The organism is Halomonas sp. AOP7-E1-9, from assembly GCF_052376035.1.
In the GTDB taxonomy this organism is placed as follows: Bacteria; Pseudomonadota; Gammaproteobacteria; order Pseudomonadales; family Halomonadaceae; genus Vreelandella; species Vreelandella citrativorans.
In genome coordinates this window covers 56695-171084 of record NZ_JBQSVC010000004.1, presented here as the reverse complement: position 1 = coordinate 171084, position 114390 = coordinate 56695, and the positions used below count along the sequence as shown (strand labels likewise).

103 protein-coding genes and 1 pseudogene (1 of these 104 only partly in view) are annotated in these 114390 nt (G+C 55.7%); 50 read left to right on the top strand and 54 right to left on the bottom strand.

Annotated elements, in window-relative coordinates; genetic code table 11:
- Positions 1 to 157: 157 nt before the first annotated feature.
- The gene (locus tag ACT3R4_RS04295) at positions 158 to 385 is read right to left on the bottom strand and encodes a helix-turn-helix domain-containing protein (protein WP_441677606.1); all 228 of its coding nucleotides are present in this window, start codon (positions 383 to 385) and stop codon (positions 158 to 160) included.
- A 98-nt stretch (positions 386 to 483) separates the two neighbouring features.
- Between ACT3R4_RS04295 and ACT3R4_RS04290 the strand changes: the two genes are divergently transcribed.
- The 3 genes from ACT3R4_RS04290 to nhaD all read left to right on the top strand — a co-directional run bounded on the left by ACT3R4_RS04290 (position 484) and on the right by nhaD (position 5009).
- Positions 484 to 1071 carry a VspR family transcription factor gene (locus ACT3R4_RS04290; RefSeq protein ID WP_441677608.1) on the top strand — a complete coding sequence of 196 codons (588 nt, stop codon included), beginning with the start codon at positions 484 to 486 and terminating at the stop codon, positions 1069 to 1071.
- Positions 1068 to 2459 (top strand): DEAD/DEAH box helicase, encoded by a 1392-nt coding sequence (locus ACT3R4_RS04285; protein ID WP_441677610.1) that lies wholly within the window; start codon positions 1068 to 1070, stop codon positions 2457 to 2459. The genes ACT3R4_RS04290 and ACT3R4_RS04285 overlap by 4 nt, the downstream gene beginning before the upstream one ends.
- 1083 nt (positions 2460 to 3542) lie before the next feature.
- Positions 3543 to 5009: a sodium:proton antiporter NhaD gene (nhaD, locus tag ACT3R4_RS04280; protein ID WP_172118710.1), complete on the top strand. Its 1467-nt coding sequence runs from the start codon at positions 3543 to 3545 to the stop codon at positions 5007 to 5009.
- A gap of 130 nt (positions 5010 to 5139) precedes the next feature.
- Here nhaD and ACT3R4_RS04275 read toward each other — a convergent pair whose 3' ends face one another.
- The 4 genes and pseudogenes from ACT3R4_RS04275 to ACT3R4_RS04260 form a co-directional block, all read right to left on the bottom strand.
- Positions 5140 to 5742, bottom strand: coding sequence for a CBS domain-containing protein (locus ACT3R4_RS04275; protein WP_087110219.1), 603 nt, complete (start codon positions 5740 to 5742; stop codon positions 5140 to 5142).
- A gap of 99 nt (positions 5743 to 5841) precedes the next feature.
- Positions 5842 to 6357, bottom strand: a complete 516-nt coding sequence (locus ACT3R4_RS04270) for a sensor histidine kinase (protein ID WP_441676455.1) — start codon at positions 6355 to 6357, stop codon at positions 5842 to 5844.
- A 24-nt stretch (positions 6358 to 6381) separates the two neighbouring features.
- Positions 6382 to 7137, bottom strand: a pseudogene (locus ACT3R4_RS04265) (sensor histidine kinase N-terminal domain-containing protein); the annotation flags it as partial.
- A gap of 56 nt (positions 7138 to 7193) precedes the next feature.
- A complete protein-coding gene (locus tag ACT3R4_RS04260; RefSeq protein ID WP_193056922.1) occupies positions 7194 to 7874 on the bottom strand; it encodes a response regulator in 681 nt (226 codons plus the stop codon).
- 117 nt (positions 7875 to 7991) lie between these two features.
- On the opposite strand from ACT3R4_RS04260, the gene ACT3R4_RS04255 reads away from it, so the two are divergent.
- Positions 7992 to 8891, top strand: coding sequence for a GNAT family N-acetyltransferase (locus ACT3R4_RS04255; RefSeq protein ID WP_193056923.1), 900 nt, complete (start codon positions 7992 to 7994; stop codon positions 8889 to 8891).
- A gap of 411 nt (positions 8892 to 9302) precedes the next feature.
- Entirely contained in the window at positions 9303 to 9764 is a 462-nt protein-coding gene (locus tag ACT3R4_RS04250) for a c-type cytochrome (RefSeq protein WP_441677612.1), read from the top strand.
- A 52-nt stretch (positions 9765 to 9816) separates the two neighbouring features.
- Here the strand turns inward: ACT3R4_RS04250 and rep are convergent, their stop codons facing one another.
- Positions 9817 to 11886, bottom strand: a complete 2070-nt coding sequence (gene rep / locus ACT3R4_RS04245; protein ID WP_441677614.1) for a DNA helicase Rep — start codon at positions 11884 to 11886, stop codon at positions 9817 to 9819.
- Positions 11887 to 11962: 76 nt separating this feature from the next.
- Between rep and ACT3R4_RS04240 the strand changes: the two genes are divergently transcribed.
- Positions 11963 to 12433: a tRNA (cytidine(34)-2'-O)-methyltransferase gene (locus tag ACT3R4_RS04240; protein WP_193056952.1), complete on the top strand. Its 471-nt coding sequence runs from the start codon at positions 11963 to 11965 to the stop codon at positions 12431 to 12433.
- Here the strand turns inward: ACT3R4_RS04240 and pyrE are convergent, their stop codons facing one another.
- Complete coding sequence (gene pyrE / locus ACT3R4_RS04235) at positions 12434 to 13099, bottom strand: orotate phosphoribosyltransferase (protein WP_193056925.1); 666 nt, start codon at positions 13097 to 13099, stop codon at positions 12434 to 12436.
- Positions 13100 to 13240: 141 nt separating this feature from the next.
- Here pyrE and ACT3R4_RS04230 point away from each other — a divergent pair, with 141 nt between their 5' ends.
- Positions 13241 to 14008: an exodeoxyribonuclease III gene (locus ACT3R4_RS04230; protein WP_172118705.1), complete on the top strand. Its 768-nt coding sequence runs from the start codon at positions 13241 to 13243 to the stop codon at positions 14006 to 14008.
- Between the two features lie 71 nt (positions 14009 to 14079).
- Here ACT3R4_RS04230 and rph read toward each other — a convergent pair whose 3' ends face one another.
- Positions 14080 to 14817 (bottom strand): ribonuclease PH, encoded by a 738-nt coding sequence (rph, locus tag ACT3R4_RS04225; RefSeq protein ID WP_441677616.1) that lies wholly within the window; start codon positions 14815 to 14817, stop codon positions 14080 to 14082.
- A 129-nt stretch (positions 14818 to 14946) separates the two neighbouring features.
- Here rph and ACT3R4_RS04220 point away from each other — a divergent pair, with 129 nt between their 5' ends.
- Both ACT3R4_RS04220 and ACT3R4_RS04215 read left to right on the top strand, forming a co-directional pair.
- Positions 14947 to 15825 carry a YicC/YloC family endoribonuclease gene (locus ACT3R4_RS04220; protein WP_441677618.1) on the top strand — a complete coding sequence of 293 codons (879 nt, stop codon included), beginning with the start codon at positions 14947 to 14949 and terminating at the stop codon, positions 15823 to 15825.
- A 130-nt stretch (positions 15826 to 15955) separates the two neighbouring features.
- Complete coding sequence (locus ACT3R4_RS04215; RefSeq protein ID WP_441316934.1) at positions 15956 to 16120, top strand: JAB domain-containing protein; 165 nt, start codon at positions 15956 to 15958, stop codon at positions 16118 to 16120.
- A gap of 129 nt (positions 16121 to 16249) precedes the next feature.
- Here ACT3R4_RS04215 and ACT3R4_RS04210 read toward each other — a convergent pair whose 3' ends face one another.
- Positions 16250 to 16738, bottom strand: coding sequence for a PIN domain-containing protein (locus tag ACT3R4_RS04210; RefSeq protein WP_192526792.1), 489 nt, complete (start codon positions 16736 to 16738; stop codon positions 16250 to 16252).
- Positions 16713 to 17804 carry a helix-turn-helix domain-containing protein gene (locus ACT3R4_RS04205; protein ID WP_192526793.1) on the bottom strand — a complete coding sequence of 364 codons (1092 nt, stop codon included), beginning with the start codon at positions 17802 to 17804 and terminating at the stop codon, positions 16713 to 16715. The genes ACT3R4_RS04210 and ACT3R4_RS04205 overlap by 26 nt, the downstream gene beginning before the upstream one ends.
- Before the next feature lie 520 nt (positions 17805 to 18324).
- Between ACT3R4_RS04205 and ACT3R4_RS04200 the strand changes: the two genes are divergently transcribed.
- Both ACT3R4_RS04200 and ACT3R4_RS04195 read left to right on the top strand, forming a co-directional pair.
- The gene (locus ACT3R4_RS04200) at positions 18325 to 19080 is read left to right on the top strand and encodes a hypothetical protein (RefSeq protein ID WP_192526794.1); all 756 of its coding nucleotides are present in this window, start codon (positions 18325 to 18327) and stop codon (positions 19078 to 19080) included.
- A gap of 1 nt (position 19081) precedes the next feature.
- Positions 19082 to 20293 carry a helix-turn-helix domain-containing protein gene (locus ACT3R4_RS04195; RefSeq protein ID WP_192526795.1) on the top strand — a complete coding sequence of 404 codons (1212 nt, stop codon included), beginning with the start codon at positions 19082 to 19084 and terminating at the stop codon, positions 20291 to 20293.
- Positions 20294 to 20403: 110 nt separating this feature from the next.
- Here ACT3R4_RS04195 and ACT3R4_RS04190 read toward each other — a convergent pair whose 3' ends face one another.
- The 6 genes from ACT3R4_RS04190 to ACT3R4_RS04165 all read right to left on the bottom strand — a co-directional run bounded on the left by ACT3R4_RS04190 (position 20404) and on the right by ACT3R4_RS04165 (position 29106).
- Positions 20404 to 22221 carry an ATP-dependent helicase gene (locus ACT3R4_RS04190; protein ID WP_287078144.1) on the bottom strand — a complete coding sequence of 606 codons (1818 nt, stop codon included), beginning with the start codon at positions 22219 to 22221 and terminating at the stop codon, positions 20404 to 20406.
- On the bottom strand, positions 22190 to 23989 hold the full coding sequence (locus tag ACT3R4_RS04185; RefSeq protein WP_441677621.1) for an ATP-dependent nuclease: 1800 nt from the start codon (positions 23987 to 23989) through the stop codon (positions 22190 to 22192). Before ACT3R4_RS04185 ends, ACT3R4_RS04190 begins: the two co-directional genes overlap by 32 nt.
- A 750-nt stretch (positions 23990 to 24739) precedes the next feature.
- Positions 24740 to 25198 carry a very short patch repair endonuclease gene (locus ACT3R4_RS04180; protein ID WP_192526797.1) on the bottom strand — a complete coding sequence of 153 codons (459 nt, stop codon included), beginning with the start codon at positions 25196 to 25198 and terminating at the stop codon, positions 24740 to 24742.
- A complete protein-coding gene (locus ACT3R4_RS04175; protein WP_441676402.1) occupies positions 25182 to 26405 on the bottom strand; it encodes a type II restriction endonuclease in 1224 nt (407 codons plus the stop codon). The genes ACT3R4_RS04180 and ACT3R4_RS04175 overlap by 17 nt, the downstream gene beginning before the upstream one ends.
- A gap of 48 nt (positions 26406 to 26453) precedes the next feature.
- Positions 26454 to 27914 carry a DNA (cytosine-5-)-methyltransferase gene (gene dcm / locus ACT3R4_RS04170; protein WP_441677623.1) on the bottom strand — a complete coding sequence of 487 codons (1461 nt, stop codon included), beginning with the start codon at positions 27912 to 27914 and terminating at the stop codon, positions 26454 to 26456.
- Positions 27915 to 27984: 70 nt separating this feature from the next.
- Positions 27985 to 29106, bottom strand: a complete 1122-nt coding sequence (locus tag ACT3R4_RS04165) for a hypothetical protein (RefSeq protein ID WP_441677625.1) — start codon at positions 29104 to 29106, stop codon at positions 27985 to 27987.
- Between the two features lie 406 nt (positions 29107 to 29512).
- On the opposite strand from ACT3R4_RS04165, the gene ACT3R4_RS04160 reads away from it, so the two are divergent.
- The 3 genes from ACT3R4_RS04160 (at position 29513) to ACT3R4_RS04150 (ending at position 32537) form a co-directional block, all read left to right on the top strand.
- Entirely contained in the window at positions 29513 to 30652 is a 1140-nt protein-coding gene (locus tag ACT3R4_RS04160) for an ornithine cyclodeaminase family protein (RefSeq protein WP_441677627.1), read from the top strand.
- Positions 30653 to 30729: 77 nt separating this feature from the next.
- Positions 30730 to 31155, top strand: a complete 426-nt coding sequence (locus tag ACT3R4_RS04155; protein WP_441677629.1) for a Rid family hydrolase — start codon at positions 30730 to 30732, stop codon at positions 31153 to 31155.
- Between the two features lie 92 nt (positions 31156 to 31247).
- Positions 31248 to 32537, top strand: a complete 1290-nt coding sequence (locus tag ACT3R4_RS04150) for an NAD(P)/FAD-dependent oxidoreductase (protein WP_441677631.1) — start codon at positions 31248 to 31250, stop codon at positions 32535 to 32537.
- A gap of 7 nt (positions 32538 to 32544) precedes the next feature.
- Here the strand turns inward: ACT3R4_RS04150 and ACT3R4_RS04145 are convergent, their stop codons facing one another.
- On the bottom strand, positions 32545 to 33474 hold the full coding sequence (locus tag ACT3R4_RS04145) for a helix-turn-helix domain-containing protein (RefSeq protein WP_441677633.1): 930 nt from the start codon (positions 33472 to 33474) through the stop codon (positions 32545 to 32547).
- 185 nt (positions 33475 to 33659) lie between these two features.
- Between ACT3R4_RS04145 and feaR the strand changes: the two genes are divergently transcribed.
- Positions 33660 to 34604 carry a transcriptional regulator FeaR gene (feaR, locus tag ACT3R4_RS04140; protein ID WP_441677635.1) on the top strand — a complete coding sequence of 315 codons (945 nt, stop codon included), beginning with the start codon at positions 33660 to 33662 and terminating at the stop codon, positions 34602 to 34604.
- A gap of 128 nt (positions 34605 to 34732) precedes the next feature.
- On the opposite strand, the gene ACT3R4_RS04135 is transcribed toward feaR, so the two are convergent.
- The 4 genes from ACT3R4_RS04135 to ACT3R4_RS04120 form a co-directional block, all read right to left on the bottom strand.
- A complete protein-coding gene (locus tag ACT3R4_RS04135) occupies positions 34733 to 36217 on the bottom strand; it encodes an aldehyde dehydrogenase family protein (RefSeq protein WP_441677637.1) in 1485 nt (494 codons plus the stop codon).
- 147 nt (positions 36218 to 36364) lie between these two features.
- Entirely contained in the window at positions 36365 to 37708 is a 1344-nt protein-coding gene (locus ACT3R4_RS04130; protein WP_441677638.1) for an alginate export family protein, read from the bottom strand.
- 193 nt (positions 37709 to 37901) lie between these two features.
- Complete coding sequence (locus ACT3R4_RS04125) at positions 37902 to 39317, bottom strand: aldehyde dehydrogenase family protein (protein ID WP_441677640.1); 1416 nt, start codon at positions 39315 to 39317, stop codon at positions 37902 to 37904.
- Positions 39318 to 39554: 237 nt separating this feature from the next.
- Positions 39555 to 41171 (bottom strand): GMC family oxidoreductase, encoded by a 1617-nt coding sequence (locus ACT3R4_RS04120; protein ID WP_441677642.1) that lies wholly within the window; start codon positions 41169 to 41171, stop codon positions 39555 to 39557.
- A 265-nt stretch (positions 41172 to 41436) separates the two neighbouring features.
- On the opposite strand from ACT3R4_RS04120, the gene ACT3R4_RS04115 reads away from it, so the two are divergent.
- The gene (locus ACT3R4_RS04115; protein WP_441677644.1) at positions 41437 to 42429 is read left to right on the top strand and encodes a helix-turn-helix domain-containing protein; all 993 of its coding nucleotides are present in this window, start codon (positions 41437 to 41439) and stop codon (positions 42427 to 42429) included.
- Between the two features lie 129 nt (positions 42430 to 42558).
- Here the strand turns inward: ACT3R4_RS04115 and ACT3R4_RS04110 are convergent, their stop codons facing one another.
- From ACT3R4_RS04110 to ACT3R4_RS04095, 4 genes are all read right to left on the bottom strand, one after another.
- Positions 42559 to 43875 carry a TRAP transporter large permease gene (locus tag ACT3R4_RS04110; RefSeq protein WP_441677645.1) on the bottom strand — a complete coding sequence of 439 codons (1317 nt, stop codon included), beginning with the start codon at positions 43873 to 43875 and terminating at the stop codon, positions 42559 to 42561.
- 2 nt (positions 43876 to 43877) lie between these two features.
- A complete protein-coding gene (locus ACT3R4_RS04105) occupies positions 43878 to 44378 on the bottom strand; it encodes a TRAP transporter small permease (RefSeq protein ID WP_441677647.1) in 501 nt (166 codons plus the stop codon).
- A gap of 34 nt (positions 44379 to 44412) precedes the next feature.
- Positions 44413 to 45495, bottom strand: coding sequence for a TRAP transporter substrate-binding protein (locus tag ACT3R4_RS04100; protein ID WP_441677649.1), 1083 nt, complete (start codon positions 45493 to 45495; stop codon positions 44413 to 44415).
- A gap of 229 nt (positions 45496 to 45724) precedes the next feature.
- Positions 45725 to 47626 carry an FAD-binding monooxygenase gene (locus tag ACT3R4_RS04095; protein WP_441677651.1) on the bottom strand — a complete coding sequence of 634 codons (1902 nt, stop codon included), beginning with the start codon at positions 47624 to 47626 and terminating at the stop codon, positions 45725 to 45727.
- 403 nt (positions 47627 to 48029) lie between these two features.
- Between ACT3R4_RS04095 and ACT3R4_RS04090 the strand changes: the two genes are divergently transcribed.
- The 5 genes from ACT3R4_RS04090 (at position 48030) to hpaH (ending at position 52752) form a co-directional block, all read left to right on the top strand.
- Entirely contained in the window at positions 48030 to 48416 is a 387-nt protein-coding gene (locus tag ACT3R4_RS04090) for a 5-carboxymethyl-2-hydroxymuconate Delta-isomerase (protein WP_441677653.1), read from the top strand.
- A gap of 28 nt (positions 48417 to 48444) precedes the next feature.
- A complete protein-coding gene (gene hpaE, locus ACT3R4_RS04085) occupies positions 48445 to 49953 on the top strand; it encodes a 5-carboxymethyl-2-hydroxymuconate semialdehyde dehydrogenase (protein WP_441677655.1) in 1509 nt (502 codons plus the stop codon).
- Between the two features lie 72 nt (positions 49954 to 50025).
- Positions 50026 to 51006: a 3,4-dihydroxyphenylacetate 2,3-dioxygenase gene (gene hpaD, locus ACT3R4_RS04080; protein WP_441677657.1), complete on the top strand. Its 981-nt coding sequence runs from the start codon at positions 50026 to 50028 to the stop codon at positions 51004 to 51006.
- Between the two features lie 68 nt (positions 51007 to 51074).
- On the top strand, positions 51075 to 51965 hold the full coding sequence (locus ACT3R4_RS04075) for a fumarylacetoacetate hydrolase family protein (protein WP_441677659.1): 891 nt from the start codon (positions 51075 to 51077) through the stop codon (positions 51963 to 51965).
- Positions 51952 to 52752, top strand: a complete 801-nt coding sequence (hpaH, locus tag ACT3R4_RS04070; protein ID WP_441677661.1) for a 2-oxo-hept-4-ene-1,7-dioate hydratase — start codon at positions 51952 to 51954, stop codon at positions 52750 to 52752. Before ACT3R4_RS04075 ends, hpaH begins: the two co-directional genes overlap by 14 nt.
- A gap of 12 nt (positions 52753 to 52764) precedes the next feature.
- Here the strand turns inward: hpaH and hpaA are convergent, their stop codons facing one another.
- Complete coding sequence (gene hpaA, locus ACT3R4_RS04065; protein ID WP_441677663.1) at positions 52765 to 53664, bottom strand: 4-hydroxyphenylacetate catabolism regulatory protein HpaA; 900 nt, start codon at positions 53662 to 53664, stop codon at positions 52765 to 52767.
- Between the two features lie 139 nt (positions 53665 to 53803).
- Between hpaA and hpaD (ACT3R4_RS04060) the strand changes: the two genes are divergently transcribed.
- From hpaD (ACT3R4_RS04060) to ACT3R4_RS04040, 5 genes are all read left to right on the top strand, one after another.
- On the top strand, positions 53804 to 54658 hold the full coding sequence (gene hpaD / locus ACT3R4_RS04060) for a 3,4-dihydroxyphenylacetate 2,3-dioxygenase (RefSeq protein ID WP_441677665.1): 855 nt from the start codon (positions 53804 to 53806) through the stop codon (positions 54656 to 54658).
- 30 nt (positions 54659 to 54688) lie between these two features.
- Positions 54689 to 55492, top strand: a complete 804-nt coding sequence (hpaI, locus tag ACT3R4_RS04055) for a 4-hydroxy-2-oxoheptanedioate aldolase (protein ID WP_193056948.1) — start codon at positions 54689 to 54691, stop codon at positions 55490 to 55492.
- Positions 55493 to 55564: 72 nt separating this feature from the next.
- The gene (gene gabD / locus ACT3R4_RS04050) at positions 55565 to 57016 is read left to right on the top strand and encodes an NADP-dependent succinate-semialdehyde dehydrogenase (RefSeq protein ID WP_441677667.1); all 1452 of its coding nucleotides are present in this window, start codon (positions 55565 to 55567) and stop codon (positions 57014 to 57016) included.
- Positions 57017 to 57280: 264 nt separating this feature from the next.
- Complete coding sequence (gene hpaR, locus ACT3R4_RS04045; RefSeq protein ID WP_441677669.1) at positions 57281 to 57715, top strand: homoprotocatechuate degradation operon regulator HpaR; 435 nt, start codon at positions 57281 to 57283, stop codon at positions 57713 to 57715.
- 98 nt (positions 57716 to 57813) lie between these two features.
- A complete protein-coding gene (locus ACT3R4_RS04040) occupies positions 57814 to 58104 on the top strand; it encodes a GMC oxidoreductase (protein ID WP_441677737.1) in 291 nt (96 codons plus the stop codon).
- An 81-nt stretch (positions 58105 to 58185) separates the two neighbouring features.
- Here ACT3R4_RS04040 and ACT3R4_RS04035 read toward each other — a convergent pair whose 3' ends face one another.
- Both ACT3R4_RS04035 and ACT3R4_RS04030 read right to left on the bottom strand, forming a co-directional pair.
- Positions 58186 to 59532, bottom strand: coding sequence for a pyridoxal phosphate-dependent decarboxylase family protein (locus ACT3R4_RS04035; RefSeq protein WP_441677671.1), 1347 nt, complete (start codon positions 59530 to 59532; stop codon positions 58186 to 58188).
- A 46-nt stretch (positions 59533 to 59578) separates the two neighbouring features.
- On the bottom strand, positions 59579 to 60964 hold the full coding sequence (locus tag ACT3R4_RS04030) for a sodium-dependent transporter (protein WP_441677673.1): 1386 nt from the start codon (positions 60962 to 60964) through the stop codon (positions 59579 to 59581).
- Positions 60965 to 61569: 605 nt separating this feature from the next.
- On the opposite strand from ACT3R4_RS04030, the gene ACT3R4_RS04025 reads away from it, so the two are divergent.
- Both ACT3R4_RS04025 and ACT3R4_RS04020 read left to right on the top strand, forming a co-directional pair.
- A complete protein-coding gene (locus ACT3R4_RS04025; protein ID WP_441677675.1) occupies positions 61570 to 62493 on the top strand; it encodes a LysR family transcriptional regulator in 924 nt (307 codons plus the stop codon).
- 406 nt (positions 62494 to 62899) lie between these two features.
- Entirely contained in the window at positions 62900 to 64525 is a 1626-nt protein-coding gene (locus tag ACT3R4_RS04020; RefSeq protein WP_441677677.1) for a GMC family oxidoreductase, read from the top strand.
- 155 nt (positions 64526 to 64680) lie between these two features.
- On the opposite strand, the gene ACT3R4_RS04015 is transcribed toward ACT3R4_RS04020, so the two are convergent.
- Together ACT3R4_RS04015 and ACT3R4_RS04010 are read right to left on the bottom strand one after the other, a co-directional pair.
- Positions 64681 to 65790, bottom strand: a complete 1110-nt coding sequence (locus ACT3R4_RS04015) for a class II histone deacetylase (RefSeq protein ID WP_441677679.1) — start codon at positions 65788 to 65790, stop codon at positions 64681 to 64683.
- Positions 65791 to 65868: 78 nt separating this feature from the next.
- The gene (locus ACT3R4_RS04010) at positions 65869 to 67263 is read right to left on the bottom strand and encodes an APC family permease (RefSeq protein ID WP_496201197.1); all 1395 of its coding nucleotides are present in this window, start codon (positions 67261 to 67263) and stop codon (positions 65869 to 65871) included.
- 250 nt (positions 67264 to 67513) lie between these two features.
- On the opposite strand from ACT3R4_RS04010, the gene ACT3R4_RS04005 reads away from it, so the two are divergent.
- The 4 genes from ACT3R4_RS04005 (at position 67514) to ACT3R4_RS03990 (ending at position 70715) form a co-directional block, all read left to right on the top strand.
- On the top strand, positions 67514 to 68332 hold the full coding sequence (locus ACT3R4_RS04005) for a MoaF C-terminal domain-containing protein (protein ID WP_441677683.1): 819 nt from the start codon (positions 67514 to 67516) through the stop codon (positions 68330 to 68332).
- On the top strand, positions 68322 to 69110 hold the full coding sequence (locus ACT3R4_RS04000) for an SDR family NAD(P)-dependent oxidoreductase (RefSeq protein ID WP_441677685.1): 789 nt from the start codon (positions 68322 to 68324) through the stop codon (positions 69108 to 69110). The genes ACT3R4_RS04005 and ACT3R4_RS04000 overlap by 11 nt, the downstream gene beginning before the upstream one ends.
- 66 nt (positions 69111 to 69176) lie before the next feature.
- Positions 69177 to 69947: an SDR family oxidoreductase gene (locus ACT3R4_RS03995; protein ID WP_441677687.1), complete on the top strand. Its 771-nt coding sequence runs from the start codon at positions 69177 to 69179 to the stop codon at positions 69945 to 69947.
- Between the two features lie 93 nt (positions 69948 to 70040).
- Positions 70041 to 70715, top strand: coding sequence for a helix-turn-helix transcriptional regulator (locus tag ACT3R4_RS03990; protein WP_441677689.1), 675 nt, complete (start codon positions 70041 to 70043; stop codon positions 70713 to 70715).
- An 81-nt stretch (positions 70716 to 70796) separates the two neighbouring features.
- On the opposite strand, the gene ACT3R4_RS03985 is transcribed toward ACT3R4_RS03990, so the two are convergent.
- On the bottom strand, positions 70797 to 71822 hold the full coding sequence (locus ACT3R4_RS03985; RefSeq protein ID WP_193057302.1) for a PDDEXK nuclease domain-containing protein: 1026 nt from the start codon (positions 71820 to 71822) through the stop codon (positions 70797 to 70799).
- Between the two features lie 197 nt (positions 71823 to 72019).
- On the opposite strand from ACT3R4_RS03985, the gene ACT3R4_RS03980 reads away from it, so the two are divergent.
- Positions 72020 to 72895, top strand: coding sequence for a pirin family protein (locus ACT3R4_RS03980; protein ID WP_441677690.1), 876 nt, complete (start codon positions 72020 to 72022; stop codon positions 72893 to 72895).
- An 11-nt stretch (positions 72896 to 72906) separates the two neighbouring features.
- Here ACT3R4_RS03980 and ACT3R4_RS03975 read toward each other — a convergent pair whose 3' ends face one another.
- Positions 72907 to 73518, bottom strand: coding sequence for a DNA-3-methyladenine glycosylase family protein (locus ACT3R4_RS03975; RefSeq protein WP_441677692.1), 612 nt, complete (start codon positions 73516 to 73518; stop codon positions 72907 to 72909).
- Between the two features lie 208 nt (positions 73519 to 73726).
- Between ACT3R4_RS03975 and ACT3R4_RS03970 the strand changes: the two genes are divergently transcribed.
- Together ACT3R4_RS03970 and ACT3R4_RS03965 are read left to right on the top strand one after the other, a co-directional pair.
- Positions 73727 to 74923, top strand: a complete 1197-nt coding sequence (locus ACT3R4_RS03970) for an MFS transporter (RefSeq protein WP_441677694.1) — start codon at positions 73727 to 73729, stop codon at positions 74921 to 74923.
- Between the two features lie 61 nt (positions 74924 to 74984).
- Positions 74985 to 75242 carry a YMGG-like glycine zipper-containing protein gene (locus ACT3R4_RS03965; protein ID WP_441677696.1) on the top strand — a complete coding sequence of 86 codons (258 nt, stop codon included), beginning with the start codon at positions 74985 to 74987 and terminating at the stop codon, positions 75240 to 75242.
- An 88-nt stretch (positions 75243 to 75330) separates the two neighbouring features.
- Here ACT3R4_RS03965 and ACT3R4_RS03960 read toward each other — a convergent pair whose 3' ends face one another.
- The gene (locus ACT3R4_RS03960) at positions 75331 to 76026 is read right to left on the bottom strand and encodes an extensin-like domain-containing protein (RefSeq protein WP_441677698.1); all 696 of its coding nucleotides are present in this window, start codon (positions 76024 to 76026) and stop codon (positions 75331 to 75333) included.
- A gap of 182 nt (positions 76027 to 76208) precedes the next feature.
- Here ACT3R4_RS03960 and gmk point away from each other — a divergent pair, with 182 nt between their 5' ends.
- From gmk to ACT3R4_RS03940, 4 genes are all read left to right on the top strand, one after another.
- Positions 76209 to 76841 (top strand): guanylate kinase, encoded by a 633-nt coding sequence (gene gmk / locus ACT3R4_RS03955; protein ID WP_172116786.1) that lies wholly within the window; start codon positions 76209 to 76211, stop codon positions 76839 to 76841.
- An 89-nt stretch (positions 76842 to 76930) separates the two neighbouring features.
- Positions 76931 to 77191, top strand: coding sequence for a DNA-directed RNA polymerase subunit omega (gene rpoZ, locus ACT3R4_RS03950; protein WP_087110274.1), 261 nt, complete (start codon positions 76931 to 76933; stop codon positions 77189 to 77191).
- Between the two features lie 26 nt (positions 77192 to 77217).
- On the top strand, positions 77218 to 79353 hold the full coding sequence (locus tag ACT3R4_RS03945; RefSeq protein ID WP_172116787.1) for a RelA/SpoT family protein: 2136 nt from the start codon (positions 77218 to 77220) through the stop codon (positions 79351 to 79353).
- A gap of 193 nt (positions 79354 to 79546) precedes the next feature.
- A complete protein-coding gene (locus ACT3R4_RS03940; protein ID WP_087110278.1) occupies positions 79547 to 79936 on the top strand; it encodes a RidA family protein in 390 nt (129 codons plus the stop codon).
- A gap of 137 nt (positions 79937 to 80073) precedes the next feature.
- Here the strand turns inward: ACT3R4_RS03940 and ACT3R4_RS03935 are convergent, their stop codons facing one another.
- Complete coding sequence (locus tag ACT3R4_RS03935) at positions 80074 to 80955, bottom strand: SDR family oxidoreductase (protein WP_441677700.1); 882 nt, start codon at positions 80953 to 80955, stop codon at positions 80074 to 80076.
- A 152-nt stretch (positions 80956 to 81107) separates the two neighbouring features.
- On the opposite strand from ACT3R4_RS03935, the gene ACT3R4_RS03930 reads away from it, so the two are divergent.
- Both ACT3R4_RS03930 and recG read left to right on the top strand, forming a co-directional pair.
- Positions 81108 to 82037: a hydrogen peroxide-inducible genes activator gene (locus ACT3R4_RS03930; protein ID WP_172116789.1), complete on the top strand. Its 930-nt coding sequence runs from the start codon at positions 81108 to 81110 to the stop codon at positions 82035 to 82037.
- Entirely contained in the window at positions 82034 to 84112 is a 2079-nt protein-coding gene (recG, locus tag ACT3R4_RS03925) for an ATP-dependent DNA helicase RecG (RefSeq protein ID WP_441677702.1), read from the top strand. Before ACT3R4_RS03930 ends, recG begins: the two co-directional genes overlap by 4 nt.
- An 18-nt stretch (positions 84113 to 84130) precedes the next feature.
- On the opposite strand, the gene yccS is transcribed toward recG, so the two are convergent.
- From yccS to ACT3R4_RS03900, 5 genes are all read right to left on the bottom strand, one after another.
- On the bottom strand, positions 84131 to 86347 hold the full coding sequence (gene yccS / locus ACT3R4_RS03920) for a YccS family putative transporter (RefSeq protein ID WP_441677704.1): 2217 nt from the start codon (positions 86345 to 86347) through the stop codon (positions 84131 to 84133).
- A gap of 137 nt (positions 86348 to 86484) precedes the next feature.
- Positions 86485 to 86667 (bottom strand): hypothetical protein, encoded by a 183-nt coding sequence (locus tag ACT3R4_RS03915; protein ID WP_441677706.1) that lies wholly within the window; start codon positions 86665 to 86667, stop codon positions 86485 to 86487.
- 103 nt (positions 86668 to 86770) lie between these two features.
- Positions 86771 to 87127, bottom strand: a complete 357-nt coding sequence (locus ACT3R4_RS03910; RefSeq protein ID WP_193057292.1) for a hypothetical protein — start codon at positions 87125 to 87127, stop codon at positions 86771 to 86773.
- A complete protein-coding gene (locus ACT3R4_RS03905) occupies positions 87127 to 87399 on the bottom strand; it encodes an HU family DNA-binding protein (protein ID WP_009098191.1) in 273 nt (90 codons plus the stop codon). The genes ACT3R4_RS03910 and ACT3R4_RS03905 overlap by 1 nt, the downstream gene beginning before the upstream one ends.
- Before the next feature lie 105 nt (positions 87400 to 87504).
- Positions 87505 to 88698, bottom strand: coding sequence for an NAD(P)/FAD-dependent oxidoreductase (locus ACT3R4_RS03900; protein ID WP_441677708.1), 1194 nt, complete (start codon positions 88696 to 88698; stop codon positions 87505 to 87507).
- 85 nt (positions 88699 to 88783) lie between these two features.
- Here ACT3R4_RS03900 and ACT3R4_RS03895 point away from each other — a divergent pair, with 85 nt between their 5' ends.
- The 6 genes from ACT3R4_RS03895 to ACT3R4_RS03870 all read left to right on the top strand — a co-directional run bounded on the left by ACT3R4_RS03895 (position 88784) and on the right by ACT3R4_RS03870 (position 94081).
- Positions 88784 to 89347, top strand: coding sequence for a chorismate--pyruvate lyase family protein (locus tag ACT3R4_RS03895; protein ID WP_441677710.1), 564 nt, complete (start codon positions 88784 to 88786; stop codon positions 89345 to 89347).
- A gap of 35 nt (positions 89348 to 89382) precedes the next feature.
- Complete coding sequence (gene ubiA / locus ACT3R4_RS03890; protein WP_441677711.1) at positions 89383 to 90279, top strand: 4-hydroxybenzoate octaprenyltransferase; 897 nt, start codon at positions 89383 to 89385, stop codon at positions 90277 to 90279.
- Between the two features lie 130 nt (positions 90280 to 90409).
- Entirely contained in the window at positions 90410 to 91099 is a 690-nt protein-coding gene (gene phoB / locus ACT3R4_RS03885) for a phosphate regulon transcriptional regulator PhoB (protein WP_087110299.1), read from the top strand.
- A gap of 2 nt (positions 91100 to 91101) precedes the next feature.
- Entirely contained in the window at positions 91102 to 92397 is a 1296-nt protein-coding gene (phoR, locus tag ACT3R4_RS03880) for a phosphate regulon sensor histidine kinase PhoR (protein WP_193057287.1), read from the top strand.
- Between the two features lie 305 nt (positions 92398 to 92702).
- The gene (locus ACT3R4_RS03875; RefSeq protein WP_441676529.1) at positions 92703 to 93083 is read left to right on the top strand and encodes a hypothetical protein; all 381 of its coding nucleotides are present in this window, start codon (positions 92703 to 92705) and stop codon (positions 93081 to 93083) included.
- A gap of 665 nt (positions 93084 to 93748) precedes the next feature.
- Positions 93749 to 94081, top strand: a complete 333-nt coding sequence (locus ACT3R4_RS03870; RefSeq protein WP_172116776.1) for a hypothetical protein — start codon at positions 93749 to 93751, stop codon at positions 94079 to 94081.
- Between the two features lie 82 nt (positions 94082 to 94163).
- Here the strand turns inward: ACT3R4_RS03870 and cysZ are convergent, their stop codons facing one another.
- The 6 genes from cysZ to ACT3R4_RS03840 all read right to left on the bottom strand — a co-directional run bounded on the left by cysZ (position 94164) and on the right by ACT3R4_RS03840 (position 100133).
- Positions 94164 to 94904, bottom strand: coding sequence for a sulfate transporter CysZ (gene cysZ, locus ACT3R4_RS03865; protein ID WP_172116799.1), 741 nt, complete (start codon positions 94902 to 94904; stop codon positions 94164 to 94166).
- A 76-nt stretch (positions 94905 to 94980) separates the two neighbouring features.
- Positions 94981 to 95706, bottom strand: a complete 726-nt coding sequence (phoU, locus tag ACT3R4_RS03860; protein ID WP_172116800.1) for a phosphate signaling complex protein PhoU — start codon at positions 95704 to 95706, stop codon at positions 94981 to 94983.
- A 44-nt stretch (positions 95707 to 95750) separates the two neighbouring features.
- Positions 95751 to 96566, bottom strand: coding sequence for a phosphate ABC transporter ATP-binding protein PstB (pstB, locus tag ACT3R4_RS03855; RefSeq protein ID WP_192526819.1), 816 nt, complete (start codon positions 96564 to 96566; stop codon positions 95751 to 95753).
- Complete coding sequence (gene pstA, locus ACT3R4_RS03850) at positions 96560 to 97969, bottom strand: phosphate ABC transporter permease PstA (protein ID WP_441677714.1); 1410 nt, start codon at positions 97967 to 97969, stop codon at positions 96560 to 96562. Before pstA ends, pstB begins: the two co-directional genes overlap by 7 nt.
- Positions 97969 to 99084 (bottom strand): ABC transporter permease subunit, encoded by a 1116-nt coding sequence (locus tag ACT3R4_RS03845; protein WP_441677715.1) that lies wholly within the window; start codon positions 99082 to 99084, stop codon positions 97969 to 97971. The genes pstA and ACT3R4_RS03845 overlap by 1 nt, the downstream gene beginning before the upstream one ends.
- A gap of 98 nt (positions 99085 to 99182) precedes the next feature.
- Positions 99183 to 100133 (bottom strand): PstS family phosphate ABC transporter substrate-binding protein, encoded by a 951-nt coding sequence (locus ACT3R4_RS03840; protein WP_441677717.1) that lies wholly within the window; start codon positions 100131 to 100133, stop codon positions 99183 to 99185.
- An 83-nt stretch (positions 100134 to 100216) separates the two neighbouring features.
- Between ACT3R4_RS03840 and ACT3R4_RS03835 the strand changes: the two genes are divergently transcribed.
- A complete protein-coding gene (locus ACT3R4_RS03835; RefSeq protein WP_441677719.1) occupies positions 100217 to 100630 on the top strand; it encodes an acyl-CoA thioesterase in 414 nt (137 codons plus the stop codon).
- An 84-nt stretch (positions 100631 to 100714) separates the two neighbouring features.
- Here ACT3R4_RS03835 and ACT3R4_RS03830 read toward each other — a convergent pair whose 3' ends face one another.
- From ACT3R4_RS03830 to hexR, 3 genes are all read right to left on the bottom strand, one after another.
- Positions 100715 to 101803 carry a TRAP transporter substrate-binding protein gene (locus tag ACT3R4_RS03830; RefSeq protein WP_087110321.1) on the bottom strand — a complete coding sequence of 363 codons (1089 nt, stop codon included), beginning with the start codon at positions 101801 to 101803 and terminating at the stop codon, positions 100715 to 100717.
- 128 nt (positions 101804 to 101931) lie between these two features.
- The gene (gene uvrD, locus ACT3R4_RS03825) at positions 101932 to 104130 is read right to left on the bottom strand and encodes a DNA helicase II (RefSeq protein ID WP_441677721.1); all 2199 of its coding nucleotides are present in this window, start codon (positions 104128 to 104130) and stop codon (positions 101932 to 101934) included.
- A gap of 86 nt (positions 104131 to 104216) precedes the next feature.
- The gene (hexR, locus tag ACT3R4_RS03820; RefSeq protein WP_172116806.1) at positions 104217 to 105071 is read right to left on the bottom strand and encodes a transcriptional regulator HexR; all 855 of its coding nucleotides are present in this window, start codon (positions 105069 to 105071) and stop codon (positions 104217 to 104219) included.
- A 272-nt stretch (positions 105072 to 105343) separates the two neighbouring features.
- Between hexR and ACT3R4_RS03815 the strand changes: the two genes are divergently transcribed.
- Complete coding sequence (locus ACT3R4_RS03815; RefSeq protein WP_087110325.1) at positions 105344 to 105562, top strand: PA3496 family putative envelope integrity protein; 219 nt, start codon at positions 105344 to 105346, stop codon at positions 105560 to 105562.
- A 71-nt stretch (positions 105563 to 105633) separates the two neighbouring features.
- On the opposite strand, the gene ACT3R4_RS03810 is transcribed toward ACT3R4_RS03815, so the two are convergent.
- Both ACT3R4_RS03810 and ACT3R4_RS03805 read right to left on the bottom strand, forming a co-directional pair.
- Positions 105634 to 106977, bottom strand: coding sequence for a sodium-dependent transporter (locus ACT3R4_RS03810; protein ID WP_441677723.1), 1344 nt, complete (start codon positions 106975 to 106977; stop codon positions 105634 to 105636).
- 152 nt (positions 106978 to 107129) lie between these two features.
- The gene (locus tag ACT3R4_RS03805; protein ID WP_441677725.1) at positions 107130 to 107984 is read right to left on the bottom strand and encodes a DUF72 domain-containing protein; all 855 of its coding nucleotides are present in this window, start codon (positions 107982 to 107984) and stop codon (positions 107130 to 107132) included.
- Between the two features lie 110 nt (positions 107985 to 108094).
- Here ACT3R4_RS03805 and aroQ point away from each other — a divergent pair, with 110 nt between their 5' ends.
- A complete protein-coding gene (gene aroQ, locus ACT3R4_RS03800; protein WP_172116809.1) occupies positions 108095 to 108541 on the top strand; it encodes a type II 3-dehydroquinate dehydratase in 447 nt (148 codons plus the stop codon).
- A 198-nt stretch (positions 108542 to 108739) separates the two neighbouring features.
- Here aroQ and ACT3R4_RS03795 read toward each other — a convergent pair whose 3' ends face one another.
- The 4 genes from ACT3R4_RS03795 to ACT3R4_RS03780 all read right to left on the bottom strand — a co-directional run.
- On the bottom strand, positions 108740 to 110122 hold the full coding sequence (locus ACT3R4_RS03795; protein WP_441677727.1) for an L-serine ammonia-lyase: 1383 nt from the start codon (positions 110120 to 110122) through the stop codon (positions 108740 to 108742).
- Between the two features lie 154 nt (positions 110123 to 110276).
- Positions 110277 to 111143, bottom strand: a complete 867-nt coding sequence (gene purU / locus ACT3R4_RS03790) for a formyltetrahydrofolate deformylase (RefSeq protein WP_441677729.1) — start codon at positions 111141 to 111143, stop codon at positions 110277 to 110279.
- A 66-nt stretch (positions 111144 to 111209) separates the two neighbouring features.
- Positions 111210 to 111857: a sarcosine oxidase subunit gamma gene (locus ACT3R4_RS03785; protein WP_441677731.1), complete on the bottom strand. Its 648-nt coding sequence runs from the start codon at positions 111855 to 111857 to the stop codon at positions 111210 to 111212.
- Positions 111850 to 114390: the 3' portion of a sarcosine oxidase subunit alpha family protein gene (locus tag ACT3R4_RS03780; RefSeq protein WP_441677733.1), read on the bottom strand. 501 nt of this gene lie beyond the right edge of the window; only the last 2541 of its 3042 coding nucleotides appear in the window; its start codon lies beyond the right edge, outside the window — the gene reads right to left on this strand; it ends in the stop codon at positions 111850 to 111852. The genes ACT3R4_RS03785 and ACT3R4_RS03780 overlap by 8 nt, the downstream gene beginning before the upstream one ends.

Sequence of the window (114390 nt, the reverse complement as noted above, 5' to 3'; positions counted from 1 at the left end):
GTTTCTCAGCTCTGATTCTGCACGATGGTTCGTATTTGATGCTATGAGATTTAACTCAGTAGGTCAGAGTTGACAAAAACCAACATTTCCTTATAGGGAGATGGTAAGGAAAATATAGGCTGATTCAGAGCCAAGTGTGCCAATGCAGACTATAAGATCAATTCTGCATATCCTTGGCTTCAGGAAGAAGTGATGCGGGATCACAAGCTAGCACCTCTGCGATCCGGTAGAGCTTCTCAACGGTGATATTGACCTCTCCTCGCTCGATCCGCCCGACGTAGCTTCGGTCGATGTTGCAGACCAGCGCCATAGAATCCTGGGATAGCCCGCAGACCTTCCTCTGACACCGAATACGCTCCCCCAATGCTTTCGCCAAATGATCCATGGCCGCCTCAATTTCATTGAAGGCGGCACTATCAGATGTTTGCGGACAATCAGGCCACGGATTATAATCCTCATTACGCCTTTTTTTCGGATTTTGCCATGAAGAGCAACTCGTTCAATCTCGACAGACGCATATATGAGCTACTGCAGGATGAGAGGTTCGCTCAATTCACCACTCGGGAAATGCGGGATGCCTACGCCTCTCAGCTTGAGGGCATACCTCATAAAACTACCGATGTTCGCCGGTATGTGTATGAGCAGATTCGCCGTATGCTCCGGGTTGGTTGGCTAACCCCTGACGAGGAGCGCCGCAAGCGAGGCCAGATCTATCATCAGTGCCCCATGCCTGAGCACTTGCAGCTGACATTGGTCGATAACGGATTTGAGAAAAGCCAAAAATCCACGCGTAAAGCGGAGCCGGTTTCTCCTGAGCCAGCGCTGGCCGCTACACTTTCCGAAGCCGAGACCGGGGCTTACGAGCGCTTGGAGGCAACTCTCAAAGAAGTCCGCCTGGATTTTCTGGCATCCGTGGGGGAGGCAGAGCGTTACAAGCAGTTGCTCGATGAAATGCCACATCTTCGGAATCACGTAGAGAGCGAATACCGCGAGGCAAGGGACCGTAGCTCGCGTTTGTTGGGGCATGTCCAAGCGATAGAGAAAACGATCAATATGTTGCCTTCGGCATGACATTGCCTGCACTTCGTCAATGGCAGCACCAGTGCATCAAGGCAGCGCTGATCCATTTCGCTACTATTCCGCACTTCCTTTGCCAGGCAACACCGGGTGCCGGTAAGACACGTATGGCAGCGGCTCTCGCTCAATGTCTGTTTGAACAGAACAAGATTGACCTGGTGCTCTGCTTCGCGCCCTCGTGTCAGGTTGTGGACGGGTTTCGGACGACCTTCGCGGAAGTACTGGATAAGCGGCTCGATGGCCTTGTCGGTGCCGTTGGCGGCGCTTACACCTATCAGGCTATGGAGCACAGAGATGATACTTTCTGGCAGCTGCTCGATGAGTATCGTGTGTTCGTCGTGTTTGATGAAATCCACCACTGCGCCGGACATGATCCTCTATTGAGCAATGCGTGGGGGCAGCAAATCCTGCAGAGAATTCAGGATCGTGCTGCCTATACATTAGCGCTCTCGGGTACCCCGTGGCGCTCTGATGACTTGGCCATTGCCCTTGCGCGGTATTCCTCTCCAGAGGGGGAACTGATCTGTGACTATCGTTATGGTCTGAAAGAGGCCATCGCCGATGGGGTCTGCCGCTCCCCACGCATTGCTCTGCTGGATAACCAGAAGGTACAGCTCACCGAAGCGCTGGAGACTGAAAGCACCGTAAAGTTCTTTCCTAGTATCGCCGCGCTGCTAGGGGAGTCACCTATCACTTATGATGACCTGTTGCGTCACGATGATGTGATACATCAGATACTGGGACTGGGTTGTGAGAGGCTGGATGAGATTCGGCGCACCAAGCCGGATGCAGCGGGCCTGGTAGTTACTAGCGATATTGATCACGCTCACCAAGTCTCCCTAGTACTAGAGACGCGGGGAGAGGCGTGTCATGTGGTGACTAACAAGACTCCGGGTGCCCAACAGGTGATCGACACGTTTCGGCACAGTGATTGCCGCTGGATCGTGGCGGTAGGAATGATCAGCGAGGGGACGGATATCCCGCGCCTTCAGGTGTGCTGTTATCTCAGTCGTATCCGCACAGAACTGCACTATCGTCAGGTGTTGGGACGGGTACTGAGACGCATAGGGGAGAACGATGAACAAGCTTGGCTCTTTATGCTGGCAGAGCCCACGCTTCGCTGTTTCGCCGAGCGTATCGCACAGGACCTTCCGGAGGATCTGGCGGTACTGAGCCAGATACAGCCTCCTTCAACACACTCTGATCAGCGCCGTGGTGAAAGTGGAACCACAAATGAACCTGGTGACAAATCAACGGGTGAGCTCGGTGTCTTGGAGGGCAGCCCTTCATCAGATGGGCTTGAGTGCAAATTCGCTGTTACGCCATGCTACCAGGTAAGTTTTTCTCACCATTATCGACAGGTCCTGCTCGCCTGCTTATAGGACCACACTGAACCCTGCCAGTGGTATAGTCAATTGATTTTAAACGAAATTTTAGACTTTTTCGTATACGGCATACAAGGTGCCACTGTGCTGAACTTGTCTCTTGAATTCAGGACCTAAGAGATGAAAAAATGGAAAGTTACCAACTTTATTCGTATGAAAAATGCATTCTGAAGGAGGCGCCTTGGCTTTAGTTACCATCTTTATTTTTTCAGCATGGGTATTTTTTGCCGGGAAATGGGGCTTTCAGGAGTGATTTGTTACCAACTTTATTACCATCCCACAAACGGTTCGTTGAATGCTCTTACGGCAATACCCTAAAGGTTGGATGAAGTGTCCAACCTTTAGGGGCGAGAATGGTTTGCTGGTTAGCATGATGTTCAGTGTTACCCGCCTATTGCTCTACGTTTTCGTTCGCTTCGAGCCTCGCAAGTGGCGAGAGTACCGTGTGCCACACTTTTTCTTCCAAATGCGGCAACTGGCTTTTCTCCAGCTCAGTTAGGCCGTACTCATCCGGGTTTTTCAAAACGTCATGGAATTTGACGATACGGCAGTCGTAGCGATCACTTCATCTTCATTCCCCTCCAGATAATCCTTAAGTTTTTGCAAGATGTCATGGATATTGTCTAAATATGCATCCATCAGCGGGCTCCTTTTTTGTTTGATGGTCTTTTACAGGAGGGTATTTGCTCTTTGAGTACATGGGGGACTTATCCAGCGTACTATCGCGTTAGTGAGAGCGTGTTTATTAACGATACTAACGATTGATACAACTAGAAATAAAAATACGGTGGCGTTACACACACTGGCATCCTGTCTTAAGTAATACCAGCATTGTTATAGCGGCTGAACGACGATCTGATTTTTTAACAGCCATTATTCCTGTGATCTGCTGTCCTGAAAAAAGAAGCGTATGGCCCATTGAATGAGCAAATGTAATAAGTTGTTCGGACACTATAAAACAGCGTTACAAGGTGCGACAATTAGGCGCACCTTGTGAGTCGGCGCTGCGTTGCAGCAGTTTATTAGCGTGCTTATCATGGTGCCACGCTCTCCCCCCACATCTGTCAGGATCACGCTGTCATGAAACCACAAAACGTCCTTGCACCTCGGCTCTCAGCTCGCCGGGTCGCTTGGTTGTTGATTGCTCTCTGTGCTGTTGTCTTTCCTTCCCTCTCTTATGCCGCTGCTGGCCCACTGAATTTAACGCTCTCTCTTGCCGGTATTACGTGTGTGGGTATCTTTGTACTTGCCTATGCTCTGGTAATGTCTGAAGAGCTTCTCCACATGCGTAAATCCAAGCCAGTTCTGGTAGCGGCGGGGCTTATTTGGGCCATTGTGGCATGGGTGTATGTGCAGGCCGGTATGCCTGAAGAGGCAGAAATCGCTTTTCGGGAAACGTTGCTCGAATACACCGAACTATTGCTGTTTTTGCTGGTGGCGATGACCTATATCAACGCCATGGAAGAGCGGCGTATATTTGACGCATTGCGTGCCTGGTTGGTGCGTAAAGGGTTTAGCTACCGCAGCCTTTTTTGGATTACCGGTTTTCTCGCATTTGGTATTTCTGCGATAGCCAATAACATGACCACGGCTATGCTGATGTGCGCGGTAATCCTGAAAGTGGCTGAAGGTGATAACAAGTTTATTAGCCTATGCTGCGTCAACGTGGTGGTGGCTTCCAATGCTGGCGGCGCATTTAGCCCCTTTGGGGATATCACTACGCTGATGGTTTGGCAGGCAGGACAAGTGCCGTTTAGCGGCTTCTTTGTACTGTTATTACCCGCTATCGTTAACTTTATGGTGCCTGCGGTCATCATGAACTTCTTTATTGTTAACCGCCAACCGGCAGCGCTTACTGAAAACGTCTGGCTCAAGCGGGGCGCACGCCGGATCATTGCGCTGTTTTTGCTGACCGTTGCCATCTCCGTACTCTGCCACTCGGTTCTGCACCTGCCGCCTGCAATGGGCATGATGTTTGGTTTAGGACTACTGCAGTTCTTTGGATACTACCTGCGGCGCAGCCTGCCGCGCTCGTTAGAGCGTAAACGGGTACGTTATTCACGCCGCGGCGACTGGAAGAAGCTGGAGCAATTAGGCAGCGTGGTGCCGTTTGATATCTTTAGCCGTATCGCACGTTCTGAGTGGGATACGCTGCTGTTCTTCTACGGCGTCGTACTGTGTGTGGGCGGGCTTGGCTTTATGGGGTATTTAAGCCTGCTGTCTGAAACGCTCTATGGCAGTTGGAATCCCATCTGGGCTAACGTTGTGTTAGGGCTGATTTCAGCCGTGGTGGATAACATTCCAGTCATGTTTGCCGTGCTTTCCATGGCGCCCGATATGTCTGAAGGCAACTGGCTGCTGATTACGCTTACCGCTGGTGTTGGGGGAAGCCTGCTCGCCATGGGGTCAGCGGCTGGCGTTGCCTTGATGGGCCAGGCACGGGGTATTTATACCTTTATGGTTCACTTGCGCTGGGTGCCGGCTATTTTTCTGGGTTATGCCGCGAGTGTAGCGACACACTTATTTATCAACGCCTCCATGTTCTAGTGGTTAGGTGTTAATCTTTAGGGATTAACACGTTATTGATAGAACACTAAAAAACGCCTCTTACCGTTTTTGGTAAGGGGCGTTTTAGATGATAAATACGTTTAACAACAGCTAACGGATACTTTTAAACTTACAGGTCGTGACCGGTAATCACTTGGCAAATATCGGCAAAGCTGCTCGCGACGGGAACCACTGTACTGACTTGCTTACCCACAGTGTTTTGAATATCGGTGGCTGATATTAAGCCACGAATGGTCAGTGCGTTATGGTCGTCGTACTGAGTGATCAACAGGTGCTGTTCAGTCACGTCTTCCATGACCAGGACAAGGTCTTCAATCGTCAGCGCCGAGAGCTGTTCCAGCGTCATCGCACTGAGTTTATCCCAAGAGGTCATGATCATATCCGCGGTTATTTCGTCGCGGTCAAGATTGCGCTGCTGCATGGCCAGGTTAATACGGCGTGTGCCGATCAACTCTTTGGCGGTAAGAATACCGATGCAGTGCTCATTTTTGTCGGTTACAAACAGAAGCCGCACACCGCTATAACGCATTTTGAGATGCGCCTCGTCAACAGGCGTGTCGGCGGCGACTGAATGAGGTTTCAGCGTTTGAAAGTCGGTAAGTACATCCAGCGCTGAACTTTCAGTCGTTAACCGCTTGGCACTCGGCGACTTAAGGCGTGGAGCGGCGCTGAATTTAATTAACGTTTTGGGTGCAAAAGCCACTTGATTCATCAGGGAACCTCCATTTTATTTGGCCAACTGCTTACTGCCAATCAGCCTGGTACCCTCAGAGTCACAGTTAATTCTTATCGGAACCTTAAGGCTTGAAAACTAACTTTGGCCGCTGTGGCGATTAAGCGTGACCTGTACGCGCAAACCGCCCCCTGGCGCATCATCAAATACCAGGCTGCCCGCATGCTGCGCCACTATCCGCTCCACAATGGATAACCCCAATCCTGACCCAGCGCCGGGGCCTGCGCGGTGAAAGCGCTCTGTAACAGCCTTGCGGGCTGATAAAGGAATCCCCGGGCCTTGGTCATCCACCACTAAAATAATGGTGTTCAATTCCGCCTTAAGCTGCACGTGGATAGTTCCTTGAGGGGGAGAGTGCTGAATGGCGTTGCCCACCAGGTTTTGCACGAGTGTTCCCAAGGTGCCAGGGACTTCGTTTAACGCCCACTGGCCTTGTTCATCGGCCTCTAGCTGCAGCGTTTGCTGCTGTTGCTGGGCGAGGGGAAGTAGCTTGGCCAGCGCGTCACGTACCTCAAACAGCGCATCAACAGGGCGTAATGGCAGGCTTGTTTCATCCGGGTCAAGCCTTGCCAGCGTTAACAGCTGGCTGACCAAATGTGTCGAACGGGCAACGCCTTGGCGCAAATAATGAAGCGACTCCTCACGGTCCTGTGGGCTTTCTGCGGCCAAGGCGTTTTGGGCATGAAGGTCGAGTACGGCAAGCGGCGTACGCAGTTCATGGGCGGCATCGGCGATAAAACGTTTTTCGCGCTCGCGTAAACGCTGGATGCGCATCAACAGGCGATTGAGTGCACCGGAAATAGTCGCCAGCTCGTACGGCAGAGGCGCAAGCTTAAGGGGTTGAAGATTATGTGGGTCTCGGTTGCGGATTTGCTCTGCCATTCTCGACAGCGGTGAAAGCCCCCAACCGATGCTCCACCACAATAAAGACGTTAAGACGATTAGCCCCATAAATTCGGGCAGCAGCGTACGCAGCGCTACCCGCCTGACCAAACGTAAGCGGATATCGTCACGCTCACCCACAATGACCCTGCGCCCCTCGGCAAGCGAAAGCGTGTAGGTTTGCCACGTTTGCCCCTGGTACTGTTGCCGGGTGTAGCCACTTTGCGATACGGCAAGCGGCGCTAATGGTGCATCGGTTGAGCGCAGCAGTAGTTCATCGCCTTCCCACAGTTGAAAGACGAGCGCTTCAGGATTGCGCTGCTTGGTTTGCAGCGTATTTTCTACGCTTTGCAGAAGTGCCTGCTGATACGCGGGCGGAATAGGCGCCTGCATGAGCTCACCCAAAAGATGCGCGTGACGGGCAAGGCTTGCATCGTGCAACTGCTGAATTTCGTGCGTGGCGTAACGGTAGCTAACCACGCTAATGACCATAATACTGAGTAGAAACAGCAGCAGTGTGAGCCCTAAGGTTCGCCGGCGGATAGAGTTCACTGTTCGCCTCCCGGCGGCGCTTTATCCATCACATAGCCAATGCCACGTACGGTGCGAATCACCTCAGGGAACAGCTTGCGCCGTAAATGATGAATATGAACTTCAATGGCGTTGCTCTCGACATCCTCATCCCAGCCATAAATCAGGCTGGTCAGTGTATCGCGGGTAAAGACCCTGCCCGGGTGGCCCATAAATTCCTGCAACAGGGTAAATTCGCGCCGTGAAAGGGTAATGACGTTATCCTGATAGCTGACGCTTAGGGTAAGCGGTTCTAGGCGGATGCCGCGACACTCCAGGTAATTATCCAATTGCCCCTGGCTACGCCTTAGCAGTGCCCGTAAACGGGCCTTGAGCTCTTCCACTTCAAAGGGCTTGACCAGGTAATCATCGGCCCCAGCATCCAGCCCTGCTATGCGGTCATTGATACCGTCGCGGGCGGTGAGTACCAATATCGGAATTTGGCTGCCTTGGCGGCGTACCGTCTTGATAATGTGGAGGCCATCCAAACCCGGCAAGCCCAAATCGAGAATGACAGCATCAAACGGCTCAGCCTCTTTTAGTGCCATAAGGGCGCTATTGCCGTTATCCAGGTGATCAACCGTATAGTGTTCCGGCTTGAGCGCCAGGCGAATGCCCGAAGACAAGCTGGCGTCGTCCTCAACCAGCAGTATGCGCATGGTGTTAGTCACTCCTGTAGCAACGGCCCGGTAAGAAGTAACAAAAGGTAGCATCGTTAGGGGGAGTCAGTCAGGATTAACATCAACGAAAGCAACACAGTGGCGCCCTGATTACTAATGAAGCCGACGGTCGATAGTGCATTTGTGAGTATTTGCCCTTCAACGCAGCGTAGGGAAGCCCTGCTTCACTTGGCGGCGGTGCATGAGCCGTCCTTGCAATCGACGCTGCACACCGCCTTAACATCAGCCTCGCAGGCAGCCTGGGACGGGCTATGGGTCTATCAGCAGCACGGCCGTATTAGCGGTGCGCTGTGGGTGCAGCCGCTCGCTCACGCCACCGCACAGCTATGGCTTCCTTGCCAGGATGATCCAGCAAGCCAAGCCTTACTAAGCGCTGCTCATGATTGGGTAACCGCGCAGGAAATAACGCTTTGCCACGTGGTCTTGCCGCCCAGCCACTATGCGTGGGAGGCAACGCTGCTTGCGCATAATATGGTGCGCTTGGCTGAGCTACACTATTTGTCCATTACGCTGGCGGGCACGGAGGCGGTACCTTCAACGGATTCACCAATTCGGCTAGCGCCTTTTAGTGAGCTAAGCGCCGCCGCGCAAACCGCCCTGATCGGTTCCATTAGCCAAGGCTCGCTGGACTGCCCAGCACTGCGAGAATCACTTTCCAGCGAAGCGCTGCTAGCCGGTTTTTATGACCAGGCACCTACGGCGCCGAACCACTGGTACAGCGTTAACCTGGGCGATGAGCAGGTGGGCGTGTTGCTGTTAGCGCCGCGGTCGGCTCACTGCTGGGAGCTTTTATTAATGGGCGTCACGGCGCAATGGCGCAGTAAGGGCATCGGTCGAAACGTGTTAACTGCGGCTTTTAACCTGGCAATTAACCAAGGGGCAAACGAGATGATATTGACCGTCGATGCTCGCAATACGCCCGCTTGGCGCCTTTATCAACAGGCGGGGTTCATCGGTTATGCCGAGCAGCGCCTGCTTGCCTGGAAAAATGCCTAGCTTACCGCTTCAAGCCCATGATGAAGCACGAGAATTTCTCTGTTCGAAAGGTAACATTAAGCCTGCTTTTTTAATTTTTCTTCTATACTGTGAGCGTGGTATTGAGGAATGCTTCTTTTATTCATGGAGGAAACGTTATGAAAATTTTGCTGTGGATTATCATCTTTATTTTTGCCGTGGGGCTTCTTACTCTTACGGGCGTCTTTAAGCTGATCTTCTAACCGTAGGTAGGCCTTTAAATCACCGTTTAGACCCTTTTGTTATTACGTCACCCGATAGGTGACTCTCACCTATCGCCCTCTGGCTATCTGTGAAAAAAAAGATATTATCTCCTAGTATATTTTCCTGGAACACGGTTATCGATACAGGATTAAACGCCGCTATTATGGCGATAAATGCCAAGGGGGCAGGGTGAATTTCAAATGTATACTGGGCGGGATAGTTGCGTTAGGAGTGCTATCGAGCGCCGCGCTTGCTGATGCGGAGGCCGAGGATGCAGCGCTTGCCGAGCGCCTTGCGCCAGTTGGCAAGCTCTGCCTGCAAGGGCAAACATGCCAACGTGCGGTGGCCCAGCCTGAACCTGATGCTTCCTTGCCAGAGGAGCCTGAATCGGAAGATATCGCCGCCCAATACGATGGTGAAGCGCTGTATGCCAGGGCAGGCTGTGGCGCTTGCCACGCGGCAGGCATTGCGGGCGCTCCGGCAACGGGCGATAACGCCGCCTGGACCGCACGGCTTGCTCAAGGCACTGACACGCTTTACGCCAACGCCATTAAGGGGATTGGCGCGATGCCGCCCAAGGGCGGCCGGTTTAATTTCAGCGATGATGAGATCAGGGCAGCGGTCGATTACATGATCGAAGAGGTTGAATAACCTATCCACAAGCGGTTTCGGTGATTCACCTGTGGGTAGTTTGGTCTGGTCGTTACCCCAACAGAGAGCGCAACCCGGCAATTGCATCCTTGCCGCGCGCCTGCTTCTTGTCCGGGTCCTCTTTATCCGCCCGACCTTCCCACTCCAGGTCTTCCCCAGGCAGTTCATCCAGAAAACGGCTGGGCTGGCAATCCATCAGCTCACCGTAGGCTTTGCGCTGGCGGGCAAGCGTGAGCGTGAGCGTACGCCGCGCCCGGGTAATACCCACGTAGGCCAGGCGGCGCTCCTCTTCCACGGTGCCCATTTCAATAGCATTGCGGTGGGGCAGCAGATCCTCTTCAAGGCCCAGTAGGTAAACATGCGGGAACTCAAGCCCTTTTGATGCATGCATGGTGAGCAGCTGTACGCGGTCTGAGTCATCCTCTTCGGCCTGCTGTTCCAGGATATCGCGCAGCACCAGCCGGGAAATCGCCGCCTCCACACTGTCGGTTTCGGTCGCCTCTGAGGCGGTATCCTCTTCCGGGTCACGGTTAAGCGACTTTTCCAACTGGTCGATCAGTATCCACACGTTAGCCATACGCCGTTCAGCAATAGTCGGCGCACTGGCGTTCTGATAAAGCCACGCCTCGTAATCCATATCCCGCAGCATGTCGCGGATGGCGGCAATTGCATCGCCCTGATCCATGCGCTTGCGCACACCGTCAATAAAGTGGGTGAACCGGCTTAACCGCTCGACAGCGCGGGTGGGCAGCGTCTGCTCCAGGCCCATTTCATGACACGCTGCAAACAGGGAAATCGTCCGCTCGGTGGCATAGTTAGCTAGTTTCTCAAGCGTGCCTGGGCCAATCTCACGGCGCGGTACGTTTACTATTCGCAAAAAGGCGTTATCGTCGGCAGGATTAATCAGCAAGCGCAGGTAGGCCATGGCGTCCTTGATCTCATTACGCGAGAAAAACGACGTGCCGCCGGACAGCTTGTAGGGAATTTGGTAATGCTGAAGCTTGAGTTCTAAAAGCCGTGCCTGAAAGTTGCCGCGATAAAGGACGGCAAAGTCGCGCCATTCAGCCTTTTCCTTGATACGCCGGGTCAACATTTCGCTGGCTACGCGTTCAGACTCCGCTTCTTCATGGCGATTCACAATCACCCGAATCGGTGCACCGTCGCCCATATCCGACCACAAGGTTTTATCGTAGACGTGCGGATTATTGGCAATCAGCGTGTTGGCCGCGCGTAGAATTGTCCCGGTCGAACGGTAGTTCTGCTCCAGCTTGATCACCTTTAGGCGCGGAAAGTCCTCGCCCAGCGTGATCAGGTTCTCGGGACGTGCACCGCGCCAAGCGTAGATTGACTGATCATCGTCGCCCACCACGGTAAAGGTCGAGCGCTCGGCCATCAAAAGCTTCACCAGCAAATACTGGGACACGTTGGTGTCCTGGTACTCATCCACCAGCATGTAGTGAATCTTGCGCCGCCAACGCGCCAGTGCCTCAGCGTCGTTTTTCAAGAGCACGACGGGCAGCAGGATCAGGTCATCAAAATCTACCGCGTTGTAGGCTTTTAGATGACGGTTATAGGCTTCATAGACTCGAGCAGCAAAGTGTTCATCGTCATCGGCGGCAAATGAAAGCGCGTCGCTGGGCAACACCAGGTCGTTTTTCCAGGTGGATATTTTGCTCTGCACGGCATTTATCTGCTCGGCGTCGACCAGGGCGTCCTTGTTCATCAGGTCACGCAGCAGCGCCTTGGCATCTTCCGGGTCGAACAGCGAAAACCCCGGCTTGTACCCCAGCGTCTTCAGCTCGCCACGAATAATATTAAGCCCCAGGGTGTGAAAGGTGGAGACGGTAAGGCCATGACCCTCCTTGCCTTTCAACATTTGTCCTACGCGCTCTTTCATCTCGCGGGCGGCTTTGTTGGTGAACGTGACCGCCGCAATCCGGCGCGCACTCATTCCACATTCCTGAACCAGATACGCAATCTTGGTGGTGATAACGCTGGTTTTGCCGGAACCCGCGCCCGCTAATACCAGGCAGGGGCCATCAATGTAGCGCACGGCTTCCTGCTGGCGCGGGTTAAGGCCTTTAATGCGGCTAAGAATGGATTGCGGGGGCGAGGGCGTCATTAGGCACGTTATCCTTGGCGGTTTTTCATCTACAATCAGGCGTTTCTACGCGCATAACATGGATAGGCAGGTGGTGATGTTTGAAGTAGCGCTGTTTGAGCCGCGTATGGCACCCAATACGGGTAATATCATGCGCCTGGTAGCCAACAATGGCTGTCGTTTACATTTAATCGAGCCGCTGGGCTTTGATCTTGAAGAAAAAAAGCTGCGCCGTGCTGGGCTTGATTACCGCGATCTGGCTAATGTGACGCGTCATGCTGATTTTGCTGCGTTTCAAAACGCCATGCCGGGGCGACGTATCTGGGCGATTACCACCAAGGGTACACGGCCCCACAGCGAGGCAGACTTTGCGGCTGGCGATGTACTGCTGTTTGGTTCTGAAACGGCTGGTCTCTCTGCCGAGGTGCATCAGGCGCTGCCAGACGCCCAAAAGCTACGCATTCCCATGCAGCCCAATAATCGCAGCCTAAACCTTTCCAACGCGGTGGCTATTGTGAGCTATGAAGCGTGGCGCCAGCAAGGTTTTGCTGGCGCACTTGCTACTTAGCTAGGCGGCAATACCATAGCGGTCACGATAAGCGCGCACGGCTTCTGCATAGGCGAGCATTTCGCCACCAGCATGCTCTTCAAGGTAAGTAAGCACTTGCTCAAGCGTGACGATGCTCACCACTGGCATGCCATACTCGGCCTGGACTTCCTGGATGGCGCTCTGCTCGCCTTGGCCGCGCTCCTGACGGTCCAGGGCAATGATTACGCCGCCTGCCCGGGAGCCGCTTTGCTCAATTAGGCTCATGACTTCGCGGATGGCCGTACCGGCGGTAATCACATCATCAATGATCAGGATATCGCCCGCCAGTGGCGCACCCACAATGTTGCCGCCTTCGCCGTGGGTTTTGGCTTCCTTACGATTAAACGCGTAGGGCATGTCCTGGTCATGATGATCCGCCAGTGCCGCAGCGGTCACTGCCGCCAGTGGAATGCCTTTGTACGCTGGGCCAAACAGCACATCGGCTTTCAAACCGCTGTCGACAATGGCCTGAGCATAAAAACGGCCTAACTTGGCCAGCGCGCGGCCGGTCTGGAATAGCCCAGCGTTAAAAAAGTAAGGGCTTACTCGCCCAGATTTAAGCGTAAACTCACCAAACTTGAGAACGCCCTGCTCAATGGCAAAGGCGATGAATTCGCGCTGATAGGATTGTAGAGTGGTAGCCACGGCGTTCCTCATTAGGCGGTGGGTGCATGTCAGCCTGAAGGCAACAATAAAACGCAGGTAAATAGCAAGAAATGGTTGGTCTCTTTACCCAAACGTCTAAACGTCGGGTATCATACAGCAGCGACGCAAAAGGGACGATTTATGAAAATTGCCAGCATCAATGTTAATGGTATACGTGATGCCGTCGACCGTGGCTTCCTGGACTGGCTGGCTCAGCAGGACGCCGATGTGGTCTGCGTGCAGAACATCAAGGCAAAAAGTTTTGAATTAGGTGACCATATTCTTTATCCGGAAGGCTATGAAGGCTATTTCCTGGATGCAGAAGAAGATGGGTTCTCCGGTGTTGGGCTTTACTGCCGCAAAATCCCCAAGGCGATCATGTATGGCCTGGGTTTTCCGCAGTGCGATCATGAAGGGCGCTTTCTGCAGGCGGATTATGACCGCTTCAGCATTGCCACCTTTTTGATGCCTGATGGCAGCGACCAGAAAGCCAAACAGGCGTTTATGGAGCAGTACCAGGAGTACCTGACGAAGATGTCGCGCAAACGTCGCGAATACATCATCTGTGGTACCTGGAATGTGGCCCATAAAACGGTCGATTTGGCCAATTGGTCGGATAACCAGCTCACCTCCGGTTTCCGCCCCGAAGAGCGCGCTTGGATGGATCAGGTGCTCGGCCCAACAGGGTTTATCGACACCTTCCGCGAAATCAATCGCGATGCTGGTGAATACACCTGGTGGCCGAAGCTTGACCAGGAGGTGCCACGCAGCCGTCAGGAAGGCTGGCGGATCGATTATCAGTTAGTCGGTCCCAACTTCCGTCGTCACGTGGTCGACGCATGGATCGATAAAGAGGCAACTTTCTCCGAGTACGCCCCGCTAATTGTCGAGTACGATCTCGCCCTTTAAGCATCTTTCCCGCGTCGTCGTTAACCAATGAGCCGACCATGGTCGGCTCATTGCGTTGGCGATTAAACGGCCTAACCGCGAATACCCAGCGCCTCACGCTGATGCTCAAGTAGCTCAGAACCCGCTTTTTCGGCCAGGTCCAGCATGGCGTTTAGCTCCGTGCGGTTAAACGCGCCTGCCTCAGCTGTGCCTTGTACTTCAATCAGCTCGCCGCTTTCGGTCATCACCACGTTCAAATCGGTATCGGCCTTGCTGTCCTCGGGGTAGTCAAGATCCAGCACCGGCATGCCTTTATAGACACCCACTGAAATCGCGCTGACCAACTGTTTGAAAGGATCGCTTTTAATCTTCTTCTCACGCTGCAGATAACGAATGGCATCCACCAGCGCGACACAGCCACCCGTAATTGATGCAGTACGCGTGCCGCCGTCTGCCTGAATGACATCGCAGTCCACGGTGACCGTGAATTCGCCCATCTTTTTCAGGTCGACCGCTGCCCGCAGGCTCCGACCAATCAAGCGCTGAATTTCCAGCGTGCGGCCACCCTGTTTGCCACGTGTCGCCTCACGCCCACTGCGTGAGTGGGTCGCACGGGGCAGCATGCCGTATTCTGCGGTGATCCAGCCCTGGTTTTTGCCGCGCAGCCAGCGCGGTACGCCCATTTCTACGCTGGCATTACACAGCACTTTGGTATCGCCAAACTCAACCAGTACGGAGCCTTCCGCATGACGGGTATAGTCGCGGGTCAGGCGGATCTCACGCAGCTGGTTGGCCTCGCGACCACTGGGGCGAACAACTTCAGGACGCATAGCACCTCACAAAAAGCACTTCACAAAAAGCGCATAACTAGGAAAAGCCTTCCATTGTACACGTCTTAACGTTCAAGCCTGCCCTTATCGGGTAGACTGAGGAAAACGCGTTCTCAAAGGATAATCACCATGGCCACTTTACGTCGCGTACACAGCATGACCGCCTTTGCCCGTGTTGAGGAGGCTGCTTCCTGGGGCACGCTGCACGTCGAAATTCGCTCGGTGAACCAGCGTTACCTGGAACCGCATTTTCGGCTACATGAAAGCCTGCGCGATCTCGAGCCGATACTCCGTGAAGCCCTGCGAACCCGCTTGGCGCGAGGCAAAGTAGAGTGCAGCATACGCTTTGAAAGCTCAGAAACCGTACAGGCCCCTACGGTAAATACTGCACGCCTGGCTGCGATTTCTGATGCACTTACGACTATCCAGCAGCACGTGCCCAGCGCCGTACCGCCCACCACACTTGAGCTTTTAAACCAGCCTGGCGTGATGGAAACCCAACACCTGGATCAGCTCGCCATCAAAGCCGCTGCCAAAACGTTGTTTGAGCAAGCGCTGGAGGAACTCATCGATGCCCGAGCCCGTGAAGGCGGCAAACTTGCCGAAGTGATTAGCACGCGCCTTACCGCGGTAAGCGAACAGGTCGCAACCGTCAAAAGCCTGCTACCCCAGCTATTAGAGCGCCAACGTGCCCAACTGCTGGAGCGTCTGGATATAGCCAAAACGGAACTCGACCCCCAGCGCCTGGAAGCTGAGCTGGTACTGGTTGCCCAAAAAGCCGATGTAGACGAAGAGCTCGACCGTCTCACGGCCCATGTTGAAGAAGTCAGCCGCCAGCTCACTCAAGCCGGTCCTAAAGGCCGCCGTCTGGATTTTTTGATGCAGGAGCTAAACCGCGAAGCCAATACGCTTTCATCCAAATCCATTGTGGCCGAAAGCACCCGCTGTGCGGTAGAGCTTAAAGTGCTGATTGAGCAGATGCGTGAGCAGATTCAGAATATTGAGTGATGTCGACGCTTGTCTACCATGATCCAGCTTAAGCCACCGCTAGGTGGGTATTAAACCCGCATTGACGCCGCGAGCGTCTATCCGCGAGAAGTGCTAGCCGCGCTGGCCTACAACGCGTCTGCCGTGATACTTGATACACCACCACCCCAGTGGTGACCCAGAACCAAGTGGCTCAGATAGGCAAATCAATGAGCGTCTAAAGGAAGCTCCGGGGCTGATGGATATTAAGGTGATTGATCATGTAGTGGTGGGAAGTGATGGGTGTAAGTCATTTGCGAAGATGGGATATTTGTAACTGATTAACTCTAAATGTGGCGCCGCTCCTGGGGGGCGATCCCATCTGTTGAGCTGTTTGTTTTGGCTAATATTCATAACCGACAAGAAGCCTTTTGCCTGCTCTGAGACGTCATCTTGAGCGCCGTATTTACCGCCATCGGCCTAGTCGTTGATGGCACTCGTTTTCCGGTAGCCTGGCACCCGCTTTTAGCATTGATCCCAAAGAGTCGGCCAGTTGGCTTGGCGAAAGAAAGGCATGAGCTTCCAGCTCATCTAATATCCAAAGTACACCACGAACCTCTAGTTTGCTTTGTTGCCCTGATTTTCTGAGCGCGCCGTCATTGGTCAGCAGCGTCCAGCCTCTTTCCTTGGCTAGGAAGTAGCACGACACATCCGCTAGTGAGGAATTACCCAATGTTTGGCGTAGCGTAAAAAGCGTTGCAACTTCCTCACCATTGAATGCCTCAACTACAAGGCCTAATCCCGTTAACTCTTGGCCAGGGGGCTTTTTCAACTCCCGCCACACAAAATCGGTGGTGACGAACTGGTGAGGTAGGGCAAACACGGTTTCAAGCAGGCCACTGCGGTGAAGATCTATCCAGATATTGGTATCAGAGACAAGAATTTTCGCTGACATGTTCACTGTCACCTGCCTGTCCGTTTGCCATTATTTCCTCAATCTCGCCGAGGCTTACACTGAGTAACTCCGCTGCTCTTGAAGGAGTAACCAGTCCTTCAGCCAGCGCCCTGTAAACCAATTGCTTCAGGCGATAGGATTTTTCAGGCTCTTGTCGACCTGGTTCACTTTTTCGAAAACCCTTCATCGACCATAGGCGAAAAGTGCTCTGATAAAAGCTCGAACTAACGATATCCAGGTCATATAATCGGCGCAAAGTGGCTTGAATAGAAATACCCCACTCCTCCTTGGCCAAAAGAAACTCTTGGAACAGCACCCGTTTGCGGTGCTCACCAAAGGTGACGCGCACTTGATTTGCAGGAAAGAGAAACGCCCCAGCAAAGCGGTGGCACCAGTTTTCTTCATCCCGAGTGCCATGAAGCTCCTCAGGTAATGACATAACCAAATGTCCTAGCTCATGGGCGAGATTAAAACGCTGACGTTCACCAGGACGCTCAGTATTACTGACAATAACGGCATCCGCGCCATCGTTGACGAGGGCGCAAAGCCCATCAAATTTCTCGTGAGCCTGAAGACTGACGACTTTAATGCCATTTTCTTCCAGGGTTTCAGTCAGATTGGCAATGGGGTTTAGCCCAAGCTGCCATTCTTCGCGCAGTTTATTAGCTGCCTGTTCAACCTCATCGATATTGGATACGGAAAAACGCTGATGCCATTTGGAAAATTCATCAGGTGATTGGCCGGTTTGGAACAGGCTCTCTGCCGCTAAATAGCGCTCAAGGTGCTCACGCACTTGCTCCTTGACGGCTTCTTGCTGGCGTTTTCCGAAGGCAGAGTGCTTACGGAAGTCTACTTTTCCCAGCTTTACTGAGTCTGAACGGAAAAAATACTCAGGGTTAACCCCAAGTGCGTCCGCTAGTTGGATCAAGCGAGTCGAATTGGGCGCGTCCTTGCCCTGTTCATATTTCGACAGAGCTTGCTTGGTTATGCCCCCCAGCAGATCGGCTAATTGCTGCAAGGTCATATTCTTAAGGACACGCGCACGATGTATACGATCATGCAGCATGATTTTCTACCTTATTTTAAGGTGGTTTAAGTTGACAATATGGTGATTGGGTTGGCGCCTGTCAACCTAATATGTAGGTTTAAACATAGAGACACTACATATAGTGGCTTCCTTACTAGAAAACTACTGCGAGAGAGACAAGGAAGCTGTCGTCGTAGTGCTCGAAAGCGGAGCCGGTGTTGTATGGCGGATCGATATAGATGCACTTAACCTGCCCAGCATAGTAGGGCAGCAGTGCCTTAAGAGCGTCGAGGTTATCGCCCTAGATGAGCATGTTTCCTGAATTCTGGTCACCGTAGCCAAGCTTGGGCTCTTCCTCCATCAAGCGATAGGGCACCTTTTCAACGGCGCGCACGTCTTCGTCTCGGGTTAACATCGCAGTATGGGCATGTATGTACTTGTGTATTCCTTAGCAGCGTGTGACTTGGGCTGGGCTCTTGGCCACATAATACCCTTTGTGGGGGACAACATCTAAAGCGACTAGCGTGTCCTGTTCAGCAGGCTAGAGAATGAGTTTTACGTGGATAACAGGAAAAAACGGGCCTATAATCTGCTTTACCGAATCGGCGCCTTGGAGGCAATCGTGAGCCAAAAAGAAACGAACAGAGAAGAACTATGCCGCTTTATTTGCCAGCAACTACCTCGTCATCATCTAAATCAATTGCTTGAAGGCATTGAAGTAGCTTTTAAGAATAGCGACAGCCACCTTAAAGAGACTTTCAAGTATGTACCGCTGGCTGGTCCAGGGCCGCAGTTACATCATTACACGGTGCAAGAGGCTATTCTTGGTTTGCAGGGCGATGAAAGCTTCGAAGTGAGCAATTATTCTACTCGCCCAGCAGGCGGGCACTATGCGCTCATTCAGGCTGGTTCTCTTTTAATTACTACCAGTGTCGTGACAAAGGATAAAGCGCAGCCTACTTCGGCTAAATATCGGCGTGAGTTCAGCGCTATTAACGAAAAGCTGGAAGCGCAGCATCCTGACTTGTTTCAATCTGCCACGCCTCCTCTCGGCCCGAATGATGACTCTTTGCACGCTTTATTACTGCCTTATACAGCAAAATGGACAGAAGGTGACCACAGTTCTCCCTTAGGCATCGTTGTAGCCGTTCCATTCAGTGATCCAAGCGCAGGGTTTCACTTGCGAATTAGTGCTGATGAGCTTTTACAGTATTACGACGAAATAGATGGTCTCGGTGATGTTGCTTATCCGAAACTGCGTGCTAGCATGCGTCGCGATGAGGAACGAGACCAACACGAAGGTGGAAGCGAGTGACATGAGAACAGGGGTTGATGGATTTCAAGGCCAACGGCTGAGCCAGCTGCGTATGGCCCAAAATTTGACCCTCGCGGAGCTGGGAGAGCAAATTGAACGCTCTTCCAGCACGATTTCGGCATGGGAAAAAGGTACCCAGCTACCTGAGGCTGAGTCCTTTGATCGCCTTTGCCACGTTTTTAATGTTTCACGTATGTGGTTTCTCAAGCCAATACCGCTAGCTTTCCAGAGAGAACAGCGCCCCCATTTTTTCCGCTCTCAAGCATCTGCTCACAAGCAGGCCCGTGAGCGGTCGCAGTTGTATTTAGCATGGCTTCAAGAGATTTCAGACTTCTTTCAGGATGCAATGGAGTGGCCTGAGGTCAATGTACCTATGCTTGATGCCGATGACTGTCGCCTGATCAGTGATGAAGAAATAGAAGATATCGCGCGCGAATGCCGTGAAGCTTGGAATCTCGGTACTGCCCCTATTCCGAATGTTATCCAGGTAATGGAAAATGCTGGAATCATTTGTACTCGTGCGACCCTGGGGCATGTCAAAATGGACGGTGTCTCCCATGTTTCCGTCTTGGATGGCCGACCCTATGTGCTGATCGCTGAAGACAAAGCGAATGCTATTCGTAACCGCTTCGACGCAGCGCATGAACTGGGGCATCTAGTACTACACTCGAAAATTCCGGCTTCGCAATATGTGAAAAATGAGCTCTACGACCTTTTAGAAGGGCAGGCACACCGTTTTGCCAGTGCTTTTTTGATGCCTCCTGAGAGCTTTGCGCAGGAGGTCGTATGGCCAACGCTTGATAACCTGCTCTCGCTTAAATCTCGCTGGAAGGTCTCAGTAGCGTCAATGATCGTACGCTGTCGAGACCTATCATTGCTTTCGGATCAGCTTGAATTAAGGCTTTGGAAAGGACGCTCTGCACGTAAATGGACGAAGGGTGAGCCAGGCGACGATACCTTCGCTTTCGAGCAGCCCAAGCTCATGATGCGCGGCGCTCATTTGTTGGTAGATAACGGCATCTTCGAGCGCGCTGAATTGGTGTATCAGATTGGGTTGCCGCCAGAAACCATTGAGATGCTTTGTAGCCTACGACCTGGTTATCTAAGCCAACAGTCCAATGCTGGTGATAACGTGGTGCCTCTCAAGCTCAAGCACAATACCGTAAGGTCTGGTCGAGCTACCCGAGCGGATGTCCTGCCATTTCAGAAATAGAGGTGAGAGCGTTGCATTTCCATTGGTTCACGAGGGTAGGTGCTTGTAGTAATTTTTTTAGCCTTTCCAGGAGGCTTGAGCACTTATTATCCATATAAACATAGCCTAGTTCAGACATCGCCTGCATCAATTCGTCCTGCCAATTCTGTTACAAACGGTGATGGATTATTAGCACTGTAAATTATATGAATTTCCTCTTCCGCACGCGTGAAGCCTACATAGAACAGGCGACGTGCCTCTCTTATCTCTCCCTCTCCTGCATTATTGCGCGGTAGCTTGCCGTCATCCATACCGAAGAGAACGACAAAACGGAACTCGCGGCCCTTGGAGCTGTGAAGGGTTGTCAAGGTGATGCGATTGTTGCCCTCGCCATGACCGCAGAAAAGGCCGAGCGTGAAGCCGTCACAGGTGTTCCCGGGGGCACTTTTCTCTACAAATGTATTTAGTGTGTTGCGCTCGTCGCTCATAGTGCGGCTTCGGGCAAGGTGATCGTTCAGCAACTCTTGGCGGAAGGTCGTTAGCCAAGTATGAAGATCAAGCGTGCTGTCACGCCGTTCCCATAGGAAAGTAATTAGCTGTCGCTGGAATTCGTTTTGCTCTGTTTCGGAGGCGAGCGTTTCAGCGAACAGACGCTCGCCGTCAGCCACGAGCCTTGAGAAGCGAGGTGTTCCTGTTTGCCACCCGCTGCAGCACCACGTGGCACATTGCTCTAGCCAGCGCATCAGTCGGCTTGAGCGGGGGTAGTGTGATTTACTGTCCGCCCTGACTGTGCCATAGCCGTATGCCTGGGCAGCATCTGCAATATAGTCACCGAGCCATGCGGCTGGGTAGAGGATAGCAATGTCTCCCGATTCTAAGCCCGGTAGCCTAGCTATGGCATTGGGAATGAGCGTCTCGAAAATGTAGTACGCACGCTGTTCATAGCTGCCATGAAGGGGCTGAAAATAGATAGTCCCTTCTGCAGCGCCCGCCGGAGCCTCGTATCCCCTTTCCTCACCTAGCGCGAACTGCGAAGCGGTGACGATGCTTGATCCGCAACGGTAATTCAGGCGCAGCGGAACCGTTTCTACATCCGCGCGCTGAGCAAGCCTCCTTAGCAGTTCCGGTTTTGCGCCAATAAAGCCGTATATCGATTGATCCACATCTCCGACAGCGAAAAGTCGTATTCCGGTGCTGAAGCAAAGTCCTAAAACCATACTGTGCAATGCACTGCCGAGATCCTGATATTCATCTACAGCCAAAACGGGATATTTAGCGCGAATGGCGCAGCGGAGCCACTTGTTTTCCCTAAGCGCACGCAAGGCGAGTAATGGCATATCATCGAAATCGATCAATCCTTGCGCCCTCAGCTCTTCTTCGTAGGCAAGAACGAGTTGAGCACATGTGGCATCGTCGTCATGAAAGGCTGCTGCCGCACGGTTTAGATGAGATCGACGATAACGTTCCATGAGTCCCTTCCACATTCTGTGTGGATCCTCATCCCTTCCAATAACCCTGTCATAGGCGCGCTCCAGTGCGTCGCGTTGTTCCTGCAGATTTGCGACTGCAAAATCTTCTGGCAGGCCGAGCCTAGCCACCTTTGAGTATGGCAATATGATTTGCGTTAGCGAGAATGAGTGGACAGTGCCAATAAAAATCCGTTTGCCAGGTGCAATACCCAGGTCGTTGAGCCTTTGCTCAAGTTCACGCGCGCATTCGTTGTTATAGGTAATGCAGGCTAGGCCCCGAGGCTCTTCAATATCTTCGGCGAGCATACGCGCTAGCTTGATTGTCAGTGTCTTCGTTTTGCCGCTGCCTGGGCCTGCCAGCACGACACAATGACCATCCGATTCATAGGCAGCCCACTGTCCCGAATTGCCCCGTAGGCTTTCGGCAGCCTTGATATACGCTGAACGCTCAGACACGGTCGGCCACGTATCTGATGGCACGGTCGATATATCCTGGAGGGTCAATCTCCTCGCAGAGAGAGAGCAGTCTTTGGGCAAACCTCCCCTTGCCAATGCTATCTATCATCTTTAGAAGAAGGCGCTCATCCAAGTTGTTGGGATTTTCTTCCCAACGATTAACTTGGTCTTGGCGCTCCGCGCTGAACCTGTACTCACGCAGCACCCCTATGATCGCGTCCGCGAACCCTTCCTGAAAAAGGTCAGCCTCAAGGGTCTGCATATTGGAAAAAATGCCGAAGTCCTCACACCGCTTACGAAAATCTTCATAATCGCTGTGCCCGGCCAGTTCCGCGAGCACATCGTCCGGGCTTTCTCCGGTGCAATGTTCCGCAATAATCGCAATAAGTCCTCGGCTGCGATTGTAAGCAAGCGGTTTTTTCCCTTCTTGCGGATCTCGGTCCGTGATTACGGAAAACGGTATGCCGAGACCGCTCAGAAATTTTACATATGGTTTAAAATTAGTTCCTGAAACTGAGCAGACAGTTATACCTAACCTGTCTAGAGGTTGTCCGATTCGCTCCGCAAGGGCGGGTACAAGGAACTTCTCTGCATCACCTTCAACTAGAATAACGCCTCGCGCGAACAGCATTTCTGCGCGCGTCACATCTAGATACCGTGCAATATCGTCCGCTTCGTGGTCACTGAGATTGATCTCTTGAGCTGAATAGCCGACAGTACCTTTCTCGCCGGCGTCCTTTAGCAACACGATTGACCGTAATGGTGAAACGCTTGCGATGTGTGGAGAGTGGGTCGTCAAAATGACTGAGAGAGGCCCTGGCGTCTCTTCGCCATCGACCGACTCGAACATTTGCCGGTAAACCGAGCGCTGTAGATGTGGGTGCAGGTGCGCTTCTGGTTCTTCTATTGCGAGGAATGTATGGTCGCGACTGTTTTCACTGATCAGTTGCCTGATTTCTAGTGTTTTTAGACTGAGGAAAACCAGGTTGGCAGAGCCGAGACTGGCATCATCGATTCCTCGCGCGCCATCATCAATTAATAGGCGGATGGAACGATGCAGGCGAGTCGGGTCCGCTGGGCTGAATCCGATACCGGGTCGGATATTCTGGCGCGGCCCGCTTAACTCTAAAAACGCGTCTGCGATGCGTTGTTGTAGTAATTGGACTTCTTCGAATTGCGTTATCTTTCCGGTAACTTCCTCAATAGCCGCGCCGATGGCCACGAGATCATCTTGGTCGACGGTCCTGAATGCCTCTTCCACCAGTGGGCGTAGAGGTGAGCGCCGCCATACGGCGAGATCACTCTCGGCGTCGCGCAGCGCCGGAAGTACTTCCATTGCGATTCGGCGCCGTAATTTGTGACCATAAGTTTTTGTATCACTCTCCCCCCCATAGCAGAAGAATTCGAAATCTGCTGCAGATATAGGGGCGTCAACGTCGAGATCGGCTCTCGCCCGAAGTTCATAGGAAAGCCTCACGGTCTCGGGATCGTCATCGAGTCGAAAGTCTGTAAGGACGGCCAGAATATCCGGATCATGCTCAAAGTCTTTGATTTCGACGCTGACCACGATATTGTCATCCGCACTGAGCGTTTCGAGGCCGTCCCAGAAGTCTGACGGGGAGAGCTGACGTGCGCTATCCGGTAGATTGTGGTCAAAAATGAGCCGCAAAGCGTACAGAAGGTTGCTCTTTCCAGTACGATTCTCGCCTAGTATCACCGCGTTGCCACCGAGAGCAACGTCAAGAGTCTGGAAGTTCCTGAAATTTCTTATAAAAATTCTAGAAAGGCGCATGTCCCAAACTCTGCTCTTTTAGGCTTTGTTTGTAACCTAACATAGCTTAGCGCGTATCGACACTTTTGCGTTCTGAATGAAAAATTAGTGCATATGCATCGTTCAACGCGATCAATATGACTAGACGGTTGAAGCGATGATAAGCTTGCTTGCTGATTACGAGTAAGTGGCCTGCGATAAGTAAATTGTTGAATAATAAAGGATAATTTATTTATAGGTGTAGCAGAATATAATTCGTATTCCTTAAAGCTAGGTGGTTGTGCTCATAATTCTTTGCATATGTGATAATAAAAATCACTGAAGGCAAGCACCCTCCTGATAAGCAATGCAGATCCTTTCTTGAGGTGGCTACCTGCCCCATCGTTCGCACATACCTTTGGTTGAAATGCCTCTATTCACGATTTTATGCCCATGCAATGCGGGGAGTAGACTGGGGAGTATATCCATAATAATTTCCTATTATTTTTATAGTCTTATGTTTTTATTGATTTTTTATAAAATTATCAATATTCAGATTCAGAATATTGAGTGATGTCGACGTAACAATATGACCAAGCTCTAAGTTTTAGTCATTAGTAATAAGCGTGTTTACCATCTACGGTTGCAATAATTGTTAAGCCACCAGGAAAATAGTTTTCCACGCCATTGGTTGAAGCCCTTGGCTTCTTTGGTTTTTAAAAAGCTAACGTATTTAGAGAGAATGCCGTGAGTGGGAACTTGGCCCTTCGTGATAATAGCGTCGCTAGTGCGTTAGTCCCTGACGCGTGGCGGCTTTTCGGGCCACTCTGAAAGGGCGATTTCGCCCTCGATAGCATCTATCACTACCTCAAATTCCTGCGGGCAGTGTTTCACGCCACACTCCCATACAACGATGACGCGCCATCCTTGAGCCTCTAGTTCGGCCTGTTTGCGTGCGTCTCTACGTACGGTCTCGGCGAGCTTGTTCTGCCAGAACTCCTTTTGGCTGGCAGGCGTTGTCGCATAGAAGCAGCCCTCATGGCGGTGCCAAAAGCAGCCATTTACAAAAAGAGCGACCTGATAAACAGGAATCACAAGGTCTGGTTTACCGGGCAAGTGGTTCGCGTGGGCGTCAAAAGAAATATGTCGTTTCTCTAGCTCCGCCTGAACGAACCGCTCCGGGACAGTATTTTTGCCCTTGATAGAAGCCATCATTTTTGACCGAGTGGAACGATCAACAATGTCCGCCATGGTGGTGCCCGCGAATAAATTCGATGAAGCTGGATAGCGTCTCGACGCTGCCTTGAGCGTAAAACGGCTGCAGCGGCGATGGAATTACCAGCTGAACGCCAGCATCCCTCATTTCCGTAAGCTGATGCTCTGATACGCCGGGTTGAAGGGTCAGCAAGTGCTTTAAAGGAATACGCTGAGCTTCATTCAGAACCTGCCGCCAGCGGTCCTTGCAGGTAGTTTTGACGCCCAGCATGTGAAGTCTTGAAGAAGGGAAATTAGGGTGTTGATACGCTTCACTACCGGGAAACAGGAAGTCCGGCTTTGAGCGTTTCTCGGTTCTGGCGCCGCGCTCAAATGGTAACCCGTGCTTGCCAAATATCCACTCCAGATGATTTTCCAGGGCGTGCCCGGCTCTGGATTTTCTTCGGTTCTGAACACTGAGAGAGAAGCTGATAAAAGCATCTACATCGTTAGACCAGCCGTTGGCATGCTCTACCAGATGTTTACTGACAATGTGACGCTCCAACTGCTTAAAGAGTATTTCTTCGCGCTCGATCAATGCCATCAACGTATCGTCAGGCGCGGAGACAGGATCAATATCATGTAGCAGCGTTTCAAGCGCCAGAGCTGACAGTTTCCGGGTGGTGGGAAATTTTAGGCCGAATCTTTCAAGCAGTAGATCTAGCCAACTATCCTCATCAGTACCTGCTTTTGGAACGGCTATCCCAACTTCGTCAGCAATATAGTTGAACAGTGAAACCGGAACCTCGATGCGGGTTGGGTCGATGATTTCAAGCGTCGTACCAGGCTCCTCATGCACACCGAACAGCCACAGAAGCGCTGTTCGAAGCTCACTTTCCTGGGGAATGATAACCAGCAGCAGAGAACCATCAGGCCGGTGAGCATAAATCAGGGTGTCGCCCGCCGCCGCGGACCTCAGGGGCTCATTGCTACTTTTATAGTACAAACGAAACTCTGCACTACGCGCCGGGTCATTCTCGCGTGCATCGTACCAGGTTAACGTTCCATTCTGAGAGAGCCTGTCGGCGTCATCATCACCCATATAGAGGCATGTGCTCTCAATACAGCGCCGCTCACTTCCGAGAATTTGACGGAGCTTCTGAACCCCTTGAAGTTCATGCTGGTTGGACTTTTTGGGGTTAACCTCAACCTCACTCAGCAGCTTTACGCCAACGCCTGTAAAGTGAGTGGACAGCTTTTCCATACGTTTATAGTCCCTGATATCCTGGCGTTCAAACCGTTGGCAAACCCGTTACAGCGCGAGGGGAATCTCAAGCTGTTTTTGATCTTCTTTCGCCTTGATAGACTCAATTTTTCGGGCAGCCAAAATTCGCGGCTTCATTAGCTTTGCCACTGACTCAAACACCGGGACAACCACCGAGTTACCAAACTGCCGGTAGGCTTGGGTATCGGATACCGGGATGACAAAGTTGCTTTCACCCAGCTTATCAAAGCCCATTAATCGTGCGCACTCTTGGGGCGTCAGCCTTCTTGGCCGGTGCGTGAGGTTGTGTTCACTATAGAAATCCAAGGCGTCATCGAATCCACGGTCTACCAAAATCTCCGAGCCATCCTTGTGATAACGGGCTGACAAGGTGCGGGCCACGTCGTGGGAGCGGGTCAAGCCAAAGCCGAATCCGTTACCCTTTTCGCGGTGCTTCTGCGCGTACTTGTAAAGGTACTCCCAAAGCTTAGGCGTCAGGATGTACTTGTCATCGACGTCCTTATCCAGGAGTTCGCCAAAAGAGGGGCGCTGCTTCGGATACATGTTGACGATATCTTTCAGGGTGAAGCCATCATGAACATCAAGGTCTCGACGAAAGCCCACAAGCACAATCCGCTCGCGATGCTGAGGAAGGAAGTGTTTGGCATCGATAACCTTGGGGTCCTGGCCTTTGGGAGCGTTAACATCCGCCACTTCATAACCCAGCTCATCCAGCGTCTCACAGATCACACGGAAGGTTTTACCCTTGTCGTGGCTCTTGAGGTTTTTGACGTTTTCAAGCAGAAAAGCCGCCGGCCGCTTGGCGGCCAGAATTCGCGCAACGTCAAAAAACAGTGTTCCCTGGGCATCGCACTCAAACCCGTGTTTGCGGCCAAGAGAGTTCTTCTTTGAAACGCCTGCCAGAGAAAACGGCTGACACGGAAAGCCTGCCAGTAATACGTCATGATCAGGAATCTGCTGATCAATGTGTTTATAGGCGGTATCTTCGTCAATCTCGAGGTTCGAGCTCAGCGTCACTTCGCGGATATCTTCATTGAAGCGATGCGTCAGCGGATCGCAGAAATGATTCGCTTTATAAGTACGTACGGCGTACTTGTTCCACTCGGACGTAAACACACATTCACCGCCAATGGCTTCAAACCCCTTTCTTATTCCCCCGATACCGGCGAACAGGTCAATGAACCGAAAAGAAGGCTTGAGATCATTGGGTTTAGGCGTTGGCAGCATGGACACCATGCGCTGGTAGGCGGCACGGGTAACTTTGGGTTCAGCCTTTCCTTTGGCCCAGCGATTAATGGTTTCTCGGCACCAGCTCCCCTTATCAACCTCGGCAAGTGCTTCAGCGATGGCTCTTTGATCGTAAATTTCCAACAGCTTGTTCAACAGAGCTCTGTCATCAAGCCTCTCATAGGGCGATAGAGAAGTACCTGCTGGTTGAGGAGCCGCGTCTGAGTCAGCAGCGTTATCAATCTCGAAAAGGAGGGTCATGAGGTTCTCTGGGTCAAATGTGTGACGATCTGCCACGATTGTAGACCCGTCGTTCGGTATTAGCGAGATCTTACTGCTGAATACGGCTGTTCTTTAACATCTGATCACTGGCCGGGCGATCCACATGGCCAGTGGCAGCAAGATGAATGTTTTTGGCAATTTCTTCGACAGGATCATCAAGCGTTCCCAGAAACTGAAACTCGGAAGGGATAACGTAGCGCGCTTTTTGCTCATCCTTTCCGGTGAAGGATTGTTCCGCCCCCGTTGCCGATGAGCGTCTTTTCATTATCTCGCGCAAGGTCGTTTCATCCAATAACTTTGCCAATAGTACGATGTTCTTGCGATCCCCGATTCGGTTGAGCAGGTAGCCCGTGCCCAGGTTTTTGTTCCAGATCGGCTTCACCATAATCATGTGCAGCGTCTTGATACCTCTTTGGGCCAGTGCCAGCATGACCATTAGTTGGCCGTTATTAATCCCAAAAGAGAGATTCTCATCAGGGCCAGTAACACGCGGGAACTTGTGCTTAACTTCCAGCTGTATGAAGGTGTTATCCGGCTGCCGTGCAAGGCTGTCGATATCCCACACGCCATCGAAAAAAGGCTGTATTGCACAGTTTTTGAATAAGCGATGGAGCACGACCCGCTTGAAAAGATCATCGCTATATTGGCTGGAAATGCCCGCCCAGAAGGCTTGTTGGGAGCGGTGTTCATCAATGACCGACGCCGCAGGAATCCTGAATTGAGGCACTGTTTGTCGGCGGTTCTTCAGCATAAAGGACTGAATGGGAATATGCGTTTCGCCGTTCCACTCCTTGATAAAGAAGTCTCGGGCTGACTCGTTGTAATAGCAATCAAACAGAAAACCGTCATGACTTCCTTTGGGCGCAAGAAGCCTGCGCAGCGCTGCTGCTGACGTACACGCTTCTGAGTGGTCCCACACCCACCAGGCATTCACAAACGTTTTCCGCGTCGAATGGCGCTGGGCTTTCACCGTCAGTGTGCGAACCAGCGAGATCGGCAATACGTCAATCCCTTGCCCGGTAAGCTTGCTGAGATACTCGTTAAACACTGACTCAATGACCAGACCTTCCAGCATCCGACTTTTGTCGGAACGGACGAGAATTTCCTTTAGCTGCTCGATGTTATCAAGTGGAATATCCTGAAGGGGCCCAAACGGGGTCAGCAAGCTCATTGCCTATTATCCTACACTACGCGTGGAGGTTTGATACTGGATGGGCAAGGGATAATTAGCAAGTGTTGACGTTGGGACGAAGATGACTTGGCAGTAGGGGGCAAGCTCGCAGGATCACGGGTGGCGAGGCCCACGCCAGCGAGCCTATTCGTGAGCAGGTTGAGGCATAGGGCATGATGTCCTTGGCCTGCTGCTTGTTATGGCTGCCCATGTGAAAGGCCAACAGGCCCAAGTAAAGTAGAACCCAAGGATCAGCCGGGATCTTACAGTAATGAGGGGGTATTTAAATTTGAAGAGAACTCACCGGCAGTCGTAATTGGCTTGCCGATCTGTGCTAACGCTCGTACTCAAGGCTAGGCATCATAAATGCATTGCGTTCAGTCAAACACTCGTTGGGAGCAAAGCAATGCATAACAATACTAAAATCGATTTTATCTACCTTTCCGAGCAGGACATGATCCGCGCTGGCGTCACCGACATGGCCGCCTGCGTGGATTCCATGGAAGAGGTCTTCCATCTGCTTCACATCGGCGATTATCGCATGGCCGGGCCTAATAATGACTCGCATGGCGCGATGGTGATGTTCCCAGAAGAGTCGCCCTTTCCCACCATGCCCAAGCCCACCGCGGATCGGCGCATGATGGCGATGCCGGCCTATCTGGGCGGTAGCTTCTGTACCTCGGGGGTGAAGTGGTACGGCTCCAACATCGCCAACAAGGAGAAGGGCCTGCCCCGCTCCATTTTGATGTTCACGCTCACCGACCCGGACACCGCCGCACCGCTGGCCTACATGTCGGCTAACCTTTTGTCGGCCTACCGTACCGGCGCAGTGCCGGGTGTTGGCGCGCGCCATCTGGCGCGCAAGGACTCCCGCGTCATCGGCCTTCTGGGGCCGGGCGTGATGGGCCGCACAAGCGTTGCGGCCTTCATGGCCGTCTGTCCGCAGATCGACACGCTCAAGGTCAAGGGGCGCAGCGGCGAAAACCTCAGTACCTTTTTGAATTGGGTGAAAGAGCACTACCCACAGATCGTCAACATTGAGGTGGTGGACAGCGCAGAAGACGTGGTGCGCGATTCGGACATCGTGACCTACTGCGCCTCCGGTGAAGTCGGCGACCCCTCCCAGTACCCGCTGGTCAAGCGTGAGTGGGTTAAGCCCGGCGCCTTTCTGGCCATGCCCGCACCATGCAACTTTGATGAAGGCATGGAAGCGCCCGACGTTCGCAAAGTGCTCGACGACACCGGCCTGTATGAAGCCTGGTACGAGGAAGTGCCCAAGCCGGCCCACAACGTTATTCCGCTGGTTGGCGTCAAGTTCATGGACATGATTCACGCCGGCACGCTCAAGGCCGATGACCTTGAGGACCTGGGCGCGATCGTCTCCGGCGACAGCCCGGGACGTCAGAACGACGACGAGATCATCATGATGTCGGTCGGCGGCATGCCGGTCGAGGACGTCGCCTGGGCCACGGTCGTCTACCGCCGGGCCGTGGAAGAGGGTATCGGCGTCAAGCTCAACCTGTGGGATGAGCCCGTACTGCGATAACGAATCAGCGCCTTCTCCGGCGGGGGCTCTTCACGGCGCGCCCGCCCTTTCATCGACTTCAAAGCGAGCGTTTAACCATGAGCACGATTACCAAGGTCAAGACCGGTTCCAAATTCGAGGAACATGCCAGCTACTCCCGCGTGGTAGCCGTCGACAACTGGATCCTTGTCTCCAACACGGCCGGTCGCAACCCGGAAACCAAGGAGATTCCGAAGGACGTCAGCGAGCAGCTCAAGCAGGTGTTTGCCAACATCGAGCGCGGTCTTGCCGCCGTCGACAGCAGCCTGGCGGACGTGGTGTCCGCGAAGATCTTCATCCAGAACCCGGCCGACACCGAGACCGTCATGACGCTGTTTGGCGAGACGATGCGTGGTATCGATCCGGTCATCACCGTGACCTGCCCGCCGCTGGGCTCGGAGGTCTACAAGGTCGAGCTGGAAGTGACCGCTTACCGCGGCGCTGGCAGCGCCGCGGTCCAGAAAATCGATACATCCACTCAGTAAGGCCGCGCCCGGGTTGTTACTCGAGCGTCCAACAGGCGACCGGCATCGACCGGTCGCCTCTGGTTTACTGGCCCACCGATCAGGACACTTTCATGGCACCGACCATCGCATCCGTTGACACCTCCAGAGACTTTCCCGCCTCGACCACCGTGGTTATCATCGGGGGCGGCATCATCGGCCTGACTGCCGCACTGACCCTTGCCGAACGCGGCGTGCCGGTCGTCGTGCTGGAAAAGGGTCGCCTGGCCGGGGAGCAGTCCTCCCGCAATCTGGGCTGGATTCGCAAGACCAGCCGCCACGGCGAGGATGTGCCACTGGCGCTGGCCGCCGACCGGCTGTGGGCCAACATGGCCGAGCGGACCGGCAGCGAGGTTGGCTATCGCCCCTCCGGCATCATGTTTTTATCGCGTACGCCCGAACAGCTCGCCGTGCACGAGGGCTGGCTCAAGTCGGTATCAGACCTATCGCTGGACTCGAAACTCATGAGTACTCGCGATATTGATAACTATGCCCCCGGCGGCCGCGGCCAGTGGGCCGGCGGTATTCTCACCTCCTCGGATGGCTATGCCGAGCCGACGCTGGCCTCCAGCGCCATCGCCCGGGCTGCCATCGCCCGCGGCGCGGTAATCGTTGAGCACTGCGCGGTGCGCAACATCGTTCGCACCGGCGGCCGGGCCAGCGGCGTGGTGACCGAGCGCGGAGAGATCAGCTGTGATCAGGTGCTGCTGGCCGGCGGTTTGTGGTCACGCCGTTTTCTGGGCAACATCGGCATTTCGCTTCCGACGTTACCGTTGGTCCTGTCGGTGCTTCGCACCGGCCCCATGGAAGGCCCGACCGACAGCGCCGTGGGCGGACCGGACTTCTCCTTTCGAAAGCACAGGGATGGCGGCTTCATCGTGACCCAGCGCGGTGCGCTCGATGCCCCGCTGACGTTCGATCACCTGCTGGTCGGCTCGAAATACCTGAGTTCGCTGCGCTCGCAGTGGGGGCTTTTGAAGATGTCGCTGGGCAAGCACTTCTGGCGGGATCTTGCGCTCTCCAGGCGCTGGGCGCAGGGCCGCTCGCCCTTCGAGCGCGTGCGTACCATGGACCCGCCGGTCAACGAGCAATTCAACAGAGACGCCCTGCGCAACCTGGCCGCTGCCTGGCCAGCGTTTGAAAACGCCACTGTAGAGCAGTCCTGGGCGGGAATGTTCGATGTCACGCCGGACTCCAACCCGGTGATCGATGCCGTGCCCGGCGTGCCGGGGCTGACGCTGGCGACCGGCTTCTCGGGACACGGCTTTGGAACCTCGCCGGCAGCCGGCCAACTGGCGGCTGATCTGGTCATGAACGAGACGCCGATCATCAGGCCGACACCCTATCGATTCGGCCGGTTCTAAACCGCGCTTACACTACTGATAGGGGCGGGGTCTTCAGGGCGCGAGCGCGAGTGGCGGAGGGCAGTTCTTGGAACAGGCGGCGGTATTCGCGACAAAAGTAGCTCTGATGAAAAAAGCCCTGGCTAGCGGCGGCATCGGCTAGTTGCTGCGAAGGGTTTTGCCACAGGCTGCGGCGTACGGCGTTGAGGCGCAGGGCGCGTAAGTAGGTTACGGGTGACTGACCGATCTCGGCTTGAAAGCTGTACTGAAGCGTGCGCCGTGAAATCCTTAACTGATGGCACAGCGTCATCAGCGAGGGCGGATTCTCGGGCTGGCCACGCATCAGCTCATGGCAGCGGTCAACAATATAGCGTCGGGTTCGGTAGTTGCTTGCATCGGCGTTACAAGCCAGCTCGACATCGTCAAGCAGTAGCTCGACACTCTCTTCGATCTGGCGCAGGAGAGATCGCTGTAACGCGGCGGGCATCGGCTCCTGGTGAGAGCGTTGACGCAGGTAGTCGGTCATTCGCTGCCAGAGTTTACGCGCCTGCGCGACCCGTTCGGGGGCTACATCGAGCCGCCGCAGTCGGTGGTCGTCGCGGCCGAGCCACTCATGATGGCGCCGGTCGATGGAGATCACCAGCAGGTCGTAGTTGGAAGGCGTAATGCTCCAGAACTGTTCGCAGCGCGGAAGGGCCGTTATGGTGTCGGGCTTGTAGAGAGTCTCGCTTGGCCATCGTATCGGTGTGACCAGGTGCCATTGTGAGTCGGGAAAATGCATTCGCTGCGAAAGTCCCAGGTTGGCGCTTTCACGAAAAAGCCGTACTTCCTCGCTTGCGATATCCACGATATCGCCCGAAAAAATGCCCGATACGATCTGGCTGGATTCCTGCTGCCAGCCCTGCAGGCGCTGAGCGTGCTCGGCGGCATCCAGGCAGTGATGCGTTGTAATTGTCATGAAGAGACTCCTCGGAGCGTGTCCATGCGCTTTTGGTAGGCAACGTGTGATTAGTTATCTGTTGCCGTACGAGCGGCAGCGGCTGTCTCATCCGGCGGCATACAGGACCAAAGGATGGTGGTGCCAGGACGTGTTTTTATCTAGAGTGAGTTAAACCATTAAAATATTAATGAAATGGTGACCCAATGCTATCCACGAATGCAAGTGCAACGTTCATGCCGTTCGATGTCTGGCTTGGTGCTCTGCGACAGACCTGCGGAAATTTCGACTCCACCCCTCGGGATCGGCGTACTTTTCAAGGCTACATATCGACTCGCACCAACGGCGGTATCGACATTGCCAATATCGTTACGGATGCCGAGAAAGTGACCAGTCGTCGCGCCCAGCGATGCGATGAAGAGCGCCACTGCTTCTTGGTCGTGCAAAAACAGGGGCGCGCCACGTTGGTGCAAGATGAGGTGTCAATCACACTGCGGCCGGGCGAGATGGCGCTAATGGATTCCGTCAAAGCCTGCGACGTCATCCCGCATGGCTTGATTGAGCATGATTCGCTCCACCTGTCACGCAGTGAGGTGGCAAGTCGCTTCGGTGATGTCTCGCTGCCTTTCATGAAAATCACAGCAGACTGCGCCAGCAGTCAGATTCTGCAGCTGGTGGTCAATCGCATGGTGACCGAGCCGCTGGCATCGGTCGACGTGAGGGAGCAGGGGGTGGCTGATTCACTGGTGGCGCTGCTGCCGGCGATCTACCAGCATCAGGCACTGTCGCCGTCGTTCATGGAGCAGGCCGATGGTACGCTGTTCAACTGCGTGCAGCAGTTCATCGATCAGCATCTTCATGAAGACGATATTGGCCCAGAGCGTCTGGCGGTGGTTTTTCACATGTCGGTTCGCCAGCTCTATCGGCTGTTTGAGCAGCATAATGAAACAGTATGTCGCTACGTTCAGCGTCGTCGTCTGGCTCGCTGCGCCGAGGAGCTGGCAAGCCCCATGCTGGTTAAACGCTCAATCACCCAGATTGCCTATAAATGGGGGTTTATCGATTCGGCGCACTTCAGCCGTTCCTTCAAGCGTGAGTTTGCAAGTTCGCCTCGGGAGTACCGCCGAGCACATCTTGAGTACGCCGCTTAACGTATTGTCCTTTTAGGCTAATTGTCCCTCTAGCTAAGGCTAACCATGCAGATGATGCGTCCCTTCAATGACGGCCACCTTTACAAAAGTGGCCGTCATGAATCGCGCCTTCCTGGAAGGCATTCGCGCTAGTAGGCGATACAGACAGACTTGAGCTCGGTGTAGGCATTGACCGCTTCTGGGCCAAACTCTTTGCCGATACCGGACATCTTGAATCCGCCGAACGGCATGGCCGGGTCGAGGGTGACGTGAGTGTTGACCCAAACGGTGCCGGCCTCGATCCGTGGCGTCAGTGCCATGGCTTTGGACAGGCTGTTGGTCCAGAGGCTGGCCGCCAGTCCCAGGTCACTGTCGTTGACCATCCGCAGCGCTTCTTCCTCGTCATCAAAGGGAATCACGGTCAGCACGGGCCCGAAGACCTCTTCGCGCGCGACTTCCATGCCGTGATCGGCGCCGCTGATGATGGCGGGCGACACGTAGAAGCCTTCCGTGGGCACGTCGTTGCCCACATGGATTTTGGCACCCTGCTCGCGCGCCCGGTCGAGATAGCCGCGCACGCTGTCCTGCTGTCGCTTGGAAACCAGCGGATTGACCTGCGCCTGCGGGTCCATGCCGGGGCCAGCTTGCATGGTGTCGACGGCTTGGGCCAGCCGCTCGCAGAAGGCGTCGTGAATGCTGCGGTGCACGTAGAAGCGTGAGGCCGCCGCGCACACTTGGCCCTGGTTAAATAGCCCGCCCATCAGCGCGCCGTTGACCGCCTTGTCGACATCGGCATCTTCAAGCACCAGCATCGGGTTCTTGCCGCCCAGCTCCAGCGAAAAGTGCGCCATGTGCTCCACGGCGGCGTGGCCGACCTGCTTGCCGACCGCGGTGCTGCCGGTGAAGGTGACCTTCTTGACGTCCGGATGCTCGGCCAGGCGCGTGCCGACCACCGAGCCCGAACCCAGCACCACGTTGAACACGCCCTGCGGCACGCCGGCTTCCAGCGCCAGCTCCGCCAGACGCAGCACGGTCAAAGGCGTTTCCGAGGCGGGCTTCAATACCACTGTGCAGCCTGCGGCCAGCGCCGGCACCAGCTTCCACAGCGCAATCATCATCGGGAAGTTCCACGGCACGATGGCCGCCACCACGCCCAGCGGTTGGCGCAGGGTGTAGGCATTGAACTTCGCGCCTTCCGGCATGCCGATGGAAACCTCACGGGTGCTGCCTTCGAGTTTGGTGGTCCAGCCGGCCATGTAGCGAATGAAATCAATTGAGAAGCCGACATCAACCCCGCGGGATAGGTTAATTGATTTACCCTGATTGAGGGTTTCGAGCTGGGCCAGCTCTTCGCCGTGAGCCTCAACCAGATCGGCAAAGCGCAGCAGAATTCGTTCGCGTGCAGCCGGCGTCAAACCACTCCAGCGGCCGTCTTCGAAGCTCTCTTTGGTGAGTGCCACTGCGCGGTCTACCAAGGCGGCATCGCCTGCGGCCAGGGTGGTCAAGGGTTGACCATTCGAGGGGTCAATCACGTCGAAGGGATTGCCTTCGTTTACAAAGCTACCGTCGATAAACGAGCCCTTTGCCCGTTTGAAAAAGTCCTGTATGACCTGTTCTGTGGTGTTCTGGCTCATAAACAATCTCCTGCGCATTCAAGTGTCGAATGAAACGCCATCGGCATATCACTCGATATAAAAAGGTGACCTGCTCAGCAGGCTAATGCGCTATGCCACTAACAGCTTGCTCGTCTTTGCCATGTGCATGACGCTGCCTGCCGATGACTAGAAATTAAATCCGACCAGCAGCTGGGTGTAGTAGTTGGTCCCACTATCGCCGAGCTGCGTGCCGCCGTTCGACGCCGATTTATCTGGGGCGTAACGACCTACCAATGGCATGACCCACCAGTGATCGTTGATCGCCCAGGTGGCGTAAAGATCAATCTCGTTGCCATCAAGGTTCGGCCCCTGCTCGGTATCGAGGGTATCGAAGCGATACATCAGCATGCCGAGGTTAAGCCGCTCGGTGGGATCGAACGACAATGACACCTGATGGATGCGCGCGTTGGACGCGAAGGGGCCTGCGTAGTTGGCCGCCACTTCACCCTGGAACCAGGTACCGAGTGCTCGGCCATTGCCATAAAACAGCGGGTCATAGCCGTCGGAGAAGCGGCTGAAACGGTAGCTTGCGTAGGGAGAACCCGGAACCTGGTCAAAGGTCCAACCTGCTTCCACATACCAGGCGTTTTCATCGGCATTGTTACCCTTTTCCTGCCAAGCGTACTGACCCGACAGGAACAGCTTCTCTACGCCCGCGTTGCCGTGACCGTAGAGAGTATAGACTTGGGTATCGTCTCGGTCAGGGTAGAGAAAAGCGTAATCGCTGTCGGTACTGAGGACGTTGAGATAGGTCGCACCAAGCGTGGCCTCATCGCTCACGTGTTCAAGGGTTCCCACCGCCATTTCAGGCTTGGCCTGGGCCCGATTGTCGGATTCCAGCCACATTAGGTCGCCCCGCCAGCCCTGATCGCCGCCGACGCTCACCACCGCGGTGTTCTTGAAGGATTGCCGCGCTGCCAGATAGTAGCCACCGCCACGGTTGAGTTCACCTCCCAGCACGCCTTCGCCGAAGTTGAGCGAGTCGCCTGAAATTAGAAAACCGTCCCCCGTTTGAATGTATTGACGGCCCACAGAGATATCAATGCCGTCCTGGCCGAGGGCGGGCACTAGGTTGCCGGATTTCCAACCGACGGAAAGATTCTCTATATGCGTGCGGCGCTCGTCGCCGGTGGTGAACCCGGCAGCATCGCCCTGGCCCCAGGTGCCGCTGGACGTCCAGGCCACATTGGCGTAAAGCGAACCGGCCGAAGGCGAGGGCGTATGGGTGACATCGAGCCCGTACTTAAGAAAGCCCTCCTGCCAGTCTCGGCCGCCGGGTTCGGCCGTTTCCGACTGGGCGTAGCCCTTCTGGCTATGAAATGCCCCGGCCACGCCCGTGACGTTCAGGTTGATCGTGGTCTGATCGGTACTATGAAGCTCAAGTGCCGAGGCGCTGGCGCACATCGAGAGTGTGATGACCGAGCCAAAAGCAAGCTTGGGCAGCAGGGAGTTGTCGCGTGAGTTAGTCATAAGTCAGTGATCCCATTCGTGCGATGCTTGTTGTTATGAGAAAGCAGCGTCCATAGATGGGGCCGCTGACTGACAGGCTAACGAGCCGGGGGCTGTCATTCTTGTCTGCCGTTGACGAAAATCTGCCTCGCGCTGCCTCAACGCTTGCAAACCGGTAGAGGCTGGAGACGCCATGTGCCGACAGCTGCGTGGGTCATTTCGGCATGCTGATCACCTGGAGCTGCGTGTATTCCAGAAGCCCTTCGACGCCGAACTCGACACCGACACCAGAGAGCTTGCAGCCACCAAAGGGCGCGTGGGGGAGTACCTCGGCGTGATTGTTGATCCATACGGTGCCGCATTCGAGCCGCGTTGCGACACTTTTCGCCGCGTCGGGGTCGCCGCTCCATACCGAGCCGCCCAGGCCAAAGGAGCAGTCGTTGGCCATGGCCAACGCCTCGTCGATATCGCGATAACGAATGACCGGCAGCACCGGGCCGAACTGCTCTTCATCGACCAGACGAACGCCATTACTGACGTCTGCCACGATGGTTGGGGGGTAGAAGTAGCCTTTGTCGAAAACGCGGGCTCCCCCGCTGAGCACACGTCCGCCGCGAGCTTTGGCATCCTCGACCAGGTCGACGATCAGCTTGAACTGTTGAGCGTTCTGAACGGGTCCAAAGGTGGTGCCTTCGACCAGGCCGTCGCCCACCCGCTGCGCCTGGGCCAGCTCGGCTAGTTTGTCGCAGAGTGCCTCGTAGAGATCTTCGTGCACGTACAGCCGTTTCAGCGCCGCGCAGGTCTGGCCCATATTGACGAAAGCGGTATTGAATATTGCTTCGGCAATGGCGTCGATATCGGCATCCGGCAGCACGATCCCTGCGTCGTTGCCGCCCAGCTCCAGCGTCAAACGCTTCAGGTTACTGGCCGCGTTGGCCATGATGTTTTGCCCGGTCGGTGTCGAGCCGGTGAAGATCACCTTGTCGATGCCCTTGTGACGGCTGATGGCTTCACCGATCTCGCGCTCGCCGGTCACCATGTTGACGACACCCGCGGGCAGCACCTCGTTGATGATCTCGACCAGCCGCAGCGTGTTCAGCGGCGTCAGCCCCGAGGGCTTGCATACCACCGTGTTGCCGGTACGCAGCGCCGGCATGATGTGCCAGATCGCGATCATCAGCGGCCAGTTCCAAGGAGTGATCGAGGCCACCACGCCCAGCGGCTTGCGGTGCCCTTCGATCCGCTTTTGCTCGTTATCCTCGAAGACCTTGACGGGGATCTTGACGTCGGCGTTGTAGCGTGTCCAGGCAACGGCGCCCTGCAATTCGCCTTTAGCCACCACCAGCGGCTTGCCCTGCTCCAAAACGATGATGCGCGCAAGCTCGTCGGCGTGGGTTTCCAGACGGTCGGCGATGGTGTGCATCAGCGTACAACGCGCACTCTCCGACGTTTCACGCCAGTTTGCAAACGCCTTGCGTGCGGCATCAACCGCCTTATCCAGCTGTCCTGTTGAGGCCTGCTGCCCCTCCCCTATCACGCTTTCGTCGGCTGGGTTGATGACCTCGAAAGGCGCTCCCTCACCGGCCACTGTCTGGCCATCGATCAGTAATTGGCAAATATGCTTTTCCATGACTATCTCCAGGGCGAGGTCGGCACGTCTTGCGTGCCTACCAGTTCGTGATGAATGCTCGCGATCAATGCAAGAGGTTATATCGTGTGGTTTTTCGCTGCCCGAGCTGGGAATTATTCAGGTCGAGTTCTTCGCATATAAACAGAAACAGAAACGACAGCCCCATGCGATCAGAAAAGATGAACCCGAAGCAGATCAACAGTACCTGCAGCCTGTTTTCATAGATATGGATCTTCCTTAGCTCTCCTCGGAGCGGCCCCTGACCTTGGCACTTTTCAGAACGAACTCGGCACATCGCTCAGCGATCATAATGACCGGCGCGTTGGTGTTACCCGAGATCAGCGTAGGCATGACCGACGCGTCTGCCACGCGTACACCCTTGATACCGTTCACCTCGAGCCGCGGCGAAACGACGGCCTCAGCATCCGAGCCCATGCGGCAGGTGCCTGCGGGATGATACACCGTCTTGGCGTGGGTTCGAACGTGGGCCTCAAGCGCTTCGTCGGAAATTTCCTTCTCGGCGGAGGGCAAAAGCTCGTGGTCGATCAGCTCGGCAAGGGCAGGAGCACGCAGTATCTCTCGCGCCAGACGAACCCCGCGCACCATGGCATCGACGTCTTCCTGGGCGGAGAGCGCCCCGCTGTCGAACAGCATCTTGTCCTCGGCAATGGCGCTTCTAAGCCGCACCGACCCGCGCGAACGAGGCCGCAGGAAGCACGGGCTCAAGGTAATGCCGTGGCCCTCAAGGGGCTCGCGATCCACATCTCCCATCAGGGTGGGCACCACATGGAACTGGATATCCGGGCGGCCTTCGCCGGCGGTATCCACAAAACAGCCCGACTCCACCACGTTGGAGCTTAAAAGGCCGGTGCGGAAAAGTTTCCACTGAATGCCGTGTTTGAGCGCTTTCAGCCCCTTGTCCTGCCCAAACAGGCTGATGGGGGCTTTCGTCCGGCCATATACGCCCACCTCGAGATGATCCTGAAAGTTCTCGCCTACCTGAGTGCTTACGGCAACTGGCTCGATGCCATGCCTGCTTAGCTCGTCCTTGGGGCCGATTCCGGAAAGCATCAGAATCTTGGGCGTGGCCAGCGCTCCGGCGCACAGAATGACCTCTTCGTTTACGCTGACGCGCTCCAAGGCGCCTTTGCTATTGCGATATTCAACGCCGGTTACCCGCTTGTCTTCGTCGAATAGCAGCTTATGCACGTAGCAGCCAGTCTGGATCTCGAGATTGGGGTTATCCCTGACCGCCGCCAGATAAGTCGCGGCGGTACTGCCGCGCTGCCCGTCGAAGGTGGTGGTGTGATAGAAGCCGACGCCGGTTTGATCTTGGCCGTTGAAATCGTCGTTGTAGTCCAAACCGCGCTGCTGTGCAGCCTTGACGAAGGCGAGACTGAGCGGGTGGCGGTGGCGCGTATCGCTGACGCGTAAAGGTCCTGCGTTGCCGTGATACTTGCCGCCCAGGCGCATATGGTTTTCGGCACGACGAAAGGCCGGTAGGACATCCCGCCACCCCCATCCGGTGCAACCTTGCGCTTCCCAGTCATCGTAATCCTTGGCCTGACCGCGAATGTAGATCATCGCGTTGACCGAGCTTCCCCCTCCGAGTGTGCGTCCTTGGGGCACGTAGGAGATACGCCCGTTAACTCCGGGCTGGGGGTCGCTTTCGTAGGTCACCGTGCGCTTGGTTCCCAGTACCTTGACGAAGGTGGCGGGCATATGAACGAACAAAGAGTCATCCGGCGGCCCGTCTTCGAGCAGCAGCACCTTCTTGCCCGCTTGGGTCAGCCGGTGCGCTATTACACAGCCTGAAGAGCCGCCGCCAACAACAATGTAGTCAGGTTGAGTCATAACCAGCATATCCATTTGTTTATAATAAATAATCTTAAACAGGCAGTTCTTTGGGAGTTACGTTATCGAGCTCAACGGAGAGCTGCTTGATTCAGCGTGCCAGATACTTGACTCAACAGTTCACTTACGACTATTGACGTATACCCCTGTCAGAGTGATGACGAAAACGCGCACTACGGCTAATTATTAATATATTATCAACCAAGCGGCCGGTATCTTTCATGTTTACCATCAGCGACGATACCCCGGTGGGTGAGGAGGCCTTTTGAAGAGTGCCGTAGCCTCGGAGGGCGGCTGGCTGTCGACGAGTCAACGATCCCTTGCTGAACGCCATCAATTTTGGCGCGAGTGTGTCAACGAATGCATCATTGATGTCGACTTTCCAGACGATGCCGACCATCCCATCGAGGCATCGCTTCGTCATACGAATCTGGAGCTGGTGCGCTTGAATCAGATACGCGCCAGACGACACTCCGTCCAGCGAAGCCTGGCCAACATCGCCAAGGACGGTCGCCATTCGGTCTTTATATGCTTCATGCTGTCGGGCCACGGCTTCTCCTACCAAGGCACTCGCTGCGCCCAACACGCGCCGGGGGATATTGTCATTTACGATACTCGCATACCCTATGGCCATGGATTCGCCGGCGATATGGAAATGCTGATCGTCGACCTCCCTGGTGAGTTGGCACACCAGCATCTGAGTGCCTGGCCGCGTGATGAACTGCTTTATCTGGGCCGCGATACGCATATGGCGGCTGACTGCAAGCGACTGTTCGGCTCCCTTGAACCGCTGTTGCAAGCTACCCATGGCCAAAGTGCCCGCCTTGAATGCGCACTGAAGCTGCTTGAACAGCTAGGTACGCTGGTGGGGCGCCTGTACGCCAGCGACAACCAGCCAGCGCTCTGGCGTCAGGTCGAACGCCATGTTCTACAACATCTTCAAGACGAGCTGACCGCCGACGGCCTGGCTCGGACGCTCAATACCTCGAGACGCACGCTTTATCGCCTTTTTGCCACCCAAGGAGTGAGCGTACAAAACTACATCTGGCAGCAGCGTCTGGCCCAGTGCCGAAAAACGCTGCATAGCCGTCATCAGGTCAATCGCAGCATCAGCGAGATTGCCTTCGAGTGCGGGTTCAACGACGCAGCGCACTTCAGCCGACGCTATAAGGCGTATTACGGCGAAACCCCTCAGCAAACCCGCAGCGCGCTTCAGGGCAAGGCCGGCCACCCGACGGCTGAATCCTCCCGCCACTGAAAACTCAAAATACCCGGTGTACGCCGCTGTTACTTGGCCCAGGCGATGGCGGTGAAGTAAAAAAGCGAAAAACTAACGAAAAAAGCCGACCCGGAGGTCGGCAACGAGAGATGCTCTTTAAAAGCGGCACTAGAGCCAGACCAGCGAGAGCGCCGGAATGAAGACCACCAAAACGATACGGATCACATCGGCACCGATGAAGGGCAGAATGCCGCGGCTGACCGTCGAGAGCGTGGCGCTTTTGCTGTACTTCTGCACGATGAACAGATTCATACCCATGGGGGGCGTGATCAAACCTATCTCGACCACCATGAGTGCCACGATGCCAAACCAGATAGACTTCTCCGCCCCGCTCAGCCCGAACAGCTCGAGCCCCATGATCACCGGGTAGAAAATGGGAATGGTGAGCAGAATCATCGACAGCGAGTCCATGACGCAACCCAGCAGCAGATACATCACCAGAATCAGCGCCAGCACGGCAAGCGGTGCAAAGCCGCTGCCCAGCACCCACTCCGCCAGAGTGGTAGGGAGCTGGCCAAGGGCCAGGCCGCTGTTGAGTAGATCGGCGCCGATCACGACCAGATAGATCATGGCCGAGGCCTCGGCCGTACCAATCAGACTCTTATAGAACCCGGACAGGCGCATTCCCCCGCGCACGACCGCGTAGATTCCGCAGGCCGCCGCGCCGATGGAGGCTGCTTCGGTGAGGTTGGCCCAACCGCCGTAAAGCCCGACGATGACCACGATGAAGATCACCAGTATCGGCGCGATATCGCGCAGGCTTTTCAGCCGCTGCGTCCAGGAGTGGCGCGGCGCCCGCTCGACGTCGCGCATGGTGCGCATGGCCATGATGCGAATGACCACCATGTAGCCGAGCATCGCCAGCACGCCCGGCAGTATCGCCGCCATGAACAGCGCAGCGATCGACTCCTGGGTCAGCACTGCATAGACGATCAGCGGCACCGACGGTGGAATCAGTATACCCAGCGTTCCCGCTGCCGCCACGGTGCCGGTCGCAAGCTTCTGGCCGTAGTGGTAGCGCTCAAGCTCCGGAAGCGCGACCTGGCTCATGGTGGTGGCTGTGGCCAGCGATGATCCGCAGATGGCCCCAAACCCCGCGCAAGCGCCGGCCGCTGACATCGCAAGTCCGCCCCGCCAGTGGCCAATCCAGCTGGCACAGGCGCGAAACAGCGATGCGGAAAGGCCGCCGTGAATGGCGAACTGTCCCATCAATACGAAGATCGGAATGACCGCCAGGTCGTAGCTTGAAAATCGCGCGTAGGCGAGATTGTTGAGGGTAAATAGCAGCGATCCCAGTTCGCCGTCGTATACCAGCCAATAGCAGACTGCCCCGGCCAGCAGCATGGCCACGCCCACGTGCAGACGCAAGCCCAGCATTACCAGCAGTACACCAAGGGAAATGGCGCCTATTTCGATGCCGCCCATAATCAGATTCCCTCTTCGGTGGTATCGTCAGCACTTGCGTGGTGCAGGCTGCGAATGCCCCTATAGAGTGCGCAAACGCCTAGCATAACGAGCCCCGGCAGCATGGCAGCCTGGGGAATCCATTGAGGAACGCCCAGCTGGGTGCTCTGAGCGTTGTAGGCCAGACTATCCAGTGCCAGCAGCGACGTGCGCCAGACCAGCAGGGCGCTAACCAGCGCCAGCGCCCAGTGGGCGATTGCTAGAAGTGCCCGATTCAGCCCCTCGGGAAACAGCGTTCCCACGATATCGACACGAATATGGCGATCGTTGATTTCACATAGCGGCAGAAAACAAGCCACGGCGACGGCGATCATCATCTGCAATAGCTCAATATCTCCCGACAGTGGCGCCGACCAGAGACGCCGGCCCAGCATTGAAACCAGCGAGATGCCAATCGCACCGACCAGCAAGAGCCCGCCAATCAGCGCCAAAGCAATGGCCGATCTCCTCAGTACTATCTTCATCGTGACGCTCCCCGAAGCTTGCGTAGTGAGCCGCCTACTGCGGCGAAGCCTTGTGCTCGAGCGCCGGTGCTTCTTCCTCGACCAGCGCCGTCAGCGACGCCGCGAGCGCCTGGCGATCGATACCGCCCTGTTGATCGGCGATCCACTGCGCCGCCACGTCCAGGGTATCCTCCTCCATCGCCTGCCAGGCTTCATCGTCGAGCGTGATTACGGTGTGGGCATCGTCGGCGGCGACGTCGTCACGAGCGCGGGTAATCGCTTCGTCCCAGGCGCGGCCAAAGCGTTCGGAAAGCACTTCACCGCTGAGCTCGTCCAGCGCCTGGCGGGCGGCTTCAGGCAGACGGTCGTAGCTTCGCTGATTCATCAGCATGGCGAGCACCGTCACGGTCGGGGTGGCCTGATCGTCGGCGGTGCCGGTGTGGTAGAACGTCACTTCGTTGAGTTTGGTTGGCGGCACGACTTCCCAGGAGGCTGACGCGCCGTCGATCACGCCCTTGGCCAGGGTATCGGCGATTTGCGCCGGCGGCATGCTCACTGCCGAGGCACCCAGCTCGTCGATGATTTGCGATGCCATACGCGTCGATGCCCGCAGACGAAGCCCGCTCATGTCATCGAGGTTCGAAATTGGTGTTTCTCGGGTATGGAAAACGCTGCCACCGTCGCTGTGCACTGCCAGCACCTTGAACTCACGGAAATCGTCGGCGGCCTGCTCTTGGCTGAATCGCCAGGCGATACGGCTGGCATCGACGCCGCCAGCGGGCAGCATGAACGGAAGCTCCAACGCTTCGCTGCGCGGGAAGCGCCCGGCGGAGTAGCCCAGGGCGGTCCAGCCAATATCCACCACTCCGTTGCGAACCGAGTCCGCTAGCTGGGCCGGCGTGCCGCCCAACTGCATGGACGGGTAGATTTGGCAGTTGAGTTCACCCTTGGATCGGCTTGCCAGCTCCTCGCACCAGGGCTCAATCACCTGCTGCTGGGCATTCGACATGGCTGGCAGAAAGTGCATGATTCTGAGCGTCGTGGCAGCCTGGGCGGGCAGCGCTGCCGCCAGCAGTGTGAGCGTAGAAAGTCCCAGCGCGGCGCGCGCGGTGCGGCGAAAAGCGAACGAATGTCGCATGGCAGTCTCCGTTATTGTTGAATTCGAGGCATACGTGAAGAGAACGTTCGATCCGGCGGGATTGCCCGATCGGCCCATGCAAGGAGTGCCCATTAGCGCCTCACTGCAATTCATTAATATATAAATAATTTGGCGTTAAGAAAAAGACATACATTAGTCTTATGCCTTAACGCACGGCACTTGATACCTACTCGAACGCTTCAGCATCCATCATTTGATCATTTAGCGCTCAGCTGTTGCACTTTTCCAACTTCAATAGCGCACTAAAAAAACGCGCCAGGGTGTCGGTCGCCGTGAGCGGCAGCACCTGGGCGACATACTGATCGGGTCGCACCACCACCAGCGCACCGGTAGCGCCGATATCGCGGGCGGCGAAAATATCCGCATCCGAAGAGGTGGCGAAGACGTTTTCCAGATTCGTCAGCCCGAACGGACCCACCGCAGGCTTGAATACCGCGGGTACGGCCGTGATGTCCACCTCGTGATGCGCGCTGGGATAGATCACCTTGACATCGAACCAGTCCACCCAGGTACTGCCCGGCAACGCCGCGTTGAGCGGGGAGTCGGGGGAGTGCGCCAGCCATTCGGCAAGGCGTCGAGTTTTCGAATCGCTCTCGGGGGAGGCGGCGTCGGCAAACACGTAAAGGCGCCACCGCCCATCGGCCTTGGCCTGATGGCCCAGCTGCAGCGGGTTGCCGTCACAAACCCGCGATACCATAGCGGATTTGAAACGCTTGCCGATGGGGAAGCCGGTAGCGAGCGCCTGGTGTTCGGCATCGTGGGTGATCAGAGACGGCGTGTACTCGGTCATGAACCCTGCCGGGAACTCGATGGTACGAGCGTAGAATGCCTCCAGCTCGCCCGGGTCCTCGAACTCTTCGGGGCGCTTGGCCATCATCGCCGACCACTGCTTGTCGAAGTCGATCAGATTCTTCGCCACCGTTTGGCGCTCGGCGGAATAGGTGGAAAGCAGGCGCTCCGGTGCGACACCACAGAGCACATGCCCCAGCTTCCACGCCAGATTGAAGCCGTCCTGCATCGACACGTTCATGCCCTGGCCTGCCTTGGCGCTGTGGGTATGGCACGCATCGCCGGTGATGAACACCCGCGGCAGCCGCCCGGAGGCCGGGTCTTCGACATCATCGAAGCGGTCGGTAAGGCGGTGACCCACCTCATAGACGCTGTGCCAGGCGACGTTTTTAACGTCGAGCGTATAGGGCGAGAGAATGTCGTTGGCCTTGTCGATGATCTGCTCGATGGATGTTTTGCTCACCGCGCTGTTGCCATCGGCTGGCACTTCACCCAGATCCACGTACATGCGAAACAGATGTCCGCCCTCGCGCGGGATAAGCAGGATGCTGCCGCCGGCGTGGGACTGAATGGCGCACTTGGTGCGAATGTCTGGAAAGTCGGTCTTGGCAAGCACATCCATCACTCCCCAGGCGTGATTGGCTTGGTCGCCGGTAAGCGTACAGCCAATGGCGCTGCGCACGGCGCTTCGCGCGCCATCGCAGCCCACCACGTAGCGGGCGCGCACGGTGCGCTCACGCTCCGCGTCCGTATCTGCATTCATGCGTAACGAGACGCTGACCGGGTAGTCGCCGTCGCCGTCGCCATCGATTGTAAGGCCGTTGAACGCGACGCCGAAGTCAGGACGAATGCGCGCCGGACCATTGAGAGCGGCTTCGGCCAAATAGTCGAGCACCCGAGCCTGGTTGACGATCAAGTGGGGAAACTCGCTGATGTCTTCCGGATCATCCGGGGTTCGAGCGCTGCGGATGATGTGCTCGGGCCGTTTCGGATCGGGTTTCCAGAATGCCATCTCGGTGATGCGGTAGGCCTCGGCGGTGATGCGATCGGCAAAGCCGAAGGCCTGGAAGGTTTCGACACTGCGCGCCTGAATGCCATCGGCGTGGCCTATCTCAAGCCGGCCCGGGCGGCGTTCGATGATACGGGTGCGGATACCCGGAAACTGGGCAAGCTGCGCGGCCATGATCATGCCGGCTGGCCCGGTACCCACGATCAAAACGTCCACTTCGTCGGGCAGTTGCTCGGGCCGGTCTACACCTGTACCCGCGGCGGGCTGTCGGCGCGGATCGCCGGATACATAACCGTAATGATGAAATTGCATGATGGCTCCTCTTGATGGGTGACATCCGGGCCTTCGTCGAATCAAGGGGGCAAGCCCGATAGCGTTTGGATGTCGTGACCTTTTTCATGCTGAACACCTCAAGGACCAATGGGGATGTGTTTTACGCCCTCTCGATTGTACTTTTCATAAATATGCCCCCTACCTTGGTCGGTCTGCCAGTCTGGTGCCTCGCTTTTTCGTTAATCTATAAACGATCAGTTAGTCGCGATAATCACGACTGCCCGGTCCAGCAGTGTCCGAAAAGGGCGAAACGAGATTTTGCGTACATCTAAATGATTAGGCGGCCCTGCTTGACACGGTGCCTCTTTTTGATCATTAATATGTTAACAAGTTGAGCGTGGATCCGTTCATTACCCCTTTTTACAGGCTTTAGGAGAACGACGTGCCCCATCTGCATATCGAGTACTCACCCAGCCTTGAGCAGCGCGTTGACGTGCGCGAGGTGTGCCAAGCCGCCCATCGGGTGATGGTGGCGTCAGAGCTCTTTCCGCTGGCCGGTATCCGCGTTCGTGCTTTTGCTGCCGATCACTGCATCGTGGCCGATGACCATCCGGACAACGATTTTCTGGCCATGACCCTGAGTGTCGGTAGCGGGCGCGCCCAAAGTGATCTAAAGGCCGCCGGTGAGCAGCTGTTTGCAGCCGTACAAGACGTACTGGCCGAACCGCTTGCCACCCCACATTTCGCCCTGTCACTGGAAATCCGCGAAATCGATGCCGCGCTGAGCTGGAAAGACACCCCAATCCATGCCCGGCTGTCCCAACAGTAAGCCCTATGCCCCTTCTGGAGGATTCTTGATGAGCCAAGTGAACGACAACATTGCCCGCGCGCAGGACTACATGAAGCGTTTTCGCGACCAGGGCGTCTTGAACCATATCAACGGTGAGTCGGTGCCAGCGGATTCTGGCAAGACGTTCGAGACCCTTTCGCCGGTTGATCTCGCTCCGCTTGCCAACGTCGCCCACGGCGGCGCCAGTGACATCGATCGCGCCGTACAGGCCGCCGAAAAAGCGTTCAAGACCTGGAGCAAGACGCCAGGCAAGGAGCGCCGCGAGATTCTGATCAAGGTCGCCGAGGCTATCGAAGCCCGCGCCGAAGAGATCGCCTTCACCGAGTGCATGGATACCGGGCAGTCGCTGCGCTTCATGTCCAAGGCGGCCATTCGCGGCGCGGCCAACTTCCGTTACTATGCCGATCAGGCGCCTCAGGCCGAGGATGGTCAGGCGCTGCGCAATGACACCCAGATGAACGTGACCTCCAAGCGCCCGCTGGGCCCGATCGCCGTCATCACGCCGTGGAACACGCCGTTCATGCTCTCGACCTGGAAAATCGCCCCGGCCTTGGCCTCGGGCTGCACCGTGGTCCACAAGCCGGCGGAATTCTCGCCGATGACCGCTAAGCTGCTGGTCGAAATCGCCGAGGAAGCTGGCCTGCCCAAGGGCGTCTTGAACCTCGTTAACGGTATGGGCGAAGACGCGGGCAAGGCCCTGACCGAACACCCCGGCATCAAGGCGATCGCTTTCGTCGGTGAAAGCCGCACCGGCCAGCTGATCATGGCCCAGGCCGCGCCGACACTGAAGCGCTTCCACTTCGAGCTGGGCGGCAAGAACCCGGTTATCGTATTCGAGGACGCCGACCTCGAGCGCGCCGTTAACGCCGCCACCTTCATGATCTACTCGCTCAACGGCGAGCGCTGCACCTCCTCCTCGCGCCTTCTGGTGCACGAAAACATCTACGAGGAATTCACCCGCCGCGTGGCGGAAGTCGCCAACGGCGTGAAGGTCGGTCATCCGCTCGACCCGGACACCGTGGTCGGCCCGTTGATCCACCCGGAGCACGAACAGAAAGTGCTGTCGTACTTCGATAAGGCGCGTGAAGAGGGGGCCACTATCGCCGCCGGCGGCGAAAAGGTCGGTGAAGAAGGCTGCTTCGTACGCCCGACGCTGTTCACCAACGCCACCAACGACATGAAAATCGCTCAGGAAGAGATCTTTGGACCGGTGCTGACCGCCATTCCGTTCAAGGATGAAGAAGAGGCGCTGCGCCTGGCCAACGATACCCAGTACGGCTTGGCCGCTTACCTCTGGACCAGCGACCTTGACCGCGCCATGCGCCTGACCGACGAGCTGGAAGCGGGCATGATCTGGGTCAACTCCGAGAACGTGCGCCACTTGCCGTCGCCCTTCGGCGGCGTGAAGTCCTCCGGCATCGGCCGCGACGGCGGTGACTGGTCATTCGATTTCTATATGGAGACGGTCAATGTCTCCTTCCCGCGCAAGGTGCACCAGGTGCCGAAACTCGGGTGACGCCGTTGTCGCAGGGCGGCGCGTGCCGCCCTGTTTGCCGAACACCCGTTTGTCGAAAAAAGGAGTCTCGTCATGCCTATTCCAACGCCCAATCTCTACCCTCCGTTCAACATCATTCGGCTGAGTCATGTCGTGTTCGGCGTTCGTGACCTGAAGAAGAGTCGTCACTTTTACGTCGATACGCTCGGTCTTCAAGTCACCGATGAAGACGACAAGCGTATCTATCTGCGTGCGATGGAAGAGCGCGGCCACCACTGTATCGTGCTGGAAAAAAGCGACGCCGCGACCGTTCAATCGCTGTCGTTCAAAGTCTTTGACGAGCAGGAACTCGACAAGGCGCACGACTGGTTCAAGGATCAAGGCCACCCGGTCGAGTGGGTCGAGCGCCCCTACCAGGGCCGCACGCTGCGCACCACCGACTGCTTCGATGTTCCAATCGAACTCTACTTCCAGATGGACCGGCTCGCGCCGATCCATCAGCAGTACGCGCTCTATAAAGGCGTCAAGCCGCTGCGCATCGACCACTTCAACCTGTTTTCGCCCAGCGTCGACAAGGCGGTCGAGTTCTACAACCAGCTCGGCTTTCGCGTCACCGAGTACACCGAGGACGAAGAGAGCGGCAAGCTGTGGGCGGCTTGGACCCACCGCAAGGGCGGCGTGCACGACATGGCCTTCACCAACGGCCGCGGCCCGCGCCTGCACCACACCGCGTTCTGGGTGCCCACACCGCTGAACATCATCGATCTGTGCGATCTGATGGCCACCACCGGCTACGTTGCCAACATCGAGCGCGGCCCGGGCCGTCACGGCATTTCCAATGCCTTCTTCCTGTACATCCTCGACCCGGACGGCCACCGCATCGAGATCTACTGCTCGGACTACCAGACCGTTGATCCGGACCTTGAGGCGATCAAGTGGGATCTGAAGGATCCGCAGCGCCAGACGCTGTGGGGTGCTCCGGCACCGCGCTCCTGGTTCGAACACGGTTCCGAGTTCGAGAATCTCGAGCCGGTGGATTCCCAACTCAACGCAACGCCGATCGTCGCGCCCTGAGCCGGGGCCTTACGTCGCACCATTGACTCAAAGGGCCCGGGACCGCTCGGGCCATCAGGAGACTGTTCATGAGTAACGCCCTTCCGCCTCGCCTCGCTTCCTTCCGTGCCAATGGTGCTGACCGCTACGGTGTCGTTACCGACAGCGGCATCGTCGACCTGACACCGGAGTTCGGTGCCCGCTTCAAGGGACTCAAGGAAGTGATCGAGGCCGGCGCCATCGATGAGTTGCTCGGCGCCGCCGACGGCCGCAGCCCAAGCTACCGCGAAGAAGACGTCACCTACCTGATTCCGATCGTCAACCCAGAGAAGCTGATTTGCGTCGGCGTCAACTTCCCCTCGCGCAACGAGGAGTATAAGGACGGCCAGGCCGCGCCGAGCAAGCCGTCGCTGTTCATCCGCTTCCCACGCAGCTTTGTTGGCCACAACGAAAACCTCGTGCGCCCGCCGGAGAGCGAACAGCTCGACTACGAAGGCGAAGTCACTATCGTGATCGGCAAGGGCGGTCGCCGTATTTCCCGCGAAAAGGCCTATGAGCATATCGCCGCACTGACGCTGTGCAACGAAGGCACCATTCGCGACTGGGTGCGCCACGCCAAGTTCAACGTCACCCAGGGCAAGAACTTCGATGCTACCGGTGCCATCGGCCCTTGGCTTGTGCCGTTCAAGCGCGCGGAGCAGCTTGATGACATCGAACTGACCACCCGGGTCAACGGCGACGTCCGTCAGAACGATCGCACCTCACGCATGATGTTCGATTTCCGCTACATCGTGAATTACGTCTCGACCTTTACCACTTTGGTGCCGGGTGATGTCATCGTCTGCGGCACGCCCACCGGCGCCGGCGCCCGTTTCGAGCCGCCGATCTGGCTCAAGCCCGGCGACGTTGTCGAGGTGGAAGCCGAGGGTATCGGCAAATTGATCAACGGCGTGGAGGATGAACGTCATGGCGCTCACTGAGACGCAAATCAACGACGCGGCAGAGGCGCTGCTCGAGGCAGAGAAAAGTCGCGAGCAGATCGGGCTGCTGTCAAAGGCCTATCCGAACATGACACTGGATGATGCCTACGCGATCCAGACCGCCCAGATGGAGCGAAAGAAGGGTGAGCACGACATCATCGGCTGGAAAATCGGCCTGACGTCCAAGGTGATGCAGGATGCGCTCGGTATCGACACGCCGGACAGCGGCGTGCTCTATGACTACATGCGCTTTGACAGCGGCGCCGTGATTCCGAAGGGCCACTTCATCCAACCGCGCATCGAGGCTGAGATTGCCTTTGTCATGAAGGCACCGCTGGAAGGTGAGGTCACGCGCGAGGACGTGCTGGCCGCCACCGACTACGTGACACCGGCCATCGAGATTCTCGATACCCGTATCGTCAGAAAGGACGCAGAGACCGGTCAAGCGCGGGTGATCTTTGATACCGTCTCCGATAACGCCGCCAACGCTGGCATCGTGCTGGGCAGTGAGCGCCACGACCCGCGGGCGCTGGATTTACGCTGGGTCGGCTCGATCGTCAAGCATAACAACGACGTGGTGGCCACGGGCCTAGGCGCCGGCGTGCTGGACGATCCGGTCACCGGGCTCGTCTGGCTGGCGCGGCGCATGGCGACTTACGGTCAGCGTATCGAGGCCGGCCAGGTCATCCTGTCAGGCTCGTTCATCGGCCCGGTCGAATGCCCGTCCGGCAGCCGGATCGAAGCCGACTACGGCCCGTTCGGGTTCGTGTCATTGACATTTGACTAGACGACACACCCGCTATTCACGAACGGGCGGATCGCAACGGTAACCCGAGGGGGTGGTACCCGAATGACGCGCAAAGAATCGACAGAAGTAGGCGGGGTCCTTGAACCCGAGCTGGTAGGCGATCTCGTTGACGCTCATGCGGGTGAAGATCAGAAGGCGCCGCGCCTCCTGCATCACCCGGTCGTGAATCACCCGTTTGCTGGGCACCCCGGCGATGCGTCGACAGACGCTGTTGAGGCGCGCCTCGGTAACGTTGAGAGCGCGGGCATAGTTCGCCAGCGTCCAGTGCGCCTGATAGCGGGCCTCGATCTCCAGATTGAAGCGGTGAAACAGCGACAGCTCGTCGTGACGCACGTTCTGGGCTTTGAGCGAGTTGGCCGACAGTCGAAACAGGCCGATGAAAATCAGCCGCGTCAGGGTGATCAGCGCCGCCTCCCGGCCTGGCCGGTCGGCCTCGAACTCGAGGCGCAGCTCGTCAAAAAGCCGTTCGATGCGACTCACTTCCGGTCTCGTCACGTCGCTGACCCGGCCGGTCGCCACGCACACCGGGGTCACGGTCGAGGCGTCGCCCAGCTCGGGAATCTCTTCGAGCAGCGACCACACCAGCTGCTGGCGCACCGTCAGCACATGGCCGTCGCTGCCGTCTTCGGTGGTAAAGGAGTGGGGCACGGTCGGCGGCGTCAGAAAAAACATCGGCCCCTGCTGGTGAAATTGCCGCTCGTCCAGATAGACCCGTACCATGCCGCTTTTGACGTAGTGCACCTGAAAGAACCGGTCATGATGATGGACCGGCATGTTGCGCCCGTAGAAATCCGCCATGCGACCCAGCGCATCGTAATGCACCGTCGCATCGGCATAGCGCTGGTCGTACTCCTGACCAATCGTGATATTGGGAATGAGATCCAGCGCCATGATTGTTCTCCTGAGCTTGCGCGGTGTTACCGTCCGACAGGCCTCTATATTAACCACCGACGGGTGCTTCGCTCCATAACGTTGCCTGCCTGCCGTGCAGGCCGCCTTGACCAGCCCGTCCGTTTCAAGGAATTTTCTCATGGGTGAAATCGTACTTGCTGCCAAGATCACGCACGTCCCCTCGATGTACCTCTCCGAGCAGCCCGGACCGCATCATGGCTGTCGCGCCGAAGCGATCGCCGGTCACAAGGAGATCGCTCGTCGCGCCCGTGAACTCGGCGCCGACGTCGCCGTGGTCTTTGACACGCACTGGTTGGTCAACAGCGGCTATCACATCAACTGCGGCGATCATTTTGAAGGTATCTATACCAGCAACGAGCTGCCGCACTTCATTCAGAACATGGCCTACAAGTACGACGGCTGCCCCGACCTGGGCCGGGCGATCGCCGAGTACGCCAACGACTCCGATATTCGCACCATGGCGCACAATATCGAGAGCCTCAAGCTCGAATACGGCACCTTGGTGCCCATGCGCTACATGCACATGGATGTGCCGGAAGAGCAGCCCTTCAAGGTGATCTCCATCGCCGCCTGGGATGCCTGGCACGACCTGAACGACAGTATTCGCTTCGGCGCCGCCGTGCGTCAGGCGATCGAGGCAAGCGATCACAAGGTGATGGTGCTGGCCTCCGGGTCGCTTTCCCACCGCTTCAGCGACAACGTCAATGCGCTCGAGAACCTGCACCGCTGGACCCGCGAATTCGACCGCCAGATGGATATGCGCGTGGTCGAGCTATGGCGCGAAGGTAAGTTTGACGAGTTTCGCAAGATGCTGCCGGAGTACGCCCAGCACTGCTACGGCGAGGGCGGCATGCACGACACCGCGATGCTGATGGGCGTGCTCGGCGAGGGCTATGACCGTCCGGCCGAAATCCTGACCGCGCCGTTCGGCAGCTCCGGTACCGGTCAAATAAACGCCGTTTTCCCGATGTAAAGCGATACGCCAACTTTCAAGGAGTGCCTTATGGACATGCCCAGCAATACCTTCAAGCAGGCCATTGGCAACCAGCAAGCCCAGATCGGTCTCTGGCTGGGGCTTGCCAACGGCTACTGTGCCGAGCTTGCCGCCAACGCCGGTTTCGACTGGCTTTTGATTGACGGCGAACACGCCCCAAACGATCTGCGCACCATTCTAGAGCAGCTTCAGGCCGTGGCGCCTTATCCGGTCCAGCCGGTAGCGCGCCCGCCGGTGGGTGACGCGGCGACGATCAAGCAATACTTGGATCTTGGCGTTCAGACGCTGCTGGTGCCGATGGTCGATACCGCCGAGCAGGCCCGCGAACTGGTGCGCGCCACTCGCTATCCGCCGGTCGGCATCCGCGGGGTGGGCAGTGCTCTGGCGCGCGCCTCGCGCTGGAACTCGATTCCGGGCTATCTCGATCACGCCGATGAAGAGGTCTGCCTGCTGGTACAGATCGAAACCAAAGAGGGGCTGGAAAATCTGGATGAAATTGCCGCTGTCGAGGGCGTCGACGGCGTTTTCATCGGGCCGGCTGATCTAAGCGCTTCGCTCGGCCACCGCGGTGATCCGGGGCACGACAACGTGCAGCGTGCCATCGAAGACGGTATTGGCCGCATTCAGCAGGCTGGCAAGGCCGCGGGCATTCTCTCGGCCAACAAGACGTTGGCCAAGCGCTACCTCGAACTGGGTGCCACCTTCGTGGCCGTGGGTGTGGATACCAGCCTGTTGATGGGCTCGCTGAAAACACTGGCTGGCGAGTTCAAGGACGGTGATGTTCCGACCACGCCCGCCTCATCGGTGTACTGATTACGCGACGGCTCCCCGTTTTTGTTTTCACCTGGGCCTGTGCATGTCAGGCCCTCAATTTCGGAATGACTCATGAATCTCAACGACACTCGTCTGCTACGCCAACAGGCCTACATTAACGGCCAATGGCTCGATGCTGACAACGGCGACACTTTTGATGTGACCAATCCGGCCAACGGCGATACCGTTGCCACCGTAGCCCGTGTGGGCACGGCCGAAACCCAGCGTGCCATTGATGCTGCCCAAAAGGCGCTTCCGGCATGGCGTGACATGACCGCCAAGGCCCGCTCGCTCATTCTCAAGCGCTGGTTCGCGCTGATGCAGGAGCACAAGGAAGACCTGGCCCGCATTCTAAGCGCGGAGCAGGGCAAGCCGCTGGCCGAGAGCCGCGGTGAGGCCGACTATGGCGCCAGCTTCATCGAGTGGTTCGCCGAGGAAGGTAAGCGCGTCTACGGCGATGTGATCCCCAACGACAAGCCCGACCGTCGGCTGGTGGTGATCAAGCAGCCAGTGGGCGTGGTCGCGGCGATCACGCCGTGGAACTTCCCCATCGCCATGATTACCCGAAAGGCTGGCCCTGCACTGGCCGCTGGCTGCACGATGGTTCTGAAGCCTGCCTCCGAGACTCCGCTTTCCGCGCTGGCGCTGGCCGAGCTTGCCGAGCGCGCAGGCGTACCTGCCGGGGTGTTCAACGTGGTGGCCGGACGCGCCGGCGAGATTGGTACCGAGCTCACCCACAGCGAAACCATCCGCAAGCTCTCCTTTACCGGCTCCACCGAGATCGGCCGTCAACTGATGGAAGAGTGCGCTGGCACGATCAAGAAGGTGAGCATGGAGCTGGGTGGCAATGCGCCCTTTATCGTGTTCGATGACGCCGACTTGGACGCGGCGGTCGAAGGCGCGATTGCCTCGAAATTCCGTAACAGCGGCCAGACCTGCGTTTGCACCAACCGGTTTCTGGTTCACGATGCGGTCTACGATGCCTTCAGCGAAAAACTGGTCGCCGCCGTCAAGGCGCTCAAGGTCGCCGCTGCCGAAGAAGAGGGCGCCCAGCAGGGGCCGTTGATCAATCAAAAAGCCGTCGATAAGATACGCGCCCACATCGACAACGCCGTCGGCCACGGCGCGAAGGTGCTCTGCGGCGGCGAGTCTCACGCGCTGGGCGGCAACTTCTTCGAGCCGACGGTCCTGGGTGAGGTGACGAAGGCGATGGACGTAGCCGGTGAGGAGACTTTCGGCCCGCTCGCACCGCTGTTTCGTTTCAGCACCGAGCAGGAGGCCATCGCCATGGCCAACGACACGCCTTTCGGCTTAGCCGCCTACGTCTACACGCAGAACCTGGGACGCAGCTGGCGCATGGGCGAGGCACTGGAGTACGGCATGGTCGGCATCAACGAGGGCCTCATCTCGACAGAAGTTGCTCCGTTTGGCGGCATCAAGGCCTCGGGCGTTGGTCGTGAAGGCTCCCACTACGGCATCGAGGATTATCTCGAAATCAAGTATCTGTGCATGGGAATCAAGTAGACAGTCATTACATTATAGTTGATATGATCTGAATGGTCGGCCCCGGCTCGCGCATGAGGGCCGGTCACTTCTGGTTCGTTGCATCACTTCTGGTCGCTGAAAAAGCGCCATTTTGGATATCCAGATGCCATGCGTCAGGTCATGTAGCAAGCGAGTGAGTGTGGTATTGTCCGCTCCTTGATAAGACTCCGCTTTACACCTATCTTCGGCGATTCTATGACAAGAGCCGCTATCGTCTCGGAATTTTTTAGAAAAAGGCAGCACATGTCGCGTCCGACTCCTTCAATGACTCTGGCACTGCTTCAAGCCCGTGAATCCGCCATGGATTTTTTCCGGCCACACCTTAACCACAACAACATTACCGAGCAGCAGTGGCGCGTTATTCGCATCCTGTGGCAAGCCGAAGAGCAGACGCTGGAGAGCTACCAGTTGGCCGAGCTTGCCTGCATTCTACGCCCGAGCCTGACCGGGGTGCTGGTGCGTCTTGAGCAGAATGGGCTGGTCAGTCGCTGGAAGCCCGAAAACGACCAGAGACGGCTTTGCGTCACTCTGACCCCCCAGGGGAATGAGCTGTTCGACAGCATGAAAGGGGAAATGATGCGCCAATACCAGAAAATCCAGAAGCGGCTTGGCCCGGAGAAATACCGCACCTTGATGAGCCTGCTGGATGAAGTGCAGAAGCTGGAACCAGATGATTGATGATTCTATAAACGTAAATCCGAGCCTTATTGATGGGTACGCGCTACGGACTGAAATGATACTGCTCGACACGCCATCGTTTTCCAGTTTGATCAAGAATATCTTTTCCCTGGCCACCTGATGGAGCAGATCGCTCTGATAACCAGCAGGCGCTTAAGGCCTTTGTCCGCCTGTACTGCAGAACGACCTATTACCCGGTGGGCACCTGCCGCATGAGGCTGGACGCCGAGCGCTCGGTGGTGCGCCCCCTTAAGCTGAACGTTCACAGCGTGGAAGGACTTCGCGTTATCCATTGCCCCATCTTCCCTAATCTGCCCGGCGGCAATACCAATGTTCCGACCATTGCGGTGGCAGATACAGCCGCCGACATCATGATCAATGCTGCATGAAAAGCGCTGTCTAAATCAAAAAGGGCACTCCAATGGAGCGCCCCGGTATTGATGACAGACTATATTGGCTTGGGTCACGCGTTATTTCAGACCCTGCTGAACATCCATCAGCGTTTTCCAGAGGGTGTCGAGCCAGTCGAGATGCTCGGGCTTCATCAGTGCCGAGCGCAGGCACACCGTGTACTCGCTATCCACGACGATCTCCGGGCAGGCCTTCTGGATCAGATGCGACGGATAATTGAACGCGGCGAGATAAAGATCTTGCGCCTCGGCCTGTTCAAACATCTGCTGGGATAGGCGCGATACCTCGCTGGTTGAGCCGGCTTTGGGCGCCCAGATGACAATATCCAGATCCGGCGCCAGCGGCACGATGAACTCGTCGCTGTCCACCAGCTTCTGATACAGCCCGACGGCGGCGCCGCGGCACTGATCCAGCCCGCGGGCGAACTCACCCTCCCTGACGATGGGCAGCATCTGCATGGTGGCCCACAAGGCGACGGCAGAAGCGCCGGCACGCGAGCACTCCAAGCTGATTTCACCAAGGTGTAGCTCATCGGAGCTGAAATAGGTATAGGGCGAATCGTGTTTGTAGAAGGCGCCGACGGCAGGATCCCTGAACACAATGCAGCCGCAGCCGTAGGGCTGTAACCCGTGCTTGTGCGGATCAATGACGATGGAGTCCGCCTGATCGATGCAGGCAAACGCTTCACGCGCGTGATCCGGAAGCGAGTCGATCAGCTTGTAGTAGCCGCCATACGCCGCATCGACATGAACCCGAAAGCCATAGCGTGGCTGCAGCCGGAGGATTTCCGGCAGGGGGTCGACGGCGCCCACACCGGTCGTTCCCAGAGTCACGACAACGGTGCCGACATCTCCTTTCTTCAGCATGTCTTCCAGGGCCGCCGTATCCATTCTGGCCCTGTCGTCCACAGCCACCGAGTCGAAAGGCACCTTCAAAACGCCACAGATTCGATGATGGGTGTAGTGGGCCTGCTGGGAGGCCACCACCTTCTTGTCGGGATGAATTTGGCTGGCCACCCACAGCGCTTCAAGGTTGGCCATCGTGCCGCCACTAGTGAGATGGCCAAGATGGCTTGTCCAGCCGAACATTTTGGCAATGTCCTGAACCACCTCTTTTTCCATGGCGGAGCTTGCCTTGCCGCCATCGAGGGCATGATTGTTCGGGTTGATCCACATCGCCATCATGTAGGCCATGCGAGCGATGGGGTGAGGCGGCTTGAGCATCTGGCCGGCGTATTGAGGATGCGGATAGGGGTAATTATCCCACATCTTCTCGGCAACCTGCGCCATGACCTCACTGGCCTTTTGCCGGTCATATTGCGTCTCGAACGCCGGCAGATGCTCATATCCCCTGGCAAGGGTGGTCAGGGACTCTTTCAGTATGTCGATGCTGCGTTCTTCAAACATGTCGTTCTCCTTGATTCAGGGGCCGAAGTGGGCCATGCATACGTGGTTAAAGGGAGGCAATGATCATGATCACGATGAAGCACGGGACAATGCACCGCACCGAGATCCGGAAGGGCTTGATGATCGGGCTGTCACCGAACATGTCACGCAACTGAGTGCCTTTCAGACAGAACCCGCAAAACAGCGCCGTGGCCAGCCCGCCCAGCGGCATCATGATGTTGGCGGTCAGGCCATCGAGGGCATCAAAGAGCGTTCTGTCGGCGAAGACGGGAGCATTCCAGAGGTTGAAGGACAGGGCCGCGGCCGTACTTAATAGCCACAGCAGCGCAACGATCACGGTAGCGGCTTGGGTCCGCGACAGACGACTCTTTTGCTCCAGCCAGGCCACGGAGGGCTCCATCAACGAAATGGATGTCGTCAGGGCGGCGATGAACAGCATAAAGAAGAACGCGGCGCCGAAGATTTGTCCAAAGGGAATATGGCCAAAGACCAACGGCAATGACATGAAGATCAGACCGGGCCCGGCGTTTGGCGCAAGACCGTACTCCATGACCAGCGGAAAGATGGCAAGACCTGCCGCCAGCGCGACCAGCGTATCGATCACGGCCACCATGATGGCGGTTTTGGGAATCGAGGCGTGGGAAGGCATATACGCGCCATAGGTCACCATCGACCCCGACGCCAGGCTCAGCGTAAAGAAGGCATGACCGATGGCCACCAGAATGGCGTTCAGGCTCAACTTGCTGAAATCAGGAAAGAACAGAAATTTGGCGGCTTCGGAGAAACTCCCATGGCTGATCGAATAGCCTACCAGAATCAGTAACACCACCAGCAGCATGGGCATCAGCCAATTGATTGCTTTTTCGATCCCCCCCTGAATGCCTGCACGAACGATCATGTGAGTCGCTAATAGAAACAGGGAGCCAAAAATGATGAGAAGGGTCGGAGCGCTTAGAAGATGATCAAAGGTCTGACTGGTAAACGATTGAGTGATCCGATCCGCCGCCGAGAATTCACCCGTGACCGTCAGCCAGAAATAGTAGAGACACCAGCCGGCCACGACCGTATAAAAGGAAAGAACCAGGAAGCTGGTCAGGATAGCTACACCGCCGGTCCAGCGCCACGCCGAATGCCTTCCCGCCCTCTGGCTCAGGTCGCCATAGGCATCCAGCGCATTCTTCCGCGTTGCCCTGCCAATACCTATTTCGGCCATTAGCAGTGGTATACCAAAGCCCACCACGCAAAAGAGATAGACCAGGAAGAATGCACCGCCGCCGTTTTCACCCGTGACATAGGGAAACTTCCAGATATTTCCTAGCCCGACCGCCGACCCCGAGGCGGCCATGATAAACGTCAATCGGCCTTTCCAGATAGGCGTTGCCATACTCCCTTCGGCACCTGACATTACCCTCGATGAAACATCGTGACTCATTTTCAACCTCCGACATTATTATTCTTACGGTTACGAACGTATCGCCGTTTATCGGATGGGTGAAATGACTATTGAGCATTTACGGCTAGCGCTAAACTCATACCCTCTTGAGCCTCTAGTCCCAAAATAAATAATGGGGCCGGAAGCGTAATGCCGGTCAATTTAGTTTTTCATTCACTGGCTGACGTTATAATAGTCCGGCATCAGCGACTTACTGATACCGAATTTTTTATATATTTCAGTCAGGCTAGGGATGACATTGCCCATATAAGCTTCGATCACTTTTTTATTATTAATGGGTTATCGATACTACCTGTGGTGCCGTCCGGCCGTGTGCGTATGGTAGTGAAAGCTATGACGGAGATGGCGCTATCGTTTATACTTCGGGAGTGGCTTTACTCTCGGGCTGCTTGGGTACGACATCAAAAATATCCAGTCAGAAATAAGCCAGTCAGCACTAACTAACTGGCATTAGTGTCGGAAGTGTGGTTGTTAATGCAAACTTTTTAACATTTCCTTTATCCCTATGCTATGACGACAGGCAGTTCATCTTTAATAATAAGTTGGCCCGTGATGGCACAGGCTTTCTGGTACGGGAAGGTCGTGTGGTAAAACTGAACCTTAATCTACTGCATACCCTAAAGGTCATTCTTGAGCAGAGAAACCTGACGCGCTCTGCTCAGGAACTGCGTCTGACACAGTCAGCCATCAGCCGCCAGCTTTCCCAGCTTCGGGGTTATTTTGATGACCCCCTTCTGGTTCGGGAAGGCAATGACTATTTTCTGACGGCACTGGCGCAGCAGCTCAAGCCCAGAGTGCTTGAGATACTGGAAAGCATCAACGATCTTCGTCAAAAGGAGCAGTTCGACCCACAGCTGTGTCAGCGGCGCTTTTCCTTTGCCTGCACCGATTATGTGGCCAACTTTATCTTTCCTGAACTGCTGTCAGTGTTGGAGGGTTATCGAGCCGGCATCGATCTGAATTATCAGATATGGCAGCCGGAATGGCTGGTCAATCTTGGCGCAAGGCCGCTGGATTTTGCCGCTACGATGACCAACGATGTGCCGGCCAATATTTACGGCGTGCACTTGGGTAACGATATCCCCGTCGTTTTGATGAACAAGGAACATCCTCTCATAAATAAGGCACTATCCATCGACAGCATGCTGAAGCATGCGTTTGTGAGGATTACTGCCGGTGGGGAAAAGGACGGGTTCTTCGACATTGAAATGAACCGTCTTCACAGGAAAAGACGTATCGCCTTTGAGGTGCCCTTTTTTTCTGCAGCCTTCAATGTCGTCAGCGAAACCTCAATGCTTCTGATCGTACCCAGACATATTGCCAGAAAGGCTTCGGAAATCTATCCCATCACCTGGAAATCCCTGCCTCTGAGCCAGGTGCCCGAACACGATTATTACCTGATCTGGCACTGCATTCATCACAATGATGCGGCGCACCGCTGGATGAGAACCATTATTGCCGATCATCTGCAGAACTCGATGTTTTCGCTGCGTCATTCGACAGACTGAGCGACTCGACGTTGAGACATGTCGCCTTCGTCAGCCATACTCGGCTATTTGAGGCTATGAGGGACCTTGCCCTCCAAGGGCAACGAGCTGTTCGACAGCATGAAAGGGGAAATGATGCGGCAATACCAGTAAATCCAGAAGCGGCTTGGCCCCGAGGAATACCGCACCCTGATGAGGCTGCTGGATGAAGTGCAGCGAATGGAACCACATAATTGATGCTTCGCTGCGCCCATATGTAACGGTACTCTACTAAAGTATTTTTATTTAAATTACTGATATAAAAAGAATAAATTCGATGAGGCAGGCACAGTCAACAACCTGGCACATTTAGTCAATTGATAACCTAATCCGGCTCTTACGCTCTCCTTGATGCGCCGCGGGCGCTTTCGTTCGCCAAGGAGACAAAATGCGACACCACCACTACGACTACATCATCGTCGGCGCTGGCTCGGCTGGCTGCGTTATCGCGCATCGCTTGATTCAGGCGCTGGATGTTTCTGTGCTGCTCATTGAGGCTGGTGGGTCGGACACAAGCCTTCTTATTCGTATGCCTGCCGCAGTCGGCAAGGTGATTCCGACCCGGACTTGGCCCTACATGACCACCCCGCACGGCGCGACCAATAACCGCGCCATGTCCATCGCCCAAGGGCGACTGATCGGCGGCAGCAGCTCGGTCAATGGCATGATCTATATTCGCGGGCATCGTACCGACTATGATGGCTGGGCAAACGACCACGGCTGCACCGGCTGGGGCTATGACAATTTGTTGGCATACTTCATTCGAAGTGAGGGCAACGAGTCGCTGGCCGGGCCCCTGCACGGCAATGATGGACCGTTGAGAGTGAGCGAAAACCGCTATCGCCATCCGTTATCGCAAGCGTTCGTGCGCGCCGGACAGGAGTTCGGGCTGCCCTACGTCAATGACTTCAACGACAATACCCGCGAGGGAGTGGGCTACTACCAGACCACCACTTTCAATGGCGAACGCTACAGTACCTCGAAGGCCTATCTGAGCGAGGTGCGCCACGATTCGCGCCTGACCATTTTATCTGATACCGATGTCGAGAGAGTGATCATCGAAAAGGGCAGGGCCATCGGCGTCAAGGCCCATCATTCCAAAAAAGGCGAAATGACCCTTCATGCACGACGCGAAGTCATCCTTAGCGCTGGCGCAATCGGCAGTCCGAAGATTCTGATGGCCTCCGGCATCGGTCCTCGCGATCACCTGAGCGAGCAGGGCATTGAGTGCCTCCGTGACTTGCCGGTAGGCGATAACCTGCAGGACCATCTGCACTTATCAATCAACGCCACGCTCAAGGACCCGACCTCCCTGTACGGTGAAGATGTTGGCTTGAAGGCGTTGCGCCACGGGGTCGAATGGCTACTGCATCGTCGCGGCCTCATGACCTCCAACGTGCTGGAGGGCGGCGCCTTTCTGGATACTGCCAATGAAGGCCGCCCAGACACTCAGATTCACTTTATGCCGGTGCTCGACACTTGGGACGATCCCAACGGCATCGGTCGAGGGCGGACGCATGGTATTACGCTCAAGGTTGGCCACCTGCGGCCGGTCTCGCGCGGTACGGTACGCCTGATTGGTTCAGGCAAAGAGCAGCGCATGGCCATCAACGCCAACTTCCTTGACGCACCTGAGGATCTCGAACATCAGGTGCGTTCGCTGCGCGCCGGAATGGCGTTACTTGATACGCCGGCGCTTTCAAACGTGATCGATGAGGTTTTTTCGCCGCCCGAGGCGCGCCATCTGATGGCGCAGAGCATGGAGGACAACCAGCGGGCGCTTGAGACCTTCGTCCGCCAATACTGTAAAACGACCTATCACCCCGTGGGTACCTGTCGCATGGGCCCTGATGCCGAGCATTCGGTGGTTGATCTTGAACTAAAGGTTCATGGAGTAGAAGGACTGCGCGTCATCGACTGCTCAGTCTTCCCCACCTTGCCCGGGGGGAATACCAATGCACCTACCATCGCGGTCGCGGAAAAGGCTGTCGACCATGTGATCAACGCGACCTAACAAGACAGGGCGGTTCATCTTGAAGCGCCCTGATGTTCCTGTTGAATGGGTGACGTGGTCGGATCAGGCTGATGACCTTGAGCACCACGCCCGGCAGCTTGTAGAGCGTGACGGGTGAGGGCGCAGCCTGACCCATGGGAAGGCGGCTACTGCCATCAGCTTATCTGTTCTGCCATGCCGCTAATCGCACTCTCGAGAAAAGCGGCCGTGGCACCACGCGGCTGCTGTAGGGCAATAAAATCCTGCATCGGATCGACAACGTTAGTGGTGACGTCTGATAGCGCCTCAATAACCGCATGCCCGCAGAACGGCACATAGGCCTCCGAATACCCTCCTTCGTGTACCATCACCAATCGCCCTTCACATAGTCTCTCCGCAGCCTCGCGTACCTGTCGGGTCATATCGCGGAAGGCCTCGCTGGAAAGTAACATCCGCGCTAGGGGATCGACCGCATTGGCATCATAGCCGCAGGCCACCAGGATGAGCTGTGGTTGATAGCGCTCTAGTGCGGGAATGACTATCTCGACCATGGCCTGTCTATAGGCATCGGCCCCCGAACCGGGAGGCAGGGGAATGTTTAGGTTATAGCCTTCGCCAGCACCATGGCCGCGATCATGTAGACCGCCATACCCCGGTGGAAAGCAGCCATCCTGATGCATAGAAATGGTCAGGACATCGTCGCGTTCGTAGAAGATCTCTTGGGTGCCGTTACCGTGATGCACATCCCAGTCCAGCACCGCTACTCGCTCAACGCCAAACCGTACCTTGCTCTCTTCAACGGCGATGGCAATATTGGCCAGGAAGCAGAACCCCATCGCCTGATCCGGCAGGCAGTGATGGCCCGGCGGGCGTGACAAGGCATAGGCATTATCGACCTCCCCATTCATCACGGCTGCCACTGCTCCAATCGCAAGGCCCGCAGAAAGGCGGGCAATGTCGTAACTGCCGGGGCCGATCGGCGCGTGGTCGCCTAACTCACCGCCACCGGCGTCGCTCATTGCCCTGAAACTATCAAGATAGGACTGTGGATGGACCCGCAGTAGTTGTTCATTGGTGGCTGGGGAGGCACTGCGCACTTTGAGTGCGTCGGTCAGGCCAGATACATCCATGAGGTTTTTGAGACGCCGCTTGGTCTCGGGGGATTCGGCAAGCCCACCAGCTGCCGGCGGTTGTACCCAGCCACCGACCGGTAAGGTCAGCGCATACTGTCCGGCGCTATGCCAAAGGCAGTGTTCATCGAAGAAAAAGGCAGTCCTGCGAGACATCGTTTAACTCCTCAAGGCTAATCATCGTCGCTGAAAAAAGGCGTTCGTCGTGAAGCGCCCCACGGGCTGTTGCAGGCCTTATTCGCTAAGATCCGGCTCAAATAGGCCCTTTTTCATCTTGAACTTGACCCAGATGATCGCGATCAAGCTGACGACGCCCAGTACTACGCCCAGTAGCGTATAGATCAAGGTGGTCATCTCGGGCGATGGGGAGGCGTTGGCTGCGACGTAGGCCATGCCGATGATGCCGAGAATCTGCGGCAGCGGATAAAAGGGTGTGCGGTACGGGCGGCGATGGTCGGGGCGGCGGCGGCGTAGCACCATTACATTGATGTGCGCGACGATGTAGGCCAGCAACCAGCTGGTGGCTGCAGCGATGACTAGCGTGATGATCTGATCGGGCCCGATCAGCAAAAAGGGCACGACCACACCTATCGCCAGAAAGACAATGCCGACCCAGGGCGTGTTATAGCGCGGGTGCATTTTACCCATGATAGAAAATGCCTGGCCATTATCGGCCATGCCTGAAAGCATACGTGGTACGGCGGCCAGCACGGTATTGACCGTACTGCAGGTCGCGGTCACCCCCATCACGGTGGCAATGATCAGCCCTGCTTGACCAAACACGCTATTGACCAGATCGAGATACGGCAGGGGCGAAGTAGTGAGAGTCTCAGCGGAGAGGTAGCGGCCAGCTCCCAGGCAGAACAGTGAGAACAACACAAAGATGATGCCAAGCGATAAGAACATGGCGCGAGGAATTCGTTTTTCCGGCTGACGAATGTCATTGATCATCGGACACACGAACTCACAGCCGACAAACATCCACATCGCCAGCGCGACTAGGCCGATAAAGCTGCCATCGATAATGTTGCTGACGCCCCAGTCGATGCCTGCTGCGACCTGGGCGGTTTCCGTGGAGGGCGGCTGAATCAGCGCTGTGGCACCGACGAGAAAAATGGCGACGATCATGGAAAAGGTGAATACGTTTTGAAGCTTGGCAAAGACGTCGGTGCCCATAATGTTGAGAACGGCAATGATCACCAGCAGTAAGATTGGCACCAAGTGCGACGGCAGTATTTCGGGGAACAGCATCTGCAGCAGGGCATCCACCAGCAGAAACTCGGCAGGAATCGCGAATATAGCGACCACTACGTAGCCTGCAAAGACCGAGACGATGGCTGGAAAATGGCCGATGGCCTTTTTCGTGTAGGTGGCAAGCGTGCCCGCCTGCGGATACATCAGCGAGAGTTCCGAAAAGGACATGGCGTTGCATACAGCAAGCAAGGTGGCCACCAGCATGGCGGCCAGAAAGCTCAGGCCGCCGATGCCAAAGCCTACCAACGCGGAGACCATGGCGCCCTGGACTACCACAGTGCCTACACAGATCGCGATCATGGTCTTGAAGCCGATCTGCTGTCGCATGTAGGTGCTTGTTTGCGGGACTGATCCCGCCTTTGACGTGTCGAGCATAACGAGTCATCTCCTGCCGGTTTAATTGTTGTGTGGCTGGTGCGAGTAGCCTGACATTCAATCTGCTCCTTAACCGGTCTTCATTCTTGTTCGGTGCTGCCAGACATTTTCCTCTGCCTGCCGCTCTTGCCACGTAATGCTGGGCCTCCCCCATTTGGGGGATTTTCTGCCAATGGCTATACGCCGACGATAAAAAGCGTTCACCGCCATTGGTGGATATGACTCTCATGCAGATCAAGGAGCTAATAATATGACAACGACAACTCCCCACTCCGACTGGATCTCGGTTAGCGGCCTTGAAAAGGGCTTTGAAACAGACTCCTACGCGTTGGATAACTCGGCCGACCTTAGCGGCAAGCGCATCGAGCTGCACGACGCCGATGGTAACGTTCGTCGCCTCGACATCGACCAGGAGCAACTGCGCGTCGACGACGGCGAGGTGGTCCAGGTACGCATCACCTCGGTACGTGAACGCATTTACCTGCTCGACTGGCTGGATGAAAGCACACGTCCGAGCACCTCTTATACGGTGGTGCTGGATACGCTGACCGATAGCTATACGCAGGTGATTGGCACCATGCCCACGTTCGATGTCATCAAAACAGGGCTTTACGAGCGTGCGCTGGGCGGCCGTCCCTTGACCGATGTGAAGGTCGACATCAGCCATGGTACTGTGAACAAGCCTTACCACGACGGCGCCTGCCCACACGCTACAACCGACGAATTGGTCGGCGTGCGTAACCTCTACCGTTACAGCCCGACCGAGGTCTATGAGCACACCTATCTGAACGAGAACTTCTACACCTGGCAATGCTTGAAAGGGGTGGAGCAAGGGCTTTGCGACACCGATGCTTGCCACTACTACAAGATTACCGATGCGCTTTATCTGTTCATCTGGCGTGAGAAGATCGTGCCGACGCTCGGCATCGTCATGGTGGATGAGCAGAACCATCGCAGCGACGGCAAGATTTTTGGTGTGGGCGACAGTGAAGATGCACCGCTGGCCAATTTCCCCATGGCCTCCTACTGCCAGCGTCTGAGCGATACGGAGTATCCCGATGACCTCTGAGTCCCGCACCGTTGTTATTACCGGCGCCGGTACCGGTGTGGGGGAGGCCTGTGCGCGTCAACAGGCCGCACTCGGGCATAACGTGGTACTGATTGGATGCCGCCGGGCGCCTCTTGAGGCGCTGGCTGAGGAGGTCGGCGGGCTGGTGCTGTCAGGTGACGCCGCCAGCTCCACGGAGTGGAAGGCGTTCTGCGAGCGCATCCTTGAGACGTATGGCCGACTCGACAGCCTGATTTGCAGCGCGGGCGGCCATGACCTGGGCGCGGCCACCGATATGTCCGAAGACGACTGGCAGAAGGCGATGCGACTTAATCTGGACACGGCATTTTATAGCGCTCGCGCTTGTTTGCCGCACCTGATCAAGCAGCAGGGCAGCATTGTCATGCTCGGATCGCTGGCCTCGTTCCAGGCTGGTGGTGATATCTGCGGCTATACTACCGCTAAGCATGCGATCGTCGGGCTGACGCGCTCGCTGGCGCGCGATTACGGACCCAAGGGGGTGCGTGTCAATTGCGTCTGCCCTGGCTGGATTCGAACGCCGATGGCCGACGAGGAGATGCAGCCGTTGATGTCGCATTACAACGAGTCTCTTGATGACGCTTATGCCCGTGTGACCCAACACGTGCCACTACGACGGGCGGCCAGCGCCGAAGAAATCGCTGACGTGTGCGCTTTTTTGATCAGTCCCACCTCTGCCATCATTACCGGCAGCATGATCATGGCTGATGGTGGTTCCCACATCGTCGACATGCCCACCCTCGCTTTCGAGGGCCTTTAAAAGATAGCAAGGCGGTCGGGCTGAGTATTGCCCGGTCGCCCTGCTTTTGACGAATGGAGTCCGTTCATGAGTATCAGTATCGATTACAGCGGCCAGCACGTCCTGGTCACCGGCGGTGCCCAAGGCATCGGTGAAGCCATCGTGACCCGATTTGCCCAAGCCGGAGCCCGCGTCACGCTAGCCGATATCAACGAAGAGCAGGCCAAATGCGTGGCCGAAAAGCTGACGACAGAGGGGCTTCAGGTTCAGGCTCACGGTGTGGATCTTTCCGACGAGGCCGCCACCCGCGCCATGATCGAGGGCAGCGATCCGGTCGATGTACTAGTGCACAACGCAGGTTACTTCCCGCTGACACCCTTGGAAGAACTCACCCGGGAGAAGGTCGAGCGTACGTTTGCCGTTAACGTGCATTCGCTTTTCTGGATGACTCAGGCGCTGCTACCGCATTTCAAGCAAAAGGGCCAGGGCGTGATTCTGTGTACGTCGTCGGTTACCGGCAATCGGGTCGCCTATCCGGGCCTGACCCATTACGCCGCCTCTAAAGCGGCGGTCAACGGCTTCATCCGCAACACGGCGCTTGAAATGGGCGGCTCCAACGTTCGCATCAACGGCGTCGAGCCGGGCATGATCCGCACGCCAGCGATGGATAACCTTGGCGATGACGAGCACAGTCAGAGCCTTGAGCGCGGTATTCCGCTAGGCCACTTGGGCGCACCGGAAGATATCGCCAACGCTATGCTGTTTCTCGGCTCCGATCTGGCCAAATACATTACCGGGCAGACCATTATCGTTGATGGTGGCGCCCTGCTGCCGGAGAGCGTGACGGCCCTCAACTGAGGCGCGACGGGGTGATGAGCAGCAGGTTCTCGTTGCCCGCACGCGGCCGACTCGTTATGTTGAAGACATTGATCAACATGGAGTCGGCCTGCCATGCACGCTCCTCAGGAACTGGGTGCCTACTGTCTGAATGCCTTCACCCGGGCCGTGCCCGCTTCGCTTGCAGCGTTCTATCGCATCAATGATCGCTTAAGCGCGTTTGACTTCCAGCTTCACGGCGATCCTACCCAGATGCACGACAGCTACCTGCGTCGCTACCGTCACCTCGACCCGCTTCAGCCCGGTTACTGCCAGCGTATCGGCGGTGGGGTGGTTTCCCTGCGTGATGCTCAAGCGCTGCAATCGAAACAACACAACGAGGGCTATCAGACGTTTCTGAGTCAGCACGACGTTGTGGACGTGACCGAAGTGCTGTTTTATATCCAGAGCCGCCCAGCCATAGGCATGTCACTGCTGCGAAAGTCACACTACGGACGATTTACCCCGCAGGAGTTTGATACGCTGCAATCACTTCAGGAAATGCTCCAGCTGGCTGTTTCGACCAGCGCCTTTGAACCCGCTCCGGCGCTGCCCGAGCATGCGCGAGTGGCGTTAACCGAGCGCGAAGAGCAGCTGCTGCCGCTGTTGCGCCAAGGGCTCAGCAACAAGGCCATGGCGCGTGAGCTTGGTATCGCCCCCTCTACGGTCAAGACCCATCTCGATCACCTGTATCGTAAATTCGACGTTACCAATCGCACCGAGCTGGTTGGTCGGCTTTATCTAGACTGACTTGAAGTGGCGTGAGAAGGCAACTGCTCTCTGGCATCGGAAAAGTACTTTTACTACTAATTCACTCGTTCTCGATGTCTGTTACTGAAGCTGTTCAATGGCGCGCGCTCGTTCGCGTTCCAGCTCACGTTTGAGCTCCTCCTCGGAGGGAAGGTACGGCAGATACTTTGCCGCAAACAGCTGCTTCTGGTCAGCGAGTACTGAATACTTCACCACGGCTTCGCTTTTCTCACTGCATAGCACCAAGCCGATGGTGGGGTTGTCATCGCTGCCTTTGCGCTGTTCATCATATAGGCGCACGTAGGTATCCATCTGGCCGATATCCTGATGCTTTAGCTTGCCGAGCTTCAGGTCTACCAGTAAAAAGCACTTCAGCTTGAAGTTATAGAATACCAAGTCGATGTAGAAATCTTCGTCGTCAAAGCGGATGCGCTGCTGGCGCTCCACAAAGGCAAAGCCTTTGCCTAGTTCCAGCAGAAACTGCTGAAGGTTACTGATAATGGCCTGTTCCAACTGGCTTTCCTGGTAGGTTTTATCCTGCAGGTTAAGGAAGTCCAGAATGTAAGGGTCGCGCAGGTAGTCCTTGGCGGTTTCCGCCAGCGGCTGGGTGTTGTCTTTTGCTTCCTGTTCTACCAGCGCCTTATTCTGACTGGCTAGCAGACGCTCGTAGTAGAGGGCGCTAATCTGGCGCTCTAAAGCTCTCGCGCTCCAGCTTTGGTTGATGGTCTCTTGCAAATACCAGTCGCGGGCTTGAGCATTTTCCACCCGTAACAGGGTGCGGTAGTGGGTCCAGCTCAATTCGGTACGCACTGCGTTCCGTTTTGGATAGTTTTGATAAAACTGGCGCATATTACGTAGGTTGCGCACATCAAAGCCCTTACCCAGCCGTTCGGTTAGTTGTTTCGAAAGCTGCTGTAACTGTTGCTTACCGTATTCCGCACGGCTGTTGCCTTGCTGCTCATGCTCGATAATCAAGCGGCCTATTTCCCAGTAGCTTTGCACCATGGCTGTGTTGACGGCTTGGCGCACCTGTCCGCGTGCTTGTTCTATCTGCTGGGTAATTGCGCTAATAAGGTCGCTAAAGGCCGCTGGGTTCTGCTCAGTCATAGGCTTAACCTCAGGCGTAATAAAAGATGGCAACTAGGCCGGCCTCAACAATAGCAATTTTACCTGTGAAAATATAAGCGTAAGCCGATATGTAGATAAGCACCCATCAATTTCCTTGAACAATCCAAAGAAAACTATTCGCTCCTCATTCTTTAGCTTAGGTTTTAAGCTAAAGGTAATTTGTTAAGGAGTATTTTATGTCGGACTCATCCGTTAACTCAGTTCGCCGCGTTACCGCCCAGCACCCGGCACACCGCGATGATATTGGTGATCTGGTCACTCGGCGGCCGCTGCCTGGGCCTAGTCTTGATCAGTTGGATCCTTTTCTGTTTTTGAATCATCACGGCCCGCAGGTGTATCCGGCCAATAATCAAGGCTTGCCGTTTGGTCCACACCCGCACCGGGGCTTTGAAACGGTAACGTTTATTCTGGAAGGCTCGCTTGCTCATGCCGATAGCGCCAAGCACCAGAGCGTGATTCATAAAGGCGGCGTGCAGTGGATGACGGCGGGTAGCGGTATTGTGCATGCGGAAATCTCGCCCGCTGAGTTTTTGCGTGATGGTGGCCCGCTGGAAATCCTTCAACTTTGGATCAATCTGCCTGCGCGTTTGAAAATGAGCGAACCGCGCTATATGGGCCTTCAACAGGATTCAATCCCGGCAATTGCGCTACCAGGTGGCGGCGAAATGAACTTGATCGCCGGGGAGTGGGGCGATACGAGCGGCCCTATCGAGACGTTAACCAATGTGTTTATGTCGACGCTTAAGCTGTCTGCCGGTTCGCGCGAGCAGTTGCCCGTTGCCGCTGGGCGGCAGGTGTTTCTGTATGTGGTGAGTGGCGACGTGACGGTGAGTGGTGAATCCACCAAACCCCATCAACTGGTTGAACTGGACCGGGAGGGCGATAGCATTGTGATTGAAGCCGCAAGCGACGCTCAGCTGCTGTTTGGCCATGGCGATGTCATTGATGAGCCGGTTTACTCGCACGGGCCGTTTGTGATGAATACTCGGGAAGAGATTGTGCAGGCGGTCGAGGATTATCAGGCCGGTAAGTTTGGCGGGCTGAACGCCTAAATGTTTTATTGTTAAACCGGCTCGCCGCGATAGTAGTGCCACAGAAATAGCGACCCCACGCTGCGCCAGGGCGCCCAGTGCTGCGTAAGCATTCGTGCCTGCTTGGGCGTGGGTTTGTCGTCTAAACCTTTTAAGCGGCCTAACGCCACGCGTAGGGCGAGGTCGTCGGCGGGGAAGATGTCGGGGCGTTTAAGCGAGAACATCAGGTAGATTTCCGCACTCCAGCGCCCAAAGCCACGCAGTTGGGTAATCGTGGCAATCACTTCCTCATCGCTTAGATGCTCAAGCCCGTCGGCACTGAAGGTGCCGGCAAGCTCCGCTTCGGCAAGCCCTTTAGCGTACTCGATTTTGCGCCACGAGAGCCCGGCATCACGCAGTGCCTGACCTTGTGTGTCGAGGACGGCTTGGGCATGAAGTTCCGGCAGCAGGGTATTCACGCGGCTCATAATCGCACGGGCCGCTTCCGTGGAAAGCTGCTGGCTGACAATGGTGGAGAAGAACGTCGCAAAGCCTTTATCACGCACACGTGGCGAGGGCGCACCTACCAATGGAAGGGCACGGGCGATATCTGTGTCGGCCCTGGCGAGCGTTTTTAGGGCCTGTTCAATGGTGTCAGGGGGCATATACGCCTTACGGATGCAGAGTGTTAAAGATGCTTTGTGGATTAAGCCTTTAACCGCAGGCCTGCTTCAAAGCGTAGTCTGTTAAAGTGAAACACTCGCCTGCTAATATTTCATTGAACATATTTATACTTTCGTCTAATCCTGCGATCATCGCCCCACTATAACGGCCGTTTGTTAAGCAGGCGTTTGGCGCGCCTGAGGAGAAAAAATGCAAGAGTCGCCCCAAGGGCTGGCGCGTAACCCGCGTTTGGCCGAATTCGCCTTGGCGCTAGGTGGGTTTGGTATTGGCACCAGTGAATTCGTCATAATGGGCCTGATGAACCGTGTCGCGAGCGACCTGGCGGTTAGCGTGCCGCAAGTTGGTTACGCGATCAGCAGCTACGCGTTAGGCGTTGTGGTCGGGGCTCCGTTGATTTCCGCATTGGCCGCGCGCGTGCCCAAGCGGGGGTTATTAATTGCGTTGATGCTGGTGTTTGCCATCGGCAATATTGCCAGTGCCATGGCGCCTGGGTTCTGGTCGTTCGTGGGGCTGCGCTTTGTGGCAGGTTTGCCGCATGGCGCCTACTTCGGCGTTGCGGCATTAGTCGCCGCGGGGGCGGTGCCGGTTGATCAACGTGCCCGGGCCATTTCCCGTGTCATGCTGGGCTTAACCACGGCCATTTTAATCGGCGCGCCGCTGGGTACCTGGGCGGGTAACCAGTTTGGCTGGCAAATCGCGTTTTCCGGGGTAGGCGTTATAGCGTTAATGACCGCGCTATTAATTCGCGGGTGGGTGCCGGTGCAGCCGTTTGATGCACTCGCAAGCCCGCTGCGTGAGCTGTCGGCACTGGCCAAGTCTCGCGTTCTGGTGACCATTGCCATTGCCTGTATCGGCTGTGGCGGTATGTTCTCGATTTTTAGTTATGTGATGCCCACCCTGACGCAACAGGCGGGTATGAGCGAGGCCTTGGGGCCGCTGGTACTAGTGATTTTCGGTGTGGGGTCGATTATTGGCAATCTGGTCGGCGGTCGCATGGCGGATAAGAACCTGATGAGGGCCATTCCAAAAATTCTGGTTTGGTGTGCCTTGATTCAAGGGCTTTATTACTTTGCTGCCAATAACGTATGGACAGGGCTTCTGTGCGTTGGGCTTGTGGGTACCTGTATGGCCCTTGCCCCTTCGTTACAAACCCGCTTAATGGATGTGGCCGGGGATGCTCAAACCATGGCAGCCTCGCTTAATCATGCTGCATTTAATGGCGCTAATGCATTAGGTGCCTGGCTTGCCGGGTTGGCAATTAGTGCGGGTTTGAACTGGTCGAGTACGGGGCTGGTGGGCACGGGCCTGGCGCTATGCGGGCTAGCGATTTTTGTGTGGGGGCGCTGGCTTGAGAAACGCACCGACAGCGTGGCTGTGGGATTATAAAAGTGGCATAAATAGCCATTCATTCCTAGGGTATAAGGGTGCAACCCATAAGGAGGTGACTATGCATACTCAATTGATCAAGACATCGCGTGTTTTAACGTTGAGCGCTATTACCGCACTAACAATTGGTTTAGCTGGCTGCGGTACAACAACGGGTGAACGCTCCGCGAGTGGCGCTGGGGTAGGTGCCGCTGTGGGTGCGGGCGCTGCCGCTGCCACGGGTGGCAGTGTCACGGGCGGTGCCGCGCTAGGCGCAGGCGTTGGTGCCGCAACGGGCGCCCTGACCGATGAAGACGATATCAATCTAGACCGCGATTAAGCGTGAAAGCCCGCTGCGCGTTCATCATTGCCTGTTTTTCTTAAGGGCCTGTTTCTCTTAAAGGGTGATGTTCTTAAAGCACGGGGTTTTAACGGCATAATCGGAAACCGCGCATGCCCATGTGAAAGTGATCGGCATGCGCGGCATTGTAATCAGGCCCCAATACGTTGCCAAATGTACGGCAAGCGCCATCCCGCGCTGCTCGCAAGAACTCTCCTGTTTCCCCTTCATCATCCCAGTGGTTGATCAGCGTTATACGTTGGCCATTCTCAAACTGGAACCCGATAACATCCAGTGCTTCCGCCGTGGCGTGCTCACTGCGCCGGTCGCTCTCACGATGGTAAATATTGCGGCAGGCAAAGCTGCCCACGTGATTTACCTGAGCCACGCGGCTTCCCATGATTGCTTGCGCCGCAGGCTGCAGTTCGTGACGCTCGTACATCACCCAGGCAAGCGCTAGCGGGCAGGAAGCCACAAAGCTTTGATTAAAGCGCACACCGCTGGACTGCATGCGTACAATATTAGTCAGTGGGTAGTTTGCAGTGGGGGAGTAATCGGCAAGGGGGGTGTAACTAAGCTCGCCTTCTGGCACGGTATCCAGCGCGGCTAAACAGGCGTCTCTATTGTCGCTTAAGCGTTTGATTTTTAGCTGAGTAACGGGCGTTATCGGATCATCGACATACAGAGGTGCCCATGGCGCCCAGTGGCGAGGAATTTCGATAATGCCTTTTTGTAAGGCTACACCCAGCGCAATAAGAACTAATATGACCAGCGTGCTGCGCATCCAACCTCCTTGGGTACTTACGCAAACTCTACAGTCCGCGGAGAGGGTGTGCGATACTGCGCACCTTAAATAAGCGTGTTGCTTTGCTTGCTCCGCTAATGATCTTTTTGCTAGCTGTTTTCACTAACTGTTTCCACTAACTATTTTTACTAACCGTTTTTCGCTAACAAGGGAAGCGCTGTATGTCCCAAGGTACGCTTTTTATTGTTTCCGCCCCGTCGGGTGCAGGCAAAACCAGTCTGGTTCGCGAGTTGATTGAAAGCCTTGATGGCATTCAGGTCTCGGTATCGCATACTACCCGCGTTAAGCGTGACGGTGAGGTGGATAGCGTTAATTACCATTTCACCACGGTGGCTGACTTTGAAGCGATGATTAAGCGTGGCGACTTTTTTGAGTATGCCAAAGTCTTCGATAATTACTATGGCACGTCGCGCGAGGCGGTCCAAACGCTGTTGAAAGCGGGCCAGGATGTTATTCTGGAAATTGACTGGCAGGGCGCGCAGCAGGTACGCAAACAAATGCCTGAGGCGGTATCCATCTTTATTCTGCCGCCATCGCTTGGCGAACTGGAACACCGCTTGGCGAATCGCGGTACGGATGAACATGCAGTGATTGCACGGCGCATGCGTGATGCGGTTAGCGAGATGTCACACTTTAATGAGTACGACTACCTGGTCATTAACGATGACTTCACCACGGCGTTTCGGGAACTGCAGTCGCTGGTGATCAGTCGCCGCTTAACGCTTACCAAGGTTAGCGAGCGCCATGCGCCGCTACTGGATGCACTCTTGTCACAGGCGCCCAGCGTCGAGTAATCTATCAAGTTCTATCACTATTTTTTTTCGCTGGGCCGGTGGCGTTATCCAACAACATCGGCCCAGCGTCGTCATTACAGGAAGGCCCCATGGCTCGCGTAACCGTTGAAGATTGTCTGGAAAATGTCGAAAACCGCTTCAAGCTGGTGATGATTTCCACCCAGCGCGCCCGCCAATTGGCACGTGGCTCGCGTGATGCCCAGTTGGCTTGGGAAAACGATAAGCCTACCGTGATGGCATTGCGTGAAATTGCGGCAGGCCTCGTGGATCACACCGTACTCGATGAACCTGTTGAAGCGCCTGTTCGCGTGCGTCCCGCCATGGCGCCCAGCGCCCAAATCGACGACTAAGGCTGAAACGAGCAGGGGCGCGGTAAATGTTCACCATTGATGACCTGGCCGATCGACTCGGCGGCTATTTACCCTCAGATGAGATCCAGCAGGTCAAGCGCGCCTTTTATTACGCCGAGCAGGCCCATGATGGCCAGCGTCGGCGCTCGGGTGAACCCTACGTTACCCATCCGCTTGCTGTGGCCAATATTCTGGCCAATATGCACATGGACCATCAAAGCCTGATGGCCGCCATGCTGCATGATGTCATTGAAGATACCGGTGTTTCCAAAAAGGCGTTGGCTGCCCAGTTCGGCGATCCGGTGGCGGAGCTTGTCGATGGTGTTTCCAAGCTGACCCAGATCACCTTTGAAGATAAAGCCGTTGCTCAGGCGGAAAACTTCCAGAAGATGGTATTGGCGATGTCGCGGGATATTCGCGTCATTATCGTCAAACTTGCTGACCGCCTGCATAACATGCGTACGCTGGGTGCGCTCAGGCCGGATAAAAAACGCCGTATTGCCCGAGAAACGCTGGAAATTTACGCCCGTATTGCCGGGCGGCTAGGCATCAATACGATTCGTATTGAGCTTGAAGATCTTTCGTTTCAAGCCATCCACCCCATGCGTTCAGAGCGTATCAAGCGAGCGGTCGCCAGCGCCCGGGGGAATCGGCGTAGCGCCATGCGTGAAATCCAGTCGTCACTGCAGCAAAGCCTGGATGAAGAGGTGTTGCAGGGCACGGTTATGGGGCGGCAAAAGCACCTGCTCTCGATCTATAAAAAGATGCGCGACCAGCGTAAACCGTTTGCTGAAATCATGGACGTATTCGGGTTTCGGATCATTACCGAGGATGTCGCCAACTGCTATCGTATCTTGGGCGTGGTGCATAATCTGTATAAGCCGGTGCCGGGGCGCTTTAAAGACTATATCGCCATCCCCAAGGCCAACGGCTATCAAAGTCTCCACACTACGCTGTTTGGGCCGCGTGGCATGCCGATTGAAGTGCAGATCCGCACCCGCGAAATGGAGGCCATGGCCAATAACGGTATTGCGGCTCACTGGCTCTATAAAGCGGGGCAGACCACGCATCCGATTGCTGAAGGCAGCCATGCGCGCGCCCGGGCATGGGTGAAAGGCCTATTGGAGATGCAGCGCCACGCCGGGAACTCATTGGAGTTTATCGAACACGTCAAAAACGATCTGTTCCCCGACGATATTTACGTGTTTACCCCAAAAGGCGACATCATGGAGCTGCCCCAAGGCGCCACGGTGATCGACTTTGCGTATAGCGTGCATACCGATATCGGCAATAACTGTATTGCTTGCCGAATTGATCGCCATTTGGCGCCGCTTTCAACACGCCTGGAAAGTGGCCAGACGCTGGAAATTATCACCGCGCCCGGCGCACGCCCCAACCTTGCCTGGCTTAGCTTTGTCTCGACGGCCAAGGCGCGCTCGGCTATTCGCCACGCGCTGAAGCATCAGCAGCAAACCGAAGCGATTACGCTTGGTCGGCGGCTCCTTAACAAAGCGCTGGCGCCGTTTGAAACCAGCCTGGAAGAGCTTGACGACAGCGTGCTTCAGCAAGCGTTAAAAGAGCTGGAAATAGCCTCACAGGATAGCCTTCTGGAGTCGCTGGGCCTGGGCAACCGTATGGCGCATGTGGTCGCCAGGCGCTTGATGGACGTCGCTCATGGTGATCATCCCGATTCCCGTTCAGGTACCTTTGATGGTGGCAAAGCCGTGCTGATAAGCGGTAGCGAAGGCATGGTGATTAACTTTGCTCGCTGTTGCCATCCGCTTCCTGGCGACCCGGTGTTGGGCCATCTTTCTATGGGTAAAGGACTGGTGGTGCATCGCGCCGAGTGCAGAAACCTGATAGAGCATAAAAACGATCCTGATAAGCTGTTTACGCTTGAGTGGTCTGACGCGATTGATGAAGACTTCCCGGTCGCATTGCGGATTGAAATTGAAAGCCGTCGAGGCCTCGTCGCGGAGCTTGCAGGGCTGGTGACCGATGCTGATGCCAATATCGAGCGAATTGGCATTGAAGAGCGTGATGCGCGCCTCTCTACGGTGAATCTCACGCTGTCGGTCAAAGGCCGCGTTCACCTTGCACGTATTATCAAACGCATTCGTAATTTGCCGAACGTCGGAAAAATTACCCGTATGACCAACTAAACCTATTAAAGCGGCCTGGCCGAATTGCCATCCGGCACCGGCCACGTACCGCTATTGCAGTCATTACCTATTTTTGAAAAAAACAGACCCCCTTTTAAACTTTCTACAAACACGCTGGTTGGATAATTAACGCTTAATAATGACTGGTACTGAAGAACGACGAGTACTGAATAACTGAGGAGCGAAACACCGCATGAGCAATAAAGCCGTTATTAATACTGACAAAGCCCCCGCCGCGATTGGCCCTTACTCGCAGGCGATCAAAGCGGGTAATACGGTCTATCTCTCTGGTCAGATTCCGCTAGACCCAGCGACCATGGAGCTGGTGTCCGAGGACTTCGAAGCACAGGCGCGCCAGGTATTTACCAACCTGAAAGCCGTTTGCGAAGAAGCCGCAGGCTCGCTTGGCGATGTGGTGAAACTGAATTTGTACCTGGTCGACCTGGATAACTTCGCTATCGTTAACAAAGTAATGGAAGAGTTTTTCTCTACACCGTTTCCTGCCCGCGCCGCGGTGGGTGTTAAAGCGCTGCCTAAAGGCAGCCAGGTAGAAGCCGAAGCCGTAATGGTCATCGGCGACTAAACCGTTAACGACGTTTTCGCTATAAAAAACACCGGCTGAGCGTTTAGCGCCCAGTCGGTGTTTGCGTATTGATTATCTCGTCTGCTATCGACTGCTTCGCTATCTGAAGTAACGCTTTTTTACCCGGAAATTTTCAATCAGGCTTTCTGAGTCTCTAAAAAGCCGCCCTCTTTGAGTATCTGAGCGTAGCCTTCACGGTAGCTTGGGTAGCGAAACTGATAGCCGGTTCCAAGGATACGTTGGTTATTACAGCGCTTACTGGCCCGACGGCGCAGCGGCGACTGCATGGTATCGGTTGATTCCACCTTCAGTTGCTTGCCTATCCAGGCCATCACGTTATGCATGGTGACCGGCTCGCAGTCGCTACCCAGGTAAAGTTCCGCCAGCGGTTGACCGCTTTCCTGGCTGCGAATTAAATGCGCCAGAATACCGGTACAATCATCCCGGTGAATGCGGTTGGAGTAGATAACCGGCGTAACCGCAGCGATGCGGCCTTCTGCTACCTGGTGAATCAAGCGGTCACGGCCAGGCCCATAAATGCCTGAAAAACGTACCACAGTGCCGGGTAGCGAATGGTTAAGCAGCCGTTGCTCCGCTTCATACATCAGCATGCCAGAGAAGCTGGTAGGGCCGGTTGGGCTATCTTCGGTCACCTCCTCGCCTTCCTGCTGACCATATACGCTGGTAGAGGAGACAAAAAAGACCCGACGCGGTGGGTTTTTGTGCTGTTCCATCACGCTCAGTACGCGCTTTAGACCGTCCGGATAGGCGCTTTGGTAAGCGCTCTCTTCAAAGCGGTCAGCGCTTACGCTATAAATGACGTAGTCCGCTTGGGGGAGTGCAGATGCATTGGCCTCATCAAGATCATTAAGGTCAAGCGCCAGAGGTTCAATGCCGGTGTCTTCTAAAGCCGCTGTTTTACGACGTGCGCCAATGACGTGGTGCCCCTCATCAATCAACTGGCGTCCTAAGGTAATGCCGAGATCACCACAACCGATAATCAGTATCGTTAGCTTCACCTTGTCCACTCCTTTTGATAAATATTCCCTATTGGATACAAACTCGCTGCGAGATGTGACATCGTCATCAGGATTTCCTGTCCCTTTTCGTCCCGCTGACTGCCATGATATTCGTCATGAGCTGCTACGAGAGGATGCCCACTGGCGCCGTTATGACTTTAACAGAACTTCGCTACATCGTAACCCTTGCCCAGGAGCGCCACTTTGGTCGCGCGGCTGAACGCTGTCATGTGTCGCAGCCCACGCTTTCTGTGGCGGTGAAAAAACTGGAGGAGGAGCTTGATATACCGCTGTTTGAGCGCTCCAAATCCACGATTCAAGTAACCCCCCTTGGCGAGAAGATCATTGCTCAAGCCCAGCGCGTGCTGGAGCAAAGCCGGCTGATTTATGAAATGGCCAGCGCGGGTAAGGATCAGCTATCCAATCCACTACGCATTGGGGCTATTTACACGATTGGTCCCTACTTGTTTCCGCACCTGATTCCTGCGCTTGCCGATATCGCGCCGCAAATGCCGCTGTATATTGAAGAAGGTATGACCGGAACGTTACGTGCCAAGTTAAAAAATGGTGAGCTGGATGTCATTATTGTGGCACTACCGTTCACGGACACCGATATTGTGACCAAGCCCATTTACGAAGAGCAGTTTGAAGTCTTGATACCGGCAAATCACCGCTGGGTAGAGCGCGAGGCTATTCGTAAAGAGGAGCTGCTGGAAGAGCGCTTGCTGCTGTTGGGTGAAGGCCACTGCTTTAGAGACCAGATTCTTGAGGCGTGCCCGGCGATTAGCCAAAAGCTTAACAACCCGAATAATACCTTGATTGCCGAGGGAGGCTCGCTGGAAACCATTCGGCATATGGTGGCGTCACGGCTAGGCATTACCGTACTGCCGCAGTCAGCGTTAGGCACCGATCAGTATGAAAATGCGATGCTTGAGAGCCGACCCTTTGTCGACCCTGCCCCTTCACGAACGGTAGCGATCGCCTGGCGAGCCAGCTTTCCGCGCCCTAAAGCAATCGACGCCCTGGTGGATGCCATCAGCCAGTGCCAACAGCCCGCCCAAAAGGGTAAAGCGCGCTCATGAGCGATCTTAATGGCCCCGTCACTGCGCTTAAAGGCGTCGGTGAAGCGTTGGCGCTCAAGCTTTCGCGGTTGGGCATTGAACACGTAAGCGATTTGCTTTTTCACTTGCCGCTACGCTATCAGGATCGCACCCGATTAACGCCAATCGGCCTGCTACGCGCCGGGCAGGAAGCGGTGATAGAGGGGGAAGTGACTGCCTCTGATGTCGTTAAAGGGCGGCGGAGAAGCCTATTGGTACGCCTGCGCGATGGTAGCGGTATTCTAAGCCTGCGTTTTTTTCACTTTTCGCCTGCCCAACAGCAGCAGTTGCGCCCGGGCGTTTCGGTACGTGCGTTTGGTGAAGCGCGGGCTGGGGCCACCGGGCTTGAAATTTACCATCCCGAATATCGCTTGAATGCAGCGGGCGAAACGCCGGTCGATGAGTATTTCACCCCCATCTACCCCACCACCGAAGGCTTGAATCAAGCCCGCTTGCGCGCATTGACGCAGCAGGCGCTTGGCGTACTGGATAGCGCGCCCGAAGCGCTGCCGGATGTCATTCCTGACGTGCTGCGTCAGCGTTTTCACCTGCCGGGGCTGCACGCCTGCCTACATTTACTGCATCAACCCCCGCCTGATGTTGATATTGATAAGCTTTCCAGCGGCCAGCATGCCGCCACGCGCCGCCTAGCGTTGGAAGAGCTTTTAGCGCATCAGCTTAGCCTGCGTGAAGTGCGCCTGCGTATTCAGGCCGACGGCGCTCCTCAGCTGCCTTCCGGGCGCAACCTTCAGGCACGCTTTTTAGCCCAGCTGCCGTTTGCCTTAACGGGGGCCCAAAGGCGAGTGCTTGAGGAGATTGCGCTGGATTTAAGCCGCCCCGCCCCCATGCTGCGCCTGGTGCAAGGCGATGTGGGGTCGGGGAAAACCGTGGTGGCCGCCATGGCAGCGCTAGCGGCCCTGGCAGGCAATTGCCAAGCGGCGATAATGGCACCTACGGAAATCCTTGCTGAGCAGCACTACCGGGCGTTTAAGGCGTGGTTTGAGCCACTGGGTATTGAAGTCGCCTGGCTTGCGGGAAAATTAAAGGGCAAAACCCGCCTGGATGCCAAGGCAGCCATCGCCGATGGCCGCGCACGTATGGTGGTCGGCACCCACGCGCTGTTCCAGGACGACGTTCATTTTCAGTGTCTGGGGCTGGCCATTATCGACGAACAGCACCGCTTTGGGGTTCACCAACGCTTGGCTCTGCGTGAAAAAGGCGAAGCGGGTGGGTTAACGCCGCACCAACTGATCATGACCGCGACACCTATTCCCCGCACGCTGGCCATGAGCGCCTATGCGGACCTGGATGTCTCGGTGATTGATGAGCTACCGCCGGGGCGTACGCCGGTTAAAACGGTAGTGGTGTCTGATGAGCGCCGCCCGGAGGTTGTTGAGCGGATTCGCCGTGCCTGCAGCGATGGTCGCCAGGCCTATTGGGTGTGCACGTTGATTGATGAGTCCGAAGTGCTGCAGTGCCAGGCGGCGGAAGTCACCTGTCAGGAACTAACCGACGCGTTACCGGAGCTTGCCATTGGCTTGATCCACGGGCGAATGAAGGCCAGCGAGAAAGCCGACGTGATGGCTGCTTTTAAAGAGGGCGAGCTGGATCTGTTGGTAGCCACCACGGTAATTGAAGTGGGGGTGGATGTACCCAACGCCAGTCTGATGATTATTGAAAATCCGGAACGCCTGGGGCTTTCCCAGCTTCACCAACTGCGTGGCCGCGTGGGCCGGGGAAGCACGGAAAGCTTCTGTGTACTGCTTTATCATCCGCCGCTCTCCAAAAGCTCCCGCCAGCGCCTAAGCGTCATGCGTGAGACTACCGATGGTTTCCGTATCGCTGAAAAAGACCTGGAAATCCGCGGCCCGGGCGAGGTGTTAGGCACCCGACAAACGGGCCTGGCACAGATGAAAATTGCCGACCTGGAACGCGATGCTGACCTGTTAGAGCGCGTCACCGCGTTAGCGTGCGAGCTGCAAAGCGAACCGCAAATAACCGCCGTGCTGGTACGGCGGTGGTTGGGCGAAGCCGCAGGCCGCTACGGGCAGGTGTAGCGGTCAGTAACGGTACGTTTAAACGCTAGCGTTAGGGCGGGTAGTTTCCTCGATGGAGGCTGATGTGCGGGTCAAGCGATTCGCCGCCTCACCTAAAGGCGCTAGCTGTTCGGTGATGAGGCGTAGCTGGCTTTGAATAGGGCGATACATCACCACGGCTTGTTCGTCAGAGCTTGTCTTGCCGGACTCATCCAGCTGTGTGAGTAGCTCGCTGACGGGCTCATTGAGCGGGGCAACCAGCTGACGCTTGTCCAACTGCTCGGCAAGCTGGCCCAGAAGTTCGCTGATCCGTTTAGCGGATGGCATCAAGGCGGCGTCATCCTCGCCTTCCAGCAAGCGGTGCCGGTGGGCGCCCAGGGCCGAGAGGTGGCTAAGCAGCGTATTGGAGAGCACCAAAAAGCGTAGGCCATTATCGGCATCCTGTTTGCGGTAGTGGCCTGGCTCGTGAAGCATATTGGTGAGCAGGGTAGAAAGCGCGGCATCGGCATTGTGGGCATTGCGCCGTGCCAAGCGGTACGCAAGGTCGTCCTGCTTGCCCTCTTCGTATTGATGAATAATTTCATCCAGATAGCGGCGGTGGTTGGTAAGCGTCTTCGCCGCTTCCCGATACAGCCGGCGGCCCTGCCAATCGGGCAGAATAAAAAACACCGCGAGTCCTGCAATCAGCGAGCCAATTAAGGTGTCAAACAGGCGCGGCCAGATAAGGTCGAAGCCGTCGCCTACCTGGTTAAAGCTACACAGCACCAGCAACGTGATGGCCGCTGTCGCCACGACATAGCGTTTTTCCCGGTTGGCAAAAAAGGTGACGCCAGCGGCCACCGCAATCACGCTCTGCACGCTTGGCTGGGGAAACAGGCTGATCGACACCCAGCCTGCCGTAAGGCCAAGTACCGTGCCCAAAATGCGTTGGGAAAGAAAGCGTCGCGTTGTAGCGAAGTTAGGCCGACATACAAACAGGGTAGTCAGCAAAATCCAGAAGCCTTGTTCGGGGTCCAGCCACTGAAGCAGGCCGTAGCCCGCCATGAGCGCGGTTGTCAGGCGTACCGCGTGGCGAAAGGTGGGCGAGCCAAGGGTAAAGTTGAGCTGTACTCGCTTCCACGCTTCCAGCAGGCTGGAGGGCGAGCGATCATAGAGCGCGCTATCTTCGCGGTCGTTGGTGGTATCCGGGTTATGAGCACTGGCGATCTGTGCTTCGAGCGTCGCGAGGTTGTCCGCCAGCGCATTAAGCGGGTGCATCAGTTTGCGCCATTCGGGTTTGCCGCGTTCGCTCAAATTATCGATAGAGGCCCTAAGGTCGGCCAAGGCTTGTTCACTCTGCTTATGGTCAAAAGCGCGCTTCAGCAGTAACGATTTGGCTAGCTGACGGCAGGCGCGGCCCTGCTGATCCAAAAGCCGCTGGCAGCGAAACAGTACGTCATGGTGAAAAAATGCTTCGGTGAGGGCGCTGTAGGGGTAATGGGTCGAGCTTGCCCGTTCATGAATATCCTGAGCAATAAAGTATATCTGCAGGTAACGGTTAAGCTTTTGACTTCCACGCTGGCCTTCCAGACGACGAAAAATCATCTCTTTTGCCTGGTTGAGGGCATCCACCACTTTGCCGTTCTGGCGTGCCAGCGCCACGCGACGGGCTTCTACATCGACCCCGCGTACGGGTTCAAACAGCGCTGATTTAAGAATCAGAAACTCGCCCAGCGTCTTGTACACGCGCGCCATGCTCTGCTTGACGGGTTGACGAGAAAAAAGAACACACCAGACAACGGAAATAACCCCGTACCAGGCCGCACCCGCCAACAGCAGCAACTGGCGTGAGGCCACATCGGCATCCACACCGCCGTGCTGCTCAATATTGATCATTGAGTAGATCGATAAAATCAGCGTGCCTGAGGCAATCGTGGCGTATCGCTGGCCGATAGCGCCCAACATGATGAGGGTGAACGTGGATATTCCCAGCCCCAGCGCAAACAGCCATGGCCAAGGAAACAGCCACTGCACGATAAATGAGGCTGAGGTAAAACATACCAGGGTTACCAGCAGCGCCTGTAAGCGGCCTTGCCAGCTGTCATCGGTTTCGGAGAGCGCGCAGGCGATAATGCCCAGAAACAGCGGTATTACCAGGGCGATGTCGCCAAGATAAAGGCTAAATAGCAGGGCTGCGCTGAATGCGATAAAAACGCGCAGGCTATAGGCAAACTTATCAAGTGTCCAAAGACGCCGAAGCGGCAGTGAAATAGGCATAGACGCTCTTATTGTCAGTCGTTGTTAGACTTTAGTATAAGCCATGGGGCTGGTTCGTTGCTATGGTTTTGGGGTTATCACGTTATGCGTTTTTGGAGCAGATAAGCCCCTACCATTCGACCACACGCTTGCCTATATTATCGCCATTGAGCAACCCAATGAGCGCTGCCCCCGATATTTTCAAAATTGCGCGTAATACCAGAAGGCGCCGTGTTATTGAGTTGCCTAGCGTAATCAGGAAGGCGGTGATTTAGTACGGTCTTGAGCTCCAAACGGTGCAGCCAGTCACGCTTGTAGGTACGTCCGGCCGTTACGATCACGTTTGCCCCTGGCGCTGTGCCAACATTATGGTGGGAGGAGGGCAGGTGAAACGCGTAGGAACCCGCCACCTACGGGTGGCGGGTAGAACCGCTGGAAGAAGCGTTACAAATACTTCAGCAGTTTTTGCAGCTTGTTCATATCGGTGGAGTCACCGACAAGGCGTACCTCGCCGTTGAGCATTCCATCGAGGAAAGCTTGCTGCGTTGGCTTTCTAAGGATACGTAATGCGGCTTCCTGATCGCGAAAGCGCAATTCAAGATCCAAATCGACTGGCAGGCCTTTACCTGAAGAGACCCCTTTGGGGGTCATCCGGTAGTAGCGAGCAATGCTCAAGTCTTCCGTCGCAATGCCCCAGTCCAGGTGGCGCATCCTTTCAAGCTGTTCACGAAAGCGCGGCTTGCGGCGCAGGGCACGCTTGAGCATTAGGCTCAATAGCCACAGCGTCAGCTTGAGTTTCATTAGGAAACGGCGTCCTTAAGCGCTTTACCCGGCTTAAAGGCAACATTTTTGCTGGCCGGAATTTGTAAAGGAGCACCCGTTTGCGGGTTTTTGCCGGTACGTGCTGCACGCTCACGTACGGTAAAGGTACCAAAACCAATCAATGCCACATCTTCGCCTTTTGCAACGCTGTTGGTGATTTCATCCAGAATAACATTCAGGACTTGGCCTGCTTTGTCTTTGGATAGGTCGGCACCCTCAGCGATGGCAGCGGCGAGTTCAGGTTTGCGCATAGGAAATTCCCCTCATTAAAAGTAAGCGTAAAGCATCGTGGTGTTGTTAAAAGCACTCACTAGGCCAAGCTAGCTTATCCAGCCTAGACGTGAACGCGATAAAAATCAGCCCAGCAGTGTGGGAGCTGCTCGGGAAAGCTCCACTTTCCGTCTCACGCAGCCGCCTGTCAACGCAAAACCGACTAAATTCCCGTCTTTATCTTCGGCAAGCGCCGTCATATCACCCCCTTCGCCCTCAATTCGCCAGTGTTCGGGTATCGCCGAAGGCGGATAGGCCACTACGGGCAATAGCGGCGTTTTCACAATGATGGGCCAGGCGCCAAAGCTGACCTGCGTTGGTGAGCCGGCAAGCGTTGCCGAGAGTGCTTTGGCACTGGCTTGTAATGGCTGGACGTACATGGCATTGAGGCCTTCTATGCAAGCAACATCGCCCAAGGCATAAATATGCGGGTGCGAAGTGCGCAGATACCGGTCTACCTGAATACCTTGTGGTGAAACGGCAAGCCCGGCGGCCTTTGCCAGCGCGGTTCTTGGCGTAAGGCCGGTTGCCAGTAAAATAACATCGGCGTTGACGATGTCATCGTTGCTAAGCGTTAGCCGAACCGTGCTGTCATTATTTGGGGTTAACTCTTTAATCGTGCGGTGAAGCGCAAGCTTTATACCGGCTTCCTGAAAGGCATCACTCAGCGCAAACCCCAGTGGTTCTGGTAATAGCCTGGGTAACGGCGTGGCCTCTGGAGCAATCAGGGTGACTTGATGGCCACCTGCCTGCAGGTCATTGGCAAATTCACAGCCGACTAATCCTGCGCCGATAACGGCAATGCGCGCGGGGCGATCGTTCAGCGCGTGATGGAACAGGCGATAGTCGTTGAGATCGTTAATGGTAAAGCAGTAGCGAGCAACGCTTTCTGGAATGGCAAAAGGCACTCGGGATTCAGCACCGGTCGCCAGCACCAGCGTATCGTAGGCAAGTGTTTGCCCGTCACTAAGCTGTATAGTGTGCGTGTCTGGTGTCACGTGTTCTACTGACGTATGGGTAAGCACATGGGCATCCAGCTCATCGGCCAGTACCGCGGCTGAATGCCTGGCCAACTGGTGGGGCGAGAGGCGTTTTGCAAAGCCGGTAGATAACAGCGGCTTGCTGTAGTCCTCGCCGCTGTCTGCGCTCACCAAAATAATCGAGCGCTTATCGCCTTGGCGGCGTAGCGCACGGGCAAGCCCAATGCCTGCCATGCCGGTGCCAATGATGATCAACTCAGCGTGGCCAGTCGGGTTGCTAACCGGATGTGATGCAGGCATGCCATCCCCAAATAATCGGTGTCGTAAAAGCTTTTAAGACCACCATGTTACACTAGCTTCTCTGTTTTTTGCCCAGGAGTATCTGGTGGTGACGTCCTCTTTTCGGCAAACGCATGCCTTTCCTGTTTGGCAGCCCGTGGCTGCGTTACGCCCCGCCATGAGCGCTGCCTGGTGGGAGTGGGTTGCGTCTACGGATTCACTAACGGCTCGCTTGCAAGCGGCAGGCGCAGGGCAACCATTCCGTGTTCGCCTGCTGCGCCAAGGCGCCGGCGTGCCTCTGCATGATGAAGCGCAGGCGTTGGGGATTGAGCTTCGTCGCTATGCCTGGTTAAGGGAGGTCGCCCTGTGCGTGGGTGATAACCCTTGGGTGGTCGCACGTTCGGTTGCCCCCTTAACACAGCTAAAAGGCCAGCGATTGGAGCAACTTGGTGAGCGCGCGCTGGGCAGTTGGCTGTTTCGCCAGCCAGATTTAGTACGCGGCCCTCTTGAAGCTACGAGCGGTGCGCCACGCTTTGCCTTCCCTCAGGTTGCTGGCGTGAAAAGTCGTTGGGGGCGGCGCTCAGTGTTTCAACATGGTGGGTTATCGCTACTTGTACAAGAGTACTTTTTATCCACCATGGCAGATGACCTTCGTTTGTCTTCGCGGTAGGCTTGCTCGGCATCTCTTCTTTACGTGAGGTAGGCATGGATCGTTCTTTGTTGCGGCCAGTCGGATGGGCGCGAGTCGCTGATTTTTTACACTTAATGCGCCTGGACCGCCCCATTGGTACCTGGCTATTGATGTGGCCTACCTTATGGGCGCTTTGGGTGGCTACAAACGGGGTGCCTGGTCGCAACGTGCTGCTTATTTTTGTGGCAGGTGTTTATGTTATGCGCGCTGCTGGCTGCGTTGTGAATGATTACGCTGACCGCCATGTTGATGGCCACGTTAAGCGCACGAAACATCGTCCACTGGCGACGGGGCGAATCAGTGAAACCGAAGCCAAACTGCTGTTTATTGGGCTGGTCACTGTTGCGTTTGTGTTAGTGCTGCTGACCAACTGGTTTACGGTGCTGCTGTCGATTGGTGGCGTGGTCCTGGCGTTTATCTACCCCTTTATGAAGCGTTACACCCATCTTCCTCAGGTGGTGCTGGGGGCGGCTTTTTCGTGGGCAATCCCCATGGCGTTTGGGGCGGTGCTGGGATATGTACCTGTGGAAGCCTGGTTGCTGTTTTTTGCGAACGTACTGTGGACGGTTGCTTACGATACCCAATACGCCATGGTCGACCGTGACGATGACCTAAAAATTGGTATTAAATCAACGGCGGTGCTGTTTGGCAGTGCAGACCGCTTGATGATTGGGTTACTGCAACTGGCGACGTTGGTGCTGTTAGCCTTTGTGGGTGTTCGTATGGGGCTGGGTGGTTTTTTCTGGCTGGGCCTTGCCGGTATGGCGGCCACCTTTATTCATCAACAGCGCCTGATTCGGCATCGTGAACGCGACCCGTGTTTTCAGGCTTTTTTGAATAATTACTGGTCAGGGCTGCTGGTTTTTGCCGGCATTGCGCTAAGTTGGTGGCCAGTGGCCGGGCCGCTCTAGCAAAGCGTGATTAGCGCCTGTCATTCGTTCTTGTTATTGGCTATTGTCATATAAGTGTCATCAAGTCATGGTGTTATTGTCACTGAGATGTCATTGAATTACCTTTCATTGAGCACCGTGAGGCCCTGGAATGACCGCCAAGACCGTTTTGATTGTCGATGATGAAGCACCTATTCGCGAAATGATCGCAGTGGCGCTGGAAATGGCTGACTATCGCGTGCTTGAAGCGGATAACGCCCAGGATGCCCACGCGTTAGTCGTTGACCATCAGCCTGACTTACTGCTTCTGGATTGGATGATGCCAGGTACCAGTGGTATTGAGTTGGCGCGACGCCTTAAGCGTGAAGAAGCCACCGCCGAAATGCCGATTATTATGCTCACCGCCAAGGGTGAGGAAGACAATAAGATTCAAGGCCTTGAGGCGGGCGCGGACGACTATATCACCAAACCCTTCTCGCCCCGTGAGTTGGTCGCGCGCTTGAAAGCCGTATTGCGACGCACCACTCCGCGTGGCGTAGAAGACCCCATCGAAATTAACGGCCTTCTACTCGACCCCGTCAGCCACCGTGTTAGTGCGCATGGCAAGGCGTTGGAAATGGGGCCCACTGAATATCGCCTGCTGCAGTTCTTTATGACCCACCAGGAGCGAGCCTATACGCGCAGCCAACTGCTGGACCAGGTATGGGGCGGCAATGTGTATGTTGAAGAACGCACAGTGGATGTACATATTCGGCGCTTGCGTAAGGCGTTAGGCGATGTGCATCAAAACCTGATTCAGACGGTACGGGGTACCGGTTATCGTTTCTCAGCCCGGGTGTAACAGTGCGCCTATGGAGCCGTGAGCTTTGGCGTATTGCCTGGTTAGCGACCATAGGTGTTTGCCTGGGGTGGCTGCTAGGCTCAGCGGGCCTTGGCTTGGCAGCCGGGTTGGCCGTTTGTCTTTTTTACCATTTACGCCAACTGCGCGTCCTCTTTCAATGGTTAACCCTTAACCCTCATAACGAGCCCCCGGCTGCGGGTGGCATGTGGGGGGATTTGCTTGATCGTCTTTACCGCTACCAAAAAAGCCAGCGCATTACACAAGGTCGATTGCGGTCTACGCTTGCGCGTATCCAGGAATCCTCAGAGGCCATGCGCGACAGCGTGGTAATGCTCGACCGCCACGGTGATTTGGAGTGGTGGAACAGTGCAGCGACGGATATGCTGGGCCTACAAACCGCGCACGATCGTGGCCAGCACATTACCAATTTGTTGCGTGACCCACGCTTTATCAGCTACTTCAACGCCCGCGATTACAGCGAACCGCTTACGCTGACCTCACCCATTGATGAGCGCAGCATTCTGCAATACCAAATTACCTTGTATGGCGACGATGAGCGCCTGGTGATGGCGCGGGATATCACTCGTTTGCACCGCCTTGAGCAGATGCGCAGAGACTTCGTGGCCAACGTCTCCCATGAGCTGCGTACGCCGCTAACCGTTCTTTCTGGCTACCTCGAAACCTATGGTGACTTGGCTGAGCAGCTTCCGCCTCGCTTGGGCAGGGGGATCGAGCAAATGCAGGACCAGACGCAGCGCATGCAAAATCTGGTTAACGACCTGCTGCTTTTGTCACGCTTGGAAATTGATCAAGGCGGGCAAGATCATCAGGCGCTGTCGGTTGAGCAATTGCTTAATAGCGTCTGCCAGGATGCATTGGCGCTATCGCACCGTAAGCATGTTGTCCGTGTTGCTATTGAAAGTGACGCCCAGCTCATAGGGAGCGAGCAGGAAATACGTAGCGCCATTTCTAACCTGGCTTTCAATGCGGTGCGATATACCCCAGAGGGTAGCCAAATTATACTGCGCTGGGCGCCCATGGAAGATGGAAGCGCATGCATAGAAGTAGAAGATGATGGAGAGGGCATCGATCCTGTCCACCTCCCCAGGCTAACGGAGCGCTTTTATCGGGTTGATAAAGGCCGGAGTACCGCGACAGGCGGTACTGGGCTTGGTCTTGCCATCGTTAAGCATATCCTGCTGCGCCATGATGCTCAGCTTCAGGTTGAATCGCACCCTGGCGAAGGTTCGCTATTTCGCTGTACTTTCCCCGCCACTCGGCTGGCTGCTACCTCCTAGCCTCCTTCCTGGTCTTCTGTATAACCTTTATCCAAGCGTGCCATATGGACAAGCCATCTATGGTTCAAGTCTGCTCATGTGTCATTTTTAGTCAGTTATGGTGGTCCCTTATACACGATCAGCGAGCATGATTGGCACGCGGGATTTGTTTTAAGTTGTTTATTAATAATAAATATTTTTTTATTTTTGTTTTTTGGCATCACATCTGCATTAAGTTGGGCAAGGAAGATTACCGCAGGAAATGGTACGCCAGGAAGGCACTTCCTTAAGGTAAGCGGTATCAACAGCGATCGAGGAGAAGGAACATGATGTCCAAGGAACTACTCAAGAAAGCTGGGATTTTAGGTGTAACATTCGGTTTACTGGCAAGCCCCTTCGCTTTTGCCCAAGAACCAGTAGACCCGAGCCACGATATTACTGCTGATGAAGAACCCGTGCAGCCGCAATCATCTGGTACAGGTGCAGGTGGTGATGCATCTACCTATGATGCAGACGAGCTCTCAGATATGAACGGTGAAAGCGCAGGCGATACTACTCGCCCCGGTGCAGGTTCTTCTCAACATAAAACTCATAATGAGTCGATGGATGGCGGTCCAACGGGCGTAACAGGTGGCGGCGATACGTCATTTGAGCCGAGCGACCTGCCTGAGCAAAATAGCTCTGTGACCACTGGTCAAGATCAGTGACCAGCGGTTTAAACACTCAGCGCTAAAAATTTGTACTACAGTTTAGGAACGAGCACGGGATAAGGATGTCCCATCGCATGGATGCTCACCGATTCATGGATTGAATCAAGCGACAATCAGAGCGTTAGTCAGGGTAAATTCCAAGGTTGGAGTCCCGCAAAAGGAGTGGAAGCTAGCGCTAGATATTGTCCATAGATGCGAGGTTAGGGCCCTGCCATGGCAGGGCCTAATCTTGTTATGTAGCCCTTGATGAGCCGTCGTGTTTGGCTGGTTTTAAAACTGAACCTTTCCTATCTACGTTTTTTTAACATTACCCTCGCTCAAATAGTTTTTTCACGATTCTCTTGTCCCACGGCGTGATGACCCCTTTCATGCTTTTTAAACACAAAGGTTGATAACGAGCTTTTTAGCTTGTTCACCATGGTGCTGTGCCAACACTAAAAAAATGTTAGCTTGTTATTTACTTGGATAGCTTTATTTGTGTGGTCGTGTTTAAAAATATTTTTAATCATTCAGCATTTCATGAATTTGGGATGTTTGGGCACTTGGACCATAATCTTGCAGTCAAAGGCACTGATCGCTTCTCACCCTTCAGTGCAATGGTATTTACGTTAGTGTGATAATAGCCAAGACAGGTGAGCGGCACCCCACATCAGGAGAGCGTTATGTCATTTAAAGCAGTTTTAAAAACGGTAGGTATTTTAGGTATTTCTATCGGTTTGATTGCAAGCCCGCTAGCTTTTGCCCAAAGCTCTATTGAGCGTACTAAAGATCGTGCAGTCGGCAGCGATGTCATCGACATGCCGCAATCCACTAGCACGTCTAGTCCTCACTACTCACCCAGTGAGCTTAACCATAGTCAGCGTGATCATATGAACGGCAACTATGCACCGTCAAGCCAGCTGCAGCGGGATCAGGATGGCACCCAGCGTCGTAACACCCATTCGTTCGAATCGACCGAGTTAAATCACAAAGAAGGCGATAGCCTGGACTGGTAAACCACTACTGAAAGCATTAAAAACCCCGTTAAAGCGGGGTTTCGCGTCTAAAAGCGTAGAAAAAAGCATGGCTTTTCAGGTGTTATGAGGGCCGCTGGATCGTAAGCTCATTTGCCGTACGATAATATTGGTCCCACATGAGTACGGCTCCCGCTACGGCCCCCGGAATCAGAAAAAGATTGGCAAGCGGTATCCAGGTAACCAGAGTCACGAGCCCGCCGTAGCTGAGGCTTTGCCACCAGCGCCTGGAAAGCCGTTGACGCATATCCTTGAACGAGACTTTATTATTATCCATAGGATAGTCCAGATAGGTAATGGCCATTACCCATGCGGAGAACAGCCCCCATAGAATCGGCGCAAAGAGGTTGAGCCCTGGAATCCAGCTGATGATAAAGAGGGCAATGGCGCGTGGGGCGATATACGCGAGTTTGACCAGCTCTCGGCCTAGCGCATCAAGCGCCGTTTTGGTCAGCCCGCGATCATCCAGCGGTATACGGCCTGTTTCTTGAATTTCCACTTTAGCCGCTAAAAAGCCGTAAAAAGGCGCCGCAATAAAGCTTGTGATCAGGGTAAAGGTGAAGAATACAATGACAATAAGGCTAACCACAAACAGCGGCCAGATCAGCCAGGAGAGCCAATCCAGCCAAGCAGGTACTAATGTCATCCAGTGGTCAATCCAGCCTGAAAAGCGCGTAATCACAAAGCTGAACATGGCGGCATAAACAATAATATTGACGAGGATAGGAAGAAAAATATAACGCCGCAGGCCTTTTTGATAGACCAGCCGCGTACCTCGGCTAAGCGCTGTTATTGCATCCAACATTCAAGCAGTCCTCATCAATACAAACGTCCAGGCGGGTGTCCGCCCAGACGTATTGCAAGAGGAAATGCCTCATGGGTCAAGGCTTTTTCGTTACCTTCTGGTCGACGGTGTCCAGGTCGCTATGTCGAATATCGAGCCCCTTCACGAGATACACAACGTACTCTGCCAGGTTGTCGGCATGGTCGCCGACGCGTTCCAGCGCGCGCAGCACCCACATAATGCTGAGTATTGAACTAATTGAGCGCGAATCCTCCATCATGAAGGTCATCAATGAGCGCATGGCACTGCCGTACTCATCATCGACCGACTCATCTTCACGCACTACCTTCATCGCCAAGTCGGTATCGAAACGGGCAAAGGCTGTCAGCGCATCGCGCAGCATTTTACGTACATGCTCACTGATATGGCGAACTTCAATTAAGCCACGAACCGTGCTGGTGTTTTCGCTGAGCAGGATTGCATTACGCGCAATCTTGCTGGCTTCATCGCCGATACGCTCAAGATCTGAAGTGGCACGAATAACGGCAAGCACCAGGCGTAAGTCTGATGCTGCAGGCTGGCGGCGTGCCAATACACGGGTGCACTCTTCATCAATTTGCAGCTGAAGATCGTTCACTTGCCGGTCGTTATCGCGCACTTTTTCAGCCAAGCGGGTATCGTTTTCCAGCAGGGCGAATACGGCATCCTGCACCTGTTTTTCCACCAGGCCGCCCATGGCCATCAGGTGGGTTTTTAGCTCTTCCAGCTCCTGGTTGAACTGGCGCGAGATATGCTGGCTGTGGGTATCGCTCGTAATATCCATTGAGCACTCCTGATGTTGGGTTAGTTAGGCCTGATGATTGACGACTACGTCATGCGGCCGGTGATGTAGTTCTCGGTGCGCTGTAAACGCGGATTAGTGAAGACCTGGTCGGTAGGGCCGTACTCAACCAGCTCTCCGTTGTGTAGAAAGGCCGTATAATCGGAGACCCGTGCGGCTTGCTGCATATTGTGGGTGACAAGGATAAGGGTTAGCTGTGATTTAAGGTTACGAATCAGCTCCTCAATCTTCAGCGTTGAAATTGGATCAAGCGCTGATGCCGGCTCATCCAGTAGTAGCACATCCGGTTGAACGGCTAGCGTTCGAGCGATGACCAAGCGCTGCTGCTGACCACCTGATAGCTGCCACGCCGAACGATGCAGGCGGTCTTTTACCTCATCCCATAGGGCTGCTGAGGTCAGCGCCCACTCGATAATGTCATCGCGTTGCCGCTTGGGTAGGCGATGCTGTAAACGCAAGCCAAAAGCGACGTTTTCATAGATCGACATGGGAAACGGATTGGGCGTTTGAAACACCATGCCTACCCGGCGGCGTAGCTCGGTCACGTTCATCTGCGCGGCGTAAATATCCTGCCCTTCAAGCTGAATATGCCCACTGTGTTCCACGCTCTCGTTAAGATCATGTAACCGGTTAATGGCACGTAGCAGTGTTGACTTGCCACAGCCAGAAGGCCCAATAAAGGCCGTTACCCGGTGGCGTGGCACACTCAACGTTAAATTACGCAACGCCGATTTCCCCGCATAGGCGAGGTTAAATTGGTCGATACTCAAGGCGCAGTGCTCGGATGAAAAGTGCGTCACCGGCGCCTGTGGGGCATTGGCTATATCTAATGACGCTAGCATTCGCTTCCTCGTTGGCGCCTAAAATAATGACGCAGAAATATGGCAGTTAGGTTAAGCACCAAAATAATAACCACTAAAAGAAGCGCCGTGGCGTAAACCAGAGGCATAGCGGCCTGTACATCTTCGCCATGAAAAGCAGTATCAAATAGATGATAGCCAAGATGCATAAATTTGCGCTCCAGGTGCACATAAGGAAACTCACCGTCGACCGGCATTTGCGGAGCTAACTTGGCAACCCCCACCAGCATAAGCGGAGCGACTTCGCCTGCGGCGCGGGCGATAGCGAGAATAACGCCAGTTAGCATGGCAGGAGTAGCCATGGGCAGGACAATACGCGTTAGCATTTCCAGACGGGTGGCCCCCAGCGCTACTGCCCCCTCACGCTGGGCATCGGGAATGCGAGCAAGCCCTTCCTCGGTGGCCACAATCACGACAGGAAGCGTCAATAGCGCGAGCGTTAAAGAGGCCCATAAAAGACCGCCGGTGCCGAACGTTGGCGAAGGCAGTGTATCGCTGAAGAACCAGCTATCCAGCGTGCCGCCAATGCCGTAAACGAATACGCCAAGGCCGAATACGCCGTACACAATGGAGGGAACGCCCGCCAAATTGCGTACGCCAATGCGCACTAACCGGGTAAGTCGGTTTTGATGAGCAATTTCATTAAGATAAATAGCGGCCAGTACGCCAAAGGGGGTGACGATTACGGACATTAAAATGACCATCAGTACAGTACCGAAAATAGCCGGCCATACGCCGCCACTGGTATTGGCCGCACGCGGGCCCTCGCTTAAAAACTGCCAAACGTTAGTGCCCCAAGTGTGCGTTTTTTGCCACCAGGACATGGCATTAGGCGCCAGTGCCTGGCTGACGCTGTCCAGAGGTTGGCGTAACGTCTCGCCCTGTGCCGTGACCAGCAGCAGCTGCCCCGGCGGGCGCTGATTAGCCGGTAGGGTAAGTGCATTGTTTAAATAGTCCCACGCTTCGCGGCCATGCAGCGATTGCTGGTCAGTTTCTACTGCGGCCAAGCGACCAATAAAACTGCCCCACGGAGCACGTTCCAGGCGGATCAGGTCGTGCGGTGTTGTACGTGAGGTAATATCGTCGATATCTACCCAGTGCCAGCTGACGCCGTCTACATCACGGTTACCTTTAAAATAGAGGCGCTCAACCCCGGCTTCCTGAGGCAGCGGCGTTTCGCGAATAGCTTGCCCTGCAACAACGCTACCCGAGCGTAGTGTTATCTCTTCAAGCGTGGCGGGCCAAAAATGGCCTAACCCACGAACAAGCAATAGTGTAAGTAACGCGCTTAACATTAAAAGTGATAAGGCAACGCTAGCGGCGCATAGCCACGGCCATAGTTTATCGAGCCGATGCCTGGGAGCGGCGGCGAATAGGCGGCTCATTAGTAATGCCCTGCTTTATGGTAGCGGCGGCGCATACGTAAGCGCACTGCCTCGGCTAGGGTATTTACCAAAAACGTAAATAGAAACAGCACCAGCGCCGCTAGAATCAGGTGATGATAGGTAAACCCGCCGTGGGAGGCTTCAGGGAGCTCAATCGCAATGGCGGAGGCCATTGAGCGCATGCCTTCAAAGGGGCTGGCGCTCAGCAGAGCGGTATTGCCGCTGGCCATTAACACAATCATGGTTTCACCTACCGCACGACCCATGCCTATCATCACTGCAGAAAAGATGCCCGGTCCCGCCGCCGGTAGCGCGACTTTCCATAGCGCCTGCCAGCGGCTGGCCCCGAGCGCTTGGGCGCCTTCCATCATGGAGAGCGGGACGTCGGCAAGGGCATCTTCGGCAAGAGAGTAAATGCTGGGTATTACTGCAAAACCCATGGCGATGCCTACAATCAGCGCATTGCGAGTGGCATAGTCCATGCCCCAGCGCTGTTCTAACCAGCGGCGCAGATCGCCGCCCAGAAAGAGTTGCTCCAGCAAGGGCGTAAACCACACTGCCAGCGCCACCATGCCGACAAGCCAGGGTACAAGCCATAGCCCGGCCCAGGAAAACGGCAGCCGCCGATGCCAGCGAGACGAGGCCATGTGCCAGAGTACGCCCGCAAGCCCCGCGCTGATTGGTAGCCATACCAGCAGCACCAGCGTACTGGCCAGGTTTCGCTCCACCCATGGAGCAAGTACTAAACCGGCAATAAATCCCACTACCACGCCGGGCATTGCCTCCATCATCTCAAGAGTCGGCTTAATCCGGCTGCGCAAGCGTGCTGACATGAATAACGCCGAGTACATGGCGGCGCCTAAGGCGATAGGTAGCGCGAAGAGCATCGCCGCCAAGGCCGCTTTAAGCGTTCCCCATACCAGTGGCGAGAGCTTATCGAAGGCAAAGGTCTTATCCAATGCCAACAGCGGCAGCGTTTCCCAAAATAGAAACACGCCAATCGCCAGAATCGCGAGCAGCACCGCGATGCCTCCCGCCGTAATAAGGCCGGTGGCGACACGATTTTTAAACTGGCGTAGCGGCTGGTAAGAAGCAGGAACGCGAGGTGGGATCATATCAACATCATAGGGAAGGCATGGCCGTCGCGAAGATGGGTTGCATGGTGAGTTCTCCTTACTCTAAGACACTTTTATGACAATTGGATGATAGTGAGCTACCAGTGTTGCTGATTTGCGAGTTCATCATCGGGCAGCGGTACAAAACCCGCCGCACGGGCAATTTGCTGGCCTTCTTCCGATAGAATAAACGCTAAAAATGCCTGCTCGGCGGCGGGTAGTGACTCATCTGGCGGCAAATTAACGTAGAGGTAAAGGTCGCGTGATAGCGGGTACTCGTTACGCTGAACAGCCTGCTCGCTGGGTGCGATTTCTTCCCCCTCCTCGGTAACAAAGCGCAGCGTATGTACCATCGGTGTCAGGTGATTATATCCGGCATATCCCATGGCGTTGGGTGACTCACCCACGGCCGCGACAACAGCAGAAGAGCCCGGGTGCTCGCTGATGTCGCGGCGGAATTGGCCATCACACAGCACCTCGTCCTGAAACAACCCATAGGTGCCCGATGCCAGGTTGCGCCCATGTAGGGCGATATTTCCATAGGGCCACTCGCGTGTGGCGGCCAATTCGCTCCAGCGTCTTATCGGCTTATCGGCGCCGCACGCTTGGCCGGTGGAAAAAATGGCATCGGCCTGTTGGCGCGTAATGGCCCGCAAGGGGTTGTGACGATGAACGACCAGAATAAGCGCATCTCTGGCCACCTTAAGCTCTAGCGGTGGATAACCGTAGCGATCGATAAACGCTTGTCGCTCTTGGTCATTCATGGGGCGTGACATGGGGCCAAGCCGTGCAGTGCCCGCCGTAAGCGCTGGCGGTACGCTGGCCGAGCCAGTAGCCTGAAACTGCACGTTAATCTCTGGATAGCGCACGGCTAGCGCCTCGCCCCAGCGCAATATGAGTCCGGCCATGGTGTCGGAGCCAATCGCACTCAGGGTGCCGCTAATCGGTTGTGGTTGCCCCCAGGCAGCTGATGCGAATAGCATTAGTACCGTGGTAAGCGTAAAACACAGGCGATTTTTCTTCCCTGACGACCAACCAATGCGCTTCAAACGTATGCCCTCGTATGATTAACTAATGCCTTATATTGCTATGCAGCAACCACACAACAATAACCCTATTAAGCGACCGACTTATGACACTTTTAGAAACCGACCTGGATGATGCTCCGGCCCCCCAAGGTCTGCTCACACTCAAATTACTGGCTTCTCGACAGGATACCAACCTTTACGGCGATATTTCGGGCGGGTGGCTGGTTAATCACATGGATCAGGCGGCAGAACTGGCAGCCGGTCGTGAGGCCGGCGGGCGTACTGCGACAGTGGCCATCGAATCGATGGATTTCTTAAGCCCTGTGCGCGTGGGCTCCATGGTGAGTGTTTATACTCATGTACAGGAAATTGGCCGCAGCTCTCTTAAGATCGATGTCGAAGTATGGGTGCGTATCCCTCATGGGCGGCGCCTTGAAGAGCGCCAAAAAGTCACTGAGGCGCGTTTCGTCATGGTCGCTATGGACGATAATGGTCGTATCCGTGCCGTGCATGGTTAAGGCCTGCTGACCCTTCATCAGATGGCACAATGGTTTGCAAAAAAAGGGCGCCTGGGCGCCCTTTTTATCAACCGTGGGTAGCGATTAACCGCCAACGGCATCACGACCTTTCAGGTAGGCATACTCGCCGATATCACTGAACGGGCGGATAAGGTTCTGGAAGTTAGCGTACGACTCATAAATGCGCCGTGAGTCTTCATCGCTCTCAACCTGGTTTTGAATCACGGCTTGTGAGGATTCGTAGAGTGCCTGAACAACATCGTCGGGGAATTCGCGTAGCTGAACGTTATGTTCATCAACCAGAGTCTCTAGCGCCTGCGCGTTGCGGTAAGCGAACTCCGTGTACATGGCCAGGTTGGATGCACGTGCTGCTTCGCGAATAACGTCCTGCAGATCTTCTGGCAAGGCATTCCAGGCATCCAGATTGATCATTGTCTCGACGGTTGCGGTCGGCTCGTTCCACACCGTGGTGTAGTAGTAGTCGGCCACTTGATGCAGACCAAACGCCATATCGTTGTAAGGGCCTACCCAGTCGGCGGCATCCAGAACACCCGTTTGCATCGAGGTGAAAATCTCAGAGCCTGGCATATTCACGGTGCTGACACCGATGCCGTTCATGGCTTCACCGGCAAGTCCTGGCAAACGCAGTTTAAGGCCCTGCATGTCGTCCAGCGAGTTGATCTCTTTCTTGAACCAGCCCGCCATTTGAGGGCCAGTGTTGCCCACTGCGAACGGCTTAAGATTATGCTTGGCGTAAACCTCGTCCCACAGCTCCTGACCACCGCCGTGATACAGCCACGCATTCATCTCAGTCGTTGACATGCCAAAGGGCACGGCGGTAAAGAACTGGGCAGCCGGGAGCTTGCCACGCCAGTAATAGGGCGTGGAGTGGCCCATCTCTGCCGTTCCAGCCGATACCGCATCAAACACTTCCAATGCAGGTACCAGCTCGCCTGCGCCGTGTACGCGGATTTTCATACGGCCGTTGGAGAGCTGCTCAACGCGGCGAGCGAAGTCGTTGGCGCCCGTGCCTAGCGCCGGGAAGTTCTTCGGCCAAGAGGTCACCATGTCCCAGGTATACGTTTCATCTGCATGCGCGGTCGCTACAAAGGGGGCGGCAGCGACACCGGCAGCACCTAAGCCAGCGGTTTTTAAGAATTGGCGGCGTTGCATGGCGGCTATAACTCCGAATAAATACGATTATTATTGCGTTACGCGTGAGCGTACGTGTCCGCTCGCCAGTATGCGCTAACCCGGTTTTATTGGGCAACCTGTTAAGACACTTCCCCTTAACATAGGCGTTACAGCGGGATTAGCTTGGCAAACCCCAGCACTAGCCACTTAACGCCCTCGCCTTCAAAGCTCACTTGTACTCTGGCGCGTGCGCCTTCGCCTTCGGCATTAAGAATAATGCCTTCACCGAAGACGGCGTGGCCAACACGTTGGCCCACATGCAGGGCAGGTAAATCGCCATCGCTTTCAACACGCTGCTGCGCAAAGCTGGTGCGGGCGGCGGTCACCGGGCGTGAGATATGGCCGCGCAGGCGAACCTCTTCAAGCAGGTGCGGCGGTAATTCACGCAGAAAGCGCGAGGGGCGCGGAAACACCTCTTTGCCGTGTAAGCGGCGAGTTTCTGCGTGGGTCAGGTAGAGTTTCTGCATGGCGCGGGTAACGCCCACGTAGCAGAGCCTGCGCTCTTCTTCCAAACGCCCCGGCTCTTCGAGCGACATTTTATGCGGGAACAGCCCCTCTTCCACACCGGCAATAAATACCACCGGAAACTCGAGGCCTTTGGCAGAGTGAAGCGTCATTAACTGTACGCTATCTTCAAACTCTTCAGCTTCATGGTCGCCCGCGTTAAGCGCCGCCTCGGAAAGAAACGCTTCCAGAGCGGCCATGCCTTCGCCCGCCTCGGGCGTTTCAAACGCATCACCCTGGGTAAAGGCTCGGGCAGCAGTGACCAGTTCTTCGAGGTTTTCGACCCGCGCTTGGCCTTTCTCTCCGCGCTCACTCTTATGGTGCTCAATCAGGCCCGTATGCTCGGTGACGTGGTCGATAATTTCGTAAAGGGTTAAGCCTGCCGCGTCGTTATCCAACTGCTCTATCAGGTTGGCAAACGTCTGTACCGCATTGGCCGCACGGCCCTTTAACGTACCGTCCTGAAGGGCATCATGCAGCGCCTGCCAAAGTGAAATACTCTGTTCGCGCGCGCGCAGGCGCAGAATTTCCACGGTACGTGTGCCAATGCCGCGGGTTGGCACGTTGATCACGCGTTCAAGCGAGGCGTCGTCATCGCGGTTAAGCAGTAAACGTAAATAGGCGAGGGCGTTCTTGATTTCCAGGCGCTCGTAGAAGCGGTGGCCGCCGTAAATGCGATAAGGCATGCCTTGACGAATCAGCGTCTCTTCCAACAGTCGCGACTGAGCATTGGAGCGGTAGAGAATCGCAATATCACGGCGGTTAACGCCTTCATCGACCTTTTCTTTGATAGTGTCGACGATATAGCGCGCCTCTTCCAGGTCGTTAAACCCGGCATAGACGGAAATAGGCTCGCCCTCGATACCATCGGTCCACAGGTTCTTGCCCAGCCGGTCACTGTTATGACTGATCAGCGCATTGGCAGCATCCAGAATGGCACTGGTTGAACGGTAGTTCTGCTCAAGACGCACCGTCTGCGTTTGTGGGAACTCCTCCTCAAACCGGCGAATATTCTCGACCTTGGCGCCGCGCCAGCCATAAATGGATTGGTCGTCGTCGCCCACTGCGGTCATGGGGGTTTGCATGCCGCTCAGCAGCTTTAGCCAGGCATACTGCAAGGTGTTGGTGTCCTGAAACTCATCCACCAATATGTGCCCAAAGCGCTCACGATAATGATTTAAAAGCGCCGGGTTATCCCGCAGAAGCTCAAGACTTCTAAGCAGTAGTTCACCGAAATCCACCAGCCCGCCGCGTTCACAGGTCAATTGATAGCGCTCGTAAAGCTCTACCATTTGCGCCATGTAGGCATCGCCGTCAACGTTCACCTGATGCGGGCGTAAGCCCTCTTCCTTGCAGCTTGAGATGAACCCCTGGACCTGACGCGGCGGAAAGCGCTCATCGTCAATGGCGTAATCCTTGAGCAGCCGCTTCACCAGCCGGAGCTGATCATCGGAGTCAATGATCTGGAAGTTTTGCGGTAGCCGAGCGTCCTGCCAATGGGTTCGAAGCAGGCGGTGAGCAATAGAGTGGAACGTGCCTACCCAAACATGGCGCAAGGAGATTCCCTGCAGGGCTTCAAGGCGCGTGCGCATCTCGCGGGCAGCCTTGTTGGTAAAGGTAACTGCCAGTAGCGCATAGGGCGACAGGCCCTCTGCTTGCATCAGCCAGGCAATTCGGTGAACCAGTACCCGGGTTTTACCGGAGCCTGCACCGGCCAGCACGAGAAGATTGCCCTGAGGAGCGCTGACTGCCTCACGCTGGGCTGTGTTGAGCTGATCGAGTATCGCCGTGACGTCGTCCATAAAAGCCGCTGCCGGATCGAAAAGGGGCGGCTAGTTTAGCACAGCAGGCGAACTGGCTGTGCATACAGGCGTTAGCGTACGACGATTTAGTTGTCTTCAGGGTAGCGCAGGGTGTTCAGGCTTTTCTTCACCGATTTAAGCTGCTCAGCCAGTTTGGGGCCGCGGGTTTTGGCAACGCCTACAGCGAGCACATCAATCAACACCAGGTGGGCGATGCGAGAGCTGAGTGGTGTGTAGATCTCGGTATCTTCGTGAACATCAATATACAGCGGCAGGCTGACCTCTTCTGCCAAGGGGGAACCGCTGGGGCACAGGCCAATCACTGTAGCGCCCGCTTCACGGGCCAGGCGCACGCTGGCGACCAATGCTTTGGTCCGGCCCGTTTGAGAAATAGCCACCACCACATCGCCCTCTTTAAGGGTCACTGCCGACATGTTCTGCATGTGCGGGTCCGCATAGGCCGATGTAGATATCTGTAAACGGAAAAATTTGTGCTGCGCATCAAACGCGACAGCGCCTGAGGCGCCAAAGCCGTAAAACTCCACCCGATTGGCCATCGTCAGCGCATTAACCGCTTGGCCCAGTGCGTCGTTATCGAGCCGGTCACGTACCGAAAGCAGGGTGCCGACCGTGGAGTCAAAAATACTGTGTGAGAACTCAGCAACGGAGTCACTATCGTTCATTGAGAACTGCGCGAATTGGCTGCCAGACGCCAGCATTTGCGCTAACTGCAGTTTAAAATCCTGAAAGCCATTGCAGCCCAGGGCGCGACAGAAGCGCACCACGGTAGGCTCGCTAACGTTGGCTTCGGTGGCGAGGTCAACGATCCGCATGTGGATAACCTCGTCAGGATTACGCAGTACAAAGCGTGCCACTTTTTGTTCGGAGCGGCGAAAGTGCTCCATGCGGCGTCTCATCTCATCGAACAGGGCGCGACTCACGTTCAGCTCCTCGATTATCCAGTGCGCGCGTTTTGCACTGCGCGCTTTGCTGTATTTGTCAGCATTTGCCACAGTATGCCTGAGTGATGGCATAAAAGGGCAGCGAAACGATGTTTAGGCGTTCGTTTAAAAGGCGTTAACGCATTTCGCCAGGTTTCGTCATCATACTGTCAAGTAAGGTATAGTAAGAAGTGAAGTGTCGCACTGCATCATTCAACAGTCGCCACAGATGCAGGTGGACGAAGACATATTCACCTAGAGGCACGTCGATCATGAAAAACGTCGAACGAATTACCTCGGTCAAAAGCGAGTTGCTGGATATTTTTATGGGCATGGAAGTGGATGAGCATGCTCAGCGCCAGCGTAGCGCCGCACAACGCAATTTACGGGCTCGCCGAGGGATTGAACTGCATCGGGAGTTTCAGAAGTTATACCGGGATATCGCCCCCCTGCCAGACGATGACGAACGGCAAGAGAGCGAGTTGCACTAACGGCATGTAGCTCGGTGTTTAAGCAGTACCCACATGGTGCTGCCCTGCCAAGCGGCAGGGCGTAGGCATCGCTAGATCAAGCCGGTCAGGAATACGATAATCACACCGAGTGGCGCCACGTACTTGGCGAGTAGATTCCACAAGGTGAAATCGTAGATATCTAACCGCAGCTCCTTGCGCGCTTCTTCTTTGTCCAAACAGAGCGAGAAGAAGATAATCGCGCCCAGACCCGTCAGCGGCAGCAAAATCTTGCTGGTGAAGGTGTCGAGGAAGTCAAAAATGTTGAGGCCGAATAACAGTACCTCGGACCACACATTAAATGACAGCAGCGCCGCCACACCGAGTACCCACACCGCAATACCGCTCGCCAGTGTCGATCCTACCCGGCTCAAGGGCGTGCGCTCTTCGATTGTCTCAACGACCGGTTCCAGCAGCGAGATAGCCGACGTAATGGCGGCAAACGTCAGCAGCAGGAAGAACATCAAACCGAGAATAGTGCCGCCCGCCATGTTGCCAAAGGCCAGAGGTAGCGTTACGAAGATGAGTCCTGGGCCTTCGCCTGCGCTTAGCCCGTTGGCGAACACAATGGGGAAAATCGCAAGACCTGCAAGCAGGGCAATGACCGTATCCAGGATGATAACGGTACGCGCTGTGCTAATCAGGTTGACGTCTTCGCCCAGATAAGAGCCATACGCCATCATGATGCCCATACCCAATGATAGGGTGAAGAAGGCTTGGCCCATCGCCGCTAGTACGACACCACCGTCGAGTGCACCCCAGTCAGGGCTGAACATGAACGCAAGTGCTTCACCGAAGGAGCCGCTTGTTACGCCATAGCCGACCAGAATCAAAAGAAGCACGACCAGCGCAGGCATCAGAAGTCGTGAAGCGGCTTCAAGCCCCTTGGTCACACCACGCGCCACGATACCAATGACCAGCACCATGAACGCGGTGTGCCAAAGTAGAAGCGTTGTAGGGCTGCCCAGCAGGTCGCCAAAAATAGCCCCGACGGCATCAGCATCCTGACCGTTAAACGTCCCGATCACCGACCCCAGCGTGTAATTGAGTGACCAGCCGCCGATAACACTATAAAAAGATAGAATTAAAAAGGCCGCCAGAACGCCACTAATACCGATAGTTGCCCAAGCCCTGGAGCGTCCGTGACGCGTGGCAAGGTCGGACATGGTGTTAATCGGGTTTTTCTGGCCCCGGCGACCAATCATCCATTCCGCTACCAGAATGGGCAGGCCAACCAGCGTTACGCATGCAAGATAGACCAGAACAAAAGCAGCGCCGCCGCTTTCACCGGTCATATATGAGAAGCGCCAGATATTCCCTAAGCCTACCGCTGAACCGGCAGCTGCAAGCACAAAGCCCATACGCGATGACCATTGTGCATGTGCAAGTTTTGCCATACATCACCTACTGTTGGTTGAATTGTAATAAGCCGCTATGCGCCCCATTTACGCATGTTCGAAAAGCACAGACGGCTCTGCGCTTTTCAAAGAGTATGCGCAATTTATCCGATCAAGAGGCCCCGTGCCAGTTAGGTTAAATTAATATTAGCTTAAAACAACAGGTTTTGTGCCTCACCTGGAAAGTCGCTAAGCGGGGGTAGGTCGGCAAGTTCGCCAAGCGCATTGTATAGCTGGCGTGCCATCTCGGGAGACTCGTGATTATCAGCAGTATGCACAAATAAGAAAGGGGTTTTCCCCTGACTTATCCACAGGTGGAGGCGGGCTTTCCAAGGGGCGAAGTAGTGCGTATTAATCGTTTTGTCAATATGGCCAATAAAGCGAATGACCGGAAAATTACCTGTGGAAAGCACGTGTAACGGGAGTTTCGGCTTTTCCTGCTGAGCATGGGCAAGCCCCGCGTGGCCCTCGACAGGGGTTGAAAAGACAGGGCGTACATCCAGCATTACACGGTTGGCACAATAAGTTATCAACAATTGGTTAAGCGCTTTTTCAGCTGCGCCTTTGTGGAAAAAAACAGGATGACGAACTTCAACCGCGCATGGTAAGTGAGCGGGCCAGGCAGCCAGTAAGGACTCTAGCTTTGGTAGCTCATCCGCCCCGAAATCCCGCGGTAGCTGCACCATGGTAGGGCCAAGACGATCATGCAGTGGCTCAAGTGCGGCTAAAAAGGACCAGACATCATCCAAATGGGTAAGCCGCTGGTCATGGGTGATACTGGCAGGTAATTTAAAACAGAAGCGAAAATGAGCAGGTGCCTGGCGAGCCCAAGCGGCAACGGTTTCGGCCTTTGGCGCACCGCTATAAAAGGTCGTATTGCCTTCCACGCTTGAAAATACGCTGGCATAGTCGCTGAGCAGATCTGTCTTGGCGTGGCGGGCATACAGGCTGCCTTGCCAATCCTGGTTGGCCCACATGGGGAGGCCTAGGTAGAGGGGGAGGGTCATGGGGCAACGAGCCTGCTGCATTTATAAAGCGTACTAATGTAGCATGAATAGATGTTTTAACGCCGCCGTATAACGGGTCGATAGCCCTCAATAACAGACAAGGAAATCCAATGCCGACTACGCCACGTGTCCTGGTGCTCCATGGCCCTAATCTTAATTTGCTGGGTGCTCGGCAACCGGAAATCTACGGTGCTGCAACGCTTGATGACGTCAACAGTCTGTTACTTGAAAAGGCGACGACTGCGGGGTGGAAAATTGACTGCCTGCAGAGCAATCATGAAGGCGTGCTGATTGATGCCATTCATGCGGCAAGGCTGGATGGAACCCTAGCGATCATTATCAATCCAGCCGCCTATACGCATACCTCAGTAGCCATTCTGGATGCGCTCAACGCTTTCGATGGGCGGGTCATTGAAGTGCATATTTCCAATGTGCATAAGCGCGAGAGTTTCCGGCATCACTCCTATATTTCGCTGCGCGCGGACGGTGTGATTGCGGGGCTAGGCATACAGGGATACTTGGCGGCAATGGATGCTGTCGTGAATGGCGTTTGTTAAGCGAGTTTGTTGGCTGGTGCTATCGCAGCCAGTCTTGGGTGGGCGTTTTAACCGGGAATGTGTGCATGCTTTGGAAGGTCGTGATCAGTGTAAAAACAGATAGCGAGCCTGTCATACCGCTGGGTATGACAGGGAACGTTATTGATCCTACCAAAATGATCTGCAGACTCACGTCCTCGCTTGTTGGCCAGCTTTTACCTAACACTCAATCGCATTAACCGCCAAACCACCCTTGGACGTTTCCTTGTACTTGTCCAGCATGTCTTTGCCCGTATCACGCATAGTGCGGATAACCTTGTCTAACGAGATAAAGTGGGTGCCGTCACCGCGCAGGGCCATTTGAGCGGCGTTAATCGCCTTGACGGTGGCAATCGCGTTGCGCTCGATGCAGGGCACCTGAACCAGCCCGCCTACTGGGTCGCAGGTCAAACCGAGGTTGTGCTCAAGACCTATTTCAGCCGCGTTTTCGACCTGCTCAGGCGTAGCGCCCATGACCTCGGCCAAGCCAGCGGCGGCCATGGCGCACGCTGAGCCCACCTCGCCCTGGCAGCCCACTTCGGCGCCGGAGATGGACGCATTTTTCTTGCACAGAATACCGATGGCACCGGCGGCAAGCAGGAAGTCCACCACATTGCGGTCATTGGCACCTGCCTGGAACTTCATGTAGTAGTGCAGCACGGCGGGAATAATACCCGCCGCCCCGTTGGTTGGGGCGGTGACCATGCGCCCGCCGGCAGCGTTCTCTTCGTTCACCGCCAGGGCAAAGATATTGACCCACTCCATGGCGGAAAAGGTTGTGGCGATCAGGCAGTCGTTCTGCTCAGCCGCCTGCAAGCGCTGATGCAGCTGCCTTGCCCGGCGTTTGACGTTAAGCCCGCCGGGCAGCACGCCTTCGTGGGTCAGGCCGTTATCGATGCACTCGCACATGGCCTGCCAGATGCGCCACAGCTCGTCTCTCACTTCCTGCTCGCCGCGCCAGGTTTTCTCGTTCTCCATCATCAGGCGGCTGATGCTCATGCCTTCGCGCTTACAGATGGCGAGTAGCTCTTCGGCGGAGTTAAAGTCGAAGGGGATCTCGGCGGTGTCCATATCTTCAAGCTTGGCATCTACCTGGTTTTGGTCAACCACAAAACCACCGCCTACCGAGTAGTACGTATTGGCGGTCAGCAGGCTGCCATCTTCGGCAAAGGCGCAAAGTTTCATGGCGTTTGGGTGATGGGGCAGGCTCTCTTCATGAAAGATAATGTCCTGGTCCCATTCAAACGTGACATCTTTCTGGCGCCCCAGCGATAGGCAACGCGTCTCTTTCAACGCCGCAATCGAGGTGTTGATAATCGATGGGTCGATAGTGTCCGGGCGTTCGCCCAACAAGCCCATGATAATGGCATGGTCGGTTCCATGGCCGATGCCCGTGGCGGAAAGCGAGCCATACAGATGCACTTCCAGGCGGCTCACCTGGTCGAGCAACTGGCTATCGCGCAGAACGGCCGAAAACTTGAAGGCCGCCATCATGGGGCCGACCGTGTGTGAGCTGGAGGGGCCGACGCCAATTTTGAAAAGGTCGAAGACACTAATAGGCATGGAAGACCTCTGAATGGGAAATAAAAAGTCGACTCACCCAACGTTGGACAGGGGAATCGCGAATTAATGCCGCGTAACCTGGTCCTGGCGTCGATTAATGAGCAGACTTGATGATTGTTCTGTGGATGAAAGGAGTAGCGTCAAGCAAGCGCGGCTAGTTGCCAAATACCACCGTGCGCCCATTGTGCAGAAAGACTCGCCGCTCAAGGTGATAGCCAATAGCGCGGGCGAGCGTCAGACACTCTATATCGCGCCCTTTGGCGACCAGGTCCTCAGGGTAGTGTGCATGATCAACTGGCTCCACTCCTTGAGCAATAATCGGCCCCTCGTCCAAGTCGTTATTGATGTAGTGCGCCGTAGCGCCTACCAGCTTAACGCCTTTTTCGTAGGCCTGGTGGTAGGGCTTGGCACCTTTGAAGCCCGGTAGTAGTGAGTGGTGAATGTTGATGGCTCGCCCGCTCAAAAGCTCGCACATGCTCGGTGACAATACCTGCATGTAGCGCGCCAGAATTACTAGCTCCGCCCCGGTACTCTCAATAATCTCGAGTACCTGGGACTCCTGCTCGGTCTTGGTCTCGGGCGTGATAGGCAGATGATAGTAAGGCAGGTCATGCCAGCTCGCTAAGGGCTCAAGATCCGGGTGATTGGAGATAATCGCCTTGATATCCAGTGGCAGTTGCCCGGTACGGTAGCGATAGAGCAGGTCGTTTAAGCAGTGATCTGCCTTGGATACCAGAATGACCGCACCCGTGCGCTTGGCGGGAGGGGTCAGCTCAAACGTCATACCGAAATCGGTGGCGCGCGGCAGAAAATTCTCCTGAAACGCCTGCTCATCAAACGCTTCTCGCTCGGGACGAAACTCCGCTCGAATAAAAAAGCGTTCACCCAGCCGATCATCAAATGAGCTTAGCTCGGTGATATAGCAGTGCTGCTCTTTTAAAAAGCGGGTCACCACATCGACCGTGCCCAGAATGCTGGGGCATTGGGCGGCAAGTATCCAGGTATCCGTCATTCGGCTCATGGCGCTTCTCTTTCATCAGCTTGATCAGCAGTCAGGGCAGGCCGGTGGTACCGGCCTGCCGGCTTATTATTGTGTGTCGATACCATATTCCGCCGAGGCGTCGAGCAGCCAACGGTAGCAGTAGTCGGCAAAGCTGCGGCGCACCACCAATTCCCAGTGTGTCTCGGAAGGGCGGCGCAAAATCACGGTGGCCTTGGCAAACATGGTGGTTACCCCCTTGCCCACGGTAAATGTGCTGGGATGTACGTCATAGGAGACCGACTTCATCAGCACCTCGCGGGCGTTGTCGCCGCTTAGCTTTAGCACTGTCTGGCCGCCGCTTGCATTGACGATGCTCACGTGGGCATCGCCCAAGGCCTGGCGCAGCGCACTTTCTAGCGCGCCCTCTTCGCCACCCGGCACAATCACTAGCCACTCGTCGGGCGAGAGCCACTGGATAGTGCGCTCGCCGCTATCGTCGTGTTCCAGAGCATTGGGCTTGGCTGGTAGGCTCATGCCCAGCGTGGCACGAACCGCTTCATCGAGCACGATGGCCCCGCCGCGCAGCACCAGGTGGCCCAGCAGTGCTTTTTCACGCAGGACAACGCCTGCCTGACCGTTAGTGCGGGGCGCCGGGTGCTGCTGGTAGCTCCACGCCAGAGGAGATTCGACCTGCGGATTGCCGTCGGGCACGGTGTTGAACTCGCAAACGTTAGGTACACTCGCGTTAGACATGCTGGCGCTCTCCTTTTGGATCGATGAAGACAGGGCTTACGATTTCAGCTTCATGCACTGTGCCATCGGTCATGGGAATATAGACGGTCTGCCCCATCCGCTCGTGACCACCCATTACCACGGCAAGGGCGAAGCCGTGTTTGAGCGAGGCGCTGTAGTAACTCGACGTTACGTGCCCCTTCATGTCCATAGGGATCGACTGCTTGCCGTCAAAGACGATCTGCGCGCCTTCCTCCAGTACCACGCTTGGGTCTTTGGGTTTCAGGCCGACAAACTGCTTGCGGTCCGTACGGCGGGTATCGGGGCGTGACAGGGCTCGCTTGCCGATCCACGGGAAGGGCTTGTCGTAGCCGATCGCCCAGCGCATTCCAAGATCTTCCGGCGTCACCGAACCGTCGGTATCCTGGCCGACAATGATCAGGCCTTTTTCCGCACGCAGGACGTGCATGGTTTCGGTGCCGTAAGGCGTCAGGTTGTACTTTTTACCGTGCTCGAAAAGCTTCTTCCAGACGTGCATGGCGTAGTTGGCTTGCACGTTGATCTCGAACGCTAGCTCGCCGGTGAACGAAATGCGGAAGATGCGCGCGGGCACCTCGGCGACCGTGGCATCGCGCCAATCCATGAACTTGAAGTTCTCTTTATCAAGATTCATGTCGGTCAGCTCGGACAAAAGCTTGCGGGCGTCCGGGCCGGTCACGGTCATGGTTGCCCAGTGGTCGGTCACCGAGTTGAAGTAGACCTGAAGCTCCGGCCACTCGGTCTGGTGCCACAATTCTAGCCACTCGAGCACGCCTGCCGCGCCGCCGGTGGTGGTGGTCATCAGGAAGTGGTTATCACCCAGGCAACTGGTGGTACCATCATCCATCAGCATGCCGTCGTCTTTACACATCAGGCCGTAACGCACGCGGCCAGGGGCGAGCTGGGCCCACTTGTTGGTATAGACGCGACCCAGGAACTCGCGGGCATCCGGGCCTTGAATATCAATCTTGCCAAGCGTCGAGGCATCCAGAATACCCACGCCTTCGCGCACCGCCAGGCACTCGCGGTTGACTGCATCGTGCATGGTTTCTTTCTTGCCATTCACGGTGCGGGGGAAGTACCACGGGCGTTTCCACTGGCCGACATCCTCGAACTCGGCGCCGTTTTCCACGTGCCACTGGTGCAGCGCGGTGTAGCGCTCAGGGTCAAACAGCTCGCCGCAGTGACGGCCAACGATGGCGCCAAAGGTCACCGGCGTATAGTTGGGCCGGAACACGGTGGTGCCTACTTCGGGAATCGAGCGTTTCAGACAGCGTGCAGCAATCGCCATGCCGTTGATGTTGCCAAGCTTGCCTTGGTCGGTACCAAAGCCCAGCGCGGTGTAGCGCTTGACGTGCTCAATGGATTCAAAGCCTTCGCGGGTGGCAAGCTCAATACCCGCCGCGGTGACATCGTTTTGCAGGTCAACAAACTGCTTGGGCGCGCGTAGGGCGCTCTTTTCATGCGGCACTTGATAAAGCGCGCAGGAAGGCGCATCACGCCGCGCTCGCGTGGCGGGTAGGGCAGCTTCCTCGGCGCTGTTAAAGCCGCTATCCAGCGCTGCCTGACACCCAATGCGAGCGCCATCGGCAAGCGTTTCGCCGAGGGCATAATAGCCCGCCACGCCGCCAGCCGACTGCATGCCCTTGACCGTGCCGGGCACAAAACCTAATAGCTCTTCGTCCCATGCCGGGCGTGTGCCGGTGTGTGAGGAGAGGTGGATCACCGGGCTATAGCCGCCGGAGGTGGCGATGGTATCGCACTCAAGCTCTTCGGCTTTGCCGGTCACCACGAAACGCTCAAGATCAACGGCCGAGACGCGTGCGCCGGTAACACGCTGATTACCGCGTGCTTCGATGACGGCACTGCCAGTGATCACGCGAATACCGCTGTCGCGTGCCTGGCGAACCAGGTCGCCATCAGGGTTGGCGCGGGCATCGACAATGGCGACGACCTTACGTCCGGCTTCTTTCCAGTCGAGAGCTGCGCGGTAAGCGTGGTCGTTGCTGGTGGAAAGCACCAGGCTGTTGCCGGGCACCACCGCGTAGCGGCGAATATAGTTGGAAACGGCGCCTGCGAGCATGGTGCCCGGCAAGTCGTTGTTGGCGTACACCAAGGGGCGTTCGTGGGCGCCGCTGGCCAGCACCACTTGGCGGGCGCGCACGCGGTGAAGACGCGCACGTGATTCACCGGGGAAGCCCGCTTCACGGGCGGTATCGGCCATATGCTCGGTACGCCGCTCGTGCAGCGTGACAAAGTTGTGGTCGTGATAGCCGTTGGCGGTGGTGCGTGGCAGCAGCGTCACGTTATCCATCGCGCCAAGCTCTTTTACTGTTTGCTCAACCCAGCGCGTCGCTGAAACGCCATCCAGGGTTTCGCGGCTATCCAGTAGCGAGCCGCCCATCTCTTCCTGTTCATCACACAGGATCACACGCGCACCGGAACGCGCGGCAGAAAGCGCCGCGGCAAGCCCCGCTGGGCCCGCGCCGATCACCATCACATCGCAGTGGTGATG

Excerpts from the sequence above, each read along its gene's own strand:
- ACT3R4_RS04275 (WP_087110219.1), bottom strand. The coding sequence starts at position 5,742 with ATGAATCAAGTGGCTTTTGCACCCAAAACGTTAATTAAATTCAGCGCC.
- hpaI (WP_193056948.1), top strand. The coding sequence starts at position 54,689 with ATGGACATGCCCAGCAATACCTTCAAGCAGGCCATTGGCAACCAGCAA.
- feaR (WP_441677635.1), top strand. The coding sequence starts at position 33,660 with ATGCTATCCACGAATGCAAGTGCAACGTTCATGCCGTTCGATGTCTGG.
- ACT3R4_RS04075 (WP_441677659.1), top strand. The coding sequence starts at position 51,075 with ATGAGTAACGCCCTTCCGCCTCGCCTCGCTTCCTTCCGTGCCAATGGT.
- rph (WP_441677616.1), bottom strand. The coding sequence starts at position 14,817 with ATGCGTCCTGAAGTTGTTCGCCCCAGTGGTCGCGAGGCCAACCAGCTG.
- ACT3R4_RS04020 (WP_441677677.1), top strand. The coding sequence starts at position 62,900 with ATGCGACACCACCACTACGACTACATCATCGTCGGCGCTGGCTCGGCT.
- ACT3R4_RS03815 (WP_087110325.1), top strand. The coding sequence starts at position 105,344 with ATGAAAAACGTCGAACGAATTACCTCGGTCAAAAGCGAGTTGCTGGAT.
- ACT3R4_RS04015 (WP_441677679.1), bottom strand. The coding sequence starts at position 65,790 with ATGTCTCGCAGGACTGCCTTTTTCTTCGATGAACACTGCCTTTGGCAT.
- ACT3R4_RS04105 (WP_441677647.1), bottom strand. The coding sequence starts at position 44,378 with ATGAAGATAGTACTGAGGAGATCGGCCATTGCTTTGGCGCTGATTGGC.
- hpaE (WP_441677655.1), top strand. The coding sequence starts at position 48,445 with ATGAGCCAAGTGAACGACAACATTGCCCGCGCGCAGGACTACATGAAG.
- ACT3R4_RS03960 (WP_441677698.1), bottom strand. The coding sequence starts at position 76,026 with ATGCGCAGCACGCTGGTCATATTAGTTCTTATTGCGCTGGGTGTAGCC.
- ACT3R4_RS03805 (WP_441677725.1), bottom strand. The coding sequence starts at position 107,984 with ATGACCCTCCCCCTCTACCTAGGCCTCCCCATGTGGGCCAACCAGGAT.
- ACT3R4_RS04240 (WP_193056952.1), top strand. The coding sequence starts at position 11,963 with ATGTTTGAAGTAGCGCTGTTTGAGCCGCGTATGGCACCCAATACGGGT.
- phoB (WP_087110299.1), top strand. The coding sequence starts at position 90,410 with ATGACCGCCAAGACCGTTTTGATTGTCGATGATGAAGCACCTATTCGC.
- ACT3R4_RS04260 (WP_193056922.1), bottom strand. The coding sequence starts at position 7,874 with ATGCGCATACTGCTGGTTGAGGACGACGCCAGCTTGTCTTCGGGCATT.
- ACT3R4_RS04130 (WP_441677638.1), bottom strand. The coding sequence starts at position 37,708 with ATGACTAACTCACGCGACAACTCCCTGCTGCCCAAGCTTGCTTTTGGC.
- ACT3R4_RS04030 (WP_441677673.1), bottom strand. The coding sequence starts at position 60,964 with ATGAGTCACGATGTTTCATCGAGGGTAATGTCAGGTGCCGAAGGGAGT.
- ACT3R4_RS04135 (WP_441677637.1), bottom strand. The coding sequence starts at position 36,217 with ATGAGCCAGAACACCACAGAACAGGTCATACAGGACTTTTTCAAACGG.
- purU (WP_441677729.1), bottom strand. The coding sequence starts at position 111,143 with ATGAGCCGAATGACGGATACCTGGATACTTGCCGCCCAATGCCCCAGC.
- ACT3R4_RS04010 (WP_496201197.1), bottom strand. The coding sequence starts at position 67,263 with ATGCTCGACACGTCAAAGGCGGGATCAGTCCCGCAAACAAGCACCTAC.
- ACT3R4_RS04005 (WP_441677683.1), top strand. The coding sequence starts at position 67,514 with ATGACAACGACAACTCCCCACTCCGACTGGATCTCGGTTAGCGGCCTT.
- phoU (WP_172116800.1), bottom strand. The coding sequence starts at position 95,706 with ATGGATATTACGAGCGATACCCACAGCCAGCATATCTCGCGCCAGTTC.
- ACT3R4_RS03910 (WP_193057292.1), bottom strand. The coding sequence starts at position 87,127 with ATGAAACTCAAGCTGACGCTGTGGCTATTGAGCCTAATGCTCAAGCGT.
- ACT3R4_RS04155 (WP_441677629.1), top strand. The coding sequence starts at position 30,730 with ATGAGCACGATTACCAAGGTCAAGACCGGTTCCAAATTCGAGGAACAT.
- ACT3R4_RS03990 (WP_441677689.1), top strand. The coding sequence starts at position 70,041 with ATGCACGCTCCTCAGGAACTGGGTGCCTACTGTCTGAATGCCTTCACC.
- gmk (WP_172116786.1), top strand. The coding sequence starts at position 76,209 with ATGTCCCAAGGTACGCTTTTTATTGTTTCCGCCCCGTCGGGTGCAGGC.
- ACT3R4_RS03945 (WP_172116787.1), top strand. The coding sequence starts at position 77,218 with ATGTTCACCATTGATGACCTGGCCGATCGACTCGGCGGCTATTTACCC.
- uvrD (WP_441677721.1), bottom strand. The coding sequence starts at position 104,130 with ATGGACGACGTCACGGCGATACTCGATCAGCTCAACACAGCCCAGCGT.
- ACT3R4_RS03985 (WP_193057302.1), bottom strand. The coding sequence starts at position 71,822 with ATGACTGAGCAGAACCCAGCGGCCTTTAGCGACCTTATTAGCGCAATT.
- ACT3R4_RS03870 (WP_172116776.1), top strand. The coding sequence starts at position 93,749 with ATGTCATTTAAAGCAGTTTTAAAAACGGTAGGTATTTTAGGTATTTCT.
- ACT3R4_RS04210 (WP_192526792.1), bottom strand. The coding sequence starts at position 16,738 with ATGTCAGCGAAAATTCTTGTCTCTGATACCAATATCTGGATAGATCTT.
- ACT3R4_RS04230 (WP_172118705.1), top strand. The coding sequence starts at position 13,241 with ATGAAAATTGCCAGCATCAATGTTAATGGTATACGTGATGCCGTCGAC.
- ACT3R4_RS04095 (WP_441677651.1), bottom strand. The coding sequence starts at position 47,626 with ATGCAATTTCATCATTACGGTTATGTATCCGGCGATCCGCGCCGACAG.
- hpaD (WP_441677665.1), top strand. The coding sequence starts at position 53,804 with ATGGGTGAAATCGTACTTGCTGCCAAGATCACGCACGTCCCCTCGATG.
- yccS (WP_441677704.1), bottom strand. The coding sequence starts at position 86,347 with ATGCCTATTTCACTGCCGCTTCGGCGTCTTTGGACACTTGATAAGTTT.
- nhaD (WP_172118710.1), top strand. The coding sequence starts at position 3,543 with ATGAAACCACAAAACGTCCTTGCACCTCGGCTCTCAGCTCGCCGGGTC.
- ACT3R4_RS03835 (WP_441677719.1), top strand. The coding sequence starts at position 100,217 with ATGACACTTTTAGAAACCGACCTGGATGATGCTCCGGCCCCCCAAGGT.
- ACT3R4_RS04000 (WP_441677685.1), top strand. The coding sequence starts at position 68,322 with ATGACCTCTGAGTCCCGCACCGTTGTTATTACCGGCGCCGGTACCGGT.
- cysZ (WP_172116799.1), bottom strand. The coding sequence starts at position 94,904 with ATGTTGGATGCAATAACAGCGCTTAGCCGAGGTACGCGGCTGGTCTAT.
- ACT3R4_RS04175 (WP_441676402.1), bottom strand. The coding sequence starts at position 26,405 with ATGGAAAAGCTGTCCACTCACTTTACAGGCGTTGGCGTAAAGCTGCTG.
- ACT3R4_RS03965 (WP_441677696.1), top strand. The coding sequence starts at position 74,985 with ATGCATACTCAATTGATCAAGACATCGCGTGTTTTAACGTTGAGCGCT.
- gabD (WP_441677667.1), top strand. The coding sequence starts at position 55,565 with ATGAATCTCAACGACACTCGTCTGCTACGCCAACAGGCCTACATTAAC.
- ACT3R4_RS04255 (WP_193056923.1), top strand. The coding sequence starts at position 7,992 with ATGAAGCCGACGGTCGATAGTGCATTTGTGAGTATTTGCCCTTCAACG.
- ACT3R4_RS04120 (WP_441677642.1), bottom strand. The coding sequence starts at position 41,171 with ATGACTCAACCTGACTACATTGTTGTTGGCGGCGGCTCTTCAGGCTGT.
- ACT3R4_RS03845 (WP_441677715.1), bottom strand. The coding sequence starts at position 99,084 with ATGATCCCACCTCGCGTTCCTGCTTCTTACCAGCCGCTACGCCAGTTT.
- hpaH (WP_441677661.1), top strand. The coding sequence starts at position 51,952 with ATGGCGCTCACTGAGACGCAAATCAACGACGCGGCAGAGGCGCTGCTC.
- aroQ (WP_172116809.1), top strand. The coding sequence starts at position 108,095 with ATGCCGACTACGCCACGTGTCCTGGTGCTCCATGGCCCTAATCTTAAT.
- ACT3R4_RS04165 (WP_441677625.1), bottom strand. The coding sequence starts at position 29,106 with ATGAGCTTGCTGACCCCGTTTGGGCCCCTTCAGGATATTCCACTTGAT.
- rpoZ (WP_087110274.1), top strand. The coding sequence starts at position 76,931 with ATGGCTCGCGTAACCGTTGAAGATTGTCTGGAAAATGTCGAAAACCGC.
- ACT3R4_RS03785 (WP_441677731.1), bottom strand. The coding sequence starts at position 111,857 with ATGTCTAACGCGAGTGTACCTAACGTTTGCGAGTTCAACACCGTGCCC.
- ACT3R4_RS04295 (WP_441677606.1), bottom strand. The coding sequence starts at position 385 with ATGGATCATTTGGCGAAAGCATTGGGGGAGCGTATTCGGTGTCAGAGG.
- ACT3R4_RS03975 (WP_441677692.1), bottom strand. The coding sequence starts at position 73,518 with ATGCCCCCTGACACCATTGAACAGGCCCTAAAAACGCTCGCCAGGGCC.
- ACT3R4_RS03980 (WP_441677690.1), top strand. The coding sequence starts at position 72,020 with ATGTCGGACTCATCCGTTAACTCAGTTCGCCGCGTTACCGCCCAGCAC.
- ACT3R4_RS03970 (WP_441677694.1), top strand. The coding sequence starts at position 73,727 with ATGCAAGAGTCGCCCCAAGGGCTGGCGCGTAACCCGCGTTTGGCCGAA.
- ACT3R4_RS04125 (WP_441677640.1), bottom strand. The coding sequence starts at position 39,317 with ATGGAAAAGCATATTTGCCAATTACTGATCGATGGCCAGACAGTGGCC.
- hpaA (WP_441677663.1), bottom strand. The coding sequence starts at position 53,664 with ATGGCGCTGGATCTCATTCCCAATATCACGATTGGTCAGGAGTACGAC.
- pstB (WP_192526819.1), bottom strand. The coding sequence starts at position 96,566 with ATGCTAGCGTCATTAGATATAGCCAATGCCCCACAGGCGCCGGTGACG.
- ACT3R4_RS03930 (WP_172116789.1), top strand. The coding sequence starts at position 81,108 with ATGACTTTAACAGAACTTCGCTACATCGTAACCCTTGCCCAGGAGCGC.
- hpaR (WP_441677669.1), top strand. The coding sequence starts at position 57,281 with ATGTCGCGTCCGACTCCTTCAATGACTCTGGCACTGCTTCAAGCCCGT.
- ACT3R4_RS04195 (WP_192526795.1), top strand. The coding sequence starts at position 19,082 with ATGAGAACAGGGGTTGATGGATTTCAAGGCCAACGGCTGAGCCAGCTG.
- ACT3R4_RS04145 (WP_441677633.1), bottom strand. The coding sequence starts at position 33,474 with ATGACAATTACAACGCATCACTGCCTGGATGCCGCCGAGCACGCTCAG.
- ACT3R4_RS04185 (WP_441677621.1), bottom strand. The coding sequence starts at position 23,989 with ATGCGCCTTTCTAGAATTTTTATAAGAAATTTCAGGAACTTCCAGACT.
- ACT3R4_RS03905 (WP_009098191.1), bottom strand. The coding sequence starts at position 87,399 with ATGCGCAAACCTGAACTCGCCGCTGCCATCGCTGAGGGTGCCGACCTA.
- pstA (WP_441677714.1), bottom strand. The coding sequence starts at position 97,969 with ATGAGCCGCCTATTCGCCGCCGCTCCCAGGCATCGGCTCGATAAACTA.
- ACT3R4_RS03875 (WP_441676529.1), top strand. The coding sequence starts at position 92,703 with ATGATGTCCAAGGAACTACTCAAGAAAGCTGGGATTTTAGGTGTAACA.
- ACT3R4_RS04150 (WP_441677631.1), top strand. The coding sequence starts at position 31,248 with ATGGCACCGACCATCGCATCCGTTGACACCTCCAGAGACTTTCCCGCC.
- hpaD (WP_441677657.1), top strand. The coding sequence starts at position 50,026 with ATGCCTATTCCAACGCCCAATCTCTACCCTCCGTTCAACATCATTCGG.
- ACT3R4_RS03830 (WP_087110321.1), bottom strand. The coding sequence starts at position 101,803 with ATGCAACGCCGCCAATTCTTAAAAACCGCTGGCTTAGGTGCTGCCGGT.
- ACT3R4_RS04290 (WP_441677608.1), top strand. The coding sequence starts at position 484 with ATGAAGAGCAACTCGTTCAATCTCGACAGACGCATATATGAGCTACTG.
- ACT3R4_RS04100 (WP_441677649.1), bottom strand. The coding sequence starts at position 45,495 with ATGCGACATTCGTTCGCTTTTCGCCGCACCGCGCGCGCCGCGCTGGGA.
- ACT3R4_RS03995 (WP_441677687.1), top strand. The coding sequence starts at position 69,177 with ATGAGTATCAGTATCGATTACAGCGGCCAGCACGTCCTGGTCACCGGC.
- ACT3R4_RS03900 (WP_441677708.1), bottom strand. The coding sequence starts at position 88,698 with ATGCCTGCATCACATCCGGTTAGCAACCCGACTGGCCACGCTGAGTTG.
- dcm (WP_441677623.1), bottom strand. The coding sequence starts at position 27,914 with ATGACCCTCCTTTTCGAGATTGATAACGCTGCTGACTCAGACGCGGCT.
- rep (WP_441677614.1), bottom strand. The coding sequence starts at position 11,886 with ATGACGCCCTCGCCCCCGCAATCCATTCTTAGCCGCATTAAAGGCCTT.
- ACT3R4_RS03810 (WP_441677723.1), bottom strand. The coding sequence starts at position 106,977 with ATGGCAAAACTTGCACATGCACAATGGTCATCGCGTATGGGCTTTGTG.
- ACT3R4_RS03940 (WP_087110278.1), top strand. The coding sequence starts at position 79,547 with ATGAGCAATAAAGCCGTTATTAATACTGACAAAGCCCCCGCCGCGATT.
- ACT3R4_RS04035 (WP_441677671.1), bottom strand. The coding sequence starts at position 59,532 with ATGTTTGAAGAACGCAGCATCGACATACTGAAAGAGTCCCTGACCACC.
- ACT3R4_RS04180 (WP_192526797.1), bottom strand. The coding sequence starts at position 25,198 with ATGGCGGACATTGTTGATCGTTCCACTCGGTCAAAAATGATGGCTTCT.
- recG (WP_441677702.1), top strand. The coding sequence starts at position 82,034 with ATGAGCGATCTTAATGGCCCCGTCACTGCGCTTAAAGGCGTCGGTGAA.
- ACT3R4_RS03795 (WP_441677727.1), bottom strand. The coding sequence starts at position 110,122 with ATGCCTATTAGTGTCTTCGACCTTTTCAAAATTGGCGTCGGCCCCTCC.
- ACT3R4_RS04160 (WP_441677627.1), top strand. The coding sequence starts at position 29,513 with ATGCATAACAATACTAAAATCGATTTTATCTACCTTTCCGAGCAGGAC.
- ACT3R4_RS04205 (WP_192526793.1), bottom strand. The coding sequence starts at position 17,804 with ATGCTGCATGATCGTATACATCGTGCGCGTGTCCTTAAGAATATGACC.
- ACT3R4_RS04110 (WP_441677645.1), bottom strand. The coding sequence starts at position 43,875 with ATGGGCGGCATCGAAATAGGCGCCATTTCCCTTGGTGTACTGCTGGTA.
- ACT3R4_RS04220 (WP_441677618.1), top strand. The coding sequence starts at position 14,947 with ATGGCCACTTTACGTCGCGTACACAGCATGACCGCCTTTGCCCGTGTT.
- ubiA (WP_441677711.1), top strand. The coding sequence starts at position 89,383 with ATGGATCGTTCTTTGTTGCGGCCAGTCGGATGGGCGCGAGTCGCTGAT.
- ACT3R4_RS04285 (WP_441677610.1), top strand. The coding sequence starts at position 1,068 with ATGACATTGCCTGCACTTCGTCAATGGCAGCACCAGTGCATCAAGGCA.